Annotated in this window: 110 protein-coding genes (2 of these 110 cut by a window edge); 50 read left to right on the top strand and 60 right to left on the bottom strand. The window is 69.5% G+C overall.

Annotated features, from left to right (window positions below):
• The 4 genes from ND450_RS39345 to ND450_RS39330 all read left to right on the top strand — a co-directional run.
• Positions 1-689 carry the 3' portion of a nucleoside hydrolase gene (locus ND450_RS39345; RefSeq protein ID WP_253323162.1) on the top strand. 166 nt of this gene lie to the left of the window's left edge, so only the last 689 of its 855 coding nucleotides appear in the window; its start codon lies off the left edge, out of view; the stop codon is at positions 687-689.
• A gap of 58 nt (positions 690-747) precedes the next feature.
• Complete coding sequence (locus tag ND450_RS39340) at positions 748-4,005, top strand: GH92 family glycosyl hydrolase (protein WP_256557380.1); 3,258 nt, start codon at positions 748-750, stop codon at positions 4,003-4,005.
• Positions 4,006-4,084: 79 nt separating this feature from the next.
• A complete protein-coding gene (locus tag ND450_RS39335; RefSeq protein ID WP_253323160.1) occupies positions 4,085-5,917 on the top strand; it encodes a hypothetical protein in 1,833 nt (610 codons plus the stop codon).
• Positions 5,918-5,941: 24 nt separating this feature from the next.
• The gene (locus ND450_RS39330) at positions 5,942-6,667 is read left to right on the top strand and encodes a nucleotidyltransferase domain-containing protein (protein WP_253323159.1); all 726 of its coding nucleotides are present in this window, start codon (positions 5,942-5,944) and stop codon (positions 6,665-6,667) included.
• Here ND450_RS39330 and ND450_RS39325 read toward each other — a convergent pair.
• Positions 6,603-6,992 (bottom strand): DUF4267 domain-containing protein, encoded by a 390-nt coding sequence (locus ND450_RS39325; RefSeq protein ID WP_253323158.1) that lies wholly within the window; start codon positions 6,990-6,992, stop codon positions 6,603-6,605. The genes ND450_RS39330 and ND450_RS39325 overlap by 65 nt on opposite strands.
• Before the next feature lie 92 nt (positions 6,993-7,084).
• Here ND450_RS39325 and ND450_RS39320 point away from each other — a divergent pair, with 92 nt between their 5' ends.
• Positions 7,085-7,672, top strand: a complete 588-nt coding sequence (locus tag ND450_RS39320; RefSeq protein ID WP_253323157.1) for a TetR/AcrR family transcriptional regulator — start codon at positions 7,085-7,087, stop codon at positions 7,670-7,672.
• Here the strand turns inward: ND450_RS39320 and ND450_RS39315 are convergent.
• The 4 genes from ND450_RS39315 to ND450_RS39300 form a co-directional block, all read right to left on the bottom strand.
• On the bottom strand, positions 7,631-8,791 hold the full coding sequence (locus tag ND450_RS39315; RefSeq protein ID WP_253323156.1) for a class I SAM-dependent methyltransferase: 1,161 nt from the start codon (positions 8,789-8,791) through the stop codon (positions 7,631-7,633). The two genes, ND450_RS39320 and ND450_RS39315, sit on opposite strands and share 42 nt — an antisense overlap.
• Positions 8,792-9,748 (bottom strand): class I SAM-dependent methyltransferase, encoded by a 957-nt coding sequence (locus ND450_RS39310; protein ID WP_253323155.1) that lies wholly within the window; start codon positions 9,746-9,748, stop codon positions 8,792-8,794.
• Positions 9,738-10,517, bottom strand: coding sequence for an enoyl-CoA hydratase/isomerase family protein (locus tag ND450_RS39305; protein ID WP_253323154.1), 780 nt, complete (start codon positions 10,515-10,517; stop codon positions 9,738-9,740). Before ND450_RS39305 ends, ND450_RS39310 begins: the two co-directional genes overlap by 11 nt.
• A 133-nt stretch (positions 10,518-10,650) precedes the next feature.
• A complete protein-coding gene (locus tag ND450_RS39300) occupies positions 10,651-11,493 on the bottom strand; it encodes an ABC transporter ATP-binding protein (RefSeq protein ID WP_371927536.1) in 843 nt (280 codons plus the stop codon).
• 89 nt (positions 11,494-11,582) lie between these two features.
• Between ND450_RS39300 and glgX the strand changes: the two genes are divergently transcribed.
• From glgX to ND450_RS39280, 4 genes are all read left to right on the top strand, one after another.
• Positions 11,583-13,697: a glycogen debranching protein GlgX gene (gene glgX / locus ND450_RS39295; RefSeq protein ID WP_253323153.1), complete on the top strand. Its 2,115-nt coding sequence runs from the start codon at positions 11,583-11,585 to the stop codon at positions 13,695-13,697.
• Positions 13,698-13,941: 244 nt separating this feature from the next.
• The gene (locus ND450_RS39290) at positions 13,942-14,529 is read left to right on the top strand and encodes a cysteine dioxygenase family protein (RefSeq protein ID WP_253323152.1); all 588 of its coding nucleotides are present in this window, start codon (positions 13,942-13,944) and stop codon (positions 14,527-14,529) included.
• Positions 14,526-14,915, top strand: a complete 390-nt coding sequence (locus ND450_RS39285; protein ID WP_253323151.1) for a rhodanese-like domain-containing protein — start codon at positions 14,526-14,528, stop codon at positions 14,913-14,915. The genes ND450_RS39290 and ND450_RS39285 overlap by 4 nt, the downstream gene beginning before the upstream one ends.
• Before the next feature lie 39 nt (positions 14,916-14,954).
• Positions 14,955-16,076 (top strand): hypothetical protein, encoded by a 1,122-nt coding sequence (locus ND450_RS39280; protein WP_253323150.1) that lies wholly within the window; start codon positions 14,955-14,957, stop codon positions 16,074-16,076.
• A 120-nt stretch (positions 16,077-16,196) separates the two neighbouring features.
• Here the strand turns inward: ND450_RS39280 and ND450_RS39275 are convergent, their stop codons facing one another.
• The 4 genes from ND450_RS39275 to ND450_RS39260 form a co-directional block, all read right to left on the bottom strand.
• Positions 16,197-16,520 carry a hypothetical protein gene (locus ND450_RS39275; RefSeq protein ID WP_253323149.1) on the bottom strand — a complete coding sequence of 108 codons (324 nt, stop codon included), beginning with the start codon at positions 16,518-16,520 and terminating at the stop codon, positions 16,197-16,199.
• A 240-nt stretch (positions 16,521-16,760) separates the two neighbouring features.
• Positions 16,761-17,306 carry a hypothetical protein gene (locus tag ND450_RS39270; protein WP_253323148.1) on the bottom strand — a complete coding sequence of 182 codons (546 nt, stop codon included), beginning with the start codon at positions 17,304-17,306 and terminating at the stop codon, positions 16,761-16,763.
• 298 nt (positions 17,307-17,604) lie between these two features.
• Positions 17,605-20,193: an alpha-glucan family phosphorylase gene (gene glgP, locus ND450_RS39265; RefSeq protein ID WP_253323147.1), complete on the bottom strand. Its 2,589-nt coding sequence runs from the start codon at positions 20,191-20,193 to the stop codon at positions 17,605-17,607.
• A gap of 231 nt (positions 20,194-20,424) precedes the next feature.
• A complete protein-coding gene (locus ND450_RS39260; RefSeq protein WP_253323146.1) occupies positions 20,425-22,008 on the bottom strand; it encodes a serine/threonine-protein kinase in 1,584 nt (527 codons plus the stop codon).
• Positions 22,009-22,296: 288 nt separating this feature from the next.
• Here ND450_RS39260 and ND450_RS39255 point away from each other — a divergent pair, with 288 nt between their 5' ends.
• From ND450_RS39255 to ND450_RS39235, 5 genes are all read left to right on the top strand, one after another.
• On the top strand, positions 22,297-24,273 hold the full coding sequence (locus ND450_RS39255; protein ID WP_253323145.1) for an alpha-1,4-glucan--maltose-1-phosphate maltosyltransferase: 1,977 nt from the start codon (positions 22,297-22,299) through the stop codon (positions 24,271-24,273).
• A 49-nt stretch (positions 24,274-24,322) separates the two neighbouring features.
• Complete coding sequence (treS, locus tag ND450_RS39250) at positions 24,323-26,131, top strand: maltose alpha-D-glucosyltransferase (protein ID WP_253323144.1); 1,809 nt, start codon at positions 24,323-24,325, stop codon at positions 26,129-26,131.
• Positions 26,132-26,139: 8 nt separating this feature from the next.
• Positions 26,140-27,450 carry an aminoglycoside phosphotransferase gene (locus ND450_RS39245; protein WP_253323143.1) on the top strand — a complete coding sequence of 437 codons (1,311 nt, stop codon included), beginning with the start codon at positions 26,140-26,142 and terminating at the stop codon, positions 27,448-27,450.
• A gap of 3 nt (positions 27,451-27,453) precedes the next feature.
• Positions 27,454-29,628, top strand: a complete 2,175-nt coding sequence (glgB, locus tag ND450_RS39240; RefSeq protein ID WP_253323142.1) for a 1,4-alpha-glucan branching protein GlgB — start codon at positions 27,454-27,456, stop codon at positions 29,626-29,628.
• 123 nt (positions 29,629-29,751) lie between these two features.
• On the top strand, positions 29,752-31,122 hold the full coding sequence (locus ND450_RS39235; RefSeq protein WP_253323141.1) for a neutral zinc metallopeptidase: 1,371 nt from the start codon (positions 29,752-29,754) through the stop codon (positions 31,120-31,122).
• Between the two features lie 3 nt (positions 31,123-31,125).
• On the opposite strand, the gene ND450_RS39230 is transcribed toward ND450_RS39235, so the two are convergent.
• The 3 genes from ND450_RS39230 to ND450_RS39220 are packed head-to-tail and all read right to left on the bottom strand — an operon-like array spanning position 31,126 to position 32,818.
• Positions 31,126-31,824, bottom strand: coding sequence for a hypothetical protein (locus ND450_RS39230; protein WP_253323140.1), 699 nt, complete (start codon positions 31,822-31,824; stop codon positions 31,126-31,128).
• On the bottom strand, positions 31,824-32,237 hold the full coding sequence (locus ND450_RS39225; protein WP_253323139.1) for a DUF6114 domain-containing protein: 414 nt from the start codon (positions 32,235-32,237) through the stop codon (positions 31,824-31,826). The genes ND450_RS39230 and ND450_RS39225 overlap by 1 nt, the downstream gene beginning before the upstream one ends.
• Positions 32,228-32,818, bottom strand: a complete 591-nt coding sequence (locus tag ND450_RS39220) for a DUF6230 family protein (protein ID WP_089921520.1) — start codon at positions 32,816-32,818, stop codon at positions 32,228-32,230. Before ND450_RS39220 ends, ND450_RS39225 begins: the two co-directional genes overlap by 10 nt.
• 181 nt (positions 32,819-32,999) lie before the next feature.
• Between ND450_RS39220 and ND450_RS39215 the strand changes: the two genes are divergently transcribed.
• Both ND450_RS39215 and ND450_RS39210 read left to right on the top strand, forming a co-directional pair.
• Entirely contained in the window at positions 33,000-34,442 is a 1,443-nt protein-coding gene (locus ND450_RS39215) for a neutral zinc metallopeptidase (RefSeq protein WP_253323138.1), read from the top strand.
• Between the two features lie 33 nt (positions 34,443-34,475).
• A complete protein-coding gene (locus ND450_RS39210) occupies positions 34,476-35,270 on the top strand; it encodes a metalloregulator ArsR/SmtB family transcription factor (protein ID WP_253323137.1) in 795 nt (264 codons plus the stop codon).
• A gap of 367 nt (positions 35,271-35,637) precedes the next feature.
• Here ND450_RS39210 and ND450_RS39205 read toward each other — a convergent pair whose 3' ends face one another.
• The 3 genes from ND450_RS39205 to ND450_RS39195 all read right to left on the bottom strand — a co-directional run bounded on the left by ND450_RS39205 (position 35,638) and on the right by ND450_RS39195 (position 37,820).
• Positions 35,638-36,609, bottom strand: coding sequence for a tetratricopeptide repeat protein (locus ND450_RS39205; protein WP_089921523.1), 972 nt, complete (start codon positions 36,607-36,609; stop codon positions 35,638-35,640).
• Positions 36,606-37,430 carry a hypothetical protein gene (locus ND450_RS39200; RefSeq protein ID WP_253323136.1) on the bottom strand — a complete coding sequence of 275 codons (825 nt, stop codon included), beginning with the start codon at positions 37,428-37,430 and terminating at the stop codon, positions 36,606-36,608. The genes ND450_RS39205 and ND450_RS39200 overlap by 4 nt, the downstream gene beginning before the upstream one ends.
• Before the next feature lie 84 nt (positions 37,431-37,514).
• On the bottom strand, positions 37,515-37,820 hold the full coding sequence (locus ND450_RS39195) for an MTH1187 family thiamine-binding protein (RefSeq protein WP_253323135.1): 306 nt from the start codon (positions 37,818-37,820) through the stop codon (positions 37,515-37,517).
• Positions 37,821-37,870: 50 nt separating this feature from the next.
• Between ND450_RS39195 and ND450_RS39190 the strand changes: the two genes are divergently transcribed.
• Genes ND450_RS39190 through ND450_RS39180 form a run of 3 tightly spaced genes read left to right on the top strand, consistent with a single transcriptional unit; the run spans position 37,871 to position 40,506 of the window.
• Positions 37,871-38,368 (top strand): MarR family winged helix-turn-helix transcriptional regulator, encoded by a 498-nt coding sequence (locus ND450_RS39190; RefSeq protein WP_253323134.1) that lies wholly within the window; start codon positions 37,871-37,873, stop codon positions 38,366-38,368.
• Between the two features lie 42 nt (positions 38,369-38,410).
• Entirely contained in the window at positions 38,411-39,466 is a 1,056-nt protein-coding gene (locus ND450_RS39185) for a phosphotransferase (RefSeq protein WP_253323133.1), read from the top strand.
• Positions 39,463-40,506 (top strand): phosphotransferase, encoded by a 1,044-nt coding sequence (locus ND450_RS39180; protein ID WP_253323132.1) that lies wholly within the window; start codon positions 39,463-39,465, stop codon positions 40,504-40,506. The genes ND450_RS39185 and ND450_RS39180 overlap by 4 nt, the downstream gene beginning before the upstream one ends.
• Here ND450_RS39180 and ND450_RS39175 read toward each other — a convergent pair.
• The 6 genes from ND450_RS39175 to ND450_RS39150 all read right to left on the bottom strand — a co-directional run bounded on the left by ND450_RS39175 (position 40,478) and on the right by ND450_RS39150 (position 48,274).
• Positions 40,478-40,801, bottom strand: coding sequence for a DUF3817 domain-containing protein (locus ND450_RS39175; protein ID WP_089921528.1), 324 nt, complete (start codon positions 40,799-40,801; stop codon positions 40,478-40,480). The two genes, ND450_RS39180 and ND450_RS39175, sit on opposite strands and share 29 nt — an antisense overlap.
• A 59-nt stretch (positions 40,802-40,860) precedes the next feature.
• Positions 40,861-41,904 carry an ABC transporter permease gene (locus tag ND450_RS39170; protein ID WP_253323131.1) on the bottom strand — a complete coding sequence of 348 codons (1,044 nt, stop codon included), beginning with the start codon at positions 41,902-41,904 and terminating at the stop codon, positions 40,861-40,863.
• Positions 41,901-42,812 (bottom strand): ABC transporter ATP-binding protein, encoded by a 912-nt coding sequence (locus tag ND450_RS39165; protein ID WP_253323130.1) that lies wholly within the window; start codon positions 42,810-42,812, stop codon positions 41,901-41,903. The genes ND450_RS39170 and ND450_RS39165 overlap by 4 nt, the downstream gene beginning before the upstream one ends.
• A gap of 77 nt (positions 42,813-42,889) precedes the next feature.
• Positions 42,890-43,684, bottom strand: a complete 795-nt coding sequence (locus tag ND450_RS39160; protein ID WP_253323129.1) for a hypothetical protein — start codon at positions 43,682-43,684, stop codon at positions 42,890-42,892.
• A 92-nt stretch (positions 43,685-43,776) separates the two neighbouring features.
• The gene (locus ND450_RS39155; protein ID WP_253323128.1) at positions 43,777-46,017 is read right to left on the bottom strand and encodes a LuxR C-terminal-related transcriptional regulator; all 2,241 of its coding nucleotides are present in this window, start codon (positions 46,015-46,017) and stop codon (positions 43,777-43,779) included.
• 28 nt (positions 46,018-46,045) lie between these two features.
• Positions 46,046-48,274, bottom strand: a complete 2,229-nt coding sequence (locus ND450_RS39150; RefSeq protein ID WP_371927806.1) for a GH92 family glycosyl hydrolase — start codon at positions 48,272-48,274, stop codon at positions 46,046-46,048.
• A gap of 465 nt (positions 48,275-48,739) precedes the next feature.
• Here ND450_RS39150 and ND450_RS39145 point away from each other — a divergent pair, with 465 nt between their 5' ends.
• From ND450_RS39145 to ND450_RS39110, 8 genes are all read left to right on the top strand, one after another.
• Positions 48,740-49,723: a LacI family DNA-binding transcriptional regulator gene (locus tag ND450_RS39145; protein ID WP_089921534.1), complete on the top strand. Its 984-nt coding sequence runs from the start codon at positions 48,740-48,742 to the stop codon at positions 49,721-49,723.
• A 29-nt stretch (positions 49,724-49,752) separates the two neighbouring features.
• The gene (locus tag ND450_RS39140) at positions 49,753-50,745 is read left to right on the top strand and encodes a class I mannose-6-phosphate isomerase (RefSeq protein ID WP_253323126.1); all 993 of its coding nucleotides are present in this window, start codon (positions 49,753-49,755) and stop codon (positions 50,743-50,745) included.
• Positions 50,746-50,747: 2 nt separating this feature from the next.
• Positions 50,748-51,515 carry an ATP-binding cassette domain-containing protein gene (locus ND450_RS39135; protein WP_253323125.1) on the top strand — a complete coding sequence of 256 codons (768 nt, stop codon included), beginning with the start codon at positions 50,748-50,750 and terminating at the stop codon, positions 51,513-51,515.
• A 20-nt stretch (positions 51,516-51,535) separates the two neighbouring features.
• Positions 51,536-52,549 carry an ABC transporter permease gene (locus ND450_RS39130; RefSeq protein ID WP_371927534.1) on the top strand — a complete coding sequence of 338 codons (1,014 nt, stop codon included), beginning with the start codon at positions 51,536-51,538 and terminating at the stop codon, positions 52,547-52,549.
• Positions 52,550-52,563: 14 nt separating this feature from the next.
• Entirely contained in the window at positions 52,564-53,538 is a 975-nt protein-coding gene (locus ND450_RS39125) for an ABC transporter substrate-binding protein (protein WP_253323123.1), read from the top strand.
• A gap of 181 nt (positions 53,539-53,719) precedes the next feature.
• Positions 53,720-55,246 (top strand): alpha/beta hydrolase, encoded by a 1,527-nt coding sequence (locus tag ND450_RS39120; protein WP_253323122.1) that lies wholly within the window; start codon positions 53,720-53,722, stop codon positions 55,244-55,246.
• Positions 55,247-55,256: 10 nt separating this feature from the next.
• A complete protein-coding gene (locus tag ND450_RS39115) occupies positions 55,257-56,771 on the top strand; it encodes an alpha/beta hydrolase (RefSeq protein ID WP_253323121.1) in 1,515 nt (504 codons plus the stop codon).
• Positions 56,768-58,282, top strand: a complete 1,515-nt coding sequence (locus ND450_RS39110; RefSeq protein WP_253323120.1) for an alpha/beta hydrolase — start codon at positions 56,768-56,770, stop codon at positions 58,280-58,282. The genes ND450_RS39115 and ND450_RS39110 overlap by 4 nt, the downstream gene beginning before the upstream one ends.
• Positions 58,283-58,286: 4 nt before the next feature.
• Here ND450_RS39110 and ND450_RS39105 read toward each other — a convergent pair whose 3' ends face one another.
• From ND450_RS39105 to ND450_RS39085, 5 genes are all read right to left on the bottom strand, one after another.
• Positions 58,287-58,940, bottom strand: coding sequence for a response regulator transcription factor (locus tag ND450_RS39105; RefSeq protein WP_253323119.1), 654 nt, complete (start codon positions 58,938-58,940; stop codon positions 58,287-58,289).
• Positions 58,931-60,442 carry a GAF domain-containing protein gene (locus tag ND450_RS39100; RefSeq protein ID WP_253323118.1) on the bottom strand — a complete coding sequence of 504 codons (1,512 nt, stop codon included), beginning with the start codon at positions 60,440-60,442 and terminating at the stop codon, positions 58,931-58,933. The genes ND450_RS39105 and ND450_RS39100 overlap by 10 nt, the downstream gene beginning before the upstream one ends.
• 227 nt (positions 60,443-60,669) lie before the next feature.
• Complete coding sequence (locus ND450_RS39095; RefSeq protein WP_089921544.1) at positions 60,670-61,278, bottom strand: hypothetical protein; 609 nt, start codon at positions 61,276-61,278, stop codon at positions 60,670-60,672.
• The gene (gene meaB, locus ND450_RS39090) at positions 61,275-62,225 is read right to left on the bottom strand and encodes a methylmalonyl Co-A mutase-associated GTPase MeaB (RefSeq protein ID WP_253323117.1); all 951 of its coding nucleotides are present in this window, start codon (positions 62,223-62,225) and stop codon (positions 61,275-61,277) included. The genes ND450_RS39095 and meaB overlap by 4 nt, the downstream gene beginning before the upstream one ends.
• Before the next feature lie 9 nt (positions 62,226-62,234).
• Positions 62,235-63,425 carry an acetyl-CoA C-acetyltransferase gene (locus tag ND450_RS39085; RefSeq protein ID WP_253323116.1) on the bottom strand — a complete coding sequence of 397 codons (1,191 nt, stop codon included), beginning with the start codon at positions 63,423-63,425 and terminating at the stop codon, positions 62,235-62,237.
• Positions 63,426-63,550: 125 nt separating this feature from the next.
• On the opposite strand from ND450_RS39085, the gene mce reads away from it, so the two are divergent.
• The gene (gene mce, locus ND450_RS39080; protein WP_089921547.1) at positions 63,551-64,000 is read left to right on the top strand and encodes a methylmalonyl-CoA epimerase; all 450 of its coding nucleotides are present in this window, start codon (positions 63,551-63,553) and stop codon (positions 63,998-64,000) included.
• On the opposite strand, the gene ND450_RS39075 is transcribed toward mce, so the two are convergent.
• Positions 63,960-64,529 (bottom strand): TetR/AcrR family transcriptional regulator, encoded by a 570-nt coding sequence (locus ND450_RS39075; RefSeq protein ID WP_089921548.1) that lies wholly within the window; start codon positions 64,527-64,529, stop codon positions 63,960-63,962. The genes mce and ND450_RS39075 overlap by 41 nt on opposite strands.
• Positions 64,530-64,591: 62 nt before the next feature.
• Entirely contained in the window at positions 64,592-64,951 is a 360-nt protein-coding gene (locus ND450_RS39070) for an SPW repeat protein (protein ID WP_089921752.1), read from the bottom strand.
• A gap of 164 nt (positions 64,952-65,115) precedes the next feature.
• Between ND450_RS39070 and ccrA the strand changes: the two genes are divergently transcribed.
• Positions 65,116-66,429: a crotonyl-CoA carboxylase/reductase gene (gene ccrA / locus ND450_RS39065; RefSeq protein WP_253323115.1), complete on the top strand. Its 1,314-nt coding sequence runs from the start codon at positions 65,116-65,118 to the stop codon at positions 66,427-66,429.
• A gap of 36 nt (positions 66,430-66,465) precedes the next feature.
• Positions 66,466-67,842 carry a chromosome segregation protein gene (locus ND450_RS39060; protein WP_253323114.1) on the top strand — a complete coding sequence of 459 codons (1,377 nt, stop codon included), beginning with the start codon at positions 66,466-66,468 and terminating at the stop codon, positions 67,840-67,842.
• Here the strand turns inward: ND450_RS39060 and ND450_RS39055 are convergent.
• Entirely contained in the window at positions 67,814-68,359 is a 546-nt protein-coding gene (locus tag ND450_RS39055) for a histidine phosphatase family protein (protein WP_253323113.1), read from the bottom strand. The genes ND450_RS39060 and ND450_RS39055 overlap by 29 nt on opposite strands.
• Positions 68,360-68,381: 22 nt before the next feature.
• On the opposite strand from ND450_RS39055, the gene ND450_RS39050 reads away from it, so the two are divergent.
• Positions 68,382-68,924 (top strand): GNAT family N-acetyltransferase, encoded by a 543-nt coding sequence (locus ND450_RS39050; protein ID WP_253323112.1) that lies wholly within the window; start codon positions 68,382-68,384, stop codon positions 68,922-68,924.
• Positions 68,924-69,616: an alpha/beta fold hydrolase gene (locus ND450_RS39045; protein WP_253323111.1), complete on the top strand. Its 693-nt coding sequence runs from the start codon at positions 68,924-68,926 to the stop codon at positions 69,614-69,616. The genes ND450_RS39050 and ND450_RS39045 overlap by 1 nt, the downstream gene beginning before the upstream one ends.
• Here ND450_RS39045 and ND450_RS39040 read toward each other — a convergent pair.
• Positions 69,613-69,906, bottom strand: a complete 294-nt coding sequence (locus ND450_RS39040; protein WP_253323110.1) for a hypothetical protein — start codon at positions 69,904-69,906, stop codon at positions 69,613-69,615. The two genes, ND450_RS39045 and ND450_RS39040, sit on opposite strands and share 4 nt — an antisense overlap.
• Before the next feature lie 33 nt (positions 69,907-69,939).
• On the opposite strand from ND450_RS39040, the gene ND450_RS39035 reads away from it, so the two are divergent.
• A complete protein-coding gene (locus tag ND450_RS39035) occupies positions 69,940-70,146 on the top strand; it encodes a zinc ribbon domain-containing protein (RefSeq protein ID WP_089921552.1) in 207 nt (68 codons plus the stop codon).
• Between the two features lie 6 nt (positions 70,147-70,152).
• Here ND450_RS39035 and ND450_RS39030 read toward each other — a convergent pair whose 3' ends face one another.
• From ND450_RS39030 to dhaK, 5 genes are all read right to left on the bottom strand, one after another.
• Positions 70,153-70,770 carry a DUF3558 family protein gene (locus ND450_RS39030; RefSeq protein WP_253323109.1) on the bottom strand — a complete coding sequence of 206 codons (618 nt, stop codon included), beginning with the start codon at positions 70,768-70,770 and terminating at the stop codon, positions 70,153-70,155.
• Positions 70,771-70,814: 44 nt separating this feature from the next.
• The gene (locus ND450_RS39025) at positions 70,815-72,590 is read right to left on the bottom strand and encodes a 3-hydroxyacyl-CoA dehydrogenase family protein (RefSeq protein WP_253323108.1); all 1,776 of its coding nucleotides are present in this window, start codon (positions 72,588-72,590) and stop codon (positions 70,815-70,817) included.
• Positions 72,591-73,433: 843 nt separating this feature from the next.
• On the bottom strand, positions 73,434-74,132 hold the full coding sequence (gene dhaM / locus ND450_RS39020; RefSeq protein ID WP_253323107.1) for a dihydroxyacetone kinase phosphoryl donor subunit DhaM: 699 nt from the start codon (positions 74,130-74,132) through the stop codon (positions 73,434-73,436).
• Complete coding sequence (dhaL, locus tag ND450_RS39015; protein ID WP_253323106.1) at positions 74,129-74,755, bottom strand: dihydroxyacetone kinase subunit DhaL; 627 nt, start codon at positions 74,753-74,755, stop codon at positions 74,129-74,131. The genes dhaM and dhaL overlap by 4 nt, the downstream gene beginning before the upstream one ends.
• A 1-nt stretch (position 74,756) precedes the next feature.
• Positions 74,757-75,749 (bottom strand): dihydroxyacetone kinase subunit DhaK, encoded by a 993-nt coding sequence (gene dhaK, locus ND450_RS39010; RefSeq protein WP_253323105.1) that lies wholly within the window; start codon positions 75,747-75,749, stop codon positions 74,757-74,759.
• Between the two features lie 144 nt (positions 75,750-75,893).
• On the opposite strand from dhaK, the gene ND450_RS39005 reads away from it, so the two are divergent.
• Complete coding sequence (locus ND450_RS39005) at positions 75,894-76,886, top strand: ABC transporter substrate-binding protein (protein WP_089921558.1); 993 nt, start codon at positions 75,894-75,896, stop codon at positions 76,884-76,886.
• A gap of 22 nt (positions 76,887-76,908) precedes the next feature.
• Here ND450_RS39005 and ND450_RS39000 read toward each other — a convergent pair whose 3' ends face one another.
• The 4 genes from ND450_RS39000 to ND450_RS38985 form a co-directional block, all read right to left on the bottom strand.
• Positions 76,909-78,414 (bottom strand): aldehyde dehydrogenase family protein, encoded by a 1,506-nt coding sequence (locus ND450_RS39000; RefSeq protein ID WP_253323104.1) that lies wholly within the window; start codon positions 78,412-78,414, stop codon positions 76,909-76,911.
• A gap of 77 nt (positions 78,415-78,491) precedes the next feature.
• Positions 78,492-79,502, bottom strand: coding sequence for a DUF3558 domain-containing protein (locus tag ND450_RS38995; RefSeq protein WP_253323103.1), 1,011 nt, complete (start codon positions 79,500-79,502; stop codon positions 78,492-78,494).
• 229 nt (positions 79,503-79,731) lie between these two features.
• Entirely contained in the window at positions 79,732-79,968 is a 237-nt protein-coding gene (locus ND450_RS38990; protein WP_089921560.1) for a hypothetical protein, read from the bottom strand.
• Positions 79,969-79,979: 11 nt separating this feature from the next.
• A complete protein-coding gene (locus ND450_RS38985; RefSeq protein ID WP_089921561.1) occupies positions 79,980-81,671 on the bottom strand; it encodes a sodium:solute symporter family protein in 1,692 nt (563 codons plus the stop codon).
• A gap of 187 nt (positions 81,672-81,858) precedes the next feature.
• On the opposite strand from ND450_RS38985, the gene ND450_RS38980 reads away from it, so the two are divergent.
• Complete coding sequence (locus ND450_RS38980; RefSeq protein ID WP_253323102.1) at positions 81,859-82,161, top strand: hypothetical protein; 303 nt, start codon at positions 81,859-81,861, stop codon at positions 82,159-82,161.
• Here the strand turns inward: ND450_RS38980 and nucS are convergent.
• Positions 82,158-82,817, bottom strand: coding sequence for an endonuclease NucS (nucS, locus tag ND450_RS38975; RefSeq protein WP_253323101.1), 660 nt, complete (start codon positions 82,815-82,817; stop codon positions 82,158-82,160). The two genes, ND450_RS38980 and nucS, sit on opposite strands and share 4 nt — an antisense overlap.
• A 54-nt stretch (positions 82,818-82,871) precedes the next feature.
• On the opposite strand from nucS, the gene ND450_RS38970 reads away from it, so the two are divergent.
• Complete coding sequence (locus ND450_RS38970) at positions 82,872-83,408, top strand: NUDIX hydrolase (RefSeq protein WP_253323100.1); 537 nt, start codon at positions 82,872-82,874, stop codon at positions 83,406-83,408.
• Here the strand turns inward: ND450_RS38970 and ND450_RS38965 are convergent.
• Positions 83,405-84,325, bottom strand: a complete 921-nt coding sequence (locus tag ND450_RS38965) for a GlxA family transcriptional regulator (RefSeq protein ID WP_253323099.1) — start codon at positions 84,323-84,325, stop codon at positions 83,405-83,407. The two genes, ND450_RS38970 and ND450_RS38965, sit on opposite strands and share 4 nt — an antisense overlap.
• A 108-nt stretch (positions 84,326-84,433) precedes the next feature.
• On the opposite strand from ND450_RS38965, the gene ND450_RS38960 reads away from it, so the two are divergent.
• Positions 84,434-85,012, top strand: coding sequence for a DJ-1/PfpI family protein (locus ND450_RS38960; RefSeq protein ID WP_253323098.1), 579 nt, complete (start codon positions 84,434-84,436; stop codon positions 85,010-85,012).
• Entirely contained in the window at positions 85,009-85,416 is a 408-nt protein-coding gene (locus tag ND450_RS38955; protein ID WP_253323097.1) for a hypothetical protein, read from the top strand. Before ND450_RS38960 ends, ND450_RS38955 begins: the two co-directional genes overlap by 4 nt.
• Here ND450_RS38955 and ND450_RS38950 read toward each other — a convergent pair.
• The gene (locus tag ND450_RS38950; protein ID WP_253323096.1) at positions 85,413-86,114 is read right to left on the bottom strand and encodes an SDR family oxidoreductase; all 702 of its coding nucleotides are present in this window, start codon (positions 86,112-86,114) and stop codon (positions 85,413-85,415) included. The two genes, ND450_RS38955 and ND450_RS38950, sit on opposite strands and share 4 nt — an antisense overlap.
• A 102-nt stretch (positions 86,115-86,216) precedes the next feature.
• On the opposite strand from ND450_RS38950, the gene ND450_RS38945 reads away from it, so the two are divergent.
• Positions 86,217-87,071 carry a helix-turn-helix transcriptional regulator gene (locus ND450_RS38945; protein WP_253323095.1) on the top strand — a complete coding sequence of 285 codons (855 nt, stop codon included), beginning with the start codon at positions 86,217-86,219 and terminating at the stop codon, positions 87,069-87,071.
• Here ND450_RS38945 and ND450_RS38940 read toward each other — a convergent pair.
• On the bottom strand, positions 86,986-87,744 hold the full coding sequence (locus ND450_RS38940) for an enoyl-CoA hydratase-related protein (protein WP_253323094.1): 759 nt from the start codon (positions 87,742-87,744) through the stop codon (positions 86,986-86,988). The genes ND450_RS38945 and ND450_RS38940 overlap by 86 nt on opposite strands.
• A 17-nt stretch (positions 87,745-87,761) precedes the next feature.
• On the bottom strand, positions 87,762-89,756 hold the full coding sequence (locus tag ND450_RS38935; protein WP_253323093.1) for a protein meaA: 1,995 nt from the start codon (positions 89,754-89,756) through the stop codon (positions 87,762-87,764).
• A gap of 103 nt (positions 89,757-89,859) precedes the next feature.
• On the opposite strand from ND450_RS38935, the gene ND450_RS38930 reads away from it, so the two are divergent.
• Complete coding sequence (locus tag ND450_RS38930; protein ID WP_253323092.1) at positions 89,860-90,147, top strand: hypothetical protein; 288 nt, start codon at positions 89,860-89,862, stop codon at positions 90,145-90,147.
• Here ND450_RS38930 and murA read toward each other — a convergent pair.
• Positions 90,137-91,402, bottom strand: a complete 1,266-nt coding sequence (gene murA, locus ND450_RS38925; protein WP_089921573.1) for a UDP-N-acetylglucosamine 1-carboxyvinyltransferase — start codon at positions 91,400-91,402, stop codon at positions 90,137-90,139. The genes ND450_RS38930 and murA overlap by 11 nt on opposite strands.
• 35 nt (positions 91,403-91,437) lie before the next feature.
• Here murA and ND450_RS38920 point away from each other — a divergent pair, with 35 nt between their 5' ends.
• On the top strand, positions 91,438-92,010 hold the full coding sequence (locus ND450_RS38920) for a cob(I)yrinic acid a,c-diamide adenosyltransferase (RefSeq protein WP_253323091.1): 573 nt from the start codon (positions 91,438-91,440) through the stop codon (positions 92,008-92,010).
• A 42-nt stretch (positions 92,011-92,052) separates the two neighbouring features.
• On the opposite strand, the gene ND450_RS38915 is transcribed toward ND450_RS38920, so the two are convergent.
• The gene (locus tag ND450_RS38915; RefSeq protein ID WP_089921575.1) at positions 92,053-92,484 is read right to left on the bottom strand and encodes a DUF2550 domain-containing protein; all 432 of its coding nucleotides are present in this window, start codon (positions 92,482-92,484) and stop codon (positions 92,053-92,055) included.
• A 22-nt stretch (positions 92,485-92,506) separates the two neighbouring features.
• Entirely contained in the window at positions 92,507-92,872 is a 366-nt protein-coding gene (locus ND450_RS38910; protein ID WP_089921576.1) for a F0F1 ATP synthase subunit epsilon, read from the bottom strand.
• A gap of 106 nt (positions 92,873-92,978) precedes the next feature.
• On the opposite strand from ND450_RS38910, the gene ND450_RS38905 reads away from it, so the two are divergent.
• Together ND450_RS38905 and ND450_RS38900 are read left to right on the top strand one after the other, a co-directional pair.
• Positions 92,979-93,467 carry a SigE family RNA polymerase sigma factor gene (locus ND450_RS38905; protein ID WP_253323090.1) on the top strand — a complete coding sequence of 163 codons (489 nt, stop codon included), beginning with the start codon at positions 92,979-92,981 and terminating at the stop codon, positions 93,465-93,467.
• The gene (locus ND450_RS38900; protein WP_253323089.1) at positions 93,458-94,678 is read left to right on the top strand and encodes a hypothetical protein; all 1,221 of its coding nucleotides are present in this window, start codon (positions 93,458-93,460) and stop codon (positions 94,676-94,678) included. Before ND450_RS38905 ends, ND450_RS38900 begins: the two co-directional genes overlap by 10 nt.
• A gap of 101 nt (positions 94,679-94,779) precedes the next feature.
• Here ND450_RS38900 and ND450_RS38895 read toward each other — a convergent pair whose 3' ends face one another.
• The 13 genes from ND450_RS38895 to ND450_RS38835 all read right to left on the bottom strand — a co-directional run bounded on the left by ND450_RS38895 (position 94,780) and on the right by ND450_RS38835 (position 108,692).
• A complete protein-coding gene (locus tag ND450_RS38895) occupies positions 94,780-96,507 on the bottom strand; it encodes an ABC transporter ATP-binding protein (RefSeq protein WP_253323088.1) in 1,728 nt (575 codons plus the stop codon).
• The gene (locus ND450_RS38890) at positions 96,504-98,009 is read right to left on the bottom strand and encodes an ABC transporter ATP-binding protein (protein ID WP_253323087.1); all 1,506 of its coding nucleotides are present in this window, start codon (positions 98,007-98,009) and stop codon (positions 96,504-96,506) included. The genes ND450_RS38895 and ND450_RS38890 overlap by 4 nt, the downstream gene beginning before the upstream one ends.
• A gap of 16 nt (positions 98,010-98,025) precedes the next feature.
• Positions 98,026-99,192: an aromatic acid/H+ symport family MFS transporter gene (locus tag ND450_RS38885; RefSeq protein ID WP_253323086.1), complete on the bottom strand. Its 1,167-nt coding sequence runs from the start codon at positions 99,190-99,192 to the stop codon at positions 98,026-98,028.
• 349 nt (positions 99,193-99,541) lie between these two features.
• Positions 99,542-100,978: a F0F1 ATP synthase subunit beta gene (atpD, locus tag ND450_RS38880; protein WP_218159780.1), complete on the bottom strand. Its 1,437-nt coding sequence runs from the start codon at positions 100,976-100,978 to the stop codon at positions 99,542-99,544.
• Positions 100,971-101,885: a F0F1 ATP synthase subunit gamma gene (locus ND450_RS38875; RefSeq protein ID WP_089921582.1), complete on the bottom strand. Its 915-nt coding sequence runs from the start codon at positions 101,883-101,885 to the stop codon at positions 100,971-100,973. The genes atpD and ND450_RS38875 overlap by 8 nt, the downstream gene beginning before the upstream one ends.
• Positions 101,886-101,893: 8 nt before the next feature.
• The gene (atpA, locus tag ND450_RS38870) at positions 101,894-103,540 is read right to left on the bottom strand and encodes a F0F1 ATP synthase subunit alpha (protein WP_253323085.1); all 1,647 of its coding nucleotides are present in this window, start codon (positions 103,538-103,540) and stop codon (positions 101,894-101,896) included.
• 46 nt (positions 103,541-103,586) lie between these two features.
• A complete protein-coding gene (locus ND450_RS38865) occupies positions 103,587-104,420 on the bottom strand; it encodes a F0F1 ATP synthase subunit delta (protein WP_253328109.1) in 834 nt (277 codons plus the stop codon).
• Between the two features lie 3 nt (positions 104,421-104,423).
• Positions 104,424-104,969, bottom strand: coding sequence for a F0F1 ATP synthase subunit B (locus ND450_RS38860; protein WP_089921585.1), 546 nt, complete (start codon positions 104,967-104,969; stop codon positions 104,424-104,426).
• Between the two features lie 31 nt (positions 104,970-105,000).
• Entirely contained in the window at positions 105,001-105,246 is a 246-nt protein-coding gene (locus ND450_RS38855; RefSeq protein WP_191301339.1) for an ATP F0F1 synthase subunit C, read from the bottom strand.
• Positions 105,247-105,307: 61 nt separating this feature from the next.
• Complete coding sequence (gene atpB / locus ND450_RS38850) at positions 105,308-106,084, bottom strand: F0F1 ATP synthase subunit A (protein ID WP_089921587.1); 777 nt, start codon at positions 106,082-106,084, stop codon at positions 105,308-105,310.
• A 148-nt stretch (positions 106,085-106,232) separates the two neighbouring features.
• Entirely contained in the window at positions 106,233-106,679 is a 447-nt protein-coding gene (locus tag ND450_RS38845) for a hypothetical protein (RefSeq protein WP_089921588.1), read from the bottom strand.
• Positions 106,680-106,818: 139 nt separating this feature from the next.
• On the bottom strand, positions 106,819-107,961 hold the full coding sequence (locus ND450_RS38840; RefSeq protein ID WP_089921589.1) for a glycosyltransferase family 4 protein: 1,143 nt from the start codon (positions 107,959-107,961) through the stop codon (positions 106,819-106,821).
• A gap of 80 nt (positions 107,962-108,041) precedes the next feature.
• Positions 108,042-108,692, bottom strand: a complete 651-nt coding sequence (locus ND450_RS38835; protein ID WP_089921590.1) for an L-threonylcarbamoyladenylate synthase — start codon at positions 108,690-108,692, stop codon at positions 108,042-108,044.
• A gap of 222 nt (positions 108,693-108,914) precedes the next feature.
• Here ND450_RS38835 and ND450_RS38830 point away from each other — a divergent pair, with 222 nt between their 5' ends.
• The 7 genes from ND450_RS38830 to ND450_RS38800 form a co-directional block, all read left to right on the top strand.
• Positions 108,915-109,364, top strand: a complete 450-nt coding sequence (locus ND450_RS38830) for a type VII secretion target (protein ID WP_253323084.1) — start codon at positions 108,915-108,917, stop codon at positions 109,362-109,364.
• Entirely contained in the window at positions 109,361-109,897 is a 537-nt protein-coding gene (locus ND450_RS38825; RefSeq protein WP_253323083.1) for a DUF3558 domain-containing protein, read from the top strand. Before ND450_RS38830 ends, ND450_RS38825 begins: the two co-directional genes overlap by 4 nt.
• A 23-nt stretch (positions 109,898-109,920) precedes the next feature.
• Positions 109,921-111,165, top strand: coding sequence for a hypothetical protein (locus tag ND450_RS38820; protein WP_253323082.1), 1,245 nt, complete (start codon positions 109,921-109,923; stop codon positions 111,163-111,165).
• Entirely contained in the window at positions 111,162-111,911 is a 750-nt protein-coding gene (locus tag ND450_RS38815) for an ESX secretion-associated protein EspG (RefSeq protein WP_253323081.1), read from the top strand. Before ND450_RS38820 ends, ND450_RS38815 begins: the two co-directional genes overlap by 4 nt.
• A gap of 423 nt (positions 111,912-112,334) precedes the next feature.
• Positions 112,335-112,943, top strand: a complete 609-nt coding sequence (locus ND450_RS38810; RefSeq protein WP_253323080.1) for a hypothetical protein — start codon at positions 112,335-112,337, stop codon at positions 112,941-112,943.
• Positions 112,944-113,453: 510 nt separating this feature from the next.
• Positions 113,454-115,058, top strand: a complete 1,605-nt coding sequence (locus tag ND450_RS38805) for a hypothetical protein (RefSeq protein ID WP_253323079.1) — start codon at positions 113,454-113,456, stop codon at positions 115,056-115,058.
• Positions 115,055-115,343 carry the 5' portion of a hypothetical protein gene (locus tag ND450_RS38800; RefSeq protein ID WP_253323078.1) on the top strand. 35 nt of this gene lie beyond the right edge of the window, so 289 of the gene's 324 nt are visible here — the first part of the coding sequence; the start codon lies at positions 115,055-115,057; its stop codon lies off the right edge, out of view. Before ND450_RS38805 ends, ND450_RS38800 begins: the two co-directional genes overlap by 4 nt.

Genomic DNA, 115,343 nt, shown 5'->3' with positions numbered 1-115,343 from the left:
TCGGACGCACCGACGTGCCCGTGGTCAAGGGGGCGGAGGGGCCCGGCGGCGCGGCGGACGTGCACGGCGCGGACGGGCTCGGCGGGCAGGCGCTCACGTTGCCCGAGAACCCCGTCCCGATCAGCGGCGAGGACGTCGTGCGGTTCTTCGCGGACACGATCACGCCGGACACCGTGGTCGCGGCGATCGGGCCGCTCACGAACATCGCCGCGGCAATCGAGGCCGGTGTGGAGTTCCCGCGGCTGATCGTCATGGGTGGCGGGCTCGGGCTGGGCAACATGACGGCGCGGGCCGAGTTCAACTTCTGGGCCGACGCGAAGGCCGCGCGGACCGTCATCCGCAAGGGCAACCCGGTCGTGGTGCCGCTCAACCTCACACAGCGGTGCATCGCGGACACCGAGTTCCTCGCGAACATCGACCCGGTGCTCGCCGGCCTCACGGGCACGTACCGGGCCTACCTCGCCGCGCACCGGGACCAGAACCACTCCGACCGCGAGGAGGGGATCCTCGTCCACGACGCCGTCGCCGTGGCGGAGGCGATCGTGCCCGGAACCCTGAAGCTCGAGACCCACGGGCTCGACATCGACGACGAAGGCGCCCTGGTCGGGGGAAAGCACCAGGTAGAGGTCGCGGTGGAGACCGATTGGCCCGCGTTGCGGTCCTTCATGGAGCAGCGCTTGTCCGTTTGACGACAACTTCGCGTCGCTCTCTGGGGTTGCGCGGGCACGGTAAGTAGGGTCCGCGACCATGCAGCGAAGAGTCCTCACGACAGCTGCGGTAGTGGCGGCCATGACGTTCGGAGTGGTCCCTGCCTCCGCTCAGCCCCAGATCCAGGTGGTGCCGGACCCGGCAGCACACGTGAACCCGTTCATCGGCACGACCAACCTCGGGAACACCTTCCCCGGCGCGGTCGTGCCGTTCGGCATGTTCTCCTTCAGCCCGGAAGCGAGTCGCGGCAACACCCTGCGCGCCGCGGCTCCCGGCGGTTACCGGTACGACGCCACGAAGATCCGCGGCTTCAGCCTCACCCACATGTCCGGCACGGGCTGCGCGGGCGGCAGCGGCGACATCCCGATCTTCCCGCACGTCGGGACCGTCACGACCAGTCCGACGACGGACGCGACCGACGCGGTCTACGCGAGCGAGTTCGCGCACGCGGACGAGGTGGCCAAGCCCGGCCGCTACGACGTGACGCTCAAGTCCGGTGCGAAGGCCGAGCTGTCCGCCACCGAACGGACCGGCGCGGCGCGATTCAGCTTCCCCGCCGACAAGCCCGCGACGGTGCTGGTCAACACCTCCAAGTCGCAGGTCGGCAGCAGTGACGCGCAGACCGTGGTCGACAAGGACAAGCGGACCATCACGGGCTCCGTCACGTCCGGCAACTTCTGCGGCTACATCAACCAGGTCGGCCGCCGCAGCTACTACACGCTGCACTTCGTGGCGGAGTTCGACCAGGCGTTCACCGAGGTCGGCACGTACCAGGACAACGTTGTCACGCCCGGAAGCACGACCTCCCAGGGCGGCACGACGTACGGGACGAACGGCTGGCCGGTGCTGGGCAAGGGTTCCGGCGCCTACCTCGGGTTCGCGCCCGGCTCGCAGGTGAACGTCAAGGTCGGCATCTCCTACGTCAGCCTGGACAACGCCAAGGCGAACCTGAGGGCCGAGAACAAGGGCCAGTCCATTGAGGACATGAGGGACAACGCTTACATCGCGTGGCAGAAGCAGCTCAAGCGCATCGAGGTCGGCGGCGGCTCCGATGACGAGCGGACGAAGTTCTACACCGCGCTGTACCACTCGCTGTTGCACCCCAACCTGTTCAGCGACGTCAACGGCGAGTACGCCGGGTTCGACGGCAAGGTCCACAGGATCGACAAACGCCGGCAGAAGGCCCAGTACGGCACGTTCTCGGGCTGGGACATCTACCGCTCGCAGCTGCAGCTGCTCACCCTGCTCGAACCGCAGATCGGCTCGGACATCGCACAGTCGCTGCTCAACCAGGCCGAGCAGAACAACGGCGTGTGGGACCGCTGGACGCACGCGGCCGGCGGCACGCACGTCATGAACGGCGACCCGGCGCCGATCGCGCTGGCCGCCATCTCGGCGTTCGGCGGTGAGGGCTACGACGTCAAGGCCTCACTGAAGTCGTTGGTCAAGGCCGCGACCGTGCCCACGGCGCTGGACCTGAGCAAGGACGGCTGGGCCGTCATGTCGGTCGGGCAGCGGCCGTCGCTCGACAAGTACCTCCAGCACCAGTACATGCCGGCGATCACGAACGCCTGGGGCGGCGCGGCGGAGACCCTGGAGATCTCCGCGGCGGACTTCGCGATCAGCCAGCTCGCCGAGCGCACCGGTGACAAGAAGACCGCGAAGACGTTCGCCGAGCGCGCCCAGTGGTGGCAGAACAACTTCGACCCCGTCGCCGACGCCACCGGCGGCTACATCCGCAACCGCGACGCCGACGGCACGTGGGTCAAGGACTTCACGCCCGACACCGGCAACGGGTTCGTCGAGGGCAGCAGCGCGCAGTACACGTGGATGGTCACGCACAACGTCGCCGGGCTCGTCGAGTCGCTGGGCGGCCGCGAGCGCGCGACCAAGCGGCTGGACGACTTCTTCCACAACGCCGACGGCAGCTGGGCCCTCAGCGGTCACGGCGGGTCGAAGTCCGAACTGGACAACGAGCCGTCGGTGAACGTGCCGTGGCTCTACAACTACACGGGCCAGCCCGCCAAGACGCAGGAAACCCTGCGCGAGACCATCAACACGCTCTGGAAGAACGCTCCCGGCGGCATTCCCGGCAACGACGACCTCGGCGCCATGTCGTCGTGGTTCGTGTTCACCGCCATGGGCATCTACCCGCAGGTGCCGTCCCGCGCCGAACTCGTGCTGAGCGCGCCGCTCTTCACGTCGGTGAAGATCAACCGCGGCGGCGGCAAGGACATCACGATCACCGCACCGCAGGCGAACACGGCCACGAAGTACGTGCAGTCGCTGAAGGTCAACGGCAAGGCCGCCACGAAGACCTGGCTGCCGGAGTCGTTCGTGCAGCGCGGCGGCAAGCTTGACTTCGTGCTGGGCAAGGCGCCTTCGTCGTGGGGCACCGGCGCTGCCGACGCGCCGCCGTCGTTCCGCGAGGGCGAGAAGCCGATCACGCACGACCAGCCGTACTTCCTCACGGTCGAACCGCGCCAGCTCGTGGTGGAGCCCGGCAAGACGGTCACGGCGAAGGTCAACTCGGTCAAGCTCTACGACGGCGACCCGAAGGCCACCTACACGATCACCGGCTCGGACGCCCTCACGTTCACGCCGGCGACCGGTGCCGTGCCGGGCGAGTTCACCGTCACGGCGAAACCCGATGCGGCACAGGGTTTCTACGACATCACCGTGACGGTGGCCGTCGAGGGTGCCCAGAAGCCGGTGGTGCTGCCGCAGATCGTGAAGGTCGCGCCGGCGGGCAGCATGCTCGCCGCCGTGAACAACGTGGGAGCCTCCGCCGACGCCACCGGTGAGGGCGACTTCGACGGCGGCGGCTACAGCTACTCGCGGGAAGCGCTGGCCGCGGCCGGACTCCCGCCGGGCGGCACGGCCACCGTCGACGGCCTCACGTTCACCTGGCCGTCCTCGCCCGCGGGCCGTCCCGACAACGCGACGGCCCAGAAGCAGACGCTGTCCCTGTCCGGTACCAAGCTCGCCTTCGTCGGCTCCGCGGCCAACGGGGCGCGCTCGAAGGCGGCCACGGTGACGTTCACCGACGGCACCACGGCGTCGGTCGACATCGGGTTCAGCGACTGGACGCTGGGCGGCGGCGGGGCGGCACCGAGCTTCGGCAACGTGGTCGTCGCGAACACGCCGTACCGCAACCAGTCCGGCGGCGGCAACGAGAAGGTCGCCACGCACATCTTCGCGACGAAGACGTACGTGGCACCGGAGGGCAAGACGCTGGCGAGCGTCGTGCTCCCGGACGACGTGAACATGCACGTCTTCGCCGTGGCCCAGGGATAGGAGCGCTGGGTTGGGCCATCCCGGTGGGGCGGCCCGGTTCCGCGGACCGGGCCGCTCCTGCCGCGGGCATGATCCGCGGGTGACCGACATCGAGCGGCGGCTCGTCGAGGCCGCCCGCACCGGCCAGTGGCTGACCTGCACCGAGCCCGACGACGTGGTGCCCGCCGAGCTGATCAGGGAACTGCTGCTCGGACGTCACGGCGAGCTCGACCCAAGTGGGGTGAGGTTGCGCGGCGCCCGTGTCGACGGCGCCCTCAACCTCACCAGGGTGAAGGCCTCGGTCGGGTTGGCCTTCACCGACTGCACGATCGAGAAGCCGATCACCGCCCTCTACGCGAGCCTGCCGGCCCTGATCTTCAACGGCGGCCGCTGCGCGGGAATCCACGCGGACAGCCTCCACGTCGACACCGTCCTCTTCCTGCGCAGCGGCGTGCGGATCGTCTCCGACAGCGAACCCGGCGCGGTCAGGCTGGTCGGCGCCCACATCGGCGAGGACCTCGACCTCGCCGGCGCGGAGATCACCAACACCGCCGGACCCGCGCTGGAGGCAGGTGGCCTGGAGGTCGACGGGGTCGTGATCCTCCGCGGCGGAACCCGCCTGCGCGGGCACGGCCGCCACGGCGCGATCAACCTCACCGCCGCTCGCATCCGGTCGGACCTCGACCTGTCGGAAGCCGAGATCACCACCACCGCCGGACCCGGCGTCCTGCTCGGGAGCGCGACCGTCAACGGCAGCATCCTGCTCCAGGACGGCGTCCGGATCAGCGCGCACGGCGACGGGCTGGACCTGCGGGGAGCGCACGTCGTGGGCCGGATCGGCCTCGCGCAGGCGAGGATCACCAGCACCTCGGGCGCGGCCCTGAACGGGAACAGCGTCCAGGTCGACGGGCACCTCGTGCTGAGCGACGGCTCCGAACTCAGCGGCCACGGCGAGAGCGGCGCGGTCAGCCTGATCGGCGGCCGCGTGGGCGGGGTGATCTCCGTGGCCGGTACGAAGATCACCAACGCTTCGGGCCCCGCGATCAACGCCGATCGAGCCCGCGTGGGCGACTCCATCGCCATCTCCGACCGGACCCGGCTCGCCGCGGGCGGTGAGGCCTCCGCGTTCAGGATGGTCGGCGCCCACGTCGCTCAGAGGCTCGTGTGCGGGAACTCGGTCGATCTGGAGGCGACATCCGCTTCCCTGCTCGACTTCCGGGACACGACGGTGGGCGGCACGGTGATGGTGCCGCACTCCCGCCTGTGCCCCGGCCGTGCGCGCGGCACGTCCTGCGAGCACAAGAACCTCGTGCACCTCGAACACTTCGGTTACGCGTACCTCGATCCGCGCTGGGACTGGGAGGAGTGGCTGCACGTCGTCCGCTGCCACACCCCCGCCTACCACGCGTCCGGCTACCAGCGGCTGGCCGCGGTCGAGCGAGCGGCGGGCCACGACGGCACGGTCCGCCGAATTCTCATGGCACAGCAGACGGATCTGCGGCGGCGGAGTCCGCAGTCGTTGGGCGGGCGGATGACGCGGTGGTTCCATTGGCTGTGGGGCGCGCTGGCCGGGTACGGGTACCGCGCTCGCCGCACCGCCGCCGCGTTGCTGCTGGTCCTCGTCGTGGCCGGGGCGATCGGCTGGCTGGCCGGGCAGGTCCCCACGCGGCCTGGACATCTCGTCGCGGAAAGGGTCGCCACGGCACCGGTCGGTGCCGGAACTCCCTGTTCGACGGTGGAACTCGTCGGGCTAGGGCTGGATCGCGGGTTGCCGCTGGCCATGACCGGGATGCGGGCCCGGTGCGACCTCGACACGGCGTCGCGGAAGGGGCAGGCGTTCACGGCGGCGATCTGGCTGGTGCAACTCGCGGTGTGGGGGCTCGCGACGCTGGCGCTGGCCGGGTACACGAACCTGGTTCGCAAGCCTGGCTGAAGTCGTGACGCATAAGGTTGTGAGGTGTTCACGGTTTCCGAACGCGACCAGGTGCGTCGTGACCTCGTCAACGCCGCCGACGTCGATCCGCGGGTGGTCGGGGCGGCGCTCACCGGGTCGGTCGCGGTCGGCGAGGAGGACCGCTGGTCCGACATCGACTTCGCGTTGTCGGTCGACCGCGAGCTCGACGCCGTGATCGTCGACTGGACGGCGTTGATGTACGCGTGCGGTGCCGTCGGCCATCTCGACGTGCGGCGCGGGAACGTGTTGTTCCGCGTGTTCCTGATGCGGTCGACGCTGCAGGTCGACGTCGCGTTCTGGCCGTCGGACGAGTTCGGGGCGACCGGGCCCGCGTTCCGGCTGCTGTTCGGGGAGACCAACGAGCTGCCGCAGGCCGGGCAGCCCGACCGCGACGAGCTCATCGGTCTCGCGTGGTTGTACGCGGTGCACGCGCGGTCGTCGATCGCGCGCGGTCGGGTGTGGCAGGCGGTCTACATGATCAACGGGATGCGGGACCACGTGATGTCGTTGTGGTGCCTGCGCGAGGGCGTGAACGCGGTGCAGGGCCGGGGGTTGGACGACCTGTCCGAGACCGGCGCGTTCGCCGGGACGCTGGTCCTGTCCACGCATCCCGACGAGCTGTGGCGAGCGTTCCAGGCGCTGACCGGGCTGCTGCTCGGGGAGATCAGCGAACCGGAACTGCGCGAGGCCGTTCGGGTGCTGTCGCACGGAGCAGCAGGAACGCGGTGATCAGCACGAGCACGGCAGCGGAGCCGTGCACCATGAGCGCGTAGCCCACCGTGCCGCCGTGCGTGATCACGGCCAGGCAGTCGCCGATCGGGATGATCGCGTCCGCCAGCACCACCCAGCCCAACGCCCGGTACTGCTTCATCAGCAGCAGGACCAGCGCCGTCAAGGCGTAGGCGAGATCTCGCACGCCCTTCACGACGTAGTAGCCCGCCGGGTCGGCGATGCCGAAGCCGGCCGCGGCTCCGTCCCCGTTGAGCAGGTAGCTCAAGCCGAAGTAGAAGCCCGCCGCGACGACGAGCCACCCCATGATCGTGGCCAAGCGCATTGCATCCTCCGAAGAAATCTAGCACTGCTAGCGACACGAGCGACGCTAACACTAGGAGCGCTCGCATGTCTAGCAGTGCTAGATTCTGTGGCGTGACGATCCAGAACCGGCGTGAGCGCGAGCGGGCCGAACGCCACCAGCTGATCATCGACACGGCCAGGGACCTGGCCGAGGCGGAGGGCTGGGACGCGGTCACCACGCGCAGGCTCGCCGAGAAGGTCGAGTACAGCCAGCCGGTGCTCTACAGCCACTTCAAGGGCAAGGACGCGATCGTGCGCGCGGTCGCGATCCAGGGTTGCGGCGACCTGGCCCGGCTGTTGCGGAAGGCCCGGCCGTCGCGCGGGCAGTCACGGCTGCGGGCCGCGGCGGAGGCGTACCTGGAGTTCGCGAGAGAGAGGCCAGCGCTCTACGACGCGATGTTCGTGCAGCAGTCCGACATCCCGTGGGGCACGGACGAGGTGCCGCAGGAGTTGCTCGACGCGTTCGGGGAACTGGTCGCCGCGGTCGAACCGGTGAGGGGCGACCGGGACCTGGAGGCGTTGACGGAGGTCTTCTGGAGCTCGCTGCACGGCATCGCGACGCTCATGCAGGGCGGCAGGCTGCGCCCGGCGCACGACGAGACCCGCCTCGACCTGCTGCTAGGTGCGCTCAGCCTCGCACAGGACGAAGACCGGCCCTGAGCCGATCCGCGTCAGCACGACCGTCGCCGACCCGGCCCCGGAGAGCTTGAGGCGCTTGCGCATCGTGTTCGGGTCGACGTCCAGGCCGCGCACGAGGATCTCCAGCCGACCGATACCCCGCGTCTTGAGCAACGACTTGAGCGACTTCTCCGAGTAGTGCCCGTGTTCGAGCACGCGGAACGCGCGGATGCCCGGCGGGGGCTCGGAGCCGCTCAGGTACGCGATGCGTTCGTCGAGCTGCCACAACCCGTGCCGCGCCGCGTAGTGCCGCACCAGGCCGGCGCGCACGACCGCGCCGTCCGGGTCGACGAGCCACGCGCCGGGCGGGGCGACCGGGCAGTCGTCGGGTTCGGCGTCCGTCAGGGTCCACGACGACGAGCCGTGCAGCACGGTGGCCCGGCGCGACACCCCGGGCGTGGCAAGGCCTCGCGTCCACAGGCAGGCCTCGCGGACCGCGCCGTCCAGCGACACGACCTCGATCTCGTCGGCCCACGGCGCGACGGCGAAGTCGATGCCCGGGGCGCACTTCACCGCCAGGTCGACACCCGCGTACACCTCGGCCAGCTCGTCGAGCGGCGGCACGAAGTCCGACGGGTTCCACTTGCGGCGCCCGGCGGAGTCGCGGCGGGCCGGGTCGGCGGTCACCGCGGACGCACGGGAGACCGGCCGCAGCGCGTCGGCCACGACCACGGGCCGGTCCGGAACGTTGTTGCGCGCCATGGCGAGCCGCACCGGGTCGAGGTCCGAGCCGAGGCAGAACGACGCGACCTCGCTCAACGCGAACAGATCAGCGCCGACCGAACACGTCACGTCGTGCACGCTGCGTCCGGCGAACCGCGCCGCCCGGTGCCGGGCGACGGCCGAAGCCGTGGCCTGCTGCAGCGCGTCGTCGGTGAAGAGCCACGACCCGGCGGAGTCCAGTTTGGACACAGCGCGGCGCCGCAGCAGCACGGTCTCCACGACCGGGGCGAACGACGACCCGAGGAGCCTGCGGGCCGTCCCGACGTCACGCAGGCGCGTGGAGTCCGTGAACGGCAACGCGTCCACCTCGGCCAACGCGGCGGTTCCGGCGGCAGAGCGCAGGAACGCCACGTCGGACGTGGTGAACGCGTAACCCACTTACGAGGACTTCTTACCGGTGATCGCCACGTTGTAGAACACCTCGCGCGGCAGCACCTTCGAGAGCACGTTCTGGTCGACCCACGAGAGGTTCTGCCAGGTGCGGTAGGCGAACATCGCCCACCCGAAGCCCAGCTTCTCGCGCGGCACGGCGGCCTCGAACGTGCGCACCGGCCAGCCGAACAGCGCGGCCGAGAGCTCGTCGGTCACCGCGCGGACGCCGACGGCACCGGCACGGCGGGCCGTCGCCTCCAACTGGTCCGGGTCGAACGTGTGCAGGTCGACCACGGCCTCCAGCGCGGCCGCGCGGGAGGACTCGTCGAGCTCCTCCTGCGGGCGGCGCCAGTCGTTCAGCACCGGCACGGCCTTGGTGATGTTGGTGGTGAGCCACCACGTCGCCTGGCCGAGCTTGCGGGCGTAGAAGTTGCCGATGTTCGTCGGGTCGCCCGCGAACACGAACTTGCCGCCGGGCTTCAGCACGCGCAGCACCTCGCGCATCGCCGCCTCGACGTCCGGGATGTGGTGCAGCACCGCGTGACCGACGACGAGGTCGAACGTGTCGTCGTCGTACGGGATGCGCTCGGCGTCGGCGACGCGGCCGTCGACGTCCAGCCCGAGGTGTTCGGCGTTGCGCAGCGCGACCTCGACCATGCCGGGTGACAGGTCGGTGACCGAGCCCTTCTTGATCACGCCGCCCTGCATCAGGTTCAGCAGGAAGAAACCCGTGCCGCAGCCCAGTTCCAGCGCGTGCTCGTACGGTCCGACGTCACCGGCGGCGGCGCGGAAGCGGTCCGTCGCGTAGGTGATGCAGCGGTCGTCGTAGGAGATCGACCACTTCTCGTCGTACGTGCCCGCTTCCCAGTCGTGGTAGAGCACCTGCGCGAGCTTGGTGTCCTTGTAGGCCGCCTCGACCTCTTCGGCCGTCGCGTGCGGGTTGGGTGCCGGATCAGTTGCCACTGAACTTCGCCTTTCCGGGGCCGTTCTCGATGAACGACTCCACGCCCGCCTTCTTGTCCTCCGTCGCGAACAGCGCCGCGAAGAGGTGGCTCTCGAGCTTCAGGCCCGACTCCAGGTCGGTGTCGAGGCCACCGTCGACGGCCGCCTTCGTCGCGGCCAGCGCGAGCACCGGGCCGTTCACGAACTGCTTGGCCCAGCGCACGGCCGCCGCGTACACGTCGTCGGGCGCCACGACCTCGTCGACCATGCCGATCTCGAGCGCCTCCTGGGCGCCGACGAACCGGCCGGTGTAGAGCAGGTCCTTGGTCTTCGACGGGCCGATCAACCGGGCGAGGCGCTGCGTGCCGCCACCGCCGGGGATCAGGCCGAGCAGGATCTCGGGCTGGCCGACCTTCGCGTTGTCGCCGGCGATGCGGCGGTCGCAGCCCAGCGCCACCTCGAACCCGCCGCCGAGCGCGTAGCCGGTGATCGCGGCGACCGTCGGCTTGGGCACCGAGGCCAGCGCGCCGAGGGCGTCCGACAGGCCCTTGGCCCGCAGGGTCATCTCGGCGTGGGAGATCTGCGCGAACTCCTTGACGTCCGCGCCGGCCGCGAAGACCTTCTCACCGCCGTAGACGATGACCGCGTAGACGTCCGCGCGCTCGGAGGCCTCCTTGGCGGCGGCCTGGAGCTCGGTCTGCACCTGCCGGTTCAGGGCGTTCATCGGCGGCCGCTCCAGGCGGATCGTGCCGATCCCGTCCTCGACCTCAAGCCTCACGAACTCAGCCAATGCAGCCCTCCAGATCTCGTCGCGACGACGGTGTCACGTTACCGCCCGGTAGTTGCAGGCTCGCGTCGGTCGTCCAGCCACGCTGAGGTGACCTCGCCGTCGCCTGTGCGGCGCCAGCAGACCAGCGTGTCCCTCAGGCTTTCCTGCGTGCGAAGAAGCGGTCCCCGGACTTCTGCAGCTCCAGGTCCTGCCCGAACGTCTTCGAGAGGTTCTCCTCGGTGAGGGTGTCCTCCAGCAGGCCTTGCGCCACGATCGAACCCTCGCGCAGCAGCAGCGCGTGCGTGAAGCCCGGCGGGATCTCCTCCACGTGGTGCGTGACCAGCACCATCGCGGGCGCGTCGGGGTCCATGGCCAGCTCCGAGAGCTTCGCGACCAGGTCCTCGCGGCCGCCCAGGTCCAACCCGGCCGCGGGCTCGTCGAGCAGCAACATCTCCGGGTCGGTCATCAGGGCGCGGGCGATCAGCGTGCGCTTGCGCTCACCCTCGCTGAGGGTGCCGTAGAGGCGGTCGGCGAGGTGCTCCATGCCGAGGGTGCCGAGCAGTTCGCGGGCACGGTCGGTGTCCTCCTTGCCGTACTCCTCGCGCCACCGGCCGAGCACGGCGTAGCCCGCGGAGACGACCAGGTCGACCACCGTCTCGTCGGGCGGGATGCGGCCGCCGAGCGCGGCGCTGCACAGGCCGATGCGGGGCTTGAGCTCCTGGACGTCGGTCTTGCCCAGGCGTTCACCCAGCAGGTGGACCTTGCCCCTCGTCGGGTGCAGTTCGGCGCTGGAGAGCCGTAGCAGGGTGGTCTTGCCGGCACCGTTCGGGCCCAGCACCACCCAGCGCTCGTCCAGTTCCACGCTCCAGTCGATGTTGCCGACCAGCGTGTTCTTCCCTCGGCGGACCGATACGCCCGCCATGTGCACGACCAGATCTGTCACGTCGACGTCCGCCACGCCCCCATTGTTCCGAACGGCCCCGCACCGACCACTCATCGGGGTGTCCCTCGCGCCGGGCGGCCCCGCTGCGCCGCCGGTGTGAACTCTCGAGTTTTTTGTCGGTCGCGGATGCCAAGATCGGAGGTATGGCTACGCGACCCGAGTCCGAGGTGCTGGCAGGCCGACCGTTCCCGCTGGGGGCACACGCCGAGGCGGGCGGTGTCCGGTTCGCGGTGACGTCCCACGTCGCCGACGCGGTCGAGGTCTGCCTCGTCGACGACGACGGCGCCGAGAAGAGGGTCGAGCTGACCGAACGGACGTTCGGCGTCTGGCACGGGCTGGTGCCGGGCGTCACACCGGGGCAGCGGTACGGGTTCCGGGTGCACGGCCCGTACGACGCGGGGCGCGGGCTGCGGTGCAACCCGGCGAAGCTGCTGGTCGACCCGTACGCGCGGCAGGTCGAGGGCCGGATCACGAACCTGGAGGCGGCGCTCGGGTACGTCGGCGACCCGATGCACGGGCCGCCGTCCGCGGTCGACTCGCTCGGCAGCGTGCCGCTGTCCGTCGTGAGCTCGCCGGGCGGGGCGGACACGGGCGTGAAGCCCGAGGTGCCGTTCGAAGAAGCCGTGATCTACGAGATGCACGTCCGGGGCTTCACGAAGAACCACCCGGAGATCCCGGAGAAGCTGCGGGGCACGTACCTGGGCCTCGCGCACCCGGCGGCGATCGAGCACCTCACGCGGCTGGGCGTCACGAGCGTCGAACTGCTGCCGGTGCAGGCGTTCCAGGACGAGCCGTCGCTGATCGGCAGGGGTGCGGGCAACTACTGGGGCTACTCGCCGCTCGCCTACTGCGCGCCGCACGCGGCCTACGCGAGCGAGCGCGGCAACGAGGTGCAGGAGTTCCGCACGATGGTCGCGGCGCTGCACGCGGCGAACATCGAGGTGCTGATCGACGTCGTCTACAACCACACCTGCGAGGGCGGCCCGGACGGGCCGACGATCTGCTTCCGCGGCTACGACGCGCCGGGCTACTACCTGCACGCGGGCGGCGGCAGCACGGTCGACATCACGGGCTGCGGCAACACGCTCGACGCCGGGTCGCCGCAGGTGGTCAGGCTGGTGACGGACTCGCTGCGGTACTGGGCGGCCGAGATGGGCGTCGACGGGTTCCGGTTCGACCTCGCCTCCACGATGGGCCGGCCGGGCGGCGGGTTCTTCGACCGCGACAGCGCGTTGCTCACGGCCATCACGACGGACCCGGTCCTGTGCCGGGCCAAGCTGATCGCCGAGCCGTGGGACGCGACGGGCGACGGCTACCGGGTCGGCGACTTCGGCGTGCAGTGGGCGGAGTGGAACGGCCGCTACCGCGACACGGTCAGGGACTTCTGGCGCGGCCACACGTCCGTGCGCGATCTCGCGTACCGCCTGTCCGGGTCGAGCGACCTGTACGCGGACGATCTGCGCCGGCCGTGGCAGTCGATCAACTTCATCACCGCGCACGACGGCTTCACGCTGCGGGACCTGGTGTCCTACAACGGAAAGCACAACGAGGAGAACGGAGAGGACAACCGCGACGGCACGAACGACAACCGGTCGTGGAACTGCGGCGCGGAGGGTGAGACGTCCGATCCGGAGGTCCTCGCGCTGCGGGCCAAGCAGGCGCGGAACCTGCTCGCGACGCTGCTGCTGTCGACCGGCACGCCGATGATGACGGCGGGCGACGAGATGTGGCGCACCCAGGGCGGCAACAACAACGCGTACTGCCTCGACAACGAGGTGTCCTGGGTCGACTGGACGACGAGCGACGCGGGCGAGGCGCTGCTCGGGTTCACGCAACGGCTGATCGACCTGCGCGCGTCGTCTCCTGCGCTGCGGCAGCCCGAGTTCTTCGAGGGCCGCACGACGCCCAGCGGCAACCCCGACCTGGTGTGGTTCCGGCCGGACGGGCAGGAGATGGCCGAGACGGACTGGTTCGACGAGGGCCGCCGCACGCTCGGCATGTTCGTCGACGGCTCGAACTGCCTCTCGCGCACGCGTGACGGTGAGCTCGTATCGGACGACTCGTGGCTGATGCTGATGCACGCCGGTGCGGATCCCATCGACGTGACACTGCCGCACGAGCGCTACGGGCCGTCGTACGAGCCGTTCCTGGACACGACGACGGTCGACGGCTCCCCCGCCAACCCCGGTTCGCTCGCCCCGCGCGCGAAGCTCTCGGTCGCCGCCCGCTCGTTGCTGTTGCTCCGCATTCCACGCTAGTGACCTGCGGTCATTTGACTCTGTGTCCGACGTTCTTTCGCTCTGTGGACGCTCTAGCCACGTTCCGAAAATGTCTGGCACCATCTCGGTCGTGGTCGTCTACTGCTGGACCGACCGCACGATCGACCTCGTGCTCGTGGCGTCGTGCGGGTGTAGCCCGACGCGACGCACGCGCTGAGCAAGCGCCCTGCGTCGCGTCTTGATCGCTACCCCGTACCCGGACGCGGCCTTCAGGAGCGAGTGCGTGACCTCGACGTATGCCGAACAAGATCAATTCGACCTCCACCCCGTGCTGGACAGCCGGCTGCTGCGTGACGTGATCCACCCGTCCCGCGACCTGTGGACCCCTCGCGAGCTGCGCGACCTGACGTCGTTCGTGGCGAGCGAGCTGACCACCGGGCTGCTGCGGATCCTCGACTACTCGGAGGAACGCCGCTGGTGGGCGCGGCTCGGGCTGACCGAGGGCGTCGAGCTCTGGCTGCTGTCGTGGCTGCCGGGCCAGCACACCGAGCCGCACGACCACGGCGGTTCGGCCGGGTCGTTCACCGTGCTCACGGGCAAGCTGCAGGAGGACTACCGCTACCCCGCCGGGCCGATCCGCTCCGCCGTCCGCGACACCGGTGACGCGCTCGGCTTCGGGTCCGGGCGGGCGCACCAGGTGCTGAACCCGTTCGACGCCCCGGCCGCGACCGTGCACGCCTACTCGCCGCCGCTCGTGCCAACGCGCGAGTACGTGTCGCTGCTCGACATCCCCGACTCGATCCCGCCGCTGCCCGCGCAGCGCCTGCCGCTGGCGGAACTGCGTCAGCTGGCCGACCTGGAGGGCCCGTGAGCACCCTGGACGCCATCCTCGAAGACGCGCGGTCGCACCTGCAGCGGCTGGAACCGCACGAGCTGCACCAGCTGGAGGACGCGCTGGTCGTGGACATCCGGCCGGCCCACAACCGGCTGGCCGAGGGCGAGATCGAGAACTCCGTCGTGGTCGAGCGGATCGTGCTGGAGTGGCGGCTCGACCCCTCGGGCGAGTGGCGGCTGCCGGGCTTCACCGCCGACACGACCGTGGTCGTGGTGTGCAACGAGGGCTGGGCGTCGTCGCTCGCGGCCAGGGACCTGCAGAAGATCGGGCTGCCGAACGCGACGGACCTCGTCGGCGGGTTCCGCGGCTGGCGCGCCGCCGGACTGCCGATCCGCGAGGGCGGCTCGCAGCCGGTGGTCTGAAGCGGGGAACCGCTCCCACGCCGGTAACGTCTGGTGATCGTGACGATTGTGCGCACGGTCGTGACGGCACTGGTGGTGGCCGGCACGATCGCCTGGACCCTCTCGGAGTTCTACCTCGGCCTGGCCGGAGCGCTGGTCGGCCTGCTCGTGGAGCTGACCGCGGCCCAGGCGGGCCTGGCCCTCGGCGCCGTCCTCTTCGGACTCCGGATCACGCACGTGATCATCGGCATCGGCAGCGAGCTGAAGTCGTGGACGTGGACGCACCAGCGGCTGGTGCTGCGCCGCATCCCGGTGCTCGCCACGGTCGGGATCACCGGGCTGAAGCCGGGGGTGCGCCGGCGGACCGTCCTCACCGGGGCGTTCGCGATCCTGGTCTGCGCGGTGGTCGCGGCTCTGACGTGGCTCGCGATCGGGTCCTCGTTCGGCAAGGGCATGGCGCTCGCCGCCACCGCCTGCTTCCTGCTGCAGCTCGTGCCGAGGGACAGGGCGGGCAACACCAGCCTCGGCTGGTTCGTGTTCACGCTGCCGAAGATGACCGGCCGGCCGCTCGGCGAGCTGGAGGCGCGGCCGGGCGTGATCGCCGGCATGGACGCCTACCAGCGCGGCGACCTCGACGAAGCCGAACGGATCTACGCCGAGCTCGTCCAGGAACACCCCGACCTGCTCACCGTCGTCGGGCTCAAGGTCGTGACGTCGTGTGCGCGCGAGCGGTACCTCGACGCGCTGCAGACCGTCATCGGCCTGAGCAACCGCCCTGACCTGAGCAAACGCGACCTGGCGTTCGTCATGGCTACCACGGCCGGGGTCGCGGTGCTGGCGGTCGAGGCGGGGCAGTTCCCGGCGGAGGCAGGGTTGGAGACCGCGCGCGGCATGTTCGCCAACGCCTACGAGGCCGGATATCCGAAGTCCCGCGCGCACGGGACGCTGGCGATCATGGCGTTGATCGAGGGCGACACCGCGAAGGCCAGGCAGCTCGCGGGGTACTCCGCCGAGTCGAGCGAGAACGCCCAGGGCCGGGCGGACGACCTGGTCACCATCGCGCGGGCGTGGATGGCGGACGGCGACAACGCGAAAGCCCGCGAACTCGTGGCCGAGGCGCACGAGCTCGCGGGCTGGAGTCCGCGGGTGGCGGCGACCCGCGCCCGTCTGCAGATCAGCTGATCCGAGGAAGTCCGGGTGGTCTCACGACCCCTGGGGAACCAGCTGGGCGACGGGAGCCGGAGGACCCACCGGCGGCGTGATCGACGCCGCGCCGCGGGTCAGCCGGCCGAGCGGCGCGGATCAGCCGGGGAAACCGGGGGAATTGTTGCCGTTCCCGCCCGAGTTGCCCGCGCCGACGTTGTTGCCGCCGCCACCGTTGCTGTTGCCGTTACCGCCGTTGTTGTTGTTTCCGACGTTGTTGCCGTTGCCTCCGATGTTGCCCGATCCGGTGACGTTGCCGTTCCCGGGAGTCCACGGGTTGTGCGACAGCGCGGTGATGGAGATGGGACCGACGAGCTGCGTGTCCAGCACGTCCCGGCTCGGGGTCGGAGCGGCGTGCGCGGTCGACGCGAAAAGTCCCATGCCCGCGATAGCGACACCGAGGACGATTGCCTTCTTGATCATCTGCAGTTTTCCGTTCTTCGAGCAGCGGATCGAGCAATTGCAGATTAACCACATCTCCGAGCCGATTTCGAATCTGTCGCTCCATTGTGTGGTTTGGACAAAAGGGCTTGCACTACGACGAATGGGTGACCTCGCAGCTCGCCGACCTTATTCTTGTTCCCGGGGAATACCACGCTCCGCACACACGGAAAGGGCCCGTCACCGAGACCGGTGACGGGCCCTTCCCACCCCGCGATCAGATCAGCCCTTCTCCACCGGCAGCGGCAGTCCGGGCAGCGTGGGCAGGCCTCCTGGAGGCGCCGGCAGCCCGCACTTGCTCAGCAGGTCGGTGACGGTCTTGAGCACCGTGGTCAGCAGGCCGGTGAGCTTGCCGACGTCGGGCAACGCGCCGCTCGCGGCACCCAGGACGGTGCCGCCCAGCCCGGCGACGGACGCGATCAGGTTCAGCACGACGGGCAGGCACTGATCGACCGGGCCCGCGTACTCGGCGGCCTTGGCCGGCAGCGGCACGCCCGGCACGCTCACCGGCGGTGTCGGTAGACAGCCCGCACTCTGCATGGCTGTCACGAGGCCGAGCAGGTCACCGATCAACGGTGTCACCGCACCCACGTTGGGCAGGGGCAGGAGACTGGCGATGGTCTTCTGGAGTTTTCCGGCGAGGTCCGTGACGAGACCGGCGCAGGCGGCTGGGAGTTCTGGCGCGACGGGCGACGCGGTGGCAGCCGGGATGGTGGACGCGGTGAACAGAGCTGCGACGAGCGAGAGTGCGGTAATCGTTTTCTTCACGGCTACCTTCTTCCTCAATGCGCAATTCACTTGGAGCCGCACCGGAAATCGCTCACGAATTCAGGAGCGGTTCATTCCATGTCATGGAGCGTAAGCCCGCACACGTGCCCCTACCAGCGGAGATCACGAATTCACCCACTCGAACAAGTGGTCATTCGTTTGAGGGAAGGGGGTGCAGGGGTATACGCCTGCGCCATGTCACCAGCAGTGAACGGGAAACGAGGAAGACGGACACATCAGGGCATCCAGTTCGCCCTGGGAAGGCGAACCGGATGCCCTGTGTTGATCTGGTGAAACGTCAACTAGCGAGAACGACCCTGCCGAGTTCCGCCGGAGTCGCCAGCAGGCCGTGGCGCGGCAGCACGCGCACGGTGTACCCGAGCGCCCCCGCGTGCGGCAGCGGCACCTCGGCCTCGTAGTTGCCGTTACCCGCGTAGTTCATGGGCGACGACACGACGTCCTTCAGCTCGTCCGAGTCGTGCGACACCTTGCCGAGCACGACCTGGACGTCCACTTCGGACGGTTCCAGCCCGGCCAGCTCGACCCGCGCGCGCACGATGACCGGCGCCCCGAGCACCGGCACCGACGAGCCGCCGAGCACCAGGTCGCTGTCGAGCACCCGCACCCGCGTCCACGACGCGCGCAGCCGGTGCCGGTACGCGGAGAGCTCCTTGGCGCCCCGGTAGCCCTCGCCGACGACGTTCTGCGCGGACGCGGCCGCCGGCGCGTAGTACGTCTCGACGTACTCGCGGACCATGCGCGAGGCCTGCACGACCGGGCCGAGCGAGGCCAGCGTGTGCCGGACCATCGACATCCAGCGGGTGGGCACGCCGTCCTCGCCGCGGTCGTAGAACAGCGGCGCGACCTGCGAGCCGAGCAGGTCGTACAGCGCGTTCGCCTCCAGGTCGTCGCGGCGGACCGGGTCGTTGACGCCGTCCGCGGTCGGGATGGCCCAGCCGTTCGAGCCGTCGTACAGCTCGTCCCACCAGCCGTCGCGAATGGACAGGTTGAGGCCGCCGTTCAACGCCGCCTTCATGCCCGAGGTACCGCACGCCTCAAGGGGACGCATCGGGTTGTTCAGCCACACGTCGCAGCCCCAGTACAGATACCGGGCCATGGACATGTCGTAGTCCGGCAGGAAGACGATCCGGTGCCTCACGCCCGCGTCGTCGGCGTAGCGCACGATCTGCTGGATCAGCGCCTTGCCACCGTCATCGGCGGGGTGCGACTTGCCCGCCACGACGAGCTGCACGGGCCGTTCGGGGTGCAGCAGCAGCGAACGCAGCCGCTCCGGGTCGCGCAGCATGAGCGTGAGGCGCTTGTACGTCGGCACGCGCCGCGCGAAGCCCACGGTCAGCACGTTCGGGTCGAACACGCCGTCGGTCCAGCCCAGCTCCAGCGCCGACGCGCCGCGCTGCAGCCACGACTCGCGCACCCGCCGGCGCACCTCGTCGACGAGGCGGCCGCGCAGCGTCGACCGCAGCTCCCACAGCCCGGCGTCGGTGACCGGCTCGAACGAGCCGATGCCGAACCCGGTGCTGGTCTGGGTGTCCGCTTCGGACGCTCCGAGCAGCTTGCTCATCTCGGTCGCGGCCCACGTCGGCCCGTGCACGCCGTTGGTGACCGACCCGATCGGCACCTCGGTGGCGTCGAAGCCCGGCCAGAGGCCGCGGAACATGTCCCGGCTGACCTCACCGTGCAGTTTGGACACGCCGTTCGCGCGCTGGGCGAGCCGCAGGCCCATGTGCGCCATGTTGAACATGCCGGGGTTGTCCTCGGCGCCCAGCGCGAGGATGCGCTGGGTGTTCACGCCCGGCACCAGGTTCTCGGCGCCGAAGTAGTGCTGGACCAGGTCGACGGGGAACCGGTCGATGCCGGCGGGCACGGGCGTGTGCGTCGTGAACACCGCACCGGCGCGCGAGGCCGTGAGCGCCTGGTCGAAGTCGAGGCCGTCGTTGGTGATGTACTCGCGGATCCGCTCGAGGCCGAGGAACCCGGCGTGGCCCTCGTTGGTGTGGAAGACCTCGGGCTGCGCATGGCCGGTGAGCTCGCAGAACGTCCGCACGGCCCGCACGCCGCCGATGCCCGCGAGGATCTCCTGGCGGATCCGGTGGTTCTGGTCGCCGCCGTAGAGCCGGTCGGTGACACCGCGCAGGTCCTCGTCGTTCTGCTCCACGTCCGAGTCGAGCAGCAGCAGCGGAACCCGCCCGACCTGCGCCTTCCAGATCTTCGCGCGCAGCATCCGGTCTCCCGGCATCGCCACGTGCACGAGCAGCGGCAGCCCGGACGGCTCGGTCAGCAGCTCGAGCGGCAGCCCGCGCGGGTCGAGCGACGGGTAGTGCTCGATCTGCCAGCCGTCGAGCGACAGCGACTGCCGGAAGTACCCGGACCGGTAGAGCAGACCGACCGCGATCAGCGGCACGCCCAGGTCGGACGCCGCCTTGAGGTGGTCGCCCGCGAGGATGCCGAGGCCGCCCGAGTAGTTCGGCAGCGCCTCGTGCACGCCGAACTCCATCGAGAAGTACGCGACGCTCGTGGGCAGCGGCGTGTCCGGCGCACCGTGCTCACGGCGCTGGGTGATCTCGTCCTGCCGGCGCTGGTACCAGCGCGGCCCCTGCACGTACCGCTCCAGGTCACTCGCGAGCGCGTGGAGCTTGAGCAGGAACTGCTCGTCTCTCGCCAGTGTGTCCAGCTTCCCGGCGTCCACGACGGAGAGCAGGCGCAACGGGTCGCCACCGACCTCGGACCAGACGCGGGGGTCGATCGAGGCGAACAGGTCCTGCGTCGGCGGGTGCCACGTCCAGCGCAAGTTGGTGGCGAGCGTGCTCAACGCGGACAAGGGCTCCGGCAGGCTGGCTCGCACGGTGAACCGTCGAAGTGCTCGCATGACGAGCGAACTTACCTGCCACCCTCCAGGGGCTGACAACGTTCCCGGTCAGACCTGCAACGACTTGCAGAACCGGTCAAGACGGGCAGGGGCCGTGAGCAGGTCAGAAGTGCAGCTCGGGACGCCTGTCCCCGCCGGCCCGTGGTTCCCGGGTCTCGGGCGAGCCCTGCGGGCCGTCCCTTCGAGACAGCCGCAGGGCGCCACGCCCGGCTCGGCCCGACCGGACCGCGCTCAGCTCCTCTGCTCGTTCGTGATCAGCGGCTTGTCGCCCTTGCCCGAGATCTTGAGCGTGTGCTCCTCGACCGAGACCTTGTTGGTCTCCTTCTCGGTCAGCTCCAGCGCCGTCGTGACGGTGAACGTGCCGTCCTCGCCGGCGTCGACCAGCGGGCCCTCCTTGATCGCGACCTTGGAGAACTGGCCCCAGAACTCCTTCTCCTCGGCCGAGCTCGGCGCCTTGTCCGGGTCCCAGTCGCCGCGGGCGGCGTCGACGTTCGCCGGCAGCTTCGCGTAGTGCTGCTTCACGAAGGTCGTGATCTGGGCCGGGGTGAACTTGGTGGCCGGCGGCTTCGTCGTGGTCGTCGGGGCCGGCTTGGACGACGGCGTCTGCTTCTCGGTCGTCTTGGTCGGCGTGTTCTGCGTCGGCTTGTCGTAGGTGGGTTCCGGGGTCTCCGACGTGGTGGTCACCGACGTGTTCGGGCCCGCGCCGCTCGAGTCGTCGCCGTAGTTCGAGTAGATCGCGTAGGCGACGCCGGAGATCAGGAGCACGCCGAGGACGGCGGCCGCGACGGCGAGGCCGCGGTTGCTCTTCTTCGGTTCCGGTTCCGGCTCGTAGTCGTCGTAACCGTCGTCGTAGGTCGCGGGCAGCGGGGCCGGCGGGCGGGTGCGCGGTGGCTGCTGCGGTGGCATCGGGCGCTGCGTCTGGGTGCCGGGGCCCGCGGCGCCCATCACGGCGGTGCCGGTCGGCGGGGTCATCGGGCGCGGCGGGATCACGCGGGTGGCGGGGACGGGCTGGCCGGCGGCGATCGCCTTCAGCTCCTCCGCCGCCTGGGCCGCGGTCGGGCGCTGCGACGGCTCGTTCGCGAGGAGCCTCGTCAGCAGGCCGGTGAGCGGGCCCGAGCGCATCGGCGGGCGGGTCTCGCCGCGCGCGACCTTGTAGAGCAGGCCGAGGTCGTTCGTGCTCTTGCCGAACGGCGGTTCGCCCTCGGTCATCGCGTAGATCGTCGCGCCGAGCGAGAACACGTCCGAGGGCGGCGCGGGCTCGGCGCCGCGGGCCAGTTCCGGCGCCAGGTACGCGGGCGTGCCCGCGAGCATGCCGGTCTTGGTGACGGCCACATCGCCCAAAGCGCGCGAAATGCCGAAGTCGGTGATCTTGACGGTGCCGTCGCGTCCAATGAGGACGTTGCCGGGCTTGATGTCGCGGTGCACGATGCCGGCGCCGTGGGCGGCGGCCAGCGCGCCGGCCGCCAGCGACCCGATGCGCGCGGCCTCCTGCGGCGGCATCGTGCCGCGGTCCGACAGGATCGACGAGAGGTTGCGGGAGGGCAGGTACTCCATGACGAGACAGGGCTTGCCGTCCTCGACCACGACGTCGTACACGGCGATCGCGTTCGGGTGCTGCAGGCGCGCCGCGATGCGGCCCTCGCGCATGGCGCGCTGCACCGCCTCGTGGAACTCGTTCGACTCGACGTCGTTGAGAAGCAGCTGCTTGACCGCCACGTCACGGTGCAGGAACTCGTCGCGCGCCCGCCACACGACACCCATCGCACCGGCGCCGAGTTGGTCAAGCAGGACGTAGCGACCTCCAAGCTTGTTCACGCGCGCACGGTACCCGTAGCGCGCGTGTAACACGGTGAGTTGTACGGGAAGAGTGCAATCAGACAGCCACCAAGCATTGAGAAGGTGGACGAGAGACCCTGTGGGTGCACCGCAAACCTTCGACGAAGGTTTGCGGTCCACCCACTGGACACGAGCGGCGGTCGAGGTGTGCGATCGAACACGGCTGGGTACGGATCTAGATGGGGTAACCCGCTGTCAGAGGGCTTGATCGAGCAAGGCAGGATTCAACGCATTGACGCGGAGCGACACGGCTGAAGGGCGCTGCCGATGAGCGGACGACTCGGTATCGACGACGTGACCCCGGTGGTGTCGGCTGGCAGATATCCAGCCAAAGCCGTTGTGGGAGAACACATTCCGGTTCAGGCCACGGTCTGGCGCGAGGGGCACGACAAGCTCGCGGCCACCGTCACGTGGAGAGGGCCGAACGACCGAGTCGCTCGCCAGACCCGCATGCACGAGGTCGGAGTCGGCCTCGACAGGTGGGGCGCGACGGTGGTTCCGGACGCCGAGGGCGCCTGGAGCTTCCGCATCGATGCGTGGAGTGACCCCTGGGGCACCTGGAACCACGCCGTTGAGGTGAAGATCGCGGCGGGACAGGGTGCCGGTGATCTCGCAAACGATCTTGAAATCGGTGCCCAGCTACTCGAACGGGTGGCAAGGCGACCCGATAGGCGACAAGAGCGAGCTTTGCTCATGTCCGCGGCGGAGGCGCTGCGCGACACGGACAGGCCGCTGACCGAACGGGTCTCGCCGGCGCTCGCGGCCGACGTGCAGAAGATCATGTTCGAGCACCCCGTGCGCGAGCTGATCACCAAGGGCAAGACGCACAAGATCTGGTGCGACCGCAAGAAGGCGGCGTACGGCTCGTGGTACGAGTTCTTCCCGCGCAGCACGGGCGGGATCGACGAGACCGGCCAGGCGGTGCACGGCACGTTCGCGACGGCGACCAAGGAGCTCGACCGGGTCGCGGCGATGGGCTTCGACGTCGTCTACTTCCCGCCGATCCACCCGATCGGGCGAGTCAACCGCAAGGGCCCCAACAACACGCTCGTCGCGACGCCCGAGGACACGGGATCACCGTGGGCCATCGGCGCGGACGAGGGCGGGCACGACGCGATCCACCCGCAGCTCGGCACCATCGAGGACTTCGACGCGCTCGTCGCGCGGGCGAAGGAGCTCGGGCTCGAGGTCGCGCTCGACTTCGCGCTGCAGTGCGCGCCGGACCACCCGTGGGTGCTCAAGCACCCGGAGTGGTTCACGCAGCTGCCCGACGGCACGATCGCGTACGCCGAGAACCCGCCCAAGAAGTACCAGGACATCTACCCGATCAACTTCGACCTCGACCCGCAGGGCCTCTACCACGAGGTGTTGCGCGTGGTCCTGTTCTGGGCCGAGCACGGGGTGCGCATCTTCCGGGTCGACAACCCGCACACCAAGCCGCCGGACTTCTGGCAGTGGCTGATCTGGAAGGTGAAGGAGGTCTACCCGGACACGCTGTTCCTGGCGGAGGCCTTCACCCGCCCGGCCCGCCTCTACGGCCTCGCGAAGCTCGGCTTCACGCAGTCCTACACGTACTTCACGTGGCGGACGGGCAAGCAGGAGCTGATCGAGTTCGGCGAGGACATCCGCGACCACTGGGACGAGGCGCGGCCGAACCTGTTCGTGAACACGCCGGACATCCTGCACGAGTCGCTGCAGTTCGGCGGCCCCGCGATGTTCGGGCTCCGCGCGGCGCTCGCCGCCACCCTCTCCCCCACGTGGGGCGTGTACAGCGGTTACGAGCTGTTCGAGCACGAGGCCGTGAAGCCCGGCAGCGAGGAGTACCTCAACTCCGAGAAGTACCAGCTGCGGCCACGCGACTACGCCCGCGCACTGGCCGATGGCCGCAGCCTCGAGCCGTGGCTGCGCAAGCTCAACCACATCCGCAAGGCGCACCCAGCGCTCCAGCAGATGCGCACGCTGAAGTTCCAGAGCGTCGAGAACGACGCGTTGGTCGCCTTCTCCAAGCGCGATCCGGAGACCGGCGACACGGTCGTGGTCGTCGTCAGCCTCGACCCGCACAACGCGCAGGAGGGGACGCTGTACCTCGACCTGCCGGAGCTCGGGTTCGACTGGCACGAGCGCGTGATCGCACACGACGAGGTCACCGGCGAGACGTGGGACTGGGGCCAGGCGAACTACATCCGCCTCGAACCCTGGCGTGCCACCGCACACGTCGTGAGCCTGCAACGACGTTTCTCCTAGGGCACCCTTCAGCATGCTCACCCGCACAACCCCCGACGAGGTGGGAACCATGTCCGACGACACCCGTCCCGACTCCGCGCTCGGGCTGGAAGGAACACCCCACACCGGCGAGGCCGTCGACGCGGAAGGCTTCCTGGTCGAACCCCAGGCCGAGGACTTCAAGTCGGCCAAGCCGGCCTCGGCGAACCCCGACTGGTTCAAGGGCGCGGTCTTCTACGAGGTCCTCGTCCGCGCCTTCAGCGACTCCAACGGTGACGGCACGGGCGACCTCCGCGGGCTCGCCTCCCGCCTCGACTACCTGGAGTGGCTCGGCGTCGACTGCCTCTGGCTGCCGCCGTTCTACGCCTCGCCGCTGCGCGACGGCGGGTACGACATCAGCGACTTCCGCGCGGTGCTGCCGGAGTTCGGCACGGTCGAGGACTTCGTCTACCTGCTCGAGGAGGCGCACCGCCGGGGCATCCGGGTGATCACCGACCTGGTGCTCAACCACACCTCGGACGCGCACCCGTGGTTCCAGGAGTCGCGGCAGAACCCGGACGGCCCGTACGGCGACTACTACGTGTGGAGCGACGACGATTCGCGGTACTCCGACGCGCGGATCATCTTCGTCGACACGGAGACGTCGAACTGGACGTACGACCCGGTGCGCGGGCAGTTCTTCTGGCACCGCTTCTTCAGCCACCAGCCGGACCTCAACTACGAGAACCCGGAGGTGCAGGAGGCGATGCTCGACATCCTGCGCTTCTGGCTCGACCTCGGCATCGACGGGTTCCGCCTCGACGCCGTGCCGTACCTCTTCGAAGAGGAGGGCACGATCTGCGAGAACCTGCCGCGCACGCACGAGTTCCTCAAGAAGTGCCGCAAGGTCGTCGACGACGAGTTCCCCGGCCGGGTGCTGCTCGCCGAAGCGAACCAGTGGCCGTCGGACGTCGTCGAGTACTTCGGCGACCCGGCGGTGGGCGGCGACGAGTGCCACATGGCGTTCCACTTCCCGTTGATGCCGCGGATCTTCATGGCGGTGCGGCGGGAGTCGCGGTTCCCGATCTCGGAGATCCTGGCGCAGACGCCGGCGATCCCGGAGAACGCCCAGTGGGGCATCTTCCTGCGCAACCACGACGAGCTCACCCTCGAAATGGTCAGCGACGAAGAACGCGACTACATGTACTCCGAGTACGCCAAGGACCCGCGGATGAAGGCGAACATCGGCATCCGCCGACGGCTCGCCCCGCTGCTGGAGAACGACCGCAACCAGCACGAACTGTTCACCGCGCTGCTGCTGTCACTGCCCGGCTCGCCCGTTCTGTACTACGGCGACGAGATCGGCATGGGCGACAACATCTGGCTCGCCGACCGCGACGCCGTCCGCACGCCGATGCAGTGGACCCCGGACCGCAACGCGGGCTTCTCGTCGTGCGACCCCGGCCGGATCTACCTGCCGGTGATCATGGACCCGGTCTACGGCTACCAGGGCCTCAACGTCGAGGCGCAGCTCAACAGCTCGACGTCGCTGCTCAACTGGACGCGGCACATGATCGAGGTGCGCAAGCAGCACCACGCGTTCGCCGAGGGCGACTTCACCGAGCTCGGCGGCTCCAACCCGAGCGTGCTCGCCTACAAGAGGCAGTGGAAGCGCCCGGACGGCCGCGAGGACATCGTGCTCTGCGTGAACAACCTGTCACGCTTCCCGCAACCCGTCGAGCTCGACCTCTCCGAGCACCGCGACCACACGCCGGTGGAGCTCACCGGAGGTGTCAAATTCCCCGCGATCGGGGAACTCCCCTACCTGTTGACCCTCCCGGGTCACGGTTTCTACTGGTTCCAGCTGGTAGAGGCGGGCGACGACGGTGAAATGAGGTGAATCGCGGCGTGACCGATCCCCACGAGCTCGTCGAGAAGCTCGTCGCCTCACTGCCCGACCTGCTCCCGAACGCACGGTGGTTCGGCGGCAAGGACAAGCCGATCACGGCTGTCCGTCCACTCAGGACGACGGTGGTGGACGGCGATCTGGTGCACGTGGTCTTCGAGGTCGAACAACCCGGCCGCACCGAGAACTACCAGGGCGCGTTGAGCCTGAGCACCGGCGCGTGGGACGTGCTGCTCGACCCCGAGCACAACGGCGTCCTGCTCGACCGGATCGCCACCGGGCACGAGGTCGACGGCATCGTGTTCGCGCACGAGCCCGGCACGGAACTGAAGTCGGGCCTGCGCGGGCGGCCGATCGGCGTCGAGCAGTCCAACACGTCCCTGATCTACGGCCAGCAGTACATCCTGAAGATCTTCCGCAAGCTCGCGCACGGCGAGAACCGGGACCTGACGATGCACCGCGCGCTGCGGTCCGTCGGCTGCGAGCACATCGCGCTGCCGCTGGGTTCGATCTCCACGGAGCTGAACGGGCAGCCGGTCACGCTCGCGATGCTGCAGGAGTTCCTGCCGGACGCGGTCGAGGGCTGGGACATGGCCAAGACGTCGGTCCGCGACCTGATGGCCGAGGCCGACCTGCACGCGTTCGAGGTGGGCGGCGACTTCGCCGGCGAGGCGCAACGACTCGGCCACGCCGTCGCGAAGGTGCACGCCGACCTGGCGGAGGCGCTGGGCACGAAGATCGCCGACGAGGACGCGATCTCCCGCGCGGTCGAGGGCATGCAACGCCGGCTGGGCGTCGTGCTGGAGGCGGTGCCGGAACTGGGCCGCTACGAGGAGCCGCTGCGCGCCGCGTTCGAGCAGGCGCGCGAGCACATCGGCGCGTTGCCGATCCAGCACATCCACGGCGACCTGCACCTCGGTCAGGTGCTGCGGACCGTGCACGGCTGGCTGCTGATCGATTTCGAGGGCGAGCCGGCGGCGAGCGTCGAGGACCGCCTGGCACTGCGGTCGCCGTTGCGCGACGTGGCGGGGATGCTGAGGTCGTTCGACTACGCGGCACGGCAGCTGCTCGTCGGCCAGCCCGACGACGACCAGCTCGCCTACCGCGCGATGGAGTGGACGAAGCGCAACCGCGCCGCGTTCTGCGACGGCTACGCCGAGGTGGCGGCCGACCCGCGGGACAACGTGCCGCTGCTGCGCGCTTTCGAGCTGGACAAGGCGGTCTACGAGGTCGCTTACGAGCACGCCAACAGGCCGGAGTGGTTGACGGTTCCCCTGTCGTCGATCGCCCGGATGACCAGCGGAGGAGAGTAGACCGTGAAGGCCGACCTGGACCGGCTCCTGTCAGGTGCGCACCACGACCCGCACTCGGTGCTGGGTGTGCACACCGTCGGCGACCAGGTGATCGCGCGGGCCCTGCGCCCAGGCGCGACGTCGGTCGCCATCTCCTGGGGCGACAAGCAGGTCGAACTGCCACGCATCGCGGACGCCCTGTTCGAGGGCGAGCTGCCCGAGACGCCCGGCGACTACCGGCTGCTGGTCAGCTACGGCGACCACACGGTCGAGGTCGACGACCCGTACCGGTGGCTGCCGACCGTGGGCGAGCTGGACCTGCACCTGATCGGCGAGGGCCGGCACGAACGGCTGTGGGACGTGCTGGGCGCGCACGTCCGTTGCTACGAAACGGCTTCCGGTGACGTCACCGGCGTCTCGTTCGCGGTGTGGGCCCCGAACGCGCGCGGCGTGCGCGTGACCGGTGACTTCGACGGCTGGGACGGGCGCGCGAACCCGTTGCGCTCCATGGGTTCGAGCGGCGTCTGGGAGGTGTTCCTGCCGAACGTCGTGCCGGGGTCGCGGTACAAGTTCCGCATCCTCGGCCAGGACGGCGTGTGGCACGAGAAGGCCGACCCGATGGCGTTCGCCACGGAGGTCCCGCCGCAGACGGCCTCGGTCGTCACGCGGTCGGAGTACCAGTGGCAGGACGACGAGTGGACGGCGAAGCGCGCGGCCACGCAGTGGGCGAACGCGCCGATGTCGATCTACGAGGTGCACCTGGGCTCGTGGAAGCCGGGGCTGAGCTACCGGGAGCTCGCGACCGAGCTCGCGGACTACTGCGTGGACATGGGCTTCACGCACGTCGAGATGCTGCCGGTGGCCGAGCACCCGTTCGGTGGTTCGTGGGGCTACCAGGTCACGTCGTACTACGCGCCGACCTCGCGGTTCGGCACGCCGGACGACTTCCGGTACTTCGTCGACACGCTGCACCAGCGCGGCATCGGCGTGCTGGTCGACTGGGTGCCCGCGCACTTCCCGAAGGACGCCTGGGCGCTCGCGAAGTTCGACGGCACGCCGCTGTACGAGCACGCCGACCCGCGCCGCGGTGAGCAGCTCGACTGGGGCACGTACGTCTTCGACTTCGGGCGCAACGAGGTCCGGAACTTCCTGGTGGCGAACGCGCTGTACTGGATCGAGGAGTTCCACCTCGACGGCCTGCGCGTGGACGCCGTCGCGTCGATGCTCTACCTCGACTACTCGCGGCCGGAGGGCCAGTGGCTGCCGAACGAGTTCGGCGGGCGCGAGAACCTCGACGCGGTCCGGTTCCTGCAGGAGCTGAACGCGACGGTCTACAAGCGGCACCCCGGCATCGTGATGATCGCCGAGGAGTCGACGGCGTGGCCGGGCGTGACGCGGCCGACGCACCTGGGCGGGCTCGGGTTCGGCTTCAAGTGGAACATGGGCTGGATGCACGACACGCTGCACTACCTGTCGCGTGAGCCGGTGCACCGCTCGTTCCACCACAACGAGATGACGTTCTCGCTGGTCTACGCGTGGAGTGAGAACTTCGTGCTGCCGCTCTCGCACGACGAGGTGGTGCACGGCAAGGGCTCGCTGTGGGAGCGGATGCCGGGTGACGACTGGAACAAGGCCGCGGGCGTGCGGTCGCTGCTCGCGTTCATGTGGGCGCATCCCGGCAAGCAGCTGCTGTTCATGGGCGGCGAGTTCGGGCAGCGGCAGGAGTGGTCGGAGTCGCGGTCGCTCGACTGGCACCTCGTCGAGCAGGAGCCGCTGCACCAGGGCATCCAGAAGCTGATGCGCGACCTGAACGCGGTGTACAAGCAGGCGGCGGCGCTGTTCAGCCACGACGTCACGCCCGAGGGCTTCCAGTGGATCGACGCGAACGACTCCGGCGGCAACGTCCTGTCGTTCCTGCGGATCGGTGAGGACGGCTCGACGCTCGCCTGCGTGGCGAACTTCTCCGGCTCGCCGCACCACGACTACCGGGTCGGCCTGCCGTCGTCCGGGCGCTGGAAGGAGCTCGTGAACACCGACGCCGAGCACTACGGCGGGTCGGGCGTGGGCAACATGGGCGGTGTCGAGGCCGAGGCCAGGCCGTGGCACGGGCGCCCGTACTCGGCGATCCTGCAGCTGCCGCCGTCCGGTGTGCTGTGGCTCGTTCCCGAGACCCCCGGTGTGCTGGGCGAGGCGGACTGACGCGGCGCGGCGGGCTGATCCGGTCAGGTGAACCTGTTCAGCCCGCCGCACGTTGCCCCTTGTATGCGCCTGACTTGGACGAGAAGGACGCCCCTCGAGCCGGCCGGCAGGCACAATGGGTTCATGCGGCACCGGAGCATCGCGCTGATCGTCGCCACCGCCCTGCTCGCGGTGGGTTGCACCGCTGAGATCCCTGGGCAGCCCCGCGCCGCCAAGGTGGTGAAGAAGGAGGCGTCCAGCCCCACCATCCAGGTGCGGGGCTCGGACAACGGCCCCATCGACAAGCTGGCCGCCACCGCGCTGACGGACATCGAGGAGTTCTGGACGGACTCGTTCCAGAGCACCTTCAACAAGCCGTGGAAGCCGCTGACCGGCGGGTACTTCTCGGTCGACACGGCCGACGCCTCCGCGAAGCCGCCGCCGTGCACGCAGAAGGCCGCCGACGTGGAGGGCAACGCGTTCTACTGCCCGGCCGCCGACGCGATCGCGTGGGACCGCGCGTCGCTGCTGCCGGTGCTGCAGGACCGCTTCGGCGAGGCCGCGGTGGTCGTGGTGCTCGCGCACGAGATCGGCCACGCCGTGCAGAACCGCATGGGCATCACGCCCGAGGCGGAGCGCCGCGAGCCGGACCGGTACCCGACGATCCTCACCGAGGCGCAGGCCGACTGCTTCGCGGGCGCGTTCGTGCGCAACGTGACTGACGGCAAGTCGCCGCGCCTCGACATCAACGCGGACGCCCTGGACAAGGCGCTGGGCGCGCTGATCACGTTCCGCGACCCGGTCGGCACCTCGCCGGAGGACGAGCAGGCGCACGGCAGCGCGTTCGACCGCGTGGCGGCGTTCCAGGACGGCTACGAGCAGGGCACGAAGTTCTGCTCCCAGATGACGGTCCAGAACCGCCAGTTCACGCAGCGCGCGTTCACCAGCACCACGGACCGCGCGAACGGCGGCAACCTGCCGTTCGACGACATGCTCGAGGCCGTCACGCCGGACCTCGACGGCTTCTTCAAGGACGTGGCCACGAAGGCGGGCAAGACCTGGCAGTCGCCGCGCGCCGAGGCCTCCCAGACCGAGCCGACGTGCTCCGGTGACCAGGGCCCCGTCGCGTACTGCCCGTCGGACAAGACGATCAAGATCGACACCAAGGAAGAGCTGCCGGACCTGCACAAGGAGTTCGGCGACTACGCGACGGGCACGCTGATCGCGACCCGGTACGCGATGGCCGAGCTCGCGGTGCTGGGCAAGCCGACCGAGGGTGAGAAGGCGTCCGCGGCGGCGCTGTGCCTGGCCGGGGCTTACACGGGCGCGGTGTTCCAGCGGCAGGACGGCTTCGGGCTCTCGCCGGGCGACTTCGACGAGGCCGTGACGGTGCTGCTCCAGTTCGACTACGCGGCCCGGGACGCGAAGGGCGGCAACCCGGTGGACCCCGGCTTCCAGCGCGTGGCCCGGTTCCGCGAGGGCGTGTTCGAGGGCGCCAAGAAGTGCGGCGTCTGACGGTCAGCGTCGTTCGACGGGCGCCTGGTCGGCCACGACCGAGATGCGCGCGCCCGGAATCGTGAGCGTGCCGCCCTTGAGGTCCGTGTTCCGCACGGTGACCTCGGTGAACGTCGCGAACGGCACGGTCAGCGGTGGCGGGTGCGCCGCGGTGTAGTCGACCGGGATCTTGATCCCGAGCAGGTCGAGGTTGCCCTTGAGCTGGATCGTGTACAGCTCGATGCGGCCCGACGACACCGTGGACGTGCTGCCCGGCCGTGCCGCCGTGACGAGCTTGACGCCCGGCGAGACCTCGGCGGACTGCACCAGGTCCCTGATCTTCATGTCCGACGCGGTGAACTTCAGGACCTTGACGACCTGCCCGTTCAGCAGCGCGTCGACGACACCGGCGAAGTTCAGCCCACCGAGGTCGAGCCGGGACGCCGTGAGCGTCCACTCGCGCCCTCCACCCGCCACCGGGGCAGGGGCCGGTGGCGGGGGTGCCGGTGTCGAAGGCTCCGTGCTGGTCGGCGGAACGGACACGGACGACGCCGGCGGCGGAGTGGCGCTGGTGCTCGACGCGGGTGGTGGCTCCGACGTGGTGCTGGTCGGCGCCGGTGAGCTGCTGCCGGGAGCGGACGACGGCGGTGGCTCGGTGCTCGACGGCGGTTGCAGCGCCAGCACCGCGGCCATCGCCGCGGCGGCCAGCGGGTGTGCTCGCATCACGTGGGCTGGACCGTCTGCGAAGGCTCTTCGGCTGTCTTCCGCTTCTTGGGCTCATCGGTCCACGCCACGGCGAGCGCACCGCCGAGCAGGCTGAGGACCGTGCCCGCCAGGAAGCCGCCGAGGTTGGTCACGACGAGCGCGACCAGCGACAGCAGCACCGTGACGATGCCCGCCGCGAGCCGGAACTTCGGCTGCACCCACAGCGACACCGCGCAGATCGCGAGCAGCGTGCCGATCAGCAACGCGGACGTGCCGCCGATCGTCTTGATCGAGATGACCATGTCGCCGAGCTTCACGCCGACGAACGGCGGGAACAGGATGATGAGCGCGCCCGCGGCCACGAAGAGACCGGCCCAGAAGGGCCGGCCACGTCGCCACGCGGTGAAGCCGCGCCAGAGCGTCAGAAGCACTCTTGCTTCCCCTGGCGAATGGTCAGGTTCATGCCCTTGAACCTGATGGTCTGGGCCGTGGTGGCCCAGGCGGTCTGCTGCAGCGAGGTGATGTTCGCCGTGTCGGCCTGCAGGCCGAACGAGCCCGGCAGACCCCGGAGGTTCTCCGGTCCCTTGGTCACCTTGTTGGCGTCGATGCCGATCTCGGGGTTGCCGAGGACCAGGTCCCCGTTGAGGTCGGTGAGGTTGACGACCAGGTTCTCGGCCGACATGCCGCCCACGCCGTCCGCGGTGATGCGCATCGTGATGTCACCGACGATCGGCATGTTGGCGACGAACACCGACTGGCAGAACTTGTCGAGCCTCGCCGTCTTGAAGCCGCTGACCGCGACGACGTGCGTCTTGCCGGCGCCCGCGTCCACCCCGCCGAACTGGACGAACCCCTGACCCACCAGGTTGTCGGCGGACACCTTGAAGTTGGTGCCGGACACCGCGAACGAGGCGGCCAGCGCTCCCTGGGACATGCCGAAGAGGAGGGCACCCGCGCCTATCGCGCCGATGCCGAGCACCCCGGCGAACCGTGCCCAGCGCGTTCTACCCATACCCCCGGACTCCTTCCACGCTGAAGGCTTGCGTGAGAGGGACTTTGGGCTGGAAACATCGGCGGGACAACAAAAACGAGCCCGCGCAGTTTTGAAATCACCCCAGGGAGTGAGCAGGTTTCACGTTCGGCCCTGGCACTTGCTGCACGTGGCCGAACGCCGCTTAGTAGGGTCTGACCTCATGGGATTCGGACGAATCGCCGTCGCGCTGGCCGTGACCGCGACCTTGACGGCGTGCGCCTCCGTGGTCGAGGGCGACCCGAAGGGCGAGCGACCCGACCCCACGAAGGTCGCGGGCCTTGAGATCTCGAACGGCCCGTCCGGCCCCAAGCAGGGCGTGCCGGACGCGGACCTGAGCGTGGAGAACGGCGACGGCGGCGAGATGGACCGCCTCGCCATCAACACCCTCGCCGACGTGCAGGAGTTCTGGAAGGCCGAGATCCCCAAGTCGTTCCCCGGCAAGACCTTCGAGCCGGTGAAGCGCTTCCTGTCCTACGACTCGGGCGGCAAGGGCGTCGAGGTCTGCAAGCTCAACACCACCGGCATCGCCAACGCGTTCTACTGCGCCCTCGACGACAGCATCACGTGGGACCGCGGCGAGCTCCTCCCGATGCTGCAGGACTCGTTCGGCCCGATGGCCGTCGTGACGGTCCTGGCGCACGAGATGGGCCACGCCGTGCAGTACAAGCTCGGCCCCGCCTCGAACATCGGCCCCAACACGTCGTCGATCGTGAAGGAGCAGCAGGCCGACTGCTACACCGGCGTCTTCATGCGCTGGGTCGCCGAGAACAAGGCGAAGCACTTCGAGCTCTCCACCGGCGAGGGCCTCAACCAGGTGCTGCAGACGATGTTCTTCATCCGCGACAGCGCCGGCACGTCGTTCGAGAAGCAGGGCGCCCACGGCAGCGCGTTCGACCGCGTCTCGGCCTTCCAGTTCGGCTTCGTGCGCGGCGCCGCCCGCTGCGCCGAGATCAACGAGGCCGAGATCAACAAGCGCATCACCGAACGCCCCTTCGACCTCTCCGACACCGACCAGGGCCAGGGCCGCGGCAACGCCAAGATCGACGAGGAGAAGTACCTCAGGGCCCTCGAGGAGTCGCTGCGCGACGCCTACAAGTCGAGCGGCGCCGTCTTCCCCGCCTTCGACCGCGCGGGCATCAAGCCCTGCTCCGACGCCCAGACCACGTCCCCGGCCTCCTACTGCCCCGCCGTCAACCAGGTGCAGCTGGACCTCCCGCAACTGGTCAAGATCGGCACACCCCCGAAGAAGGGCACGAAGGGAGGCATCGGCGACTTCGCGGCGTTCGCCGTCATCGCCTCCCGCTTCTCCCTGTCGATCCAGCACGCCACGGGCTTCAAGCTGGACGACGACGCCGCAGGCCAGCGCACCGCGTGCCTCACCGGAGCCTGGGCGGGCCTCACCAACCGCCCGGACGCGGCGGCGAACCTCAAACTCTCCCCCGGCGACCTGGACGAGGCCGTGGCGGAACTCCTGGCCGACGACAGCCTCATCGCGGCAGACGTCAACGGCAAAGCCGTCCCCTCCGGCTTCGCCCGCGTGGAAGCCTTCGGCGACGGCTTCTTCCGAGGCCTCTCGTTCTGCGTGAAGAAGTACTCGGTTTGATCAGCCGATCGACCCCGATCGATACTCACTGACGTGCTCACCGATGAAGCCACGACCTACGCCTCGTGGTTCGCGACCCTGTCCGACCCGACCAGGGTCCGCCTGCTCCACCACGTGGCCTCGGCACCAGCCCCGGTCACCGTGGGAGAGCTGACCACCCTGCTGGGCGTGAGCCAGTCCACCTGCTCACACCACGTCCGCAAACTGGCCGAGGTCGGCTTCCTCCAGATCCAGCGCGAGGGCACCACCACCCTCGTCACAGTGAACCCGGCCTGCTGCACAGGCCTCCCCCACGCGGCAGACGCGGTGATGGGCGCCCTCTCCACAGGCACCCTCCGCCCAGCGGAGGGCGTCAAGATGCGCGCGATGACCGCCGCCGACTGGCCAGAGGTCCGCCGCATCTACGGCGAGGGCATGGCGTCGGGCAACGCCACCTTCGAAACCGAGGTCCCGTCCCGCAGAACCCTGGAGTCCAAGTGGCTACCGGACCACCGCTGGATAGCCGAGGTGGACGGCGCCGTGGCGGGCTGGGCGGCGGCCACCCCGGTCTCGGCGCGCGAGTGCTACGCGGGCGTGGCGGAGACGTCGATCTACGTGGCCGACAGCGCGCAGGGCAGAGGCGTGGGCAAAACCCTGCTGCACCACCAGGTCGCGGCCGCGGACGCGGCGGGCCTGTGGACGCTGCAGGCGGTCATCTTCCCGGAGAACCGGGCCAGCATCGCGCTGCACCACAAGGCGGGGTTCCGCACGGTGGGATTGCGGGAGCGGATCGCGCAGCACCACGGCAGGTGGCGGGACACCGTCCTTTTGGAACGGCGACGCGCTTAGGCGAGATGGCAGGGCCCGGCGGGGCTGCACCGGGTGAGGCTGCGCTGGGTGGGCGGGCACGCCCGACGGCCGCGATGCCGAAGGCGAGCCGTCTTCAGCAAAGAGGAACCGGCGGTGGGGTCCCATCACGAGTCGCGCCACAGCTCCTGCTGCATGCCTGCTCTTGGTGCGGCTTGTGATGGGACCCCACCGCCACCGCAACCACACTACGAAACAGGCGGCCGCTTTAAGCAACAGGCGTGCCATCTATCTGCCCACGGCGCTGACCCCCTGATCAGATTGCCGCGGGTCTGGGGGCAGAGCCCCCAGGGGAAGCACGCAACAGAAACCCGCCGCACCCAACAGGGGTACGCGCCAAACCGACGCGTCAGTACAAAGCAGAAGCCAACGCCCGCCGAGCAGCAGCAACCCGAGGATCATCAGCCGGGAACAGCTCGAACAACCCCACCAAGTGGGCCCGAACCCGATCCCGATCCTCCCCGAAAACCCGCCGAACGGTGGAAACCAACCGAGAAAAGGCTTCCTCGACCATCTGCCCGGCAACCTGGGCATCGGCGGCAGCCAACTGAGCGTCGATGTCCTCAGGCGCCCCATCGGCCTTGGCGATCACCGCAGGATCAACGGCCTCGGCCCGCTCAGCGAACCGAGCCTGCGCCAGCCCTTCCTTGGCCAACTCGTTCGAAGGCTCAGAAGCGAGAATCTCCGAGTAGAACCCCTGAGCGGCGACGTAGTCCCCACGCTCAAAAGCTTCCTCAGCAGCAACGATCCGAGGATCCTCAGGAATCTCCTCGGGCTCGACCGGCCCCCCGGCCCGAGCCTCGCCGGCACGAATCCCGGGCAACCGGTCCCGCAGAGCGTCCAGCAACCGGGCGATCCACTGCGACAACTCGGCGTCGGCAATGGGCCCGCCAAAAGCATCAATCGGCTGACCAGCAGCAACGGCCACGGTGGTCGGCACGGACTGCACCCCGAACGCCTGCCCGATCCGCGGCGCGGTCTCCAGATCGACCCGCGCCAGGATCCAGGCGCCGCCGGACGCCGAGGCGTGACGGGTCAGGGTCGCGGCCAGCTGCTGCGACTCCGGGCTGTACGAGGCGCCCAGCAGCACCACGACGGGCACCTGCAGGGACTGTTCGACGACCGCCTGGAAGGAGGCCTCGGTGACGTCCACGATCCACGGCACCGAAGAGCCGTTGTCAGGTGCCGGGGCACCGGCGGGGGCGGGGGACGCCGCGGCGGTGCGGGCCGCGTCGGCTCGGGCCTTCAGGGCGCCCAGGTCGACGGCGCCCGAGAGCGCGGCGGACAGTGCGGCGGTCTTGCGAGGATCAGGCCTTGTCACGTGTTCCATCCTGGCACGGCTAGTTCCCGGACCGGGTCCAGGGCCATCGGGTTGACGCGCATCGCCTCGTTGGCCGAGGCGATGCGGAGAGCGAGCGGTGTCATCAGGTCGATGAACCGCGATGTGCGTTCCTCACCCAACGCCTCCCACGGCGCCCGGGCGGCCTCGTCGGTCGCTCGTTCCACCGCGGGGAGGTCGCCGGGCAGGTCCGCGACTTCTTCCCACTCCTCGACAGTCCAACCACGCGCGGTGCGCATGTATGCCGGGTCGAGGGAATGTTCACGGGCGTAGAGCGCAAGCGCTTGGCACGGGCCCACGCCGGCCGCGACCAGCGCCGCCACGTGGCCGTCGCCGCGGGCCTCGCGCAGGATCGTGCAGGCGTGCCACAACGCCAGGTGGGGCTCGGAGGGCCACGGCAACGCGCGGTTCGCCGCGGCCAGCGGCCGGCCTGCCAACGGGCTCGCCAGAGCGGCCTCACGAGCCAGAGCAGCGGCTTCCGAGATCTCCGGCGTGTCCACCGAGCCCAGCAGACGGCGCAGAGCCCCGTCGACGCCCTCCAGCCGGGCATCGAGAAAAGCAGAAGGCGACGCCACCTCCCACGCGTCCGGCAGCGCGCGGTGGACCATGCGCGGCGCGAAGTTGTAGAAGACCGCCGTCACCAGTTCCGGCGACGCGGCGCCCAGGGGTGCGGCGCGCAGGCCGAAGTAGCCCATCCAGCCGCCCTTGCAGCCCAGCGCGTCGGTCGCCGCGCGGGATTCGGGCGTGAAGTACGTGACGTCGTGGTAGGGCTCGAACCTCAACCACAGCTGCCTCGCGTCCACGCCCGACACGCTAACCCAGCCGGAGTCGCCGCACGGGTCCACTCACCGTGGCGGCGTAGAGCGTTCGGCCATCCGAGGACGCTCTCACGGCGTGTCGGCGAGGTGCTCCTCGATCCGGTCGACCTTGGCCCTGAGCTGACCGGTGTAGCCGGGGCGGATGTCGGCCTTGAGCACGAGGGACACGCGCGGCGCGGCGGCCTGCACGGCCTCCGTCGCGCGCTTCACGACGTCCATCACCTCGTCCCACTCGCCCTCGACCAACGTGAACATCGCGTTGGTCTCGTTGGGCAGTCCGGACTCCCGCACGACGCGGACCGCCTCGGCCACGGCCTTCGCGACGCCTCCCGACGAGTCCGAACCGGACGGAGCAACGCTGAACGCGACGAGCACACGAGCCTCCTGCTGATCACGGGTTGTACTGACTGGTAGCTTCGGTGCCCATGACACCGCTGCCGTTCGATCCGATCGCCCGCGCGGCCGAACTGTGGGACGACCGGGTGGGGTCGTCCACGTCGATGGCCGCGGTCACGAGCGTCATGCGTGTCCAGCAAATCATCCAGTCCGCCGTGGACGCAGCCCTCAAGCCGCACGGTCTCACGTTCGCGCGCTACGAGGCGTTGGTGCTCCTCTACTTCTCCCGCAAGGGCGCGCTGCCGATGAGGGTGATGGGCGAGCGCCTGCAGCTGCACCCGACGAGCGTCACGAACATCGTCGACCGGCTGGAGAGCGACGGCCTCGTCCGCCGCACCCCGCACCCGACCGACCGCCGCACCACGCTGGTCGAGATCACCGACGCGGGCCTGCAGCGCCGGGAGAACGCGACCGCGGCCGTCGTCGAGGTCAACCTCGGCCTCAAGGGCCTCACCGACCGCCAGACCGAGCAGCTCACCGACCTGCTCGCGAAGGTGCGCCGGGCGAGCGGCGACTTCGAGGATTAATTCGGCTGCGCGGCCGGGCCCGCCTGTGGCCTGATGGGGCGCATGTGGGATCGACCGGACCGTTCTGCCGTCGCGCTCGTCAGCACCCCCGGCGGGTTCACCGGACGCACCGGGGTGATCCCGGTCGGGACACCCGACTGGAACCACGTCGAGCCGGTCAACACCGCCCTGCGCGCACTGCTGGGCGTGGAGACGAGCGTCCTGCGCCTGCTCTCGGCCGAGGGCGGCAGGGTGCCTTTCGGCGGCGTCGTCACCTACCACGTCGAGGCGCACGACGAGCCCGACCACAGCCTCCTCGAACCCGCTGAGGCACCGGCACCGGACGCCGAGCACCGGCTGCCGTGGGCACGACCGGGAGGTCCTGCCGAACTCGTCGCGTGGGCCGACTCGGTGATCACCCGCACCGGCCCGGTCGCGCAGGTCCGCACCTGGAACCTGTCGAGCGTGCACCGCCTGCCCACCGTGAACGGACCGGTGTGGCTCAAGGCCGTGCCGCAGTTCTTCGCCGACGAGGGCTCGGTGATCAAGATGGTCGCCGCCCACGACCCGGCGCTCGTGCCCGAGGTGCTGGCCTCCGCACCCGGACGCGTGCTGATGAGCCAGGCCGAGGGCACCAAGTGCTGGCCGGTCACCGCTGAACACGTCGAGGAGGTCGTGCCGCGCTGGGTCGCCGTCCAGCACGCGCTCGCGGGAGAACCCCGGCTCAGGCCGTCCGCCGTGCCGATGCCGGACTTCGGCCTGCCCGACACGCTCACCCACGGCGACTTCCACCCCGGCAACTGGCTCGACAGCGGCGTCGTCATCGACTGGTCCGACGCCGTCTGGGGTCACCCAGCGCTCGACGCGTGCCGGCTCATGGAGTACGCGCAGCCCGAACTGCACGACCTCGTCCGTCGCGTGTGGAGCGAGGCGTGGCTGCGGCACCGCCCGGACAGCGAGCCCCTGAAAGCCCTGGAGATCGCGCCGCGCGCGTCCAGGCTGCACAACGCCGTGAAGTACCAGGAGTTCCTCGACAACATCGAGGAGTCCGAACGGATCTACCACGAGGGCGACCCCCAGATCGAGCTCCGCGAGGCCCTGCGGCTGGTGAGCGGGTGAGCGAGCGGTCGGTCATCGCCCTGGTCAGCGCCCCGAGCGGGTTCGCGGGCCGCACGGACGCACTGCCGGTGAGCTCACCGTGGTGGCCCGACGTCGAGCCCGTCAACGAGGTGCTGGAGGACCTGCTGGGCGTCCGGACGAGCGTCCTCAGACTGGTCTCGGTGCAGGGCGGCAGGCGGCCCGCCGGTGGTGTGGTCACCTACCACGTCGAGGCGCACGGCGAACCCGACCGCACCCACCTGCACCCGGCCGCGGAGCCCGCCGCGGACGCCCCGCACCGGTTGCCCTGGGCACGGCTCGGCGGGCCGTCCGAGCTGATCGCGTGGGCCGACGAGCACGTCGAACGGACCGGCCCGCCCGTCCAGGTCAAGTCGTGGAACCTGTCGAGCGTGCACCGCCTGCCGACCGCGAACGGCGACGCGTGGCTGAAGACCGTCCCGCCGTTCTTCGCGGACGAGGGCGAGGTGATCCGGATGGTCGCCGCGCACGACCCCGGCCTGGTGCCGGAGGTGATCGCCTCGGCACCGCGCCGGGTCCTGCTGGCCGGGGCCGCGGGTCAGGCGTGCTGGGACACGAGACCGGAGCACGTCGAGGAGGTCGTGCCGCGCTGGGTCGCCGTCCAGAACGCGCTGGCGGGCGAGCCGCGGCTGAAGCCGTGCGTCGTCCCGATGCCGGACTTCGGGCTGCCGGACACGCTGGTGCACGGCGACTTCCACCCCGGCAACTGGTTCGACAGCGGCGTCGTCATCGACTGGTCCGACGTCGTCTGGGGTCACCCGGCGCTCGACGCGGGCAGGCTCATCGAGTTCTGCCGGCCCGAGCTGGGCGACCTGATCCGCCGGGTGTGGAGCGAGGCGTGGCTGCGGCACCGGCCGGACAGCCGCCCGCTCGAAGCCCTCGACACCGCCCGGCGCGCCTCACACCTGCTGCTCGCCGTGCAGTACCAGGAGTTCCTGGACAACATCGAGGACTCCGAGCACGTCTACCACCGCGACGACCCGGCGAGGGAGCTCAGAGCTGCTCGGCGGCGGGCTCGCTGAGGCGGCCGGTCTTCGAGGCCCAGCGCTCGAAGAGCACCGTGCCGAACGGCGGGATGCTCGACAGCAGGCCGAGGACGAGCGTGCGCGCGTCCCACTTCAGCGGCTCCTTCGTCATCAGCGTGACGAGGATGAAGCCGACGAAGACGATGCCGTGGATCGGGCCGAAGATCTTGACGCCGATCTCGTTCTGCACGACGACGTACTTGAAGAACATCCCGAGCAGCAGGCCCGCCCAGGAGATCGCCTCGGCGAGGGCGAGGATGCGGAACCGGCCGGTCACGCTGGAGAACGTCATGGCTCCCCATCATGAACCGTGACGGGGAGCACACGACCACCGGGCCTGTCTGGTGTGTCCTATTCCTCCCATTTGAAGACACGGGAGGCGAGGAAACCGACCACGAGCGAGAACCCGACGAGCACGGCGGCCGGCACCGCCAGGGCCTCGATCCCCTTGCCGCGCACCAGCACGTCGAGCATGCCGTCGTTCATGTGCCGCAACGGGAACGCCTTCGACACGGCCTGCAGCCACGCGGGCGCCTGGTCGACGGGGAAGAACGTGCCGGACAGGAACGCCATCGGCAGCACCACGATGTTCGCGGCGGCCGACGCGGCCTCCTCGGTCTTCGCGAACGCGCCGACCAGCATGCCGAGCGCGAAGAACGCGATGGTTCCCAGCAGCAGCAACGGGATCGCGAGCCACCACGCCCCGGACAGCCTCAGGCCGAACACGGGCAGCGAGGCGACGCCGATGAAGGTGGCGCCCTGCACGAGCGCGACGCCGGCGCTGACCAGGATCCGCGACGACAGCACGGACGTCGTCGAGATCGGCGCCAGCCGGATTCGGCGCAGCACCTGCTTGCGGCGCCACGACACGAGGGTCAGCGCCGACCCGAACACCGCCGACACCGCCACACCCCACGACAGGATGCCCGGCGTCAGGTACTGGATCGGCTTGAGCGTGGCGTCCTCGACCTTCTCCGCGGTGAACGTGAAGGTCGGCGGCTGCCCGGTCGCGGCGAGGTTCGCCCTGTCCACGAACCCGTTCACGATCCCGACCACCGTCGCGGACCGCACCTGGTCGCTCTGCGCGAACCGCAGGTCGATCCGCTGGCCGCGAACGACCAGCGCGGCGGGCAGGTCACCGTCCTGCACCTTCCGCACGGCCGCGTTCTCGTCGTCGTAGGACTCGAACTCCAGCGCGCCGCTCTCGCGCAGCGCGGACACGACCGGCCCGTCCCCGACCAGCGCGATCTTGGTCCTGTCCTCGCCCGCGTCCCGCAGGAGCAGGCCGAAGATGATCAGGAACATCAGCGGGAACAGGAAGGTGAAGAACAGTGTGGCCTTGTCCCGGACGAAACCCTTGAGCATCGCCACGGAGAGCGTCTTGAACGCGGTCATGCGCGGTACTCCCGTCCGGTCAGGTCGAGGAACACGTCCTCGAGAGTGGCCGTGCGGACCTGCAGTCCGTCGAGCGCGCCGCGTTCGGCCAGCGCCGACAGCACGGGAGCGGGGCGGCGGGTCGAGAGCGTCAGCGACACCTCGTCCTCGTGGGCCTCGTCGACGCCGTCGAGCGCGGATGCGTCCACAGCGGACAGAAGCCCCTTCTGCAGCGTCACGTGCGTCGGCGCGTCGAGGCCGCGCACCAGCACCGCGGGCCGGTCGAGTGCGAGGACCCTGCCGTTGTCCATGATCGCGACGCGGTCGCAGAGGATCTCGGCCTCGTCGAGGTAGTGCGTGGTGTAGACGATGGTCTTGCCGCGTTCCTTGATGGCGCGCAGCACGTCCCAGAGGTTGCGGCGCGCCTGCGGGTCCAGCGACGCGGTCGGTTCGTCCAGGAACACGATGTCCGGGTCGTGCACGAGCGCGCACGCGATTGAGAGCCGCTGGCGCTGACCGCCGGAGAGCTTGTTCTCCTGCTCGTTCGCCTTGTCCGCCAGGCCGACCAGCTCGAGCATGTCCGCGGCCGTACCGGCGCTCACCCCGTAGAGAGCACCGAACGTCTGCAGCTGCTCCTTCGCCGTCAGTTTGTCGAAGAACGACGTCGCCTGGAGCTGAACACCGATGCGCGGCAACAACTTCACGTTGCGCGGCCACGGGCTCTCACCGAGCAGCACCACCTCGCCGCTGTCGGGTTCGCGCAGCCCCTCCACGATCTCGAGCGTGGTGGTCTTCCCGGCGCCGTTGGGCCCCAGGATGCCGAAGAACTCGCCTTCGGCCACGGTGAACGAGACCCCGTCCACCGCCTTCAGCTCGCCGTAGCTCTTGCGGATGTCCCGCACCACGACCGCGGACCGTTCCTCCGTCATGGCCGTGACGGTAGGTCAGCGGGTGCGGGTTCGCGGCACGGAACGACCAAAGTCGCCGCGAAGTCGAGACGAACGACCTATCCGCCCGCGACCAGCAACGGGCAGGCGGTGTAGACGTCGTTCAGCCTTCGCAGCGCCGCCGCGAACTGGTCGAACCGGGCGCGCGGGACCGCCGTGCGGACCTCACCGATCACCTGCCACAGGTAGCGGTGCTCGGCGGTCTCCACGACCGGCGCCGGCACCCCGGACGGCACGTCGGCGGCGAACTCGAGCGCCACCGCCGCGGCGCGCAGGCACGCGGTCGCGAGGGTCACGCAGTCCTCGACGAGGGTGCGGTCGTCCTCGGCGCGCAGGACACCGTTGACGGCGAACCGGACGGCCTGCATCAGCGCGAGGTAGAGGCGCTGGCCCGCCAGGGCGCGTTCGCGCGGCAGGTTCTCGGTGCCGGGGCCGGGGGTCACCACGGTCATGCCGACCTGGGGGCGGCGCAGCACGTGGTCGAAGAGCGCGGTCGGGGCCCAGAGCAGGGTGCGCCAGGAGTCCTCGGTGACCGAGGTGCCCATCCTGGCCGCGTTCTCCAGCACGTCGAGGTAGGCGATCAGGACACCGGACAGGAACACGCCGCCGCGGTCGCCGCCGACCCGTTCGACCCCGAAGCGCTGGTCGATGGGGCACACCTGCACGCGGTGAGCGGGCGACCACTCGATGACACCGCTGTTCGCGAGCACCACGCGCGCGAGCCGTTGGTGCACGGGCGATGCCGAGAGCACCGTGTCGTCCAACCCCATCTGCACGAGCGTGGAGGCGGCGTGCTGCAACCCCTCGCGCCGTTGCGGCACGAGGTCGGGGTGCAGCAGGCGGAACGGTTCCACGTCGCCCCCTTGTCGTCGTTCCGACCACGATGAACGGCGGGGGGCGGGAAGTCATCCGGATGCAGCGCAGCGTTACGTCTCAGTTGGACGCATTAGTGCGTTCGGGCCCAGGCCGCGAGCTGCGTCCGAGACGAAAGGTTCAACGTGGTCTTCACGTTGTGCACGTGGGATTCCACAGTCCTGTGCGAAATACCGAGTTTGGCGGCGATCTGGGCGTTCGTCAATCCCTGGGCCACCAGCTCGACGACCACGCGCTGGCGGTCGCTCAGCACCGCGTCCCGCACGATCTCCTTGTCCAGCGCGGTTTCCAGGGCGTGCCGCGCGTCCATCGACCGTCCGGCCGCGAGCGCGCGCTGGAACGCCGCCGGGGAGAGGGATTCCCGCGAGAGTTCCAGTGCGGTGGCCATCTTCCGCCGCCACCACGGTTCCGGCGGGACGACCCACGTCGTGCGCATCTGCTGGCAGGCCACCAGAAGCCGCACGCCGAGCTCGTGCCGTCCGGACGCCATCGCGACGAGGCCGCGGCCCTCGATCGACTCGACCGCGGCCCGAGGCGTCTCCGCCATCATGCGCGCGCTCTCGGCGAAGTGCGCGCCGGCCGTCGCCAGGTCCCCCCGTTCCAGGGCGATGCAGCCCGACGTGTGCACGGCGATGGCCACGACGTCCTGTCGCGCGTGGACTCTGAGCACCGGCAACGCGCTGTCGACGAGGTGGGCGGCCCCGTCGGTGTCACCGTCCACGAGCAACCGCCAGCCGAGGTTCTGGCTGGACACGGCGACGCTCACGTCGTTGCCGTTGCGTGCGCCGTACTCGATCGATCGGCGCAACGCCCGTGCGGCGTTCAGCGCGTCGCCCAGGCCCTCGTGGGCGTGCGCCAGCGTCCGGTACAGGCGACACATGATCAGGTCCTGTCCACCCGCCTCCGCCGTCGCGATCGCTTCCAGGGCGTGCTCCACGGCCTCTTCGTGGCGTTGCTCGTGGGCCGCGAGCAGAGACGCGTACTCCAGCGCGAGGATCCGGTAGCGGGCGTCGGCGGGCGACTGGTGCAGCACCTGCATCAGCACCGCGCCCGCCTGGGCGAAGTAGCCGCGGTCGAAGCAGACCCTGAGCAGCATCGTGGCGAGCATCAGCCGGCGGTCGTCCCGCGGCGCCACCAGATGGGCGAACGCGTACGCCACGTTGTCGTACTCCTGGTGCTGCGCCTGCACCTGACCGGGCGTGAGGATCGACGACGAGACGCCGGGCTCGCCTTTTTCGCACAGCCAGGCGACGATCCGCTCGGCCGTCACCTCGCGCTCGCCGTGCTCCCCGAGCCGTTCCTCGGCGTAGAGGCGGATCGACTCGAGCATCCGGAACCGGCCGTCGTTCTCCCGCGCCACCAACGACTTCGCCTGCAACGCCGTGAGCGGCCCGATCACCGAACGGCCGTGCACCACCTCGGCGATCTCCAGCCCGAACCCGCCGGGCAGCAGCGCGAGCCGCCGGAACAGCTCCTTCTCCTGCGCGGTCAGCAGGTCGTGGCTCCACGTGATGGCCGCGCGCAGGCTCTGGTGCCGCGCCTGCTCACCGGCGTCGGTCAGCAGGTCGAGCCGGTGGTCGAGGCGGTCCGCGAGCTCGGGCGGGGGCACGGAGAGCCTCGCCGCGAGCTCCACCGCCAGCGGCAGGCCGTCGAGCCGCGCGCAGATCGTCTCGACGGTGTGGTGGTCGCCGCCCGCTCCTGCGCGTTCGCGAAAGAGCCTCGCCGCGTCGGCTCCCATGCCGCGCAACGGGTAGACGGCCTCGCCGATGGACCGCAGCGCCTCCCTGCTCGTCGCGAGGACCTGCACGTGCGGGCAGCGCGACAACAGCGCGTCCACCACCTCGCAGCACTCCTCGACGAGGTGCTCGCAGTTGTCCACCAGCAACAGGATCCGGCGGTGGTGCAGCTCGTGGACCAGCGTCGTCCGCAACGCGACACCCGCGTGCTGGTACACCCCAACGGCTTCCGCGAAGGCCTGCACGACCTGGTCGGCGCGGCTCAGCCGGCCCAGCTCGACGGTGCGGACCTCGGTCCGCCTGCACCGCCGGGCCAGCTCGACGGCGAGCCGCGTCTTCCCGACCCCCGCCGGACCGACGACCGTGAGCATCCTGTGCTTGCGCAGCAACAGGAGCAGCTCGGCGAGCTCGGCCTCCCTGCCGACGAACGCGTCGTCGTAGCCGGGCAACTCCGCGACCACAGTGGACGTACCGGCCGAACGCCGGCGGTAGGCGCGCTGACGGCACGCGTTCGAGCAGTACCGCGCCCGCGACGGCAGCGGCGCGTACTCCGTGCCACAGCTCGCGCAGATGCCCATCGGAGAAGCGTACGACCGATCCGGCGTCTCAATTGGAAAGTGTGTGGAGGTCTACCTCGAGCGTGGTCCCCTGCCACAGCTCCGCGATCTCGATCCGTTCCTTGTCCTTGGACAACCAGCCGCTCTTGACGCGGTGCACCACCTGGGTCTTCGCCGCGTCCGCCTGCTCCGCCCTGATCACGACGTCCTTGCCGTTCTCCAGGTGGATGACGGCCTTGGTGAACTTCGGCGCGTGCGGCACGAACTCACCCGTCCCAGGCACGGCGGGGTACATCCCGAGCGCGCTGAACACGTACCAGGCGGACATCGTGCCGAGGTCGTCGTTGCCCGTGACGCCCGCCGGCCCGTTGACGAACAACGTCTGCGCGGCCCGCACGACCACCGACGTCTTCTCGGGCCTGCCGATGAGCGCGTACATCCACGGCGCGTGCAGATCCGGTTCGTTGTTCGGGTTGTACCTGAACTGGTTGTAGTAGTCGTACGGCCCGACGACCCACTTCTCGCGCACGGTCCGCTTCGGGTCGACCAGCAGGTCCTGGTAGGCGAAGAAGTCGTCCAGCCGCGCCTCGGCCGCCGCCTTGCCGCCGAGCGCGGTGAGCAACCCGGTGATGTCGTGCTGCGCCAGCCACTGGTACTGCCAGGCAGTGCCCTCGTGGAACCCCTCCGGCCCCTGCGGCGTGTAGGGGTCGAGCCACGCACCACCCTGCAGCCTGGGCCGCGGGAACCCGGAGAAACCCCGGTCGGTGACGCTGTTGTCCCACAGCATGCGGTGGTTGAGCCCGCGAACCCTGAACCGCTCGGCGTCCTCCGCGTGCCCCAGCTCCCCGGCCATGATCGCGAGCGTGGCGTCGGCCAGCGCGTACTCCAGGGTCGCCGACGCGCCGTGGTGCGGGTCGGTGTCCTGCCCCTTCTTCGGGAAGCGCTTGTCGTACTGCACGAACCCGTGGGCGAGGTAGTTCGGGTTGCCGGACCTGCCCTGGAACCGGCTGGCGGCAGGAGGAACGCCGTCGGCGTTCTGGACGAGTGCGGCGTACGCCTGCTCCTCGAAGCCCTTGAGGTGGCCGAAGCGCCACAGGTCGACCAGGAACGGCGTGACCGGGTCGCCGGTCATGCAGTTGGTCTCCTGGTTCGCGTAGGCCCACCGCGGCAACCACCCGCCCTGCTCGTGGATCGCCAGAACGCTCCGCCCGATGTCCTGCGACCGCTTGGTGCGGAGCAACGCGAGAAGCTGGTTGTGCGCGCGATACGTGTCCCACAGCGAGTAGTACTCGTAGTAGGTCCAGCCGTCGGCCTGATGGACCTGGTTGTCGAACCCGCGGTACCTGCCGTCCACGTCGCTGCCGGTCAGCGGCTGGAGCAGCACGTGGTAGAGCGCGGTGTAGAAGACGGCCCGCTCGTCCCAGTCGTCCGTCTCGATCTCGATGCAGCCGAGCTCCTGCCGCCAGGCGTTCTGGGCCTCGTTGCGGAGCTCGTCGAACGTCTTGTCCGCGGTCTCGGCCGTCAGGTTGAGCGCGGCACCTTGTTGGTCCACTTGCGACAGTGCGGTGGCCGCCGTGACCGGGCCGGGCGTGAACGTGACCCAGGCTCCCCTCAGACCCGCACCGCCCGCGGACTCCCTCTGGTTCGGCCGGGGCCCCGTCGGACCCCAGGTGCCGAACTGCTGGAACGGCCGGTCGAACCGGGTGGTGAAGTGGGTGAGGTAGGGACGGCCGCCGCAGAACGCCTGCGTCTCCACGGTTCCGGCGATCGTGCGGTCGTCGAGGACTCTGATGGAACTGGCGCTGACCGGCTCCTTGTCGTTGGCCTGGCCGACGTTGACGAGGAGCGTGCCGCCGACGCCGTTCGGGAACGCGTACCGCTCGACCCCGGCGCGCGTGGTCGCGGTGCACTCGACGGTGATGTCGTTCTGCAGCTTGACCTTGTAGTAGCCGGGCTTGCCGATCTCGCCGTCGTGGGTGTAGCCCGTGGCGTACCGCTTGTGGTCGAAGGACTGCGGCAGTTGCACGACCGGGAGGATCGGGACCAGGCCGCCCTGCTCCCAGCAGCCCGCGCCGGACAGGAAGAAGTGGCCGAAGCCGCGGATCTGCCGGTCGTCGTAGCGGTAGCCGGCGTAGTGGGAGCCGATCGGGCTGCTGTGGGCCTTGCCGAACGGCATGGACGCGCCCGGGAAGGTGTTGCCCTCGTCCTTGGTGCCGATGAAGGTGTTGACCGACTCGATGGGATCCAGTGCGTCCACGGGTTTCACCCTAGAGGGGATTTTCGGGGATGGCGGGGTGGGCGGGTGGTCCGGTCGGGTGGTGCGGGGGCGGGTTGCCTCGGCTTCGCCATTGCGTTGACACGAGGTCTCTTCGCGTCCACGGCCTCAGCGACAACGCGAGCCACCGCCAAGCCGCGCCACCCCATCGGCGGAGCTTCGAAGGGACCGGGCCGGGGTGCAACCGCCGCCGCATGCGCACCCCGGCCCGGGGGCCTTCAACCGGACCACACCCGCCGCAGGAAGCGGAACGCGGTCCGTCACCAAGAGACTGCGGAGCGCACACGCTCAAGGTCAAGACCACGACGATCACTTGTCCACTTCTGGACAAACGAGGGTGGCACGAGGTGGCTTGAACGGTGAGGAAGTGTTGACAAGGGCGTAAAGCCGGGGTGAGATACGGCCACTATGACAACGTTGTCCCCCAGCGGGCCCGTAGCCGGTCAGCGCAAGGTACGTCGCGCGACGATGAACGACGTCGCGCGGTTGGCGGGCGTCAGCATCAAGACCGTCTCGCGCGTGGTCAACGACGAGCCGGGTGTGCACCCGTCCACCGCCGAGCGCGTGCTCGCGGCCATCGACCAGCTCGGGTTCCGGCGGAACCTGAGTGCCCGCAACCTGCGCCGGGGGTCGTCCACCGGCACGATCGGGCTGGTGCTGGAGGACGTCGGCAACCCGTTCTACTCCGGCGTGACCCGCGCTGTCGAGGAAATCGCCCGCCTGCGCGGCAGACAGGTGATCTCGGGGTCGTCGGACGAGGATCCCGGGCGTGAGCGCGAGCTGGCGCTGGAGTTCTGCTCCCGCAGGGTGGACGGCCTCCTCATCGTGCCCGCGGGGTTGCAGCACAGCTACCTCGTGCCGGAGATGCGCGCCGGGACGCCCGTGGTGTTCCTGGACCGGCCGGCCGGGGACGTCGTCGCCGACACGGTGCTGGTGGACAACATCGGCGGGACCGTTGAGGCCGTCACGCATCTGGCTTCGCACGGGCACCGTCGCATCGCGTTTCTCGGGGACGCGCCGGACATCTTCACCGCCAACGAGCGGCTGCGCGGGTACCGCGAGGGCTGCGTGCGGGCCGGGATCGGGTACCACGAGGAGCTCGTGGCGATGGGGCCGCACGACGAGAGCAGCGTCGCGACCACGTTGCAACGACTGCAGACCATGCGTGAGCCCGCCACGGCGATCGTGGCCGGCAACAACCGCATCACCGTGTACATCCTGCGCGCTCTCGCGGGTGTCGCGGAACGGCCCGCGCTGGTGGGCTTCGACGATTTCGAACTCGCTGACCTGTTGTCGCCGCCGGTGACCGTGATCGCGCACGACGCGAGCGCGCTCGGCAAGGCGGCCACCGATTTGTTGTTCGCCCGACTGGACGGCGACAACTCACCACCGCGCCGCGTCGTGCTGCCGGTGCGCTTGGTGCCACGAGGATCCGGGGAGGTCCACGCGTGAGTTCTGGTGTTCTCCACCAGCCTGTCAGCTTGCCCGCCAACCAGCCGAAGCAGTTCTACCGCGGCGGGGAGGCGATCGCCGCGCTGCGCGGCGGGACGAGCGGCGACTTCGGTCCCGAGGACTGGGTCGCGTCGACCACGACGCTCTTCGGGCGCAGCGACGCCGGGTTGACAACGTTGCCGAACGGCGTGCTCCTGCGCGACGCGGTGCAGGCGGACCCGACGGGATGGCTCGGCGCGGACCACGCGGCCAAGTTCGGCGGGGACACGGCGCTGCTGGTGAAGCTGCTCGACGCGGGCCAGCGCCTGCCCGTGCACTGCCACCCGTCCAACGCGTTCGCGTCCTCGCACCTGAACTGCCGCCACGGCAAGACGGAGGCGTGGATCGTCGTCGGCACGACGGGGCCGAATCCGACCGTCTACATCGGATTCCGCGACGACGTGCCCGCCGACACCGTCTCCGACTGGGTCGCCACGCAGGACACCAAGGCGATGCTCGACGCGCTCAACCCCGTCTGCGTCCGGCCCGGCGACACGGTGTTCGTGCCCGCCGGCGTCCCGCACGCGATCGGCGAGGGCGTGTTCATCGTCGAACTGCAGCAGCCCACCGACTTCTCGGTGACGCTGGAGTGGGAGGGCTTCCTCGCCAACGACGACATCGGTCACCTCGGTCTCGGCTACGACGTGGCGCTCGGCTGCGTCGACCGGCAGGGCTGGGGCGGCAGGCTCGACCAGCTCGTCCGCCAGACGTCCGAGAAGTGGGCGCCGTCGGTCGATCTCCTCGGCCCCGACGCGAACCCGTTCTTCCAGGCCGACCGCCTGCACGTGGAGGGTTCCTTCGCGCTGGAGCCGTCGTTCGCCGTGCTGGTGGTGCTGGAGGGCTCCGGCAAGCTCGGCGAGCTGGAGGTGCACAAGGGCAGCACCCTCGTCGTGCCGCACGCGGCGGGCGAGCTGGGGCTGACCGGTGACCTGGTGGCGATCCGCTGCCGCCCGCCCGTTCTATCCACTGTGGAGGATGCATAGAGATGAGCCGGCCGCTGCTGGAGGCTCGTGATCTCACGAAGAACTACGGCACCGTGGAAGCCCTCCGCGGTGCCTCGTTCACCGCCTACCCCGGCGAGGTCGTGTCGCTGATCGGCGACAACGGCGCGGGCAAGTCCACCCTGGTGAAATGCCTCTCCGGGGTGGAGCAGCCCACCAGCGGCACGCTCACGTTCGACGGCGAGCCGCTGCACCTGAACTCCCCCAACGACGCCCGCGACCGCGGCATCGAGACGGTGTTCCAGGACCTGGCGGTCGCGCCGGACCTCGACCCGGCCGCGAACATGTTCCTGGGCAGGGAGATCCTCAAACCCGGCGTGCTCGGCTTCTTCGGCGTGCTCGACAAGAAGGCCATGCGCAGGCAGGCGTCCGAGCACTTCACCCGGTTCGGCGCGACGCTGCAGAGCATCGACGTGCCGATCGCCGCCCTGTCCGGTGGTCAGCGGCAGTCCGTCGCGGTCGCGCGGTCCGTGGCGTGGGCGTCGAAGCTCGTCTTCATGGACGAGCCGACGGCCGCACTCGGTGTGGTGCAACGGGAACGCGTGCTGGACGTGATCAAGCGCGTCCGCGACGAGGGCATCGCCGTCGTGCTGATCTCCCACAACATGCCCGAGGTCCTGTCGGTCTCCGACCGCGTCGAGGTGCTGCGCCTCGGCCGCCGCGTGGCCCGCTTCAAGGCCTCGGACACCAGCGTCGAAGAGCTCGTCGGCGCGATGACCGGCGCGTTCACCCAGGAGGACGCCGACCAATGACGACCGATGAGAAGACAACGATGTCATCTCTGCCGGACGAGCACCGCACGCCGTTGATCAGGCGGCTGACCAGCGCGAACACGCTGTGGATCGGCCTGGTGCTGCTGGTCCTGGTCGCCGCGTTCGGCGCGATCCGCCCGGACGCGGTCTTCCAGGTGACCACGCTGCAGTTCCTGCTCGCGGAGACCGCCGTGCTGCTGGTGCTGTCGGTCGGCATGACGTTCGTGATCATCACGTCCGGCATCGACCTGTCCGTCGGCTCGGTGCTGGTGTTCGCGAGCGTCTCGTCCGCGCTGGCGATGAACGCGGTGTCCGGCGGCGACGCGACGAACGCGGGCTGGGGCGTCATCGGGTTCGGGCTGCTGGTCGCGCTCGTCAGCGGCGCGGTCTGGGGCCTGCTCAACGGCCTGCTGATCTCGCGGGCGAAGATCCCGCCGCTGATCGTGACGCTCGGGTCGTTCGGCGCGGCGCAGGGCGCGGCCCTGTTGCTCAACAACGGTTCCAACGTGTCGGGCATCCCGGACAGGCTCAACCGCACCTTCGGCTCCGGCACGTACTTCGGCATCCCGAACATCGTGATCGTGGCCGCCGTCGTCACGGCACTCGGCGCACTCCTGTTGTCCACCACGCGTTTCGGCCGCTACACCTATGCCGTCGGGTCGAACGAGGAAGCGGCCCGGCGCGTCGGCATCTCGGTGCGGGGCCACCTCACGAAGGTGTACCTGCTCGCGGGCACGCTGGCCGGTCTCGCGGGGTTCATGGGCAACGCGTTCTTCCGCGTCGCGGTCGTCACCGGCCACGAGACGGACAACCTGAACGCGATCGCCGCCGTCGTCCTGGGCGGGACGAGCATCTTCGGCGGCACGGGCTCGGTGGTGGGCACGGTGTTCGGCGTGTTCATCCCGGCGGTGCTGGAGAAGGGCCTCGTGATCATCGGGGTGAGGGAGTTCTGGCAGCCGATCGCGGTCGCGATCGTGCTGGTGGCCGCCGTGTGGCTGGACCAGACGCGGCGGCGGGCGCGCAACCAACGTTAGGGAAAGGTGGACCAATGAAGATCCGCTCCGCAGTGGTCGTCTCCGCCGCCTTCCTGCTCGCCGCGTGTGGCGGGGGTGGGCAGATCGGTGACTCGAACTCTCAGAACTCGGCCGCGAACAAGAAGCTGGTGCTGATCCCCGGCATCACGGCCGAGCCGTTCTACATCTCGATGCAGTGCGGTTTCGAGCAGGCGGCGAAGGCCGCGGGCTACGAGTTCGACACGCAGGCCCCGGCGAAGTTCGACGCGGCCCAGCAGACCCCGATCGTCACCGGCATCCTGGCGTCCAAGCCCGCCGCGGTGCTCATCGCGCCGACCGACGACAAGGCCATGGCCGGCCCGATGAAGTCGCTCAAGGACGCGGGCATCAAGGTCGTCGAGGTCGACACCAAGCTCCAGGACACCTCGATCGGCGTCTCGTCCATCTCCTCCAACAACGAGCAGGGCGGCAAGCTCGCCGCCGAGACGCTGAACAAGCTCGCCGCCGGCAAGTCCGGCTCGGTGCTGGTGCTCAACACCAAGGCCGGCACGTCCACGACGGACGCGCGCGCCAAGGGCTTCGAGGACGCCATCAAGGCCTTCCCGAACCTCAAGTACATCGGCCAGCAGTACACCGACAACGAGCCCGCCACCGCGGCCTCGAAGGTCACCGCGACCCTGGCCGCGAACCCCGACCTGATCGGGGTGTTCGCGACGAACCTCAACACCGGTGAGGGCGCGGCGACCGGCCTGCGCAACGCGGGCAAGACCGGCGCGGTGAACCTGGTCGGCTTCGACGCCTCGCCGAAGCAGGTGGAGGACCTGAAGGCGGGCACCGTGCAGGCCCTGATCGCCCAGGACCCGGCCACGATCGGCAAGCAGGGCGTCGAGCAGGCCCTGGCCGCGATCGAGGGCAAGGAGAACAAGCGCGACATCGAGACCGACCTCGTCGCCATCACCAAGGACGACGCGGCGGCCAACGAGAAGTACTTCTACAAGCAGTCCTGCTGAGTCCGCCTGACCACGACAGGGCCGTCCCGGATCGGGGCGGCCCTGGTGCGTTCCATGACGTACGTCATCAGGGTTTGCCCGCAACGGCGTAAGACGAGAGTCGTACCCGTTTGCCTCCTTAAGGCCGATGCTGCCACCCCCTCGAAAGCGATGAGCTGGGTGGACATTGGAGGGGGCTCGGATGTCACGAAGGAAAATCGCGGCGGCGCTCGCCGTCGTCACGGCGTCATCGCTGCTCATCGCACCACAGGCGCTCGCGGAACCGGTCCAGCGGATCGAGTGGCAGAAGTGCTTCGACACTCCGCCACCGGGATTCCCCGCGGGTTCGGAACGGCTGGAGTGCGGCAGCTTCACGGCGCCGATGGACTGGAACAACCCGCGCAACGGCAAGACGATCACCATCGCCGTCAGCCGGCTCACGCCGAAGAACGGCACGGCGAAGTCCACGGTCTTCACCAACCCCGGCGGTCCGGGAGGTCCTGGCCGCACGATGCCGCTGCTCTACCTGGAGCGGCCCAAGCTGAGCGAGAACGCCGAGATCATCGGCATCGACGTGCGCGGCACGGGCGCGAGCAGCAACGTCACCTGCGGCAGCTTCAACACCGACGGCCAGGTCGATCCGCGCGATCGCGGCAAGGCGAACCTCGACCTGCTCTACAGCGGCATGGAGCTGCTCGCGAAGTTCTGCCAGACCAAGTCCGGCGAGTTCGGCCGGTACGTCTCCACCGACCAGACGGTGAAGGACCTGGACCTGCTGCGCCAGGTGCTCGGCAAGAAGAAGATCAGCTGGCTCGGCTACTCCGGCGGCAGCTGGATGGGCGCGTACTACGCCACCTACTTCCCCAAGACCCTCGACAGGATCGTGCTCGACTCCAACGTCGACTGGACCCTGCCGTGGCAGCCGATCTTCGACGACTGGGGCATGGCCTTCGAACGCCGGTTCCGCGTCGACTTCCTGCCGTGGGTGGCGAAGTACGACGACGTCTACCACCTGGGCAAGACCGGCGAAGAGGTGCGCCGGTCCTACGAACGCACCCGCGCCGCGCTGAACGAGCAGCCCGTCACACGACCGGAAGGCGTGTACAACGGCGTGACGCTCGACCTGCTGCTGCGGGGCACGCTCTACAGCAAGGACAGCTTCGCCAGTGGCGCTCAGACGTTCGCGGAACTGGCCGGTGCGGTGCCCGCGCGGATGAACGCGCTGGCCAGCTACCCGGACGCCCAGCTGGGCACCGCGTACTCGATCCTCTGCAACGACACGCCGTTCCACGGCGACCGGAAGTACCTGGAGCGCGACGGTGCGCGCGACGGCGCCAAGTGGCCGCTCGTCGGCTACACGCAGATCGCCGGACCGTGCGCCTTCTGGGACCGGCCGAACATCAAGCTGAAGCAGCCCACCGGGATCGGCGTCGCACCGACGCTGATGGTGCAGTCGGTGCGCGACCCGGCGACGCCGCTCGAGCAGGCGCAACGGGCGCACCGGAACTTCCGGGGTTCCGTGCTGCTCACCGTCGAGGGCGAGGGTGACCACGGCATCTACGGGTTCGGCAACGCGTGCGTCGACGACGTCGTCGAGCGCTACCTGGTCGACGGCGTCACGCCGGCCAAGGACCTCACGTGCCCCGGCGTACCGCTGCCCGCACCCGGACAGGGCTCCGGCACCTCGCTCGCCACGGCACAGCAGTTCGCCACCCGGCTCGGTTGGTAAGGGGAAACACATGCACCGCAGGAAGATCGCGGCGGCTTTGGCCGTCGTCACGGGGACTTCACCGCTGATCGCACCACAGGCGCAGGCGAGCGGCTTCGCCGCACAGCAGATCGCCTGGCAGAAGTGCACCGACGAGCCCGGCTTCGAAAGACTCCAGTGCGGCAGCTTCACGGCGCCGATGGACTGGAGCAACCCGCGCAACGGCAAGACCGTCACCATCGCGGTCAGCCGCACGGTCCCGTTGAGCGGCAAAGCGAAGACCGCCGTCTTCACCAACCCGGGTGGACCCGGTGGCGAGGGCAGGACGTTGCCGCTGGTCTACCTCGAAAGGCCGAAGCTCAGCGAGAACGCGGAGATCTACGGCATCGACGTGCGCGGGACGGGGGCGAGCAGCAACGTCACCTGCGGCGGGTTCGACACTCTCGGCTCGACGGACCCGCGTGACCGCACCAAGGCCAACCTCGACCTGCTCTACAGCGGCATGGAGCTGCAGGCGAAGTTCTGCCAGACCAAGTCCGGTGAGCTCGGCAGGTTCATCACCACCGAGCAGACCGTGAAGGACCTGGACCTGCTGCGCCAGGTGCTCGGCAAGAAGAAGATCAGCTGGCTCGGCTACTCCGGCGGCACTTGGATGGGCGCCTACTACGCCACCTACTTCCCCAAGACCCTCGACAAGATCGTGCTCGACTCCAACACCGAGTTCACCGCGCCGTGGCAGACGGTGTTCGGCGACTTCGGCATGGGCTTCGAGCGGCGGTTCCGCGTCGACTTCGCGCCGTGGGTGGCCAGACACGACAACGTCTTCCACCTCGGCAAGACCGGCGAGGAGGTGCGGCAGACCTACGAGCGGACGCGTGCGAAGCTCGCCCAGCAGCCCGTCACGCTGCCCGACGGCACGTACTACCCGGTCACGCTGGACCTGGTGCTCGTCCAGGGCCAGTACAGCAAGTACGCGTTCGACGGCGCCGCGCGCAAGTTCGCCGAACTGGCGGGCGCGGTGCCGGCGCCGATGACCGCGCAGGCGAGCTACCCGGATGCGGCGATCTCCACGCGCCACTCGATCCTGTGCAACGACACGGAGTTCCGCGGCGACCGCAGGTTCCTCGAGCGCGACGCGGTGCGGGACGGCGCCAAGTGGCCGTTGCTCGGCTACTACCAGGTCATGGGGCCCTGCGCGTTCTGGGACCGGCCGGACGTGAACCTCAGGCAGCCCACCGGGATCGGGGTCGCGCCGACGCTGATGGTGCAGTCCGAACGGGACGCGCCGACCCCGATCGAGGGCGCCCGCCGGGCCCACGCCGGGTTCGCCGGATCGCGGATGCTGACCGTGGAGAACGAGGGTGACCACGGCATCTACGGGTTCGACAACGCCTGCGTCAACGACGTCGTCGAGCGCTACCTCGTCGACCGCGTGACGCCGCCGCGCGACCTGTCCTGCCCCGGAGTGCCGCTGCCCGAACCGGGTCAGCAGCAGGCAGGACCGCTGGAGCAGGCCCGCGACCTCGCGGTCAGGCTCGGCTGGTGAGGCGCCTGGCGGCCCTGACCGCCGCGACCGTCGCCACCTCGCTCCTGGTGGCACCGCAGGCCGTCGCCGGCACCGCGTTCGCGAACCAGGAGGTCCAGTGGCGCCAGTGCACTGACCAGCCCGGTTTCGAACGACTCCAGTGCGGCGAGTTCACCGCTCCGATGGACTGGCACGACCCGCGCAACGGCAAGACCATCACCATCGCGGTCAGCCGCACGGTCCCGTTGAGCGGTAAGGCGAAGACCGCGGTCTTCACCAACCCCGGCGGGCCGGGCGGCGCGGGACGCACGTTGCCGCTGGTCTACCTGAACCGGCCGAAGCTCAGCGAGAACGCCGAGGTCTACGGCATCGACGTGCGCGGCACCGGCGCCAGCGACAACGCCACGTGCGGCGGCTACCAGCACCGGCTCGCCACCGACTGGCGCGACCGCAGCAGGGCGAACCTCGACCTGCTCTACGGCGGCATGGAGCTGCAGGCGAAGTTCTGCCAGGCCAAGTCCGGCGAGTTCGGCCGGTACGTCAACACCGAGCAGACCGTGCGCGACCTCGACCTGTTCCGCCAGGTCCTCGGCCGCGAGAAGGTCAGCTGGCTCGGGTACTCGGCGGGCAGCTGGATGGGCGCCCACTACGCCACCTACTTCCCGAAGACGCTCGACAAGATCGTGCTCGACTCCAACACCGAGTTCACCGAGTCGTGGCAAACGGTGTTCGACAACCTGCCTGCGGGGTCGGAGCTCCGGTTCCGCGTCGACTTCCTGCCATGGGTCGCGAAGTACGACAACGTGTTCGGGCTCGGCAAGACCGCGGAGGAGGTGCGCCAGAACTACGAGAAGACGCGCGCACGGCTCACCGAACAGCCCGTGACGTTGCCGGACGGCACGGTCGTCACGCCGGTCCTGCTGGACGCGGTGATCTTCACCGGCCTGTACAGCAAGGACTCGTTCGAGGGGACGGCGCAGCTGGTCGCCCTGATCGCGGGCACGACACCGATGGCCCTGGCCGCTCCGAAGCAGTACCCGGACTCGGTCATGGGCACCCAGATGTCGGTGCTGTGCAACGACACCCCGTTCCGCGGGGACCGGAGGTCACTGGAGCGCGAGGGCACCAGGAGCGTCCAGCGCTACTCGCTCGTCGGCGGTTATCAGATCACCGGTCCCTGTGCGTGGTGGGACCGGCCGGACCTGAAGCTGAAACGCCCCAACGGTGTCGGTGTCTCGTCCGCGTTGATGGTGCAGTCGGTGCGCGACCCGGCGACGCCTCTCGCGGGCGCGCAACGGGCACACGCCGGTTTCGCCGGTTCCCGCATGCTGACCGTGCGCGACGAGGGCGACCACGGCATCTACGGGTTCGGCAACGACTGCGTCGGCGACGTGGTGGAGAGCTACCTCGTCGACGGCGTGGTGCCGCCGAGGGACCTGAGCTGTCCGGGTGTGCCGCTGCCGGCACCGGGTGAGAGCACGGGCAACCCGCTCGTGAAGGCGCGGGAGCTCGCGGTTCGAGCTGGTTGGTGATCGGTCAGAACGTGCCGGGGTGGGTGCGTCTGCGGCGAGCCGCGTACACACCCGCCTCGGTGCGGCGGTCGAACCCGAGCTTGTGCAGCAACGACGACACGTAGTTCTTGACGGTCTTCTCGGCGAGGAACAGGCGGTTCGCGATCTGCCGGTTCGTCATGCCCTCGGCGATGAGGTCGAGGATGCGGCGTTCCTGCGGACTCAGTGCGGCGTAACGCGGATCCTCCTCGGGGCCGCCGCGCAGCCGTTGCAGGACGGTCGCCGTGACGCCGGCGTGCAGCAGCGACCCGCCCGCGGCGAGGGTGCGGACGGCGGCGACGAGGTCGATGCCGGACACCTCCTTCAGCATGTACCCGGAGGCGCCCGCCATGATCGCGCCGAACAGCGCCTCGTCGTCCGAGTAGGACGTGAGCATCAGGCACGCGGGCGGCGGGTCCACCAGGCTCTTGATCTCCCGGCACACCGTGACGCCGTCGCCGTCGGGCAACCGCACGTCGATGATCGCGACGTCGGGCTTGAGCCGCGGTGCCTGCGCGACCGCCGACGTCGCGCTGTCCGCCTGGCCGACGACCTGGATGTCCTCCGCCTGCGCCAGCAACTGGACGAGTCCGCGCCGCACGATCTCGTGGTCGTCCACCAACAGCACTGCTATCGCCATCTCGCCTCCTGCAGCACCAGCGGAACGAACCAGGTGATGCTCACCCCCGCACCGGGGATCGAGTCGACCGCGCAGTCACCGTGGTGACGCCGCGCCCGAGCCGCCATGTTCGCCAGCCCACCCGCGTGGTGGGGCGAGCCGGCCGAATCGTCAGCCAACGGCAAGCCACGACCGTCGTCCTTGACCAAGAGCTCAAGACTCGACACGGTGCGATCAACACTCACGGCAACAGCGACGTGCTCCGCTCTCGCGTGCCGCACAACGTTCGTGAGCGCTTCTCGCAGCGTCGCGAGCAGATCGGGCCTGACGTGGTCCGGCACGACCGTGTCCAACGGCCCCTCGAGCGACACGTCCGGCTCGAACCCCAGCAACCGCGCAGACTCGTGCACGGCGTTGAGCAGCTGTGCGCGCAGACTCGTGCCCCCGGAAGGCGGTCCCTGCAGGGAGAAGATGGTGCGGCGGATCTCGCGGATCGTGTGGTCGACCTCCTCCACGAACCCGCTGATCCGCTCGGTGACCTGCGGCTTCGCGATCATCCCCGTCAGCCCCTGCAACCCGAGCCCCAGCCCGAACAGCCGCTGGATGACCAGGTCGTGCAGGTCCCGCGCGATGCGGTCGCGGTCCTCCAGCACGGCGAGCCGTTCGGTGTCCCCCCGCGCCCGCGTGAACTCCAGCACCAGCGCGGCCTGCGCCGCGAACGCCTCGATGAGGTCCGGATCGTCGAAGCTGGGCTCGTTCTCGGGCCGCGCCACGATCAGCACGCCGATGGTCCGCTCCCCCACCGTGAGCGGCACGATGGCGCACGGCCCCGGCACCGTCGGCACCTTGCCCTCGTCGTGGCACTCCCCCATGCCCGACTCGAAGACCCGGTACGTCACCGTGCCCTCCTTGGGCACCCGCATGCCTTCGGCGTCGTACCGGCCGCCGTCGGTCACCTCGATGACCAGGTCCCCGTTGTGGTCGGGCAGGACGACGGCGGCGAAGTCCGCACCGGCCGTCCTGCGCGCCGTCTGCGCCACCAGGTAGAGCGCGTCACGGCCGTTCGTGCCGAGGAGCAGCCTGGTCGTCACCTCGGCAGCGGCCCGCAGCCACACCTCACGCTTGCGCGTCTGCTCGTACCGGTCGAGGTGCCCGACGGCACTGCCCGCGGCCGTGGCCAGGGCGGTGAGGATGTCGCGGTCCTGGCTGGTGAACTCGGCCTTGCCGCTGAGGAAGAGGTTGCCGAACGTCTCGTCCTGCACCTTGATCGGCGCGCCCAGGAAGTCGGCGGGCCCGATCGAGCGCGGGTCACCGGAGGTGATCTGCACCTGGCCGTCGTGCTGCGCGGTGAACTCGGCCAGCTCCTTGTGACCGTTGATCACCGCCAACGCTCCGTAGGGGGCGCCGATGAGGTCGCAGGCGGACTCGACGACGTGGCGGAGGAGATCGGGGAGGGTGTCGTCTTCGGCGAACGACAGCACAACGTCCAGCACCCGCTGTTCTGTGCTCACGTTGCCGCCCACGGCTTCACCCCTTGGAGGGATAGAAGTGCACCGCACGAACGACTGAGGGTAACTCCCCTGAGTAGTCAAGGGGGAGGGCATCACTGCAAACAGTGAACTTTGGGACTACTGAGAGTAGAGGGATGTCTTGTCAGGAGGGTGGGGCGGGCCGGTTCGGACGAGCTGGTCCGCGTCGGCGGTGTGGAGCCGGGTCATGTGGCTTCGCCGTCGACAGCAGGTGTGTCGGCTCAGTGCAGGCCGACGCTGAACCCCTCGTCGATCACCCCGCGGTAGATCTGCGGCGCGAACGTCCGCAACCCGTGGTCGATCGGCCCGATGAACCCGGCCGAGTCCCCGAGCGGCAGCCGGTACCCGTTCTGCACCCGGTGGAACTCCCACAGGGGCTCCATCGTCGGGTGCGCCGGCCGGAACCGCTGCGGGTCGCGCGGGTGCAGGTCGACGCGCACCAGCGTCCGGCGGACCAGGGCGTCGGCGAGCTGGACCGCGCGTTCCTGGGTGCGGGAGATCGAGATCGCGCCCAGCTCCTGCCAGGGCACCGCCCACGGCATGCCCTGCGGGTCGTCGAGGCGGATGCCGCCCTGCTCGATGACGAGTTTGCGCGGGCGGGAGATCGTCTTCCACTTCACCACCGCCATCACGCCGATGCCGGTGAACGCGATGCCGATGACGGCCGCGATGCTGCCGCCGACCGGTTCGCCGTCCATGAAGGCGGTGACGGCTCCCACCAGGGCGAGGATGCCCAGGGCGCCGGCCACCGTGCCGCCGATGAGGACTTTGCGGGTGTCGCTCTTGCCGAGGTCGAGGACGACGGGCTGAGGCGCTCCCCAAGCAGTCATGACCGCAGATTACCGCTGATCAACAACTCCGCGGCGGCGAACGGGTCGAGCTCGCCGGAGACCACGCGCTTCGCGAGGTCGTCCACCGGGCCGAAGCGGGTGCGGACGCGTTCCACGGCGATCGCCTCGATCTCGGCGCCCGCGCGGCGCAGGCGGCGTTCGGTGAGTTCGCCGTGGGTGGCCATCCACTCGTGGTGCTCGGCGATCGCCTCCACCACTCGGTCGAGGCCCTCCATGCGCGCGGCCACCGTCTTCACGACCGGTGGGCGCCAGGCAGGGCCGGAGCGGTCGCGGCGGCCCAGGGAGATCATGTACTTGAGGTCTCGCGCGGTCTGGTCGGCGCCGTCGCGGTCCGCCTTGTTGACGACGAACACGTCGGCGATCTCCAGGATGCCAGCCTTGGCGGCCTGGATGCCGTCACCCATGCCCGGTGCGAGGAGCACGATCGTGGTGTCGGCGAGGGCGACGACCTCCACCTCGGACTGACCCACGCCGACCGTTTCCACGAGGACCACGTCGAAGCCGGCGGCGTCGAGCACGCGCAACGCCTGCGGGGTGGCCCAGGACAGGCCGCCGAGGTGGCCGCGGGTGGCCATCGAGCGGATGAAGACGCCGGGATCGGTGGCGTGGTCGCCCATGCGGACGCGGTCGCCCAGCAGTGCGCCGCCGGAGAACGGGCTGGACGGGTCGACGGCGATGACCGCGACGCGCTTGCCCTGCTCGCGGTAGGCGCACACCAGGGCGTTGGTGGAGGTCGACTTGCCGACGCCGGGGGCGCCGGTCAGGCCGATGACCTGGGCGTTTCCCGTGTGGGGTGCGAGCGCCGCCGCCACCTCGGGCAGCGCGGAGCTCGACTGTTCCACCAGGGAGATCAGCCTGGCGACCGCGCGCGGCTCGCCGTCACGCGCGCGGTCGACCAGTCCTGTTACGTCAACAGCTGTGCCCACAGGCGCAGACTAGGCCTTGGCGGGCACGCGGATGATCAGCGCGTCGCCCTGACCACCACCGCCGCACAGCGCCGCGGCACCCACGCCGCCGCCGCGCCGCTGCAGCTCGAGTGCGAGGTGCAGGGCGATGCGGGCGCCGGACATGCCGATCGGGTGGCCCAGCGCGATGGCGCCGCCGTTGACGTTGACCTTGTCCTCGGAGATCCCGAGCTGACGGGTGGAGACGATGCCGACCGCCGCGAACGCCTCGTTGATCTCGATGAGGTCCAGGGAAGCGGGGTCGATGCCCTCCTTGGCGCACGCGGCCTTGATGGCGTTGGACGGCTGCTCGTGCAGCGAGGCGTCCGGACCCGCGACGACGCCGTGGGCGCCGATCTCCGCGATCCACTCGAGGCCCAGTTCCTCGGCCTTCGCCTTGCTCATCACGACCACGGCCGCCGCGCCGTCGGAGATCTGCGACGCCGAGCCCGCGGTGATGGTGCCGTCCGCGGCGAACGCCGGGCGCAGCTTGCCGAGCGTGTCGGCGGTCGTGTCGCCGCGCACGCCCTCGTCGGTGGCGAACTGGATCGGGTCGCCCTTGCGCTGCGGGATGGGGACCGGCGCGATCTCGGCGTCGAAGACACCGTTCTCGGCGGCCTTCGCGGCGAGCTGGTGCGAGCGCGCGGAGAACGCGTCCTGCTCCTCGCGCGTGACGCCGTAGCGCTCGTTGTACTTCTCGGTCGAGACGCCCATCGCGACCTGGTCGAACGCGCAGAACAGACCGTCGTGCGCCATGTGGTCGACCATCGTCACGTCGCCGTACTTGAACCCGCCGCGCGTCTTCGGCAGCAGGTGCGGCGCCTGGGTCATCGACTCCTGGCCACCGGCCACGACGACGTCGAACTCGCCGGCGCGGATCAGCTGGTCGGCCAGCGCGATCGCGTCGATGCCGGACAGGCAGACCTTGTTGATGGTGAGCGCCGGCACGTTCATCGGGATGCCCGCGGCCACCGCGGCCTGGCGGGCGGGGATCTGGCCCGCGCCGGCGGTGAGGACCTGACCCATGATCACGTACTGCACCTGCTCGGGGGCGACGCCCGCGCGTTCCAGTGCCGCCTTGATCGCGACGCCACCCAGCTGGGCGCCCGAGAAGTCCTTGAGCGATCCCAGCAGTCGGCCCATCGGGGTGCGCGCCCCGGCGACGATCACGGAACCGGACACAACTGCCTCCATTGGAAGAGCGAACGGTCGTTAACAAGGAACCATACCGGCGGCTACCCTGCGGTAATCGTGTGAGACCCCGCACAGGAGCACCTGCACCGATCACGTGGATACCCTCACGGACCATGAACGCAGAACTCACTCGATTCGTGACCGCGATCGACCACGTCGGCATCGCGGTGCCTGACCTCGACGTGGCCATCGCGTTCTACCGCGACAACTTCGGCCTCGAGGTGGCCCACGAGGAGGTCAACGAGGAGCAGGGCGTGCGCGAGGCGATGCTGCACGCGCCCGGCGACCACGGCGGCACCGCGATCCAGCTGCTCGCGCCGCTGAACGAGGACTCGACGATCGCCAAGTTCATCGGCCGCTCCGGCCCCGGCCTGCAGCAGCTCGCCTACCGGGTGTCCGATGTGGACGCCGCGGCGGACGCGCTGCGGGCCAAGGGCCTGCGCCTGCTCTACGACGCCGCCAAGCGCGGCACGTCCGACAGCAGGGTGAACTTCGTGCACCCCAAGGACGCGGGCGGCGTGCTCATCGAGCTGGTCGAGCCTGCGGCTGCCCCAGCGCACTAGCCACGAACGCCAGTTCGCGGTCGATCGGGTCGTCCTCGTCGCTGTGCCGCGCCACCGAGTGCCGGTAGCTCACGGCCAGCGCGAGGAGGGCCGCGGCCGCCTCGACGTCCTTGATCGCGACGGCGGCACCGCCCGCGGCCAGGATGACCTGCTTGATCTGCGCGGCCACGTTGTCGTAGCGCGCCCTCACCGCGTCGCGGACGGCCGAATGCGTGTCCGCCTCGCGCCACAACAGGTGCGAGAGCAGCGGTGACGCGTTCAAGCGCGCGTCGAGCGCGGCGACGAGCCTCCTGAGCGACTCCGCGATGTCGCCCGCGACGACGACCCGGCGGTGGTCGACGGTGCTGTCCGGCAGGCGCGCGACCAGGGCGGCGAGCAGGTCCTGCTTGCGGTTGAAGTAGTAGTGCACCAGGCCCTTGGGCACGCCGGCGCGTTCGGCGATCCGCGAGGTCGGGGTGGCGTCGAAGCCTCCGTCGGCGAACAGCTCCTCGGCCGCGGCCAGGATGCGCTCCTTGGCCGAATCCTCCACGCATCGCCTCCACGGGTGTGTGGGCCCGGGAAAGCTCTCGGGCCCACAGTTCTGCCTGCTGATCAGTGCGGTTGAGCCGCGGCCGAGTGCGCCGCGTTCGCGGCGGGCATGGCCAGCGCTCCCGCGGCGATGGTGAGCACACCACCGACCCAGGAGACCCACGAGGCCGCCATCAGGTCGCTGTAGCCCATCACCCACGGAGAGATGAACAGCAGTGCTCCGAGCACCATCTGCACGTACTCCCCGTAGATCATCGCGGGCCGTGCGAGCTCGACGAGCCCGTCGAGCGCGATGAGCGCGCCGAGCACGATCATCGTCCACATGGCCGCGTTCGAGGTGTCCACGACGAGCGGAGACAGCAGCACCAGCACGCCGATCGCCACCTCGGCCCAGTCCTGCCACCTGGTCCACGCCTTGGTCATCTCCACCACCTCCTCCTTCTCGGACACCTTCGATGCTCCTCCTTGGTTGGCCGCCCGGTCAACTCTTCCGAGTGGAATCCCTCACAGCTGAGATTCTGAATCGGTTACTCCTGAGTAACCTCCGGCAACCTGCGACTATCCCTCACTAGGGAAGGAATGCCGCCGTGCAGAAGATCCTTGACGCGATCCTGGCCGACGAGCTGGACGCGATCGGTTCCTTGGACGTTCCGGAGAGCTATCGGGGCGTGACCGTGCACGCGGACGAGGCCGACATGTTCTCAGGCCTTGAGACGAGGGACAAAGACCCGCGCAAGTCGCTGCACGTCGACGAGGTCGCCACGCCGGAGCTCGGTCCGGGTGAGGCGCTGGTCGCCGTGATGGCCTCCGCGATCAACTACAACACCGTGTGGACCTCGATCTTCGAGCCGGTGTCGACGTTCGGGTTCCTGCGGAAGCTGGGCGGCCGCCACGACCTGCCGTACCACGTCGTGGGATCGGACCTGGCCGGCGTCGTCGTGCGCGTCGGGCCCGGCGTGACCGCGTGGAAGCCGGGCGACCGGGTCGTGGCGCACTGCCTGGACGTGCCGCTGGAGGCCCCGGACGGCCACAACGACACGATGCTCGACCCGCAGCAGCGGATCTGGGGCTTCGAGACGAACTTCGGCGGCCTCGCGGACCTCGCGCTGGTGAAGTCGAACCAGCTGATGCCGATGCCCAAGCACCTCACGTGGGAGGAGGCGGCGTCGCCGGGTCTCGTGAACTCCACCGCGTACCGGCAGCTCGTGTCGACCAACGGCGCGAACATGAAGCAGGGCGACACGGTCCTGATCTGGGGCGCGTCCGGCGGCCTCGGTTCGTACGCCACGCAGTTCGCGTTGAACGGCGGCGCGACGCCCGTCTGCGTCGTCTCCTCGCCGGAGAAGGCGGAGATCGTCCGTTCGATGGGCGCCGAACTGATCATCGACCGCTCGGCCGAGGGCTACAAGTTCTGGAAGAACGAGCACGAGCAGGACCCGCGCGAGTGGAAGCGGTTCGGCGCGAAGATCCGCGAGCTGACCGGCGGCGAGGACCCGGACATCGTGTTCGAGCACCCCGGCCGTGAGACGTTCGGCGCGTCGGTGTTCGTGGCGCGCAAGGGCGGCAAGATCGTGACGTGCGCGTCGACCTCCGGGTACATGCACCAGTACGACAACCGCTACCTCTGGATGAACCTCAAGCACATCCTGTCCTCCCACTTCGCGAACTACCGCGAGGCGTGGGAGGCGAACCGGTTGATCGCCAAGGGAAAGATCCACCCGACCGTGTCCAAGGTGTACTCAATGGACGAAACGGGCCAGGCGGCGCACGACGTCCACCGCAACGTGCACCAGGGCAAGGTCGGCGTGCTGTGCCTTGCGCCGGAAGAAGGTCTTGGTGTCCTCGATCACGAACTGCGCGCGAAGCACCTCACAGCTATCAATCGATTCCGGGGTGTGTGACCTTCCGGGGTTACCCGAACGGGTAGCGTGAGGGGCATGGGCCTCGCCGACGACCGTGACCTCGTCCCACTGGGATCCGGCTTCGACATCGTCAAGCGCGGGTACGACCGCGCCCAGGTCGAGGATCATCTCGAACGCCTCGACTCGGACCTGCGGCTGCTGGCCGCGGACCGCGATGCCGCCGTGTCCCAGACGTCCGACCTGGCGCGCCAGCTGGAAGCCGCGCGCTCGGAGATGACCGAGCTGCGCAACCAGGTGGAGCGCCTGTCGCTGCCGCCGACGACGCTGGAGGGGCTCTCCGAGCGCCTCCAGCGCATGCTGCGGCTGGCCCAGGACGAGGCGAACGAGATCAAGGCGCGCGCCGAGGCCGAGGGCGGGCACATCCGCGCCAAGGCGGAAGCCGACGCGGGCGTGCTGCGCCAGCGCTACGAGAAGCTGATCGCCGAGCTGGACGAACGCCGTGCCGCGATGGAGGCCGAGCACAAGGGCGTCCTCGAAACGGCGCGCAACGAGGCGGAGAAGATCGTCTCGGAGGCGGAGTCCGCCGCCCGCAAGATCGCCGACGAGTCCGAGCAGCGCCGCATCACCGTCGAAGAGGACTTCGAGATCGCGATGGCGGCCCGCAGGTCCGAGGCCATGGCCACGCTCGCCACCCAGGAGGCCACCTCGAAGGGCGAGGCCGACCGCCGCGTCCGCGAGGCGGCCGAGGAGGCGGCCCGCGTCCGCGCGGCCATCGCCCAGGAGCAGGCCACCTCGAAGGCCGACGCCGAGCGCCGGATCCGCGAGGCCACCGAAGAGGCGAACCGCCGCCGCCACGACTCGGTCACCGAGGCCACCGCCCGCATCCAGGAGGCGACCGAGGAGTCGAACCGCCGCGTGCGCGAGGCCACCGAGGAGGCCAACCGCCGCACCACCGCCGCCACCCAGCGCGTCGAACAGCTCCGCAACCTGCGCAACCGCCTGTCGCACCAGCTCCACAACGTGCGGACGGCGCTGCAGGAGGTCGTGCCGCTGCTCGACCCGGTGGAGGAGGAGAAGCCGCCGGCTCCCACCCAGGGTGGGCCCGCACAAGGCGCTCCGGCACAGGGCGGTCAGGTTCAGGGCGGTCAGGTTCAGGGTGCTCCCGCGCAGGCTCCGGTTCAGCCCCAGCCCGCGCCCGCGCAGGCCAAGGCCGCACCGGCTCAGGCCGCTCCGCAGGCACCGGCTCCCCAGGCACCTGCCGTCTCGCCCCAAGCACAACCGCAGGCCCCCGCGGCCACTCCGGCACAGCCACCTGCTCCGGCGCAGCAGGCCGCCCAGGCCCAGGCCAAGCCGCAGGCTCCCGCCGCCCCGAACAAGCCGGCGCAGCCCCAGGCGGCGCAGCTCGACGGCCCCACGGCCAAGCTCACGCGCCCGCAGCCGTCGAAGAAGTGACCTCGTAGACGGCCGGCATCGGCATCGCGCGGCACGACTCCCAGTCCGCGCGGTGCCCCGCCGCGATCAGCGCACGCGACAGGAACGTCCCGTGCGACCCCACCAGCACGGTCGCGTCCGGGTACTCCACAGTCATGCGCGCCAACGCTTTCCCGGCCCGCACCGTCAGCGCGTCCAAGCTCTCCCCCACCCCGTGCGCCGAATCGGGCCGAGCCCAGCTCCGCGCGTACAACGACTCCCAGTCGGCGCTCGGGAGCAGCCCGGACTCCCACTCCCGCAGCTCGGGCCACGCCGTCACCGCGAGCCCCAGCGCGTCCGCGGCCGGTCGAACGGTCTGCACCGCACGCGACTGCGGACTCGACAGCACCGCGACCGGTGCGTACGCGACGAGCCGCGAGACCAAAGCCTCAGCCTGCTCCAGGCCCAGAGCGCTCAGCGGGCGCCGGTCGTCATCGGGCACGCCGAGGCGCGGCGGCACGGACTGCGCGTGGCGCACCAATACGATTCGCGTGGTCACCACACCATCTTGGGGGAACAGGATGTTCGGGAAACCGCTCGGCACAGACGCCGAGCTCAGGCCGTTGGAACCGTGGCAGGCCGAGGAGTTCTTCGCGCACATGGAGCGCGGCCGCGAGTTCATCGGGCAGCACATCGGGTTCGCCGACGCGGCGAAAGACCTGGAGAGCGCGCGCAAGCTGTTGCAGGGCTACGCGGACAAAGCGGCAGCCGACGTCGGACGGATCTTCGGGATCTGGCTCGACGACAAACTCGTCGGCGGGGTCCTGTTCCGCGTGATGGACATCCCGCAGGGACGCGCCGAGGTCGGGTGCTGGCTCGAACCCGCCGCGACCGGCAGGGGGTTGATCACGCGGGCGGCGAGGGTGCTGATCGACTGGGCGATTCGCGAGCGAGGCGTGCATCGGGTTGAGTGGCTGGTGTCGTCGGCGAACGCGCCCAGCATCGCGGTCGCGCGGCGGCTCGGGATGAGCAGGGACGGGGTGCTGCGCTCGTACTCCCTGCACCGCGGGGTCCGCCAGGACGTCGAGGTGTGGTCGGTGCTGGCGCCGGAGTGGGAGAGCTGATGGACGACCTGGTGCTGCTGCACGCTTTTCCGCTCGACGCGCGGATGTGGGACGTGCCGGGCGCGCTCACGCCGTCGTTGCGCGGCCACGGCGAACCCGACCTCGACACCGTCGCGGCTCAGGTCCTCGGCGTGCTGGACGAACGAGGGCTGGACAGCGTCGTGCTCGGCGGTTGCTCGATGGGCGGCTACGTCGCGATGGCGCTCCTCAGGCGTGCGCCGGAACGCGTCAAGGGTCTGGTCTTCGTCGACACCAAGCACACCGCGGACGCACCGGAGGCGGTCGAGAACCGGCACGCCATGGCGGACCGCGTCGAACGCGAGGGCGTCGGCGAGTGGCTGGTGGACGCGATGCTGCCGAACCTGCTCGCCCCGAACGCCTCGGACACCGCACGGGCGTTGGTGCGCACCATGATCCTCGACCAGCGCGCCGAGGACGTGGCGTGGTGGCAGCGGGCGATGGCGAAGCGGCCGGACTCGACGGACGTCCTGGAGTCGCTGGACGTCCCGTCGCTGGTGCTCGTGGGCGAGCACGACAAGCTCACGCCGCCCGACGTGGCCGCGAAGCTCGCCGTGACGCTGCACCACTCCACCAGCGAGCGCATCGAGAACGCGGGCCACCTGCCGCCCGTCGAGCAGCCGGACGAGTTCCGCGCCCGCCTCGAACGGTGGCGCGTGCAGGTCGGGCTCTAGCGGCGTCGCGCGGTCGGCCCACGCCGGCCGCGCGAGTCCCAGCACGCCTGGTGCCAGTGCCGGCGCTCCTCCACCGAACCGGTCTCCTGCGCGGGCCACGCCACGACGTGCGCGACGCCGGGGCGGATCTCGTGGTCGCAGCCGGGGCAGCGGTAGGTCTTCTGCGCCTGTGCTCCCGAGATGGCGCGGACCAGCCAGTCTCCGTCCGGACCCGACTCGGTGCGTGCCCAGCCGACGCCACCGCCGAGTGGTCGGTGGTCTTCCGGCTTGGGGCTGTTACGACGAGGCACGGCCACACGGTAAACCGCTCGTAGAATCGGTCCGTGCCGACCTACGAGTTCCGTTGCCGAACCTGCGACGACACCTTCGACGTGCAGCGACCGATGAGCGAGTCGTCCGCGCCGGCGTCGTGCCCCGAAGGCCATCCCGACACGGTGAAGTTGCTGTCCATGGCCGGGATCGGCGGCACGCAGCAGGCCGCGCCCGGCGGTGGCGGTGGCGGGTGCTGCGGTGGAGGCTGCTGCGGCTAGGTGCCGTCAGGCCGTCTCTCGGTCGATCATCACCTCGGCGACCTTGCGGGCCTGGTCGCAGACGGTGCCGAACTTGCCGCTCGAGTCGATGACGATGATCCCGAGCCCGCCGCCGGCGTAGGGCAGCGCGACGACGCACGACTTGTCGACGTCCGGCTCGTCGGACCGGTCGAGGTACATGACCTTGTGGTCCTTCACGTTCCACTCGCCGGTGGTGCGCTCGATGGTGATCTGCTTGGCCTCGCGGTACCGCAGCGAGACGCCGACCTCCACGTCGTCGACCTTCGTCGTCCAGCGGCACGACTCCTCGAACGTCGAGTCGTAGTTGATCTGCGTGGGCGGCGTCTCGGCCTTGGCACCGGGGTAGGGCAGGTCCGTCCACTTCAGCTTGGCGCAGACGGGCGTGATCTCGCCGTCGATCGGCGCGGTGCCCGGCTCGGTGGACTCGCTCGGGTCCGTGCTCGGGTCCGTGCCGGGGTCGGTGCTCGGGTCGGTCGAGCCCTCCTGGTCGAACGGCGAGGTGACGTCGAGCGGTTTCTGCGCGACAGGACTGCCCTCAACGGTCGTCCGCGCACAGCCGGACGCGAGGACGAGGACAGCCAACAGGAGCACCAGTCGACGCATGGCCACCACCATGCCAGACGCGACATGGTGCCCCTGTTAGCGGCTCATGAGTAGTCGCGGAACCCCTTGCCGGTCTTGCGGCCGAGCCGGCCGGCCGTGACCAGGTGCTCCAGCAGCGGCGCCGGCGCGAACCCGGGCTCGCGGAACTCGTTGTAGAGCGTCCGCTGGATCGCCAGCGACACGTCCAGCCCCACGACGTCGAGCAGTGCGAACGGCCCCATCGGCAGGCCGCAGCCGACCTTCATGGCGTTGTCGATGTCATCGGCCTCGGCGTAGTGGGCCTCCAGCATCCGCACCGCGTCGTTCAGGTACGGGAAGAGCAGCGCGTTCACGATGAACCCGGCCACGTCACCGCAGTGCACGGGGTGCTTGCCTAGGTCGAGGCAGATCTTGCGGGCCGTCGCGACCACGTCGGCACCCGTCGCGATGGTCTCGACGACCTCGACGAGCTTCATGACCTGCGCGGGGTTGAAGAAGTGCAGCCCCACGACGTCCGCGGGCCTGCTCGTGGCCGCCGCGACCTCGATGACGGGCAGCGAGGACGTGGTCGTCGCGAGCACGGCGCCGGGCTTGCACACCTCGTCGAGCGCCGCGAAGACCTCCTTCTTGATCCCGATCTCCTCGGCCACCGCCTCCACGACCAGGTCGCAGTCCGCCAGGTCCACGAACTCCACAGCGGGCGAGATGCGGCTCAGCGCCGCATCGCGGTCGGCCTCCGAAAGCTTGCCCTTGCTCACGGCACGTTCGAGCGACTTGCGCACCGCGCCGATCGCCTTCTCCGCCTTGTCGAGACCACGAGCGCGCAACACCACGTCGTACCCGCGCTTGGCGAACACCTCGGCGATGCCCGTGGCCATCGTCCCGGTGCCGATGACACCGACCCGCTGGACCTCCCGCGCCTGCACCGCACTGTCCACTTCGGACGGCGTGTGCACGTCGTCGACCACAACAGGCGAATCGGGCCCGTCGTAGGTGTAGAAACCCCGCCCGGACTTCCTGCCGAGCAACCCGGCGGTGATCATCTGCTTGAGCAGCGGCGCCGGCGAATGCAACCGGTTGCGCGACTGGTGGTACATCGTGTCGAGGATCTCGTACGCCGTGTCGAGACCGATGAGGTCAAGCAGCGCCAACGGCCCCATCGGATAGCCGCACCCGTACCGCATGGCCGCGTCGAGGTCCTCACGCGTCGCGTACTTGGACTCCAGCATCTTCACCGCGTGGTTGAGGTACGGGAAGAGAAGCGCGTTGGCGATGAACCCGGCCCGGTCCCCGATCACCACGGGCGACTTGCCGAGCCGCTCGGCGAACGCGACCACGTCGGTGATCACGTCCGGCTCCGTGACGACCGTCCGCACGACCTCGACCAGCTTGAGGACCTGCGTGGGGTTGAAGAAGTGCAGCCCGACGACCTTGCCGGGCCGCTTCGTGTGCACGCCGATCTCGGTGATCGACAACGACGACGTGTTGGACGCGATGATCGCGTCGGGCTTCACGATGTCGTCGAGCCGCTGGAAGATCCCCGCCTTGAGCTCGACGCTTTCCGGCACCGCCTCGATGACGAGATCGCAGTCCGCGAGGGTGTGGAGGTCAAGACTGGTGCTGACCCGCGCGTGCAGCGCCGCACTCTCCTCCGCGGTCAACTTGCCGCGTTGCACGGCCCGCGTGGTCGAGTGCTCGAGGTGCCCGAGGCCGCGCTCGAGCCCGGCCGCGTCGACCTCCACCACCTTGACCACGAGCCCGGTGCGCGCGAGTACCTCCACGATGCCCGCGCCCATGGTTCCGAAGCCGACGACTCCGACGGTGTTGATTTCGCGCGCCACTGCAGACCTCCCATGCGGGGTAAAGCGTGGGCTACCAAGGAGTAACTTGCGGGCGACTATGCCACTCCCGGCGCTGGTGGGCGGGGTGAGCTTCGCCATCGGGATCGAAACAGTGATCGGTGCAGGGGGTGGTGGGGCGGGGCGTTTTGGCTGTTGAACCCGTGTGGGGGAACGGTGGGTTGCGCCATCTGAGGGTGGGGACACGAGTGGCGGCTGAGCGGTGGCACCGGCTGGGGGAACGGTGACTGGGGGGTGCCAGCGGCTGGGGCGGCGGCTGGGGTTACGGCCGGGCAGCGGGGTGGCGATCCGGTAGCGGGGTGGCGGCCCGACAGCAGGATGAGGGCGACCTGAGCGAGAAGGCAGCGAACTACAGGGGTGGCAGGTGGCTGGTGACGGGGTGCTGCCCCAGGCTGGTCGTGATGACCGGGCTCGGGTGGCGGCCGCTTGAGGGGAGGCCGAGTACAGGGTTGGAGCCGGACGCACGGCGGTGGCGAGCGGCAGATGGCGGCTAGGCGGTCGTGAGCCAAGCCGTCGTGAGCCAAGCCGTCGGGCATGGCGCGGGCTCGCACCTGTGGCGGCCAGGCGGGCTCGGCCAGGCGGTCGGGCGTGGCGGTCGGGCACCTGCGGCGGTCGAGGACAGGAGGTGTACAGGCACGGGTGGCGGCCGGCGCGAGGATCAGAGCCTGGATGAGGTCGCGAAGCGGGAGCCGCTGCTGCCCCCGCGCGCTTCCTTGTCACGCAACGACCGAGAAGCGACTTCGGTTCCCCGTTGTCCACAGGTTCGCGCGCCGAGCATTTTCCCAGCTCAGAGCGCCCTCCACCTGTGGACAACTCGGGCAAGAGCTAGTCGTCGAAGCCCCGCTCGGCCAGTTCCTCGATTCGGCGCACCGCCTCCTCGGCGTCCTTGCCCGTGGCCACGACGGTGATCGACTTGCCGCCCGGTGCGCTGAGGCCCATGAGGGCCAGGACGCTGGCCGCGTTCGCCTCCTCTGTGCCGTAGCGGACGGTCACGTCGGCGTCCAGCTCTGCCACGGTTCGGGCCAGCAGTGCGGCTGGGCGGGCGTGTAGGCCCACCTCGTTGGTCAGCGGCACCTCTGCTGACACCGCGCCCTGCACCAGGTGCAGGGCGGGGCGGTCGGGGGCGGCGGCCGGGGTTTCGCTCGCGGCGCCTTCTGCTGTCGCTGCCACGTCTGCCAGGGCGGCGCCTCCCTGTGCGGCTACGGCTGCGGCCACGGCGCCTTCCACCAGTGGGGCGTCCACCACCGCGTAGCGGGACGGGTCGTCTGCCGATTCCACGGCCATTTCGGCCGTCATCTTGGCGCTGCCCAGGTCGTACAGCACCACCACGCCCGCGCCGGAGTCCGCGTCCGCCAGGGCTTCGACCACTGCGCCGTAGTCGGTGCCGAGGCCGCCTTCTTCTGTGCCACCGACTGGTTGCACGGTGACGTCCGGGGCCATCTGGGCCGCCAGTTCCGCTACGCCGTTGGCCAGCATGTCGCTGTGGGACACGACCACCAGGCCCACTCGGGTCGTGTCCGTCATGCCTTGGCCGCCGTGTCGGCGAGGGCGCGCAGGAGCAGCGCTGTCGAGCGGGCACCTGGGTCCATGTGGCCCGCGCTGCGCTCGCCCAGGTAGGAGGCCCGGCCCTTGCGCGCGACCATCGGCACCGTGGACGACGCGCCTTCCGCTGCCGCGTCGGCTGCGGCGGAGAGTGTTGCCGCCACCGAGCCGTCGGTGGAGGCGGCGGCGGTGACGGCCGGGGTCAGGGCGTCGACCATCGTCTTGTCGCCCACTGCGGCCTTGCCGCGCGCTATCACGCCGTCGAGTGCCGCTTGCAGGGCTCGGGCGACCAGGGCGCTGTCGAGTTCCGCGGCGTCGCCCAGTGCGGACGACGCGCGGAGGAAGGCGGTGCCGTACAGCGGGCCCGCGGCGCCGCCCACCGTTGAGATGAGCGTGGTGGCCACGAGCTTCAGCACCTTGGCCGGGGTGTCGGGTGGCTCGGCGTCCAGACGGGCCACGACGGCGGTGAAGCCGCGCTTCATGTTCTCGCCGTGGTCGGCGTCGCCGATCGCCTGGTCCAGGCGCACCAGTTCGTCGCGGTGTTCCTGGATGACGGCCGCGGCGGCTCGCACGGCCGCCACGACGTCCGCTGCCGTGCAGCCCACGTCAGACTCCCCACCGCAGTGCGGGCGTGTGGACCGGTGCATCCCACAGTTCGACCATCTCGTCGTCCAGGCGCAGCAGCGAGAGGCTCATGCCCTGCATCTCCAGGCTCGTGATGTACGGGCCCACCAACCTGCGTTCCACCGTGATCCCCCGATCCGCCAGCAGCTGTTCCGCGATGCCGTGCGCCAAGTACAGCTCAAGGAGCGGCGTGCCGCCCATCCCGTTCGTGAACAGCAGCACCCGGTCGCCCGACGCGAACGGCAGGTCGTCCAGGATCGGCTCCAGCAACGCCGACACCATCTCCGACGCCGTTCCCGCCTTCACCTTCTGCCGGCCGGGCTCGCCGTGGATGCCGATGCCGACCTCCATCTCGTCGTCCGCCAGCTCGAACGACGGCGACCCCACGTGCGGCACCACGCACGAGGTCAGCGCCAGCCCCATCGACCGCACCGACGCGATCACCCGCAACGCCAGCGCCTCGCACGCCGCCAGGTCGTCGCCGCGCTCCGCCGCCGCGCCCACGATCTTCTCCAGCAGCACCGTGCCGCCGACGCCGCGGCGGCCGGCCGTGTACAGCGAGTCCTTCACCGCCACGTCGTCGTCGATCACGACCGAGCGGACCTCCGACTCCGCGAGCTCGGCGGCCATCTCGAAGTTCAGCACGTCGCCCGTGTAGTTCTTCACGACCAGCAGCGCCCCCGCGCCGCCGTCGGTGCGGGCGATGGCGTCGACCACCTGGTCCGAGGTCGGCGACGTGAACACGGGCCCCGGACAGGCCGCGTCGAGCATGCCGCGCCCGACGAACCCGCCGTGCAGCGGTTCGTGACCCGAGCCCCCGCCCGAGATGATCGCGACCTTGCCCCGCACTGGCCCACCGGCGCGCACGATGACCGCTGGGTCGTGGTGCACGGCGAGCAGATCGGGATGGGCTGCCTGCATGCCCCGGAGCGCGTCCTGCACCACGGTTTCCGGATCATTGATGATCTTCTTCATCGAACAGCCCTTCCGATCGGCGGTGACCGTGTTCCTTCTTACTCCGGGGGTCTGACACTCGGAACCGGCAAAGGTCCCCGCTACCGTTAGCCTGCCCTAAGAAATGCTGGTCAACATCACTTTCCGTAGCGGAGGAACAACGTCGTGTCGAAGAGAGCAGCGCTGCTCGTCGCAGTCGCACTGGCCCTGACCGCCTGTTCCAGCGCGCCGGACAAGCCGACGGTCGCCCAGGGCGGCGAGGACTTCGGCAAGGCGACCGAGCTGAGCAACGGCTTCGGCACGACGCAGAAGCCCGGCGAGTTCCCCCGCACGATCAAGCACGCGATGGGTGAGACCAAGCTCGAGAAGAAACCCGAACGGGTGATCGTGCTCGACACGGGCGAGCTCGACAACGTCGTGGCGCTCGGCATCAAGCCCGTCGGCATCGCCTACACCGACGGCTCCCCCACCATGCCGTCCTACATCGGTGAGAAGGGCGGCACGCCGGAGAACGTCGGCACCACCAACAACCTCAACCTCGAGGCGATCACGAAGCTGAACCCGGACCTCATCCTGGGCTCGCAGCTGCGCGCGGAGGCCCTGTACCCGAAGCTCGCGGCGATCGCCCCGACGGTCTTCTCCGTGCGCCCCGGCTACGTGTGGAAGGAGAACTTCCTCCTCAACGCCGCCGCGCTCGACCGCCAGGCCGACGCCGCCAAGATGCTCGAGGACTACACGAACAAGGCCACCGAGACCGGCAACGCGATCGAGAAGAAGCTCGGTGTGCGCCCGGCGGTCACGGCGCTGCGCTTCATGCCCGGCCGCATCCGCCTCTACGCCAAGAAGTCGTTCATCGGCACGATCCTGGTCGACGCGAAGATCGGCCAGCCGAGCCCGTCCCAGGTGGACGACCTGGCTGCCGAGGTCAGCGCGGAGCAGATCGGCAAGGCCGACGGCGACTTCATCCTCTACTCCACCTACGGCGACCCGGCCAAGACCGCGCAGGCGTCGGTGCTCGGCGGTCCGCTGTGGACCGGCCTGAACGCCGTGAAGGCGGGCAAGGCCAAGCCGGTCCTCGACGAGACCTACTTCCTCGGCCTCGGCGTGCTCGCGGCGAACGTGGTCCTCGACGACATGAAGACGCAGCTCGGCGCCTGAGAAACCGTGGAGCGGATGCTCTTCAGCGACCGAAGAGCATCCGCGCGAGGCGCAGCATCTGCTTGCCCGCCATGGAAGACCGGTCGAACGTCGCCATGTCGATCAGCGACTTGAACTTCAGCTTCGTCACGGCCTTGGCGTAGGCGAACTCGCGCAGCCCGTCCTCGCCGTGGATGCGCCCGAACCCGGAGTCGCCGACCCCGCCGAACGGCAGCCCCGGCACCGCCGCGTAGGTCAGCACCGAGTTGACCGACACCATCCCGACCCGCAGCTCGGCGGCCAGTTCCTCCCCGCGCGACTTCGAGAACACGGCCGCGCCCAGCCCGTACTTGGACCGGTTCGCGAGCCGCACGCCCTCCAGCGCGTTCGGCACCCGGTTGATCACCACGGTCGGCCCGAAGGTCTCCTCCGTGACCGCCAGCGAGTCCTCCGGCACGTCCGTCAGCACCACCGGCTCGACGTACGGCGGCCTGATCGACTCCGGCCCGCCCACCAGCGCCTTGCCGCCGCGGTCGAGCGCGTCCTGCACGTGCTCGCGGATGATCTCGACCTGCGACGGCATGGTGATCGGCCCGAGGTTCGCGTTCGGCTCACCGCCCGGCTTGAGCTTCTTCGCCCGCTTCACCACGATCTCGGTGAACGCGTCGGCGACGTCCTCGGCCACGTAGATCCGCTCCACGCCCGCGCACGTCTGGCCGGCGTTCGACACCGCGCCCCAGATCGCGGCCTCGGCGGCGGCGTTCAGGTCGGCGTCCGAGTCAACGATCAGCGCGTCCTTGCCACCGCACTCGACCAGCACCGGCGTCAGCGAGGTGGCGGCGGCGGCCATGACCTTCTTGCCCGTGCGGGTGGAGCCGGTGAACGCGATCTTGTCGACGCCCGCCGCGACGAGCGCCGCGCCGGTCTCACCGAAGCCGGTGACCACCTGGAACACCGAGTGCTCCGGCACCGCCTCGGTGAACGTCGACGCGAGGAACGTGCCGACGCCCGGCGTGAACTCGGAAGGCTTGAACACGACGGCGTTGCCCGCCGCCAGCGCGTACGAGATCGACCCCATCGGCGTGTGCGCGGGGTAGTTCCACGGCCCGATGACGCCGATGACGCCCAACGGCCGGTACTCGAGCGACGCGCTGTGGTTGAACATCAACATGCCCGACGACACCCGGCGCTTGCCGAGCACCCGGCTCGCGTTCCGCGAGGCCCAGTGCAGGTGGTCCATCACCAGCGCGACCTCGACGCGGGAGTCGTCCGCGGGTTTGCCCGTCTCCGAGCTGATCAGCGCGATGAACTCGTCGGTGCGCTGCGAGAGGATCTTGCGCCACGCGTCGAGCTTCGTCCGGCGGCCCTCGAACCCGAGCCCCGCCCACCAGGCCGCGGCCTCGCGCGCGGACGCCACGGCGTCCTCGACCTCGGCGGCCGTGTGGACCGGGTGGTGCGCGACGACCTCACCCGTGCGCGGGTCCAGTGAGGCGAACCGCCGCTGCTCGCCATCAGCCGACAGCGCGCTGTTCGAAGCGGTCTGCGTCATGGACCCTCCCGGTGTACTCGCCAGTAACCTCGACACTAACGCGTACTCGAAGAACTTTCAGCCCCCCGCGGGAGCCGTCAGGCTTGGGGCAGAGAGGGGAGGACCGCCTTGGCGAACGCCTGCGCCGCCTGGCACCGGTCCAGTTCCTTCTCCTTCGAGGCCGCGACGATGAACTCCACGATCTCACCCGCGTTGCTCTGGTCCTTCGTCCGGACCACCACCAGCTCGCAGGTCGGGAACGAGCCGTCCTTGAACGCCTGGTAGCCCTTCACCCCACCGCCGAGATCGGCCTCGACGGACTTCGAGTCGAACTTGCCGTCGGCCGGGATGCGCGCCGTCTTGAACTCGATCTGCATCTGCGCGCTCTGACCGGTCCACGAGCACTGGTGCAGGCCGTACGGCAACGCACGGGGCGAGGCGCCGAGCACGGGCGCGAGAGTGGCCTTGTCGACGATCGTGCACGGGTCGACCTCGACCGGCGAGCCCTTCGGCGGGCTGTACTTCTGCGGGTTGCCCCGGAGCTTGCGCACCGCGCCCTCGAGCACCGTGCGGCCCGGCTCGCACGCCTCGGTGCCACCGGTGCCGGTGCTCACCTGGACGCGCACGGCCTGTGCGGGGCTCTCCTGCGTCACGGCCGAGATGAAGCACGACGTGTTGCTGAGCTTCTGCTCACCGCTGTTGAGGCCCGCGATCTGCTTCGTCGCGTTCTTCACCTCGGTGGACGTCAGCGAGTAGCCGATGTCCAGCGTGATGTTGAGGGTCTTGCCGCCCTTGTCCTTCATGTAGTTGGAGCAGCGCGTGTAGGAGCTGCTCGTGTACCTCGACGGCGTGCCGACCGCCTGCAGCACGTCCTTGTCGATCAACGCGCACGGGTTGATCAGCCGCAGCCGTTCCGCGGCGAACGCCGGGTCGACCGGCTTGCCCGCCTGCGCCGACTTCGTGGTCGACGGATCGGGCGAGTTCGCGTCCGCACCCGCCTGCACGGTGCGGCGCGGCGAGTTGGTCTTGGCGAGACCCGGCCCGGTGGCGCAGCCGGCCATCAGCAACGCAGCGGCGGCGACCACGGCGGTGGCACGAAAACGAGGCACGACGTGCACGGTAGCGACCTTTGCGTGCGTTCGTGGGCGGTACCCCGACCTTGCCCCGGTGGCCCATGTCACCCAGAGCTACGGGAACGATTCAGAAGATCAACGCGATGTACCTGGTGAAGACCCCGACCAAAGGAGAGACGTGCGAAACCGAATTCGCCGCGCAATCACCTGGCTCGACGCGTGGACGATCGAGGCCTTCAACCCTGTTTACCCTGGTCGTCCCCAGTCATAGCTCCTTGAGCGGCTGCTTGTCCGTGTCCGCGAACTGAGGCCGCAGCGTCGCCCAGGCGGCGAACACCGCCGCCAGCACCGCCATGGCGATGCCCGCCCACAGGTTGATGTTGACCCCTTCGGCCTTCTTCAGGTCGTCGTCGGACGTGAACCCGAGCCCGATGACGACCAGTACAACGCCGTACAGGCCGAAGAGGAAAGCGATGATCAGTCGCAGGTCGAACAACCTCATGGCAGCCTCCCTCAGCCGAAGATGAAGTAGAGAACGGTGGTCAGGGCCAGCACGCCACCACCGAGCAGTGCGGGCGAGCGGTACCAGCCCGCGTCCTCACCGGTGGTGCCGTGCGCCCTGTCCGCCTTGGGCGTGAGGCTGTAGACCAGCCCGCCGAGCTCGCTGTCCGGCTTCGGCCTCGTGACGAGGCTGACCGCGACGCTCACGACGATGTCGACCACGAACGCGAGACCCGCGCCGAGGAAGCTCGCGCCCTGGCCCGGCAGCTCCAGCAGCTCGATGCCGAACGACGGCTCCGAGATCGCGTAGATGAAGATCGCGGTGAACGTACCCGCGAGCAGACCGACCCAGCCCGCGGTCGGCGTCATCCGCTTCCAGAACATGCCGAGGATGAACGTCGCGAACAGCGGCGCGTTGAAGAACGAGAACAGCGCCTGGATGTAGTCCATGATGTTGGACCCGCCGAGCGCCGCCGCGATGAACGCCGTGCCGATCGCGAGCACGCACGCACCGACCGTGGCGAGGCGTCCGACGCGCAGGTAGTACTCGTCCGGCCGGTCCTTCTTGACGTAGTCCTGCCACAGGTCGTACGTGAAGACGGTGTTGAACGAGCTGACGTTCGCCGCCACACCGGCCATGAAGCTCGCCAGCAGACCGGTGATCGCGATGCCGAGGATGCCGTTGGGCAGCAGATCGCGCATCAACAACGGCAGCACGTCGTTGTAGGCCACGCCACCGCTCGTGTCACCGGACTTGAGCTGGGCCATCTCCGGCACGATCAGCGCGGCGATGATGCCGGGGATGATGATGATCGCCGGGATCAACGCCTTCGGATACGCGCCGATGATCGGCGTGCGCTTGGCCGCCGACATCGACTTGGCGCTCATCGCGCGCTGCACCTCGGCGAAGTTCGTCGTCCAGTAGCCGAACGACAGCACGAACCCGAGACCGAACACCAGGCCGACGACGCTCCACACCGGACTGTTGATGCCGGTGAGCTCCGTGGCGGGCCAGGCCGACAGCTGCTCCTGGTCGGTGACCTTCTCGACGATGCCCTGCCAGCCGCCGACCTTGATCAGGCCGACGATCGTCAACGGTGCCAGCGCGGCCACGATGACGAAGAACTGCAGCACCTCGTTGTAGATGGCGGCGGACAGGCCGCCGAGCGTCGTGTACGCGAGCACCACGAGGGCCGCGACGCAGATCGACACCGGCAACGGCCACCCGAGCAGCGCGTCGATGATCACCGCGAGCGCGAACAGGTTGATGCCCGCGATCAGGATCTGCGCGACGGCGAAGCTGATGGCGTTGACGAGGTGGGCGGGTTTGCCGAACCGGCGGCGCATGAACTCGGGAACGCTGCGCACCTTGGAGCCGTAGTAGAACGGCATCATCACCAGACCGAGGAACACCATCGCGGGGATGGCGCCGATCCAGTAGTAGTGCACGGTCGCCAGTCCGTACTGCGCGCCGTTGGCCGTCATGCCCATCAGTTCGAGCGCGCCGAGGTTCGCGGAGATGAACGCGAGACCGGTGACCCACGCCGGCAGCGACCGCCCGGACAGCAGGAAGTCGAGGCTGGAGGAGACGGATCGTCGCGCCATCACACCGATGCCGAGAACCACCACGAAGTAGATGATGAGCAACGCGTAGTCGATCGGTCCCGCGTCGAGCCGCAGGTCCGCCTCGGCCAAGATCGACACCGTCCACCTCCCAAAACTTCGAACAAAGTCGAACAGAAAAGACCAGGAGAGGACATTACTCCAGGTGCAGCGGGTCTTACCCCGTGTTGATGATCACCAAACCACGAGGTGACCCGGGTCGCTCACTGAAGCCGGGAGGCGGGGAAATCAGGTGCGCTGAAGCGCGCTCGGGCCCAACACTGATCACGTGACCGAGCCCCGTCCCGCCGCGCGCGAGTTCGTCGACGGCCTGCCCGCGGCACGCGCGGGCGTCGAGCTCGCCTGCCCGGACTGCGGCGAAACGAGCACGTCCGGCGAACCCTGCTTCTGGTGCCGCGTCTTGCGAACCTGGCGTGCACTGCCGCAGTCCGTCCGCGACGAACTCCGTCCAGCGCTGGAGGCGAGGCAGACCACCGTCGCCGTGATCGAACAGATCCGCACAGCACTGGGCTGCGGACTCAAGGAGGCGGTCGAGTTCGTCCACCTCCCCTACTACCGCGACCTCGGCTAGAAGAGCCGGAACTCGTCCGGCTCGATCCCGCGCAACGCGTCGTAGTCCAGCACCACGCACCGGATCCCGCGGTCCTCCGCCAGCGTGCGGGCCTGCGGCTTGATCTGCTGCGCCGCGAACACGCCCTGCACCGGCGCCAGCAGCGGGTCGCGGTTCAGCAGCTCCAGGTACCGGGTCAGCTGCTCGACGCCGTCGATCTCCCCGCGCCGCTTGATCTCCACGGCGACCGAGCCGCCCGCGGAGTCGCGGCACATCAGGTCCACCGGGCCGATCGGCGTCGGGAACTCGCGGCGCACCAGGGTCCAGCCGTCGCCCAGGGTGGTGACGTGCTCCGCCAGAAGCTTCTGCAGGTCGGCCTCGACGCCGTCCTTCTGCAGGCCCGGTTCGGGGCCCAGCTCGTGCTTGGAGTCCTGCAGGACCTCTTCGAGGGTGATGATCAGCTTCTCCCCCGCCTTGTTCTGCACCGTCCAGATGTCCGGGTCCTCGATCAGCCAGCAGGGCGGGCTCATCCAGTTCAACGGCTTGTACGCGCGGTCGTCGGAGTGGATCGACACCGAGCCGTCGGCCTTGATGAGCAGCAAGCGCTGGGCCATCGGCAGATGGGCGGTGAGTCGGCCTACGTAGTCGACCTTGCAGCGAGCGATGACGAGACGCACCGCGACAGGCTACGGGGTGCGTCCAGCATCCGGACGTTAGGTACGGTCCGTGGCGTGGAAAGCCTCGGCACCCGTCAGGTGTACGCAAACCCGTGGATGACCGTTCGCGAGGACGAGATCCAGCGCGCGGACGGATCGAGCGGCATCTACGGCGTGGTCGACAAGCCCGACTTCGCGCTGGTCATCCCGCTCGACGGCGAACGCGTGCGGCTCGTCGAGCAGTTCCGCTACCCGATCGGCCTGCGCCGCTGGGAGTTCCCGCAGGGCACCGCGCCGGACCGCGCCGACTCCGACCCGCTGCAGCTCGCCACCCGCGAGTTGCGCGAGGAGACCGGGCTGCGGGCCGGGAAGATGATCGAGCTCGGCCTGCTCGACGTGGCGCCCGGCATGTCGTCGCAACGCGGCCGCGTGTTCCTCGCGACCCAGCTCACGGAGGGCTTCCACGAGCGGGAGCACGAGGAGCAGGACATGCGGTCGCGGTGGTTCCCGCGCGCCGAGTTCGAGGCGATGATCTCCCAGGGCGAGATCACCGACGCCCAGTCGATCGCCGCGTACACGCTCCTGCTGCTGCACGAGCACTCCCAGCCCTAACTCCGCTGGAAAGCCGCGCGGTAGCTCTGCGGTGAGGTGCCGGCGATCCGCTTGAACCTGTCGCGGAACGCCGTGGCCGAGCCGAATCCCACCCTGCTCGCGATCAGCTCGACCGGGTCCTTCGTCGTCTCCAGCAGGTGCTGCGCCTGGCGGACCCGCGCCCGGTGCAGCCACTGCAACGGCGTCGTGCCGGTCTGCTCGCGGAACCTGCGGTTCAGCGTGCGCGTGCTCATCCCCGCCTGCCGCGCCAGGTCTTCCAGCGCCAGGTCGCGCGCCGTGTTGCTCTCCATCCACAGCAGCAACGGTTCGAGCTCCGCGCCCTGGGGCGCCACGGGTGGCGTCACGATGAACTGCGCCTGCCCGCCCTCCCGTTCCAGCGGCATCACGGCGAACCGCGCCGCGTCGGCCGCCACCGCGGAGCCGTGGTCGCGCCGGATCATGTGCAGGCACAGGTCCAGCCCCGCCGCGGCGCCGGCGGACGTGAGGAACTGGCCGTTGTCGACGTAGAGCACGTCCGGATCGACCTCCAGCGCGGGGAACCGCGCGGCCAGCTCCTCGGCGCCGAGCCAGTGCGTGGTCACGCGGAGCCCGTCCAGCAACCCGGTCTCCGCGAACACGAACGCGCCCGTGCAGATCGACGCGATCCGGGCGCCCCGTGCCGCGGCCTTCCTCAGCGCCTCGACCAGCGGCCGCGGCACGACCATCGCCGGGTCGTGACCCGGCAGCACGATGGTGTCCACTTCGGACAGCAACTCCAGGCCGTGCGGCACCTTGATCGCGAATGCGCCCGCATCGACCGTCCTCTTCGGACCGCAGACGCGCACCCGGTACCGGCCGACCCAGTTGAACGCGTCGACCCCCGTCGCGAAGTCGAACGGGACCACGCTGTCCATCGCTACCACCGCCACCTCGTGCACGTCCACCACCGTAGCTGGCGAGAATCCGTTGGAACATGGCATTCCAGCCAGTTCTCGACGGGTTCCGGCCCTCCTACCGTTTTGATCACCGAAACGAGGAGTGGCGCAGTGAGAGCTCAAGTGGTGTTGTTCGACGGCTTCGACCCGTTGGACGTGATCGGCCCGTACGAAACGCTGACCGCAGGCGGCATCCCGACCGAACTGGTGTCCGTCGAGGGTGCCCGCGAGGTGCCCGCCGGTCTGGACCTGCTGTCCCTGAAGGCGACCGCCCGGCTCGACCCGGCCGTCGGCCTCGTGGTCGTGCCCGGCGCGGCGGCCCACGCGGAGGACGAGATCTTCGCCCTGCTCAGCGCGGGTGCCGTCACCATCGGACCGGCGCTGAAGGACACGACCGCGGTCCTCGCGACCGTGTGCGGCGGCTCGCTGCTGCTGGCCATCGCCGGCCTCATCAAGGGCCGCAACGCGACGACGAACCACCTCGGCCTGCACGCCCTGGAGGCCATGGGCGTCAACGCCGTCCGCGCCCGCGTGGTCGACGACGGCGACCTCGTCACCGCCGCCGGCGTCACCTCCGGCGTCGACCTCGGCCTGCACCTGCTCGAACGCCTGGCAGGTGCTCAGAAGGCCCTGGAGGTCGAGGAGATGTTCGCCCACGAGCGGCGCGGCACCGCGTGGAGGGCCGCGTGAGCAAGCTCTTCCTCTCGCTGCACGTCCTGGCGGCCATCATCGCCATCGGTCCGGTGACGGTGGCCGCCAGCATGTTCCCGAAGGCGGTGACCACGGCCGGCAACCCCGAGCTGCTGCACCGGATCTGCCGCGTCTACGCGCTCATCGGCATCTCGGTGCCGGTCTTCGGGTTCGCGACGGCCGGCGTGATGGGCGTGACCGGCCACCCCTGGGTGGTCGTGTCGATCGCGCTCACCACCGCCGCCGCGTTCCTGCTGGCCCTCAAGATCCTGCCCGGCCAGGAGAAGGCGCTGAAGACCAAGGACATCAAGCACCTGGCCATGTACACGGGGATCTTCAACCTGCTGTGGGCCACCGTGACGGTGCTGATGATCCTCCGGCCGGGCTCGACGACGGGCGCCTAGCGCGTCGCCACCGGCCGCACCACGATCTCGTTGACGTCGACGGACTCGGGCTGCGAGATCGCGTACGCGATGGCGTCACCGATCGCCGACGCGGGCAGCGCGTTCTTGCGGTACTCGTCCATGAACGACGCCGCGTAGTCCTCGGTGATGGTGCTCGCCAGCTCGGACTCCGTGACACCGGGCGAGATCACGGTGACGCGCAGGTCGTCGCGCTCCTGGCGCAGTCCCTCGGACAGCGCCCACACCGCGTACTTGGTCGCGCAGTACACCGCGGCCGTCGGCGTGACCAGGTGCGCGCCGATCGAGGCGACGTTCACGACGTGCCCGCCGCCGCCGGTGAAGAGCGGCAGCACGGCGGCGAGGCCGTTCAGCACGCCCTTGATGTTCACGTCCACCATGCGGTCCCACTCGTCGACCTTCAACGAGTCCATGAGGGACAACGGCATCACACCCGCGTTGTTCACCAGCACGTCGACACGGCCGTGCTCGGCGACCGCGGCATCCACAAAGGACTGGAAGGACTCGCGCGAGGTCACGTCCAGCGGCGCGTAGGAGGCGCCGATCTCGGTCGCCAGCGCCTCCAGCCGGTCCTCGCGCCGAGCGCCGAGGAACACCTTGTGCCCCGCCGCGGCCAGAACGCGGGCCGTGGCCTCGCCGATACCGCTGGAAGCTCCACTGATCAGAACGACTTTGCTCATGACCACAACACTCGGCGCGAAACCCGAGGCCGACCAGGACACGCTCTCCCCAGGAGTCGCACACCCAGGCAGGGAACGAGCCCGGCGCATAGGCTCGCCAGCATGCTCGGCGAGTTCCTGAAAGCACACCGCGCCCGCGTCAACCCCCACGACGCGGGCCTGCCGAGTCACACCCAGCGCAAGGTCAAAGGCCTGCGGCGCGAGGAGGTCGCGGTGCTCGCCGGGGTGAGCGCCGACTACTACGCCCGCCTCGAACAGGGCCGCGAGACCAACCCGTCGGCGCAGGTCCTCGACGCCCTCAGCCGCGCGCTGCAGCTCGACACCGACGCCCGCGCGCACCTGCACCGCCTCGCCGGCGTGGTGGCGGACGAGGGCCACACGACCGACAAGGTGAGCCCGGAACTGCGGCGGCTCATCAGCGGCATGCACGACATGCCGGCGTTCGTGATGAGCTCCTACCTCGACCTGCTGGCCACGAACGCGCTGGCCGACGCCCTGTACGAGCCGTTCGCGCCCGCCGACAACCTGGCCAGGATGGCGTTCCTCGACCCCGCCGCCACGAGCTTCTACCCGCGCTGGAACTGGGTCGCGCAGAGCACGGTCGGCAACCTGCGCCTGACGGCCGACCCGAACTCGGCCCGGCTGGGGCGGATGGTCGCGGAACTGCGCCGGAACCCGGTGTTCGAGGAGCTCTGGGAGAACCACGAGGTGCGCGGGAAGACCCAGGACGCCAAGGAGTTCGTGCACCCCGCGGTCGGTTCGATCAAGCTGCGGTACCACTCGTTCGACGTGCGCGAGGCACCCGGCCAGTTCCTGGTGATCTACCAGGCCGAGCCGGGCCCGAACGCCGACGCGCTGAAGCTCCTCGCGACTAGTCGGGCCACACGGGAGGCCGCTTCTCCAGGAACGAAGCCCGTCCCTCTTTGGCTGACGGGGACTGGGAGGTCTCGGCCATGACGTTCAGCGCGACCTCGTAGGCGTCCGCCTCCGGACGGTCGAGCTGCGCGTAGATCGTCCGCTTGCCGACGGCCTTCGACGCCCGGCTCCCCCGCGTGGCCCGTGCCAGCAGGTCGTCGACCTCGGCGTCCAGGGATTCGGCGGGCACCGCCCGGTTGATCAGACCCCACTCCACCGCCGTGGCCGCGTCGATCACGTCCCCGGTCAGCACGAGCTCCATCAACCGCTTGCGCCCGATCGACCGCGCCACCGGCACCGCGGGCGTGTGGCAGAACCAGCCGGCCTTGCCACCGGGCAACGAGAACCCGGCCGTGTCCGCCGCCACCGCGAGATCGCACGACGCCACCAGCTGACACCCGGCCGCCGTCGCCAGCCCCTGCACGCGCGCGATCACCACCTGCGGCGCGGACTGGATGGTCTTCATCAGCACCGTGCACAGCTCCAGCAGCAGCCGCACACCCTCTTCGTCACGCGCGTGCACGTCCGCGAAGTCGTGGCCGGCGGAGAACACGGGCCCCTCGGCGGCCAGCACGATCCCGGCCGCGTCGGAGGTCCTGACCTCGCGGAACGCGTCCAGCAGCTCGGTGAGGTGCTCTGCGGACAGCGCGTTGCGCCTGGCCGCGCGGTTCATCGTGATCCGGACGACCGACCCGTCCCGCGAAACGTCAACCATTCCGCGACACTAAGGCTCTAGCCGAGCGAACGCACCTCTCGGATCACGGTGACGATCTCGTCCATGATCTCGGTCAGCTCGTAGTCCTTGGGCGTGAACACCCGCGCCACCCCGCGCTCGCGCAGCTTGGCCGCGTCGTCCGGCGGGATGATGCCGCCGACGATCACCGGGATGTCGCCGGCGCCCGCCGCGCGCAGGCCGTCGACCACCGCGGGCACGACCTCCAGGTGCGAGCCGGAGAGGATCGAGAGGCCGACGACGTGCACGTCCTCCTGCACGGCCGCCGCGACGATCTGCGACGGCGTCAGGCGGATGCCCTGGTAGACGACCTCGAAGCCGACGTCGCGGGCCCGCACGGCGACCTGCTCGGCGCCGTTGGAGTGGCCGTCGAGGCCGGGCTTGCCGACCAGCATGCGCAGCCGCTCGCCCAGGTCGTCGCCGGTGGACCGGACGCGGTCGCGCACCCGTGCGATCTCCGAGCCCGCCTCGCCGGAGGCCGAGGCGCCGGAAACGCCTGTGGGGGCACGGTATTCGCCGAACGTCTCACGCAATGCCTGCGACCACTCGCCCGTGGTCACGCCTGCGCGCGCACACGCCAGCGTCACCTCCACGAGGTTCTGGTCGGTCTTCGCGGCCTCGCGCAGCGCGTCCAACGCCGCTTCGGCAGCAGCGTTGTCGCGGTTCGCGCGCCACTGCTGGATCGCTTCGACGGCATGCATCTCGACGATCGGGTCGATGGTCTCGATGGCGTTCGCGCCCTCGGCCTGCAGCGGCGACGGCTCGGTCGTGTCGAACTTGTTGACGCCGACGACGACCTCCTCGCCGGACTCGACGCGACGACGCCGGTCCGCCAGGGAGGACACCAGCTGCGACTTCATGTAGCCGGACTCGACGGCCGCGACGGCGCCGCCCATGGCCTGCACGCGGTCGATCTCCTCGCGGGCACCGGCCAGGATCTCGCCGACCTTCGCCGCGATGACCGGCGAGCCGTCGAAGATGTCCTCGTACTCCAGCAGGTCCGTCTCGTAGGCGAGCACCTGCTGCATGCGCAACGCCCACTGCTGGTCCCACGGGCGTGGCAGGCCCAGGGCCTCGTTCCACGCCGGGAGCTGGATGGCGCGCGCACGGGCGTTGCGGGACAACGAGACGGCAAGCATCTCCAGCACGATGCGCTGGACGTTGTTCTCGGGCTGTGCCTCGGTGAGGCCCAGCGAGTTGACCTGCACGCCGTAGCGGAACCGGCGGTGCTTCGGGTTCTCGACGCCGTAGCGCTCGCGCGTGATCTCGTCCCAGAGCTGGGCGAACGCGCGCATCTTGCACATCTCCTCGATGAACCGCACACCGGCGTTCACGAAGAAGGAGATGCGGGCGACGACGTCACCGAACTTCTCCTGCGGCACCTGACCGGAGTCGCGCACCGAGTCGAGGACCGCGATCGCCGTGCACATCGCGTACGCGACCTCCTGCGCCGGCGTCGCGCCGACCTCCTGGAGGTGGTAGCTGCAGATGTTGATCGGGTTCCACTTCGGCACGTTCGACACGGTCCACGCGACCATGTCGGTGATCAGCCGCAGCGACGGTCCCGGCGGGAACACGTACGTGCCGCGGGACAGGTACTCCTTGATGATGTCGTTCTGCGTCGTGCCGGCGAGCGCGGACGGGTCGGCGCCCTGCTCCTCGGCCACGGTGACGTAGAGCGCGAGCAGCCACATGGCCGTCGCGTTGATCGTCATCGACGTGTTGGCGCCGCCGAGCGGGATCTGGTCGAAGAGCTGCCGCATGTCGCCGAGGTGGCTGATGGGCACGCCGACCTTGCCGACCTCGCCCTTCGCGAGCTCGTCGTCGGGGTCGTAGCCGGTCTGCGTGGGCAGGTCGAACGCCACGGACAGGCCCGTCTGGCCCTTGGCGAGGTTCCGGCGGTAGAGCGCGTTGGACGCCGCTGCCGAGGAGTGACCCGCGTACGTCCGCATCACCCAGGGGCGGTCGCGTTCGCGGTCAGCTGGATACGGCACAGCAACCTCCCACATCGTCGTTCTCCGGAGCGTACTGGCCGGTAACCATCGCTGCGCGTGCGCTTGCTCACTGAATCGAGACCAATGGGCGCATGATGGAGAGGTGACGGGGATTTACCAGACGGTCGTCGTGTTCGGCGCGCTCGCACTGCTGGCGCTGACGCTCCGGTACTTCGCGGGCAACGACAGGCGGCCCGTGCCGGATCTGGACGGCACGGACTTCGGGTTGCTGAGCGAGGTGGCGGTCGTGCCCACCGAGGAGGCCGCGAACGTCCTCGTGCAGAAGCTGAAGAAGAACGGTGTGCGGGCCACGCGTTCGCGGAACGCCCCCTACCAGGTGATGGTCTGGCCGCAGGACGTCCCGAACGCGCGGCTCGTGCTCAAGAGCTGACGCGCTCCACGTCGGCACCCAGCTTGCGGAGGTTCTCGACGAACCCGGGGTAGCCGCGCTCGATGTGGAAGATCTCGTAGACCTCGGTGGCCCCGTCCGCGCACAGACCGGCCAGCACGAGCCCGGCACCGGCGCGGATGTCCGACGCCCACACCGGCGCGCTGGACAGCTTCTCGATGCCGCGGATGACGGCGTGATGCCCGTCCGTGCGCGCGTCGGCCCCGAGACGGATCATCTCGTCGATGAACCGGAACCGGGACTCGAACAGGTTCTCGGTGATCATCGACGTGCCCTCGGACACCGTCGACAGCGCGATCGCGAACGGCTGGTTGTCCGTGGCGAACCCGGGGTACGGCAGCGTCACGAAGTCGACGGCCTTGGGGCGGCCCTCCATGACGACGCGGAAGCCCTCGTCCTCACCCTCGTACACGGTGACCTCGGCACCCGCCATGCGCAGCTTCTCGAGCACCAGGTCGAGGTGGTGCGGGTTCACCCCGCGCACGCGCACGTCACCACGGGTCATGGCGGCGGCGAAGCCCCAGGTGGCGCCCACGATCCGGTCACCGATCACGCGGTGCTCGGTCGGCTTGAGCTCCGTGACGCCGTGCACGGTGAGCGTGGACGTGCCGGCGCCCTCGACCTTCGCGCCCATCTGGTTGAGCATCAGGCAGAGGTCGACGATCTCGGGCTCGCGAGCGGCGTTGTCGATGACCGTCGTGCCGTTGGCCAGCACGGCCGCCATCAGGATGTTCTCGGTCGCGCCCATGCTGGGGAAGTCGAGCCAGATCTGCGTGCCGTGCAGCCCCTCGGCCTCGGCGACGATGCAGCCGTGCTCGATCCACGTGGTCGCACCGAGCTTCTCGAGACCGCTCTGGTGCATGTCGAGCGGCCGCGACCCGATCGCGTCACCACCGGGCAACGCCACCACGGCACGCTTGCAGCGCCCGACCAACGGCCCGAGCACGCAGATGGAGGCCCGCAGCTTGCCCATGGCCTCGGAGTCGGCCCGGTGGCTCAGCTCGGCGGGCGTCGTGATCCTCGCCACGTCGCCTTCGAGCTCGACCTCGCACCCGAGGCTGCGCAGCGCGTCGGCCATCAACGGCACGTCGAGGATGTCCGGGCAGTTCGTGATGGTCGTCGTGCCCTCGGCCAGGAGGGCGGCCGCCATCAGCTTGAGCACGCTGTTCTTGGCGCCGACGACATCAACTTCGCCGACCAGCCTTGCGCCACCGTGTACCCGGAAATGCTCGCTCACGCGGCAATCCTACGTACGGCCTTAAAGTGCCAGCCATGGCGGTACATCTCACCAAGATCTACACCCGAGTCGGCGACGACGGCACGACCGGCCTCGGCGACTTCTCGCGCGTCCCGAAGACCTCACCACGCATCGAGGCCTACGCGGACGTGGACGAGACGAACGCCTCCCTCGGCGTCGCTCTGGCTCTCGGCAACCTGGCTGAAGACGTCCACGACGTCGTCCGCAAGGTGCAGAACGACCTCTTCGACGTCGGAGCGGACCTCTGCACCCCGATCGTCCCCGACCCCCAGTACCCGCCGCTGCGCATCACCCAGGCGTACGTGGACCGCCTGGAGGGCTACTGCGACACGTTCAACGAACGCCTGGGCAAGCTCGACTCGTTCATCCTCAACGGCGGCACGCCGGGAGCGGCCCTGCTGCACCAGGCCCGCACCATCGCCCGCCGGGCGGAACGCCGGGCCTGGGCGCTGATCGAGGACGACGCCGAGCACACGAACGTCCTGACGGCCAAGTACCTGAACCGGCTGTCGGACCTGCTGTTCATCCTGGCCCGGGTGGCGAACCCGGACGGCGACGTGCTGTGGCAGCCGGGCGGCAACGCCTGACGACGAAGGGCGCGTTCCGAGGTGGAACGCGCCCTTCGGTGTTCAGGAAGCCCAGGGGATCGATCGGCCCGGAGGCGCGGACTCGAGCCAGGACAGGAACCCCGTCAACGCGTCCGGCCCCATCGCGATCTCGACCTCACCGGAAGCCGACCGGCACCGCAGCACCGTCGCCCCCACGGGCATCGCATAGGCCTCGGGCCCGGTCGGCTCCCGCCGGGCGTCGATCTCCAGCCCGTCCCGCGAGATCAGCTGGTTCGGACCCGACCCGAGCGAGAGCACCCGGAACCAGGCGAACTTGTCGCCCCGGTAGTGCCCCACGCCCAGGTGCCAGCCACGCCCGCGATCGTCGAACTGACTGCGCAGGGCGACGTGCACACCGCCCTCGCGCAGCAGCCGGATCCGGCGCCAGGCGAAGTAGGTGATGACGATCGCCACCCCAAGAAGGATCAGGCCGGCAATCTCGGTGATCCCCACGGCTGCGGCCTCGTGCCCGGTCTCAGGCCGACTGTTCCACGGCCCGCACGCGCGCTGCCGCCCGTGCGCGCTCTGCGTCGTCCGCGTCCTGCAGCGCCGTGCGCGCCGCGTCCACGTCGATCTCGCCCGCGAGCTCGGCGTCCTCGGCGAGAATGGAAACGCCGGTGCCGGTCACGGAGAGGAAGCCACCGTGCACAGCGGCGGTGACCAGGCCACCGTCCGTCGTGCGCACGCGCACCACGCCACCCTCGACCAGCTGGCCGAGAACGGGCTCGTGACCGGGCAGGATGCCGATCTCGCCCTCGGTCGTCTGTGCCGAAACAGAGGTGGCCTTACCGGACCACAGGCGGCGTTCAACGGCGACCAGTTCAACGGTCATCTCGGCCACGCGTATCTCCCTCGTCGTCTGGAGTCGAACTGAGTCTAAACGGTCGCCTGACAACCTTGCCGCCCCGCCCGGTGTCAGTACCTTCGACGACCGCCGAAGGGGGGACATGCAGGACTTCGAAGACTTCGTGGCGTTGCGTTCGCAGGCACTGCTGCGCACGGCATACCTGCTGTGCGGCGGCGACAAAGGCGCCGCAGAGGACATTCTGCAGGACGTCCTGATGAGCATGTACGGCAAGTGGCGCCGCATCAGGTCCTCTCCGGAGGCGTACGCCCGCACGGCGCTGACCAACGCGGCCAGGAACCGCTGGCGCCGGCGTTCCCGCAAGCCCGAGGCGCCGCTGGAGCTGGGGACCGTGCCCCCGTCCCAGGGCCACGAACAGCAGGTCGTGGACGCGGACAGCGTCGTGCGCGCGCTGGCCCGGTTGCCGGTGAGGATGCGGGCCGTCCTGGTGCTGCGGTTCTTCGACGACCTCAGCGAGGCCGAGACGGCCCGCGTGCTCGGCTGCGGCCTCGGCACGGTGAAGAGCCAGACCTCGCGCGGCCTCGCCCGCATGCGGGAACTCATGGGTGAGCAGGTGCTGACGTGGAACTGAAGCAGGCGATGGAGACCGCGACGGCGGGACTGGACGTGCGACCGGGATTCGTGGGGGACGTGATGGCCGGGGGACGGCGGAGGCAGACCCGCAAGCTGGTGACCTTGACCGCGGTGGTGGCGCTGGTGGCCGGTGCGACCGCGGGGGTCGTGCTGACACGCCCTTCCTCCGACGACCGCGCGTCCGGCATCGATGCGCGACTGACCGCACCTACGGCCGGCGACCTGTCCTCCAGCAAGGACGACGTGGACCGCGCACTCAACGTGTGGCACAACGCACAGAAGTCGCCGACGGTCGGTGAGGGCATCACGGACTTCTCGATGGCCTCGCACGTGTACTGGATCGGCACCACCGAGGACGGCCCGGCCGCGGTGGTCGTGCAGCCAGTCCAGGTGAGCGGAGTGCCCGAGCCCAAGCCGCTCGTCGGCCTGGTCGCGATGGGCAAGGTCGTGGACCGCGAGGTCGTGCTCGAACCGGGCGAGGAGCGCGGCCGCTACGACCTCGGCTCCCCCAGCGGCACGCAGGTCGTGCTGAGCCTCGGCAAGAGGCTCTTCCTGTCGCAGGACCCCGTGCGTGGCCAGGACGACCGGCTGTCCCGCGAGTGGCGGGAGGTCGCGGCCGACGCGGCGGGTGTCGCGGTGGTCTCCGCGCTGCCGCAGAGCAAACCGGTCTTCGTGCGCGCCGACTCCCCGCCCCGTCCGGACGACTTCACCGCGCAGCCCGTCCGGTCGAAGGCGGAAACCGGACAGGGCAGGGCCTTCCTCCCGCGTTCCGGGCTCGGCTGGTCGACGGTGAACTGCAAGACGGAGTCCGCCCCGCCGACCCACTCCCCCGCGCAGGTGCAGGAGGACCTGCAGAGGCGTGCCCTGCTCGACTTCCTGGTCGGCTTCGACGCCGCCGGCAGCTGGGAGGCCTGCGCGTGGACGCCGGACGGACGGTTCGCGATAGCCTTCGAGGCCTTCGGCCAGCTCTACGGCGCCCTGTACACGGCTCAGGGCACGTTCAGCGCCGGCGTCGTCGGCGGGCCCGCGGTCAAGGACACCGCGGCCCCCGTCCGGCTCGCGCTGCCCGACGGGCAGGGCACGATCGTCGCCGACGCCGGCACCCTCATCGGGCCGGAGCAGCGCGAGAACGTGTGGCTGGCGCCCGCGGGGACGACCGAGGTCACGGTCGTGCGGAACGGGACTCCCACGGTGGTGCCGCTTCCCTAGCAGGTGTCCGGTGTCTGCTGCGGCCCTCGTCGCGGAAGCGGCAGACACGGCGGTGAGCGCACAGCCGTGACACACCGTCGCCAACGTTCGGCCGGGTACGACTAGCCGTGCCACGAACGCCAGAGCGTCGCGTAGACCCCCTCCCTGGCCACCAGGTCTGCGTGGGAGCCCAGCTCGACGATCCGCCCCGCGTCGACGACCGCGATCCGGTCGGCGTCTCGCGCGGTCTGCAGGCGGTGCGCGATCGCGATCACCGTGCGGTTCTCGCGCACGGCCGCGATCGCGCGCTCCGCCTGCCTGGCCGTGGCCGGGTCGAGCGAGGACGTCGCCTCGTCCAGCACCAGCGTGTGCGGGTCCGCGACCTCGACCCGTGCGAGTGCGAGCTGTTGCGCCTGCGCGGGATCGAGCTCCACCCCGCCCGCGCCGAGCTGCGTGTCCAGTCCGTCGGGGAACTCGTCGAACCAGCTCGCGCCCACCGTGCGCAACGCTTCGAGCAGCCGGTCGTCCCCAGTGTCCAGGGCCGCCATGGCGAGGTTCTCCCTGACCGTGCCGATGAAGACGTGGTGCTCCTGCGTCACCAGCACGATGCGTTGTTCCCCCGCCGCCACCAGATCCGCGACGGGCACTCCCCCGACGAGCACCGACCCCTCGGCCGGCCGGTCGACACCGGCGATCAGCCTGCCGAGCGTCGACTTGCCCGCACCCGAGACGCCGACGATCGCCAGCCGTTCTCCCTGCTGCACCAACAGGTCGACGCCGTGCAGCACCTCATGGCCGTCCACATAGGAGTACCGGGCGCCGCTCACCTCGACGCGATCACCGTCCGGTTCCCCGACGGCGGGAGCGGGTTCGACCTGGACCCCGATGCCTTCGACCCGCGCGAACGACGCGGCACCCCGCTGCAGGAACTCGACCCACAGCATCACCCGCTCCAACGGCTCGATGAGCCGCCACACGTAAAGACTTCCGGTGACGACGACCTCGATGCGGGCGCCGTCCGCCGTGTAGAACAGGCCACCGATCAGCAGCACCAACGCCGTCGGCACGGCGCTCACGAAACTGACGACCGGGAACAGCACGTTCCGCAGCCGCAAGGTCCGCATCCTCGCGCGGAACGACCGCGCGATCGCCCCTTCCGCGACCGCCACGAGCCGGTCCCGCAGCCCGTAGGTCTCGATCGTCCGGCTGCCCTCACCGACCGCGGCCGAGATCTCCGCCACGTCGCTGGCCGCCTGGCTCTCCACCAGGTACGCGTCGCGCGCACGGACCAGGTACCACCGCAGCACCCACGCCACGAACGGCATGCCCACCAGCGCGGCGAGACCCAGCACGGGATCGAGCAGGAAGAGCGCCGCGTACACGACCACGAGGTGCACGAGGCCCGTGAGGACCTCGGGCACGCTGTCCCGCAACGCCTGCCCGACCGTGCCGATGTCGCTCGTCATGCGGGTGAGCAGGTCGCCGGTGCCCAGCCGGTCGACCACCCGCGCCGGCAACGCGAGCGTGCGCGTCACGGCCTCCTCCCGCAGCGAGGCCAGGAACCGCTCACCGAGCCGTGTGGACCGCAAAGCGCTGTACCGCACCAGGAGCAGGTGCGCGACGGCCGCACCGAGGACTCCCAGGGCGAACTTGTCCACAGTGGACGCTGCGAGGCCGCCGGCCTCGATCCCACCGACGATCTTGCCCAGGAGGTACGGCCCGACGAGTCCCGACGCGGCGGTGAGGGCGGTGAGCGCGAGCACCACGGCCAGCGCCCGCCGTTCGCCCCGCAAGAGCCTCACGGCCGCCTGCCGCACCTCACGGCGGCCGGCGATCGGCAGCCCGCTCACCGGCCGTTCTCCAGGTGCACGACCTGGTCCGCCTGCCCCGCCCACAGCGGCGAGGACGAGACGACGACGGTGGTCCGCCCGGACCGCCTCTCCCGCACCCGTCTCGCGACCGCCGCCTCGGTCACCGCGTCGAGCGCCGAGGTCGGTTCGACCAGCACGAGCAGCTCCGGCTCGCTCAGCAGGGCACGCACGAGCCGCAACCGCTGGCGCTGACCACCGGACACGTTGCGTCCCTGCGGTTCCAGGTGCGAGTCGAGCCCGTCGGGCATCGACTCCACGACGTCCACCGCGGCCGCCGCCCACAGCGCCTCGTCGAGCGCCCTGTCGTCGTGCTCGGCGACCGAGACCGCCTCGCGCACCGTCCCGGGGAACAGGTAGTCGTCGTTGTCCGCCACCACCCCCGGCAACCGGTCGACCGCATCCCTCGCCAGCGCGGCGTTGGCCGGCACCACGACCGTGAGCGCGCCGGTCTTCACGTCGAGCGGCCCGGCTCCGCCGTCCTCCTCGTCGGGCCGCAGCCGCAGCACGTCCACGACCCGCCCCGCCGACACCAGTGCCCGCGGGATCGTGTCCGCGCCCTCGACGAAGAAGCTGACGGGCACGATCAACGTCGTGACGTACAGGTAGACCGCGATCATCTCCTCGACCGAGATCGCGCCGCTCACCGCGAGCCGCGCCACGATCCACGTGACCACCGCGAGGAACAGCGCGGGCAACCCCCACGTGAGCGCCTGGACCCAGCTGAGCCAGGTCGACACCCGGTACCCGTCCCGCAGCACGTCCTGCGACATGCGCCGGAAGCGCTCCTCGAACGCAGGCTTCCCACCGATCCCGGACAGCACCCGCAGCCCGCCCACGATGTCGCCCGCCCGCGAGCTCAGCTCACCGACGCTGTGCCGGTAGCCGGACTCCACCGCGTGCAGCCGCTGCAACACCGGCCCCGTCACCAGTGCGAGCACCGGCACGCCGAGGAGCACGACGACGGCGACGAGCGGTGAGATCCGCACCAGCAGCACCGCCGTGACGGCGTACGCGACCACCGCCCCGACCCCGGGCCCGGTGCTGGTGAGCGCGTGCGCGATCCGCTGCGTGTCACCGTTCTGCAGGTACGTCAGCTCCCCGGTGGACAGCTTGCGCCGCACCACCCCGCCGAGCCGCGTGACGTGCCGGACGACGACCTGCGCCGTCCTGAGAGCGGCATCCGTGCGCACCAACGTCATCGTGCTGTGCCGCGCGATCCCGACGAGCGCCAGCGCGGCGGCGGTGAGGACCAGCGCCACGCACCACCACACCAGCGCGACGCGATCACCACCCCGCAGACCGTCCTCAATGGCCTGCGAGATGAGGTACGGCGGCAGGATCAGCCCGCACATCCACAACGAGCCCCACCACGCTCCGGCCAGCACCCGCCGGCGCTGCGCGACGACGAGCCACCACAGGTACCGCGCGGGCGAGCGGACGTCGGGCGTGCCGGGGTCGGCGTGCGGAGCATGTCGGGCCATGCACCTGACCTTGCCATCACCCGGCGTGCTCGACGACCGATTTCGCCTTCAGCCCAATCGCACCAACGGCCGTTGCCCCCAACGCCGCGATGAACGCGAACGCGTAGAAGCCCCAAGGGTGAGCCAATCCGGCCGTGAGCAACGCACCGCCGAGCAACGGTCCACTGATCGCACCAAGCCGTCCGACACCAGCGGCCCACCCGATGCCAGTAGCGCGGTTCTCCTCGTAAACCCGCCCCGCATAGGCGTAAACGAGCACCTGCGCGCTGAACACGAAGCACCCGGCCAGGAACACGGCCACGTACACCCCGACACCGGGCAACTTGATGCTCAACAACGCCAGGAACACCACGGCCCCGGCGAACCACCCGACGGCAGCGGGCCGAATCCCGACCCGGTCGGCAACCGCACCGGCGACCAGAAGTCCCACGACAGCACCGATGTTGAGCGTCAACAACAACGCCAGCGCTGTCCCGAGCTCGTACCCGGCGCTGCGCATGATCTGCGGCAACCACGTGTTGAGCCCGTACACGAGCAACAGCCCCATGAACGAGGCCACCCAGAACGCGACGGTCGCCTTCCGCAACCCGGGCCGGAACAACGACCCGACGGCTTCCAACGCGGGCGCCTTGCGGGTGGCGGTCTCCGGCAAGTGCTTGACCATCAACGGAATCAGCACCAACGCGGGCAACGCACCCGCCACGAACAACGACCGCCACCCGAGCTCGGGGATCAACACGATCCCCAGCAACGCCGTGATGACCGCACCGACGTGGTACCCGGTCATGATGAGCGTGGTCGCCCGCCCACCCTGCTGAGGCCGCGCCTCGTTGACCAGCGCGATGGCGGTGGGCAGACACCCGCCGAGCCCGAGCCCGGCGAGGAACCGCAGCACCCCGAACGTGGTCGCGTCCGGAGCGAACGCACAGGCCAGCGTGAACACCGAGAACCCGGCCACCGCGTAGATCATCACCTTGCGCCGCCCGATGACGTCGGTGACGGTCCCGATGACCAGCGCGCCGAGCATCATCCCGACCAGCCCGGCCGTGGACACCACGCTCGCACTCGCCGTGGTGAGCAGCCCGTCCTGCAACAGCACCGGAATCACCGTGCCGAGCACCACGAGGTCGAAGCCGTCGAGCAGGACGGCGGTCCAGCACAGCGGCAGCACCCATTTGTTCACGCGCTTCTCCTCCTCGCTGAGGACCTGGGATGCCGTGCATCGTGCGGCGGAGGAGGCCTGGATCGGGAGGGTGGTTTCCGGTGGCCGGAAAGCGGATGGTCGTGCGGCAGCGCACATCCCGACTGCCGGCAGCGGTGGTGGCGACAGGCGGGGCGGTGGCGTTGGTTCAGGTACCGGAACGCTTGAGAGGTTGTGGCGTGCCGTCCAACGCAGTGACGAAGCCGAGGCGTCCTCACCTCGGCCACCGCTGAACAGCGGTACATGCCCCATCCCACGCGACCCCGAAAACGCCCGAAGGGCCGTCCCTCCACAAAGGAGGAACGGCCCTTCGAAAAGCCGAACTACAACGTCAGTTGCCGGCCAGCTTCTTGGCGTTGGCCTCGACGTCGTCCAACCCGCCGCAGGAGAAGAACGCCTGCTCCGGGAAGTGGTCGAACTCGCCCTTGCAGACGCGGTCGAAGGCCTCGACCGTGTCCTTGATCGGCACGAACGAACCCGGCTGACCGGTGAACTTCTCCGCGACGAAGAAGTTCTGGCCCAGGAAGCGCTCGAGACGACGCGCGCGACCGACGAGGACCTTGTCCTCCTCGGAGAGCTCGTCCATACCGAGGATGGCGATGATGTCCTGCAGCTCCTTGTACTTCTGCAGGATCCGCTTCACCTCCTGCGCGACCCGGTAGTGCTCCTCGCCGACGATCGACGGCTCGAGGATTCGAGACGACGACGACAGCGGGTCGACGGCCGGGTAGATGCCCTTCTGGGAGATCGGACGGGAAAGCTCCGTCGTCGCGTCCAGGTGGGCGAAGGTGGTCGCCGGGGCGGGGTCGGTGTAGTCGTCCGCGGGCACGTAGATGGCCTGCAGCGAGGTGATCGACTTACCGCGCGTCGAGGTGATGCGCTCCTGGAGCTCACCCATCTCGTCGGCCAGCGTCGGCTGGTAACCCACGGCGGAAGGCATGCGGCCCAGCAGGGTCGACACCTCGGAACCCGCCTGGGTGAAGCGGAAGATGTTGTCGATGAAGAGCAGCACGTCCTGGTTCTGCACGTCGCGGAAGTACTCCGCCATCGTGAGTGCGGACAGGGCGACGCGCATACGCGTGCCCGGCGGCTCGTCCATCTGACCGAAGACGAGCGCGGTGTCCTGGATGACACCCATCTCGTCCATTTCCAGCAGGAGGTCGGTGCCCTCACGGGTGCGCTCGCCGACGCCGGCGAACACGGAGGTACCGGAGAACTCACGCGCGATACGCGTGATCATCTCCTGGATCAGCACGGTCTTGCCGACACCCGCGCCGCCGAACAGGCCGATCTTGCCGCCCTTGACGTACGGGGTGAGCAGGTCGATGACCTTGATGCCCGTTTCCAGGATCTCGGTCTTGCCCTCGAGCTGGTCGAACGACGGCGCCTTGCGGTGGATGCCCCACTGCTCGCCGTCGCGGCCGAGGCCGGGCTGGTCGAGGCAGTCGCCGAGGGCGTTGAAGACGTGGCCCTTGACGATGTCGCCGACGGGCACCGAGATCGCGGCACCGGTGTCGCTGACGACGGCGCCGCGGACGAGGCCGTCGGTCGGCTGCATCGAGATGGTGCGGACGAGGTTGTCGCCGAGGTGCTGCGCGACCTCGAGGGTCAGCGTCTTGGCGACGGCCTCGAAGGTGATCTCCACCTTCAGGGCGTTGAACAGCTCGGGCACGGCGTCGCGCGGGAACTCCACGTCGACGACCGCACCGATCACCCGGACCACACGGCCGGTGCGGGTGGTGGTGGCAGTAGCACTCATGTCACTCATCACTTCCTGCGCCACCGGTAAGCGCGGCAGCGCCACCGACGATCTCGCTGATCTCCTGGGTGATCTGGGCCTGACGGGCCGAGTTCGCCGCCCGGCTGAGGTTCCGGACCAGCTCCGTCGCGTTGTCCGTCGCGGCCTTCATGGCCGTACGACGGGCAGCCGACTCCGAAGCCGCAGCCTCCAGCATGGCGGAGAACAGACGCGTCTTCACGTACTTGGGCAGCATCGCACCGAGCAGCGTCTCCGCGCTGGGTTCGAAGTCGTACACCGCGCGCGGACCCTTGGGGGTCTCGCCGGTGTACTCGACCTCCATCGGCGCGATCCGCCGAGCAGCGGGCGTCTGGCTCAGCATGGACTTGAACTCGGTGTACACGACGTGGATCTCGTCCACGCCCTGCGCGCCGTTGTCCGTGCCCTCCAGGAACGCCTGCACCAGTGCGTCACCGGCCTCGACGGCGTTGACGTAGTGCGGGGTCTGCGAGAACCCGCTCCACGCACCGACCACCTCGCGGCGACGGAACTGGTAGTAGCCCTGGCCCTTGCGGCCGGTCACGTACAGCACCGGCTCCTTGCCCTCCGACCGGAGCAGCTGCAGCAGCTGCTCGGCCGCCTTGAGCACGTTGGCGTTGTAACCGCCGCACATGCCCTTGTCGCTCGTGATCACCAGCACCGCGGCGCGCTTCGGGTTCGCGCGCTCCGTCAGCAGCGGGTGGTCGAGGTTCGCCGAGGCCTCGGCCAACGCGGAGAGCACGTTCGTGATCTCGTCCGCGTACGGCCGGGAAGCCGCGACCCTGGTCTGCGCCTTCGCGAGGCGAGACGTCGCGATGAGCTCGTAGGCCTTCGTGATCTTCTTGGTCGAGTTGACCGTTCGGATCCGTTGGCGGAGCTCCCGAATCTGTGCGCCCATGGCTCAGATCACTTCTTGGTGGGCTCGGGCTTGTTGACCTTCACCGACTCCTGGCCGACCTTGTCGGCGTCGAGCGCCTTCTCGGGGGCCTCGTTGACGATGGTCGTGCCGTCGGAAGCGGTGAACTGCTTCTTGAACTCGTTCACGGCGTCCACCACGCGCTTCTGGGCGTCGTCACCGAACTGCTTCGTCTCGACGATGCCGTTCAGCACGTCCGCGTGGTTGCGGCGCAGCGAGTCCTTGAAGTCGGCCACGAAGCGGCGGATGTCGCCGACCGGGACGTCGTCCAGGTGGCCCTTGGTCGCGGTGAAGATCTCGACGACCTGCTCCTCGACGGGCACCGGGGAGTACTGGCCCTGCTTGAGCAGCTCGACCAGACGGGCACCGCGGTCCAGCTGGGCGCGCGAGGCGGCGTCGAGGTCGGACGCGAACGCGGAGAAGGCCTCCAGCTCGCGGAACTGCGACAGGTCGAGGCGCAGCGAGCCCGCGACCTGCTTCATCGCCTTGATCTGCGCGGCGCCACCGACGCGGGAGACCGAGATACCCACGTTGACGGCCGGGCGGACACCGGCGTTGAACAGGTCGGACTCGAGGAAGCACTGACCGTCGGTGATCGAGATGACGTTGGTCGGGATGTACGCCGACACGTCGTTCGCCTTGGTCTCGATGATCGGGAGACCCGTCATCGAGCCGCCGCCCATCTCGTCCGACAGCTTCGCGCAACGCTCGAGGAGACGCGAGTGCAAGTAGAAGACGTCGCCGGGGTAGGCCTCGCGGCCCGGCGGACGGCGCAGCAGCAGGGAGATGGCGCGGTACGCCTCGGCCTGCTTGGTCAGGTCGTCGAAGATGATCAGGACGTGCTTGCCCTGGTACATCCAGTGCTGGCCGATGGCGGAGCCGGTGTACGGCGCCAGCCACTTGAAGCCGGCGGAGTCGGAGGCCGGGGCGGCGACGATCGTCGTGTACTCGAGCGCGCCCGCCTCCTCCAGCGCGGTCTTGACGCCCGCGATGGTGGAGCCCTTCTGGCCGATGGCGACGTAGACGCAGCGGACCTGCTGCTTGGGGTCGCCCGACTCCCAGGCCTTCTTCTGGTTGATGATCGTGTCGATGCAGACCGCGGTCTTGCCGGTCTTGCGGTCACCGATGATCAGCTGGCGCTGGCCGCGACCGATCGGGGTCATCGCGTCGATGGCCTTGATGCCGGTCTGCATCGGCTCGGACACCGGCTGGCGCTGCAGCACGGTGGCGGCCTGCAGCTCGAGGGCGCGGTTGTCGTCGGCGACGATGTCGCCGAGGCCGTCGATCGGCTGGCCCAGCGGGTTGACGACGCGGCCGAGGAAGCCGTCGCCGACCGGCACGGAGAGGACCTTGCCGGTGCGGCGGACTTCCTGGCCTTCTTCGATCTTGTCGAAGTCACCGAGGATGACCGCACCGATCTCGCGGACCTCGAGGTTCAGGGCGACGCCGAGGACGCCACCGGGGAACTCGAGCAGCTCGTTGGTCATCGTGCCCGGAAGGCCCTCGACGATGGCGATGCCGTCGTAGGTCTCGGAGACGGTACCGACCTCTTCCCGGCTGACCTCCGGGGAGTAGCTCGAGACGTACTTCTCGATCGCACTGCGGATCTCGTCCGACGAGATCGTCAGCTCCGCCATGTCGTTCCTGCTCTCACTTCTTCGTTCTTGGGAAAGGGCTCGGGGGCTAGCTGGCGAGATTGCGGCGCAGTGCCGCCAACCGGCCGGCGATGCTTCCGTCGATGATCTCGTCGCCGATCTTGATCGAGAGGCCGCCGCCCAGAGCGGGGTCGACCTCCACGTGCAGCGCGATCGGGCGCGAGTAGATCGTGGTCAGCGTCGCGGTCAAGCGGTCGACCTGCTCGGCGGTCAGCTCCACGGCGGACTTCACGTGCGCGACGGAACGCTGACGGCGCTTGGCCGCCAGGTCGGCGAGCTCGGAGAGCCCGTCAGCCACGCGCACTCCGCGCGGGTTGCGGACCAGCTGGTCCACCAGCGTCTTGGTGACCGGGCTGACCTTCCCCTGGATCAGGGAGCCGACCAGCGCGACCTTGCCCGCGGCGTCGCCGGCGGGGTCCGCCAGCAGCAGCTCGAGCTCGTTCGAGCCGGCAACGATGCGGCCGAGCCGGAACAGCTCGTCCTCGGTCGAGTCGAGCTGACCGTCGCGCTCGGCACGCACCAGCAGCGCGGTGCGGGCGAGCGACTCGACACCGTCCACGAGCTCGCGCGGGCTGGACCAGCGCGCGGTCACGACGGCGACCAGCACCTGCAGGGTCGCGTCGCTCACCTTGCCCGCGAACAGGCCGCGGAGCAGCTGCTCGCGACCGGCGGGCTCGGACGAGGCGTCGGCGAGCGCGCCGCGCAGGCTCCGCTGCTCGATCAGCAGGCCGAGCACGGCGAAGAGCTCCTCGCCGAGCTTGGCGAGGTCGTCCGTCGACGTGGTGGCGTCGGCCAGCTCCAGCAGCCGCAGTTCCGCGGCTGCCAGAGCTTCACGACTTGCGGCATGCAACGTCATCGGCAGCCTCTACTTGCTCGCGGGCGCCGCGACGGCGTCCAGCTCGTTGAGGAAGCGGTCGACGGTGCCACGGCGGCGGGAGTCGTCCTCGAGGGACTCGCCCACGACCTTGCTCGCCAGTTCGACAGCGGTGCGGCCGAGGTCGGCGCGCAGCTCCGCGACGATCTGGGCGCGCTGGGCGTCGAGCTGGTGCTGGCCCTGCGCGACGATGCGCGCGGACTCGGCCTGCGCCTGCTCACGCAGCTCCTCGACGATCTGCAGGCCTTCGGCCCGTGCGTCGTCGCGGATGCGGGCGGCCTCGGCGCGAGCCTCGGCCAGCTGCTCCTTGTACTGCTCAAGAGTGCGCTGAGCCTCGGCCTGAGCCTGCTCCGCCTTCTCGATGCCACCCTCGATCTTGGCCGTCCGCTCCGCGTACAGCGCCTCGAACCTCGGCGACACGAACTTCTTGATGACGAAGAGCAGGAGCAAGAACGCGACGAGACCGAGGATGATCTCCGAGGTGTGCGGAATGACCGGGTTGACCGGACCCTCCGCCGCCAGGATGAGGGTGTCCATCACGGTTTCTCCTAACGCGATCGGAGTTCGGTCAGGCAGTCGCGATGAAGTACACGACGAAGCCGATCAGCGCGAGGACCTCGACGATGGCGAAGGTGGTCCACGCGAGGCCGAGCAGCACGCCGCGGGCCTCAGGCTGACGGGCGGTGCCGCTGATGACCGAGGAGAAGATCAGACCCACGCCGATGCCCGGGCCGATGGCCGCGAGGCCGTAACCGATGGCCGCGAGGCCCTGGTTCAGGTTGACGGCGTCCTGGGCGATCTGGAGAGCGCTCACTGTTGCTGTTCCCTTTCACTTCGGTCCGCCGGAAGTTGGCGGATCGGAGGCTTTGTGTTTCTCAGTGCTCTTCTGCCAGCGCCATGCCGATGTAGCTGGCAGACAGCAGCGCGAAGATGTAGGCCTGCAGGCACATGATCAGTGCCTCCAGGAAGGTCAGCGCGATGGCGAAGGCGAAGGACACCGGCGCCACGATGACGGTCAGCCCACCGTTCAGCAGCAGGAACTCACCAGCCAGGGTGAACACCAGCAGCAGGAGGTGTCCCGCGAACATCGCGGCGAAAACTCGGATCGCCAGCGTGAGCGGGTTCAGGATGAACTTCTGGAAGAACTCGATCGGGATCAGCAGCGGGAGCACGAACCACGGTGCGCCCGGCGGAACCGTCTGGTGCTTCAAGTAGCCCACGAAGCCGTGCCGCTTGAACCCGACGAAGTGGTACACCGGGTAAACGACGAGCAGCGAAACGGCGAGCGGGAAGCCGATGTGCGACATCGTCGGGAACTGGATGATCGGGATGAGCCCGAACAGGTTGTTCACCAGGACGAAGGTGAAGATCGTGAGGATCAGCGGGATGAAGGGCTTGAAGTCCTTCGCACCGATCTGCTCCCGGGCGATGTTGTTGCGCCCGAAGTCGTAAACCGACTCGGCGGCGAACTGGAACTTGCCGGGAACGACCTTCAGGTTGCGGGTCGCCGCAATGAAGAAGGCTCCGATGATCAAGATCGACAGCACCAGCAGGACCATCGGCTTCGTGACCGAGCCGAAGATCGGCGGGAGGAAGAAGTCCTTCACACCGGGAGCGACGAACTCACTCCCCGAAGCCAGCAACTTGGTCACTGTGTTCCTTCCGGTTCTCCCGGCCGGCGTTCACTCCGCCGGGGGAATCGTCACGATCTGGACTTAACGTACCTTACGGTCCGCAAGCGACTACCAGAGGCACCCCTGCGATCGGGTGTCCCTGGTCACTCGGACCATATCAGCAGGTCTAGGCGCCTTCGGAGGCGGGGACCACCATCTGGCTGCGACTGCGCTTGGAGGCTCTGGCCTCCAGGAACGACGTCACCAGGACGGTCGCCACCAGGGTGATTCCGAGCGCCTTGGGTTCGAGCCACGACTGGTTGCGCAGCAGGATCACCGCGAGCAGCAGCACGATCAGCTTGCCCATGAATCCGCCGAGTGCGGCGACCATCACGAACATGGGATCGAGCGCCGCGGTCTTGCGCATCAACAACAGCGTGAGAAGGCTGGATCCGATGGCGATCGCACCACCGATCAATGATCCGAAAAGACCAGCGGTCCCCCAGATCACCGTTGACACGACTACGCCGAGGACAAACGTGCCGAGCGCGGCCCACGCGGCCTCGCGGAACATTTCCCCGGCGAGTCGCTGGACGGTCAGCTCGTGCGTGACGGCCTTGTCCGCGTCGCTCATGTCTCGAAGTGTAGGAACTCGCTCGTGAGGTCCTGCGCGCAGCCCCTCGTTAACGACGGTTAAGCGGCCCCAAACAAGATGGTGGACCAATTTCCCGGCCGTTCAGGATCTGTTCGCTCAACTTCGCCTGCGCTCGTCATCAGGACTTGCTGCGGGCGTCCCTCAGCCTGGGGATCACCGAGACCACGAACGTCACGATCAACCCGATGACGAAACAGGTGGCCACGATGATCGGGTCGAACAGCGTCAGCGCCACCGCGCCGAATGCCAGCACGCCGGCCCACAGGTAGATGAGCAGCACGGCTCGGCGCTGCGAGTGCCCGATCTCCAGCAACCGGTGGTGCAGGTGCATCTTGTCCGGGGAGAACGGGCTCTCGCCGCGGCGCGTGCGGCGGATGATGGCCATCAACAGGTCGAGCAGCGGCACGAACAGCACCGCGGCGACCACGATCAGCGGCGAGAGCAGACCGAGCAGGTCGGCCGCGCTGCCGGTGGCCTGGTTGATCTTGCCGGACGCGCTGGTGGTGGCGGCGGCGAGCATGAGGCCAATGAGCATGGAGCCCGAGTCGCCCATGAAGATGCGGGCGGGGTTGAAGTTGTGCGGCAGGAAGCCGAGGCACGCACCGGCCAGCACGGCGGCGATCAGGGCCGGCGGGTAGGCCTCGACGGCGCCCTGGCGTTCGACGAGCAGTCCGATCGAGAACACCGCGGTGGCCGCGGCGGCGATGAGGCCGATGCCGGCGGCGAGTCCGTCGAGGCCGTCGACGAAGTTCATCGCGTTGATCATCGTGACGGCGAGCAGCACGGTCAGCAGCGCGCCCTGGTTCTGGTCGAGCGAGATGGTCGCGCCGCCGTCCCAAGGCACCCACGCGATCATCCACTGGAGACCGAACAGCACGAGGATGCCCGCCGCGGTGACCTGACCGGCGAGCTTGGTGAGGGAGTCGAGTTCGAACCTGTCGTCGATCGCACCCACGAGCACGATGACGCCGCCCGCGACGATGACGCCCCACGGGTCGTTGGAGAAGTCGAACGCCGCCCGCAGCACCGGCAACTGGTGCGCCACGAACATGCCGCACAGCACGCCGCCGTAGATGGCGACACCACCCATGCGCGGCATCGGCTGCACGTGCACGTCTCGTTGCCGCGGGTAGGCCACCGCCCCGAGCCGGAACGCCAACGCGCGCACCAGGCCCACGAGCAGGAACGTCACCACGGCAGCGATCAACGCGACGAGCAGGTACTCGCGCACGGGAAGGACGAACGAGGATGCGGGCCCCACGGGCCTACCAATCAATCGGGGGTGTCGGGGTGCTCGCCACGGTACTCGCGGCGACCATGATCAATTCTGGCAGCCGCCCGCTACCGGGCGATCTCGACCTCGACGCCGAGCACCTCGTTGACCTCTGCCCTGCTGACCGCACCCTCGCGCAGGATCAGCGCGTCGGGCCCGGTGAGGTCGACGATGGTCGAGGCGATGTTCTCCCCGCTGAGCCCACCGTCGAGGTACACGGGCACGGCGTCACCGAGCTGGTCACGAGCCTCCTGCGCACTGGCGGCGGGCGCGTGCCCGGTCCTGTTGGCGCTGGACACGGCCATCGGCCCGACGTCGCGGAGCAGTTCCAGCGCAACGGGGTGCAACGGCATGCGCAGCATCACCGTGCCGCGCGTCTGCCCCAGGTCCCACGCCAGGCTCGGCGCGTGGGGCAGCACGATGCTCAGCCCACCGGGCCAGAACGCCTCGATGAGCGCGCGGGCCTGCCGCGGCACGCTCAGCACGAGCCCGTCGATCGTGGTCCAGGACCCGACCAGCACGGGCACGGGCATGTCGGGCCCGCGCCCCTTGGCGTCGAGAAGGCTCCGCACCGCTTCGGCGTCGAACGCGTCGCAGCCGATCCCGTAGACGGTGTCGGTGGGCAGGACGACGAGGCGCCCGCTCCGCACCGCACCAGCGGCGGCGGCAAGACCCGCCGCGCGGTTTTCCGGTTCGCTGCAGTCGTAGACCGTGCTCACCTCGGTGAGCCTAGCCAGCCACCACGACAGGGTGACGAAGAGCCCGCCCACTCACGACCACCGATCTGTGCCGTCGTTCTCACTTGGAGCAGCCGTCAGCCCTCCTACCAGGGAAGGTTTCGGCTCGAACGGGTTGAGTAGTTCAACGCATCCCCCGAACGGCCGCACAACTGTAAGGTCATGGGTCGACCACAGAGCGCAATGGGGGAGGGTCGGGCATCGGTGTCTGAGGAAGTGGTGACGAGCGGCAAGGTCGGCAGTTTCGCCGACAAGGCCTCCGGGGGAGCTTGGGACAGCATCTTCAGCGGCGGCCTGAGCGCCGTGATGGCCGCCGGCCAGGCCGTGGCGGTGGCCGTGGAGACCCAGCAACTGTCCGTCGACCCGCACCTGGTCGACGCCATGATCAAGAAGCTCAACGAGATGAAGGACGCCATCGACGAGGTCAGTCAGAAGGGCATGGACCTCAGCATGGACACCAAACTCGGCGGCGGCTACGCCGAAGCGATCAGCCAGGGCAACCGGACCTTCGGCAGAGCCGCGCAGCAGACGATCAGGGACGTCGCCAAGGCGATCGACGAACTCAAGACGCAGATCGAGAAGAGTCGCGCCTCCTACCGGAACGCCGACCAAGCAGGCGCCGGCTCACTCAAGAAAATCGACGGGAAGTCATGAAGCGCATCCTCATCGCCACGACGATCGGCCTCGCCGTTCTCACTGCTGGGTGTACTGGCACGACGGGCGATGCCAAGCCGACGTCGACGAGCGGCGGTACCGCGCCGACCAGCACGTCGAACTCGGCGTCCGGGCTCGAATCCATCAAGCCGTGTGATCTGCTCACCGAGGCCGAGGTCACGAGCCTCGGCCTCACATACCCCGGCAAGGCCGAGCAGGTCGGAACGTCGGATGGTTGCTCGTGGAACGTCAGCGGTAACGGCGGGCTCCGCGCAGGTATCCGGACCACGACCGGTGTCAAGGACCTGAACCTCGACGGCGACAAGATCTCCCAGACCAAGGTCGGCAAGTACGACGCGACCAAGGTGGAAGCACCGGACGGCGCGAAGCAGGGCTGCACCTTCGCGATCTCCGTGACCGAGTCGTCCTCGGTCGTGGTGATCGGAAACCTGACCGCGACCTCCGATGACACCGCTGCCGCCTGCGAGCGGTCGTCCAAGGCCGCCGAACTGATCGCACCGAAACTGCCGTAAACGCCGCCCAAGGGGGAAAGATCATGGCGCCCGTCAAACCCACCGTTCCACATCCGAACGCGAACTACCCCGGCCAGCAGCACGAAGAGATGAAGAGGCTGGTCACCGAGAAGTACAGCCCGGACGCGGCGAACCAGGTGATCGACGCCTGGGGTGCGCTCGGCGGGAGGTTCAAGGAGCTCGCGACCGACTTCAGCATCCTGGTCAACGGGTCGCAGTCGGCGTGGACGGGCAAGGCCGCCGAGGGGGTTCGGGCCGCGCTGTCCAAGGTGGGCACGTTCGCCGAGACGACGGGTGACGGGTTCGTGCGCACCTCGAACGCCATTGCCCAGCAACGGGATGCGGCGGTCCAGGCGAACCGCAGCATGCCGGAGCCGGTCAAGTTCAGCCCTCTGGACTCGCTCAAGAAGTTCGCCGTCCCCGCGGTCATCTTCCCGCCGGCCATGGTCGGCGCCCCCTTCGACATGATGGCCCAGCACAACGCGCAGCAGGAGGCCAAGGCCGAGGCCGTCCAGGTCATGCAGACGCGGGACAACACGATGATGGCCGCGGCGATGTCCATGCCCACCATGGAGTCCACCCCGCAGGTCACGCAGGACCAGGGCGTCACGCAGACGAGCAGCAGCACGAGCTCGACCAGCTTGAACAACGTCAACTCGAACCAGCGGTTCAGCACCAACACGGGCATGCCGTCGATGCCTTCGAGCTCGACCAACGGCACCACCAACGCCGCGTGGGTCGCGCCTCAGACCAAGGACCCGTCGCTGCAGCAGCCCGGCGGCAACGGCCAGAACAACCCCGGCGGGCAGAACCGGCCTCCGTTCACGCCTCCGGGTGTGTTGCCGCCCGGCATGCGTCCGCCCGGTGGTGGCGGTCAGGGACGGCCTCCCGGCGGCGGGCCCGGCATGCGTCCCGGTGGTGGTCCTGGCGGCGCCGGCGGTGGTGTCGGTGGCGGCCGCGGCATGGGGCCCGGCGGCATGGGTGGCATGGGCGGTTCGGGTCGCGGCATGGGCAGCTTCGGGCCCGCCACGCCCGGTGGCAGTGCGGGTGTCGCCGGTGGTGCCGGTGCCGGCGGTCTCGGTGGCGCGGCGGGTGCCGGCGCGGGTGGCCGGGGCGGCGCGGGTGCCGGTGGCATGGGCGGCGGAGCCGGTGCCGGCGCTGGTCAGGGCGGCCAGGAGGACAAGGAGCACAAGTCGAACTACCTCGTGCCCACTGACGAGTTCTTCGACGACGATCGCATGGTCGCGCCGCCGGTGATCGGCGGATGAAGCAGATCGCGCAGCTCTCCCTGCCCGCGTTCGAGGTCCTCTGGGAGGACCTGCGGGCGGGGAGCGTCCCGTACCCCTTCGAGGTCAGCTCGCACGGCGAGACGCTCGACGAACGCGCGCGCATCAAGGCCGCGGTGCACGCAGACCTCGAACGCCGGAACCTGGCACGCCGCGGCAGGCCGGAGCCGGAACTCGAGGACGCGCTGAACCTGTTGGCGCGCCCCGAACTCCGCGTCGTCGCCCTCTGCGTCCCGGACGTGAACCAGCAGAAGCTGGTCCGAGCCAGTGTGGTGGCGCGCGGCGGTTACGCGGTGCTGGTGACCCAGGAGGACACCTCCATCACCCTGAACCTGGTGCAGCCCAACGAGATCGCGGCCAGCCTCGCGAACGCGATGCCGCCGGGCAGGCCGGGACCGGGCAAGCCGGTGACGGTGCCGGCCCAGGCGTTCGAGGCGCAGCCGCGGCAGGAGGGCTTCCGCCAGTCGGTCCGGACGACGGAGAACGAAGACGTCCGCCTCGCCAAGCAGATGCTGACCGGCCCGGCCATCGGCAACGGCCACTTCGTCGTGCAGATGGGCCAGGGCCGCGCCAAGCGCGACTTCCCGCCCGTCACCTGGATCGACACGAACGCGGGCCGCTACGCCAACGTGCCGGCCCGCTCGGGCTGGTTCACGATCAGCCCGGTCGACAACACGGGCCTGGCACGCCACCTCGGACAGGTCCTGGCGATGACCAGCGAACGATGAACTCCGAAGCGCTGGATGGATGACGAGACCTTCTACGAGACTGAAGAAGCTCCTGCTCGCCGGCTTCAGCGTGGCACTGATGCTGGGCGCCGGTCTCGTCAGCACGGCCGCTGACGCGCTGTGGGCGATTGCGATGGTGGTCCTCGGTCTCGTGGTGGTGAGCGACTACGTCTTCTCCCTGGCGAGCTACCGCCGGCCGGGGAGAAGTGGGTCTTCGTCCCCGCGCTGCACTGCCAGGTCGCCAGCGTCGATAGCCACACATCGCGGCGCAGCAAGCCGGGAAGCCAGATGGAACTGGTCGTCGACAGGACCTGGTTCGCCGGAGATCTGGAACCGGACAAGGTCAGCCTTGGGCCCGACCTCCTCGTGCCGCCATCTTGCTGATCAACGCGGTACCGGGCTCCAACGGAGGTACCTGGACCTGTGACCGAGACGTCCAGCCGCCGACTGTGGATCGTCCTGGCCGGACTCTGCCTGTCGGTCCTGGGCATCGCCGGCTTCGTCGCCAACGGCTCGGGCCGCTGGGCACTGATCTGCGCACCGGTGGTGCTGCTCGGCCTGCTGGCCCTGATCCCCTGTCTCGAACGGCTCCGGCCGAAGAGCTCGTTGGACGCCTGGGTGGGTTTCCTGGCGGTCTTCATCCCGCTCTTCACCTTCATCGGCGGCCATTCGCTCTGGCTCACGGTCGTCGGCGAGCACCTGCGCGGCTGTGAGGTCACGTCCGTCGACACCCACACCCACACGCGGTCGCCCGATTCCTACGCGAACGACATCACGTGCGGTGATCGCAAGCTCGTCTACACACCCAGCTGGGGTGTGGACGCCAAGGAGAAGGGTCAGCGGGTCGACCTGGTGGTGGACACGACCGGGTTCACCGGAGACCTCGAACCGGAGAAGGTGTCGGTCGGCAGGAATCTGCTGGTGCCGCTCGCCGTCGTCTGGGGCGTCGGCTCTGTCGTCCTGGTGCTCAGGCTGCCTCGCAGGGAGCCGCGGAAGGAGCGCCGGACCGGTCTGCGGGGAGACTTCGTCTGACGAGCAGGCGCACACGCGGTCACGCGCGAGGCGGCGGTTCCTCCAGCGCGTGACCGCGTGCCCTCCCCGCCGACGAACATACGGCCGTTCGGCCTCAACGTGACGAAACGTCGTCTTATTGGCCAGGATTTGGCCATTGCAGCGGTGACCAATCCACCTGGATGGCAGCTGCCTCAGACGGAGAGCAACGGGGTGGCGACGGGCGGCAATTGCGCTCGTTCGGCTCATTGACAGATCTTTCTCGCACCAATCCTGTCCCATTCCGATCGGGAGCGGCTATTGTTCCCGATGCGGTACGAGAATGCGTGTTGTTGTTGTCTCATCATGTCCCTGACCAGCACAGATGCGAAGTGCTTGATTCAATGACAGAAAGTGGACAGGACAATGTCAACTCCCGCGGGGGCGACGGGAAACGATTCGACGAGGTTACGCGACGACACGACCCGCTTCCTCTGCGGAGCCGCTCACCGCGACGAGGAGTTCGCGGATTCGGCCATTCGCGAGTATCTGGTGGAGGCCACTCGGTCGATTCCCCGGTCGCCGGGGGTCAACTCCGGCGCGGTGTTGCGGGAGGCGGTGGCGGCTCGGACTCGGCGCAAGGTGCGCGACGGCGTGTTGCTGGCTTTGGCGTTGCTGGTGTTGATCGCCGCGAGCGGTACGTTCCTCGGGGTCTGGCTGCTGGTCGCGGTGGTCGTGGCGGTCGGGACGGGGATGCGGCCGGGGTTCCGCCGTCCTCGGCGGGTGCTGCCGCCGCACACGCGCGGGCCGGCCGTGCTCGGCGCGATCGTCAGCGCGATCGCGCTCTACTTCTTGCTGTACAAGTACATCGCCGAGATCGAAGCCGCCGGCAGGTACTCCAGCAGGTACTGCAGGCCCAGCTACGTGGAGTGCGCGGAGGAGAGCAGCGGCGGCGGGGTCGCGGTGTCGATCATCGTGATCGCGCTGATCTTCGCGGTGCTGCTGGGCGACCGGGTCGTGACGTGGTTGCTGGTGACGAAGAGCTTCCGGCGCGCCCGGTTCCGCACCGGCAAAGGGACGCGCGAGCTGTGGCGAAACGAGTGGACCTTCCGAAGGCTTGGGCACTCGAACTACGCCGAAGCGCTCGCGCTCTACCCGGTCGACGACGAGGACGGGCCTGACGAACCCGGCTCCGCGCAGGTGATCGTCTACCACGGGTACCGGCCGTTCGTCGGGTCCGGCACGATGTTCGAGCCGTGGTCCATGGCGCTGCCCCTCAAGCCCGTCGAGGACGGCACCGACGCGCCGCTGCCCGGGTTCGCACTGCCGGAGCTGTACGAGCGCATCACGGCCGAGCTGGTCAAGACGGGTCGCTCGCCGTCGTTGTCGCCGGGGCACCGGTTGAGCGAGCTGCGGACCGGTGACCGGGTCGTCATCTCGTCGGTCGAGCTGGTCGACCACATCGAGGACGCCGAGGCGCGGATCGTGTTGCCGCACAGGGACCACTCGCCGGAGAAGGCGGTCAGCAGGTCCGTTGTGGACGATCTGATCAGCAGGCCGATGGAGTGGATGCGCTACTTCCGCTCGTTCCAGGTCGAGACGTGGGACCGCGACGTCGTCGTGTCCGCGTACCTCACGTTCGGCCTCGACGAGCAGATGCTCTACGTCGAGTGGACGCCCTGCATCCTGCACCCGATCCGCTCCGAGCACCGCAAGATCGACGTGCTGCCGGAGCAGTCGCTGCGCCCGTTCCTCGAGGCGGTCGTCGACCTGCTGAAGTTCCCGGCGTCGGTGCCGAAACGGGTCGCGTCGGCCATCGGGTGGATGAGCCCGATCCGCCAGCCCGAGGGCACCTTCGTCGCGGAACGCTACGGCGCCAGCACCAGCCTGCGCGAGCTCGCGAGCACGAGCCAGGTCGACAACTACTTCCAGCTCACGGACGTCGAGCGCTACATCAAGGTCCTGGAGTCACGGCTGCTGCGCACGCTCGGCGAGTTCCTCGAGAGCAAGGGAATCTCGGTCACCGAGTTCATGGAACAGGCCATGCAGGTGACGAGCAACAACGTGCACATCACGGGCCCGGTGATCTCCAGCAACATCGGCACGACCGGCAAGGCGCGCACGGGCAAGACCAGCGTCCGCGGGGGAACCTCATGAACGAACGCAACTTCGACGTCCACGGCCCGGTGATCGGCAGCAACATCGGCACCAGCGGCCGCGCCAGGACCGGGGACGTCCACATCGGACACATCAAGGACGTGAGCGCCGTGCTGCGGCTGCTCGACGAACTGCGCGAGGAGCTCAACGAGGCCCAGGCGCCCACGACGACGATCGAGGCGGTCGACGACCTCCGCGCCGAAGCCCGCAAACCCAAGCCCAGCAGGGACGTCGCGGACCACCTCATGGACAAGCTGGCCGACCGCGGCCTGGGCGAGCAGATGA

Origin of the sequence: Lentzea sp. HUAS12 (assembly GCF_024125735.1) — a bacterium.
GTDB classification, from domain to species: domain Bacteria; phylum Actinomycetota; class Actinomycetes; order Mycobacteriales; family Pseudonocardiaceae; genus Lentzea; species Lentzea albida.
Note: the sequence above shows the minus strand (reverse complement) of the source record. Positions and strands in the feature narration are given on the sequence as shown.

Excerpts from the sequence above, each read along its gene's own strand:
- mce (WP_089921547.1), top strand. The coding sequence starts at position 63,551 with ATGAACGCAGAACTCACTCGATTCGTGACCGCGATCGACCACGTCGGC.
- ND450_RS39115 (WP_253323121.1), top strand. The coding sequence starts at position 55,257 with ATGCACCGCAGGAAGATCGCGGCGGCTTTGGCCGTCGTCACGGGGACT.
- ND450_RS38860 (WP_089921585.1), bottom strand. The coding sequence starts at position 104,969 with ATGGACACCCTCATCCTGGCGGCGGAGGGTCCGGTCAACCCGGTCATT.
- ND450_RS39215 (WP_253323138.1), top strand. The coding sequence starts at position 33,000 with ATGGGATTCGGACGAATCGCCGTCGCGCTGGCCGTGACCGCGACCTTG.
- ND450_RS39030 (WP_253323109.1), bottom strand. The coding sequence starts at position 70,770 with ATGCGTCGACTGGTGCTCCTGTTGGCTGTCCTCGTCCTCGCGTCCGGC.
- ND450_RS39220 (WP_089921520.1), bottom strand. The coding sequence starts at position 32,818 with ATGGGTAGAACGCGCTGGGCACGGTTCGCCGGGGTGCTCGGCATCGGC.
- glgX (WP_253323153.1), top strand. The coding sequence starts at position 11,583 with ATGGCTACGCGACCCGAGTCCGAGGTGCTGGCAGGCCGACCGTTCCCG.
- glgP (WP_253323147.1), bottom strand. The coding sequence starts at position 20,193 with ATGCGAGCACTTCGACGGTTCACCGTGCGAGCCAGCCTGCCGGAGCCC.
- ND450_RS39275 (WP_253323149.1), bottom strand. The coding sequence starts at position 16,520 with ATGATCAAGAAGGCAATCGTCCTCGGTGTCGCTATCGCGGGCATGGGA.
- ND450_RS38815 (WP_253323081.1), top strand. The coding sequence starts at position 111,162 with ATGAAGCAGATCGCGCAGCTCTCCCTGCCCGCGTTCGAGGTCCTCTGG.
- dhaK (WP_253323105.1), bottom strand. The coding sequence starts at position 75,749 with ATGAAGAAGATCATCAATGATCCGGAAACCGTGGTGCAGGACGCGCTC.
- ND450_RS39135 (WP_253323125.1), top strand. The coding sequence starts at position 50,748 with ATGAGCCGGCCGCTGCTGGAGGCTCGTGATCTCACGAAGAACTACGGC.
- ND450_RS39190 (WP_253323134.1), top strand. The coding sequence starts at position 37,871 with ATGACACCGCTGCCGTTCGATCCGATCGCCCGCGCGGCCGAACTGTGG.
- ND450_RS38890 (WP_253323087.1), bottom strand. The coding sequence starts at position 98,009 with ATGGCCCGACATGCTCCGCACGCCGACCCCGGCACGCCCGACGTCCGC.
- ND450_RS38990 (WP_089921560.1), bottom strand. The coding sequence starts at position 79,968 with ATGAGGTTGTTCGACCTGCGACTGATCATCGCTTTCCTCTTCGGCCTG.
- ND450_RS38875 (WP_089921582.1), bottom strand. The coding sequence starts at position 101,885 with ATGGGCGCACAGATTCGGGAGCTCCGCCAACGGATCCGAACGGTCAAC.
- treS (WP_253323144.1), top strand. The coding sequence starts at position 24,323 with ATGTCCGACGACACCCGTCCCGACTCCGCGCTCGGGCTGGAAGGAACA.
- ND450_RS39340 (WP_256557380.1), top strand. The coding sequence starts at position 748 with ATGCAGCGAAGAGTCCTCACGACAGCTGCGGTAGTGGCGGCCATGACG.
- ND450_RS38820 (WP_253323082.1), top strand. The coding sequence starts at position 109,921 with ATGGCGCCCGTCAAACCCACCGTTCCACATCCGAACGCGAACTACCCC.
- ND450_RS39165 (WP_253323130.1), bottom strand. The coding sequence starts at position 42,812 with ATGACGGAGGAACGGTCCGCGGTCGTGGTGCGGGACATCCGCAAGAGC.
- atpD (WP_218159780.1), bottom strand. The coding sequence starts at position 100,978 with ATGAGTGACATGAGTGCTACTGCCACCACCACCCGCACCGGCCGTGTG.
- ND450_RS39120 (WP_253323122.1), top strand. The coding sequence starts at position 53,720 with ATGTCACGAAGGAAAATCGCGGCGGCGCTCGCCGTCGTCACGGCGTCA.
- ND450_RS39045 (WP_253323111.1), top strand. The coding sequence starts at position 68,924 with ATGGACGACCTGGTGCTGCTGCACGCTTTTCCGCTCGACGCGCGGATG.
- ND450_RS38920 (WP_253323091.1), top strand. The coding sequence starts at position 91,438 with ATGGCGGTACATCTCACCAAGATCTACACCCGAGTCGGCGACGACGGC.
- ND450_RS39185 (WP_253323133.1), top strand. The coding sequence starts at position 38,411 with ATGTGGGATCGACCGGACCGTTCTGCCGTCGCGCTCGTCAGCACCCCC.
- ND450_RS39175 (WP_089921528.1), bottom strand. The coding sequence starts at position 40,801 with ATGACGTTCTCCAGCGTGACCGGCCGGTTCCGCATCCTCGCCCTCGCC.
- ND450_RS39050 (WP_253323112.1), top strand. The coding sequence starts at position 68,382 with ATGTTCGGGAAACCGCTCGGCACAGACGCCGAGCTCAGGCCGTTGGAA.
- ND450_RS39105 (WP_253323119.1), bottom strand. The coding sequence starts at position 58,940 with ATGGCGATAGCAGTGCTGTTGGTGGACGACCACGAGATCGTGCGGCGC.
- ND450_RS38945 (WP_253323095.1), top strand. The coding sequence starts at position 86,217 with ATGCTCGGCGAGTTCCTGAAAGCACACCGCGCCCGCGTCAACCCCCAC.
- ND450_RS39095 (WP_089921544.1), bottom strand. The coding sequence starts at position 61,278 with ATGACTGCTTGGGGAGCGCCTCAGCCCGTCGTCCTCGACCTCGGCAAG.
- ND450_RS39325 (WP_253323158.1), bottom strand. The coding sequence starts at position 6,992 with ATGCGCTTGGCCACGATCATGGGGTGGCTCGTCGTCGCGGCGGGCTTC.
- ND450_RS39125 (WP_253323123.1), top strand. The coding sequence starts at position 52,564 with ATGAAGATCCGCTCCGCAGTGGTCGTCTCCGCCGCCTTCCTGCTCGCC.
- ND450_RS38845 (WP_089921588.1), bottom strand. The coding sequence starts at position 106,679 with ATGAGCGACGCGGACAAGGCCGTCACGCACGAGCTGACCGTCCAGCGA.
- ND450_RS38940 (WP_253323094.1), bottom strand. The coding sequence starts at position 87,744 with ATGGTTGACGTTTCGCGGGACGGGTCGGTCGTCCGGATCACGATGAAC.
- ND450_RS39255 (WP_253323145.1), top strand. The coding sequence starts at position 22,297 with ATGAGCGGACGACTCGGTATCGACGACGTGACCCCGGTGGTGTCGGCT.
- atpA (WP_253323085.1), bottom strand. The coding sequence starts at position 103,540 with ATGGCGGAGCTGACGATCTCGTCGGACGAGATCCGCAGTGCGATCGAG.
- ND450_RS39300 (WP_371927536.1), bottom strand. The coding sequence starts at position 11,493 with ATGAGTGGTCGGTGCGGGGCCGTTCGGAACAATGGGGGCGTGGCGGAC.
- ND450_RS39060 (WP_253323114.1), top strand. The coding sequence starts at position 66,466 with ATGGGCCTCGCCGACGACCGTGACCTCGTCCCACTGGGATCCGGCTTC.
- ND450_RS38950 (WP_253323096.1), bottom strand. The coding sequence starts at position 86,114 with ATGAGCAAAGTCGTTCTGATCAGTGGAGCTTCCAGCGGTATCGGCGAG.
- ND450_RS39230 (WP_253323140.1), bottom strand. The coding sequence starts at position 31,824 with ATGCGAGCACACCCGCTGGCCGCCGCGGCGATGGCCGCGGTGCTGGCG.
- ND450_RS39130 (WP_371927534.1), top strand. The coding sequence starts at position 51,536 with ATGTCATCTCTGCCGGACGAGCACCGCACGCCGTTGATCAGGCGGCTG.
- dhaM (WP_253323107.1), bottom strand. The coding sequence starts at position 74,132 with ATGACGGACACGACCCGAGTGGGCCTGGTGGTCGTGTCCCACAGCGAC.
- ND450_RS39145 (WP_089921534.1), top strand. The coding sequence starts at position 48,740 with ATGAACGACGTCGCGCGGTTGGCGGGCGTCAGCATCAAGACCGTCTCG.
- ND450_RS39000 (WP_253323104.1), bottom strand. The coding sequence starts at position 78,414 with ATGACGCAGACCGCTTCGAACAGCGCGCTGTCGGCTGATGGCGAGCAG.
- ND450_RS39170 (WP_253323131.1), bottom strand. The coding sequence starts at position 41,904 with ATGACCGCGTTCAAGACGCTCTCCGTGGCGATGCTCAAGGGTTTCGTC.
- ND450_RS38825 (WP_253323083.1), top strand. The coding sequence starts at position 109,361 with ATGAAGCGCATCCTCATCGCCACGACGATCGGCCTCGCCGTTCTCACT.
- ND450_RS39155 (WP_253323128.1), bottom strand. The coding sequence starts at position 46,017 with ATGGGCATCTGCGCGAGCTGTGGCACGGAGTACGCGCCGCTGCCGTCG.
- ND450_RS39235 (WP_253323141.1), top strand. The coding sequence starts at position 29,752 with ATGCGGCACCGGAGCATCGCGCTGATCGTCGCCACCGCCCTGCTCGCG.
- ND450_RS38905 (WP_253323090.1), top strand. The coding sequence starts at position 92,979 with ATGCAGGACTTCGAAGACTTCGTGGCGTTGCGTTCGCAGGCACTGCTG.
- ND450_RS39070 (WP_089921752.1), bottom strand. The coding sequence starts at position 64,951 with ATGACCAAGGCGTGGACCAGGTGGCAGGACTGGGCCGAGGTGGCGATC.